The organism is Arthrobacter tumbae (genome assembly GCF_016907495.1).
In the GTDB taxonomy this organism is placed as follows: Bacteria; Actinomycetota; Actinomycetes; order Actinomycetales; family Micrococcaceae; genus Arthrobacter_D; species Arthrobacter_D tumbae.
This window is the reverse complement of the sequence record NZ_JAFBCC010000001.1, coordinates 1-113,783: the sequence shown is the minus strand read 5'-3', so window position 1 is coordinate 113,783 and position 113,783 is coordinate 1. Positions and strand designations below refer to the sequence as shown.

111 protein-coding genes, 2 tRNA genes, 1 pseudogene and 1 riboswitch (1 of these 115 running past the window's edge) are annotated in these 113,783 nt (G+C 64.7%); of the genes and pseudogenes, 56 read left to right on the top strand and 58 right to left on the bottom strand.

Annotation, left to right across the window (positions count from 1 at the left end):
• A protein-coding gene (locus JOD47_RS00570) for a sensor histidine kinase (protein ID WP_204531001.1) crosses the window boundary here: on the bottom strand, positions 1–67 show its start. 1,133 nt of this gene lie to the left of the window's left edge; only the first 67 of its 1,200 coding nucleotides appear in the window; it begins with the start codon at positions 65–67; its stop codon lies off the left edge, out of view.
• 53 nt (positions 68–120) lie between these two features.
• Complete coding sequence (locus tag JOD47_RS00565; protein ID WP_204530999.1) at positions 121–858, bottom strand: glycoside hydrolase family 16 protein; 738 nt, start codon at positions 856–858, stop codon at positions 121–123.
• 118 nt (positions 859–976) lie between these two features.
• On the opposite strand from JOD47_RS00565, the gene JOD47_RS00560 reads away from it, so the two are divergent.
• Positions 977–2,032, top strand: a complete 1,056-nt coding sequence (locus tag JOD47_RS00560) for a 3-isopropylmalate dehydrogenase (protein ID WP_204530997.1) — start codon at positions 977–979, stop codon at positions 2,030–2,032.
• Positions 2,033–2,149: 117 nt separating this feature from the next.
• On the top strand, positions 2,150–3,256 hold the full coding sequence (locus JOD47_RS00555) for a branched-chain amino acid aminotransferase (RefSeq protein WP_204530995.1): 1,107 nt from the start codon (positions 2,150–2,152) through the stop codon (positions 3,254–3,256).
• Between the two features lie 60 nt (positions 3,257–3,316).
• Here JOD47_RS00555 and JOD47_RS00550 read toward each other — a convergent pair whose 3' ends face one another.
• The 3 genes from JOD47_RS00550 to JOD47_RS00540 are packed head-to-tail and all read right to left on the bottom strand — an operon-like array spanning position 3,317 to position 7,628.
• Entirely contained in the window at positions 3,317–4,870 is a 1,554-nt protein-coding gene (locus tag JOD47_RS00550) for a putative bifunctional diguanylate cyclase/phosphodiesterase (protein ID WP_204530993.1), read from the bottom strand.
• A complete protein-coding gene (locus JOD47_RS00545; RefSeq protein ID WP_204530991.1) occupies positions 4,860–5,243 on the bottom strand; it encodes a DUF7793 family protein in 384 nt (127 codons plus the stop codon). Before JOD47_RS00545 ends, JOD47_RS00550 begins: the two co-directional genes overlap by 11 nt.
• Before the next feature lie 60 nt (positions 5,244–5,303).
• Positions 5,304–7,628 (bottom strand): glycosyltransferase family 2 protein, encoded by a 2,325-nt coding sequence (locus tag JOD47_RS00540; protein ID WP_204530989.1) that lies wholly within the window; start codon positions 7,626–7,628, stop codon positions 5,304–5,306.
• Positions 7,629–7,866: 238 nt separating this feature from the next.
• Between JOD47_RS00540 and JOD47_RS00535 the strand changes: the two genes are divergently transcribed.
• The gene (locus JOD47_RS00535) at positions 7,867–9,426 is read left to right on the top strand and encodes a chitinase (RefSeq protein ID WP_204530987.1); all 1,560 of its coding nucleotides are present in this window, start codon (positions 7,867–7,869) and stop codon (positions 9,424–9,426) included.
• A gap of 32 nt (positions 9,427–9,458) precedes the next feature.
• Here the strand turns inward: JOD47_RS00535 and JOD47_RS00530 are convergent, their stop codons facing one another.
• A complete protein-coding gene (locus tag JOD47_RS00530; protein WP_204530985.1) occupies positions 9,459–10,502 on the bottom strand; it encodes a hypothetical protein in 1,044 nt (347 codons plus the stop codon).
• Positions 10,503–10,741: 239 nt separating this feature from the next.
• Between JOD47_RS00530 and JOD47_RS00525 the strand changes: the two genes are divergently transcribed.
• A complete protein-coding gene (locus tag JOD47_RS00525; protein WP_204530983.1) occupies positions 10,742–10,933 on the top strand; it encodes a hypothetical protein in 192 nt (63 codons plus the stop codon).
• 79 nt (positions 10,934–11,012) lie between these two features.
• Here JOD47_RS00525 and JOD47_RS00520 read toward each other — a convergent pair whose 3' ends face one another.
• A complete protein-coding gene (locus JOD47_RS00520; RefSeq protein ID WP_307836156.1) occupies positions 11,013–12,041 on the bottom strand; it encodes a hypothetical protein in 1,029 nt (342 codons plus the stop codon).
• 457 nt (positions 12,042–12,498) lie between these two features.
• On the opposite strand from JOD47_RS00520, the gene JOD47_RS00515 reads away from it, so the two are divergent.
• The 7 genes from JOD47_RS00515 (at position 12,499) to JOD47_RS00485 (ending at position 19,442) form a co-directional block, all read left to right on the top strand.
• Positions 12,499–13,272 (top strand): fumarylacetoacetate hydrolase family protein, encoded by a 774-nt coding sequence (locus JOD47_RS00515; protein WP_204530981.1) that lies wholly within the window; start codon positions 12,499–12,501, stop codon positions 13,270–13,272.
• A gap of 46 nt (positions 13,273–13,318) precedes the next feature.
• Positions 13,319–14,818: a glutamate--tRNA ligase gene (gene gltX / locus JOD47_RS00510; RefSeq protein WP_204530980.1), complete on the top strand. Its 1,500-nt coding sequence runs from the start codon at positions 13,319–13,321 to the stop codon at positions 14,816–14,818.
• Positions 14,808–15,536, top strand: coding sequence for an HAD family hydrolase (locus tag JOD47_RS00505; RefSeq protein ID WP_204530978.1), 729 nt, complete (start codon positions 14,808–14,810; stop codon positions 15,534–15,536). Before gltX ends, JOD47_RS00505 begins: the two co-directional genes overlap by 11 nt.
• Before the next feature lie 68 nt (positions 15,537–15,604).
• A tRNA-Gln gene (locus JOD47_RS00500) sits at positions 15,605–15,676 on the top strand.
• 129 nt (positions 15,677–15,805) lie between these two features.
• Positions 15,806–15,878: transfer RNA gene (locus tag JOD47_RS00495), tRNA-Glu, on the top strand.
• Positions 15,879–15,981: 103 nt separating this feature from the next.
• On the top strand, positions 15,982–17,787 hold the full coding sequence (locus JOD47_RS00490; protein ID WP_204530976.1) for a dynamin family protein: 1,806 nt from the start codon (positions 15,982–15,984) through the stop codon (positions 17,785–17,787).
• A complete protein-coding gene (locus tag JOD47_RS00485; RefSeq protein WP_204530974.1) occupies positions 17,784–19,442 on the top strand; it encodes a GTPase family protein in 1,659 nt (552 codons plus the stop codon). The genes JOD47_RS00490 and JOD47_RS00485 overlap by 4 nt, the downstream gene beginning before the upstream one ends.
• Here JOD47_RS00485 and JOD47_RS00480 read toward each other — a convergent pair whose 3' ends face one another.
• Complete coding sequence (locus JOD47_RS00480; RefSeq protein WP_204530971.1) at positions 19,443–19,973, bottom strand: DUF1697 domain-containing protein; 531 nt, start codon at positions 19,971–19,973, stop codon at positions 19,443–19,445.
• Between the two features lie 94 nt (positions 19,974–20,067).
• Positions 20,068–20,787 carry an IclR family transcriptional regulator gene (locus tag JOD47_RS00475; protein ID WP_204530970.1) on the bottom strand — a complete coding sequence of 240 codons (720 nt, stop codon included), beginning with the start codon at positions 20,785–20,787 and terminating at the stop codon, positions 20,068–20,070.
• A 116-nt stretch (positions 20,788–20,903) separates the two neighbouring features.
• Between JOD47_RS00475 and leuC the strand changes: the two genes are divergently transcribed.
• The 7 genes from leuC to JOD47_RS00440 all read left to right on the top strand — a co-directional run bounded on the left by leuC (position 20,904) and on the right by JOD47_RS00440 (position 28,482).
• A complete protein-coding gene (gene leuC / locus JOD47_RS00470) occupies positions 20,904–22,376 on the top strand; it encodes a 3-isopropylmalate dehydratase large subunit (protein WP_204530969.1) in 1,473 nt (490 codons plus the stop codon).
• A gap of 22 nt (positions 22,377–22,398) precedes the next feature.
• Positions 22,399–22,998 carry a 3-isopropylmalate dehydratase small subunit gene (gene leuD, locus JOD47_RS00465; RefSeq protein WP_204530967.1) on the top strand — a complete coding sequence of 200 codons (600 nt, stop codon included), beginning with the start codon at positions 22,399–22,401 and terminating at the stop codon, positions 22,996–22,998.
• 197 nt (positions 22,999–23,195) lie between these two features.
• Positions 23,196–24,539, top strand: a complete 1,344-nt coding sequence (gene murA, locus JOD47_RS00460; protein WP_204530965.1) for a UDP-N-acetylglucosamine 1-carboxyvinyltransferase — start codon at positions 23,196–23,198, stop codon at positions 24,537–24,539.
• A 17-nt stretch (positions 24,540–24,556) separates the two neighbouring features.
• Positions 24,557–25,315 carry a lysophospholipid acyltransferase family protein gene (locus JOD47_RS00455; protein WP_204530963.1) on the top strand — a complete coding sequence of 253 codons (759 nt, stop codon included), beginning with the start codon at positions 24,557–24,559 and terminating at the stop codon, positions 25,313–25,315.
• Positions 25,312–26,337, top strand: a complete 1,026-nt coding sequence (locus tag JOD47_RS00450; protein WP_204530961.1) for an NAD(P)H-dependent glycerol-3-phosphate dehydrogenase — start codon at positions 25,312–25,314, stop codon at positions 26,335–26,337. Before JOD47_RS00455 ends, JOD47_RS00450 begins: the two co-directional genes overlap by 4 nt.
• The gene (locus JOD47_RS00445; protein ID WP_372432837.1) at positions 26,334–27,467 is read left to right on the top strand and encodes a D-alanine--D-alanine ligase family protein; all 1,134 of its coding nucleotides are present in this window, start codon (positions 26,334–26,336) and stop codon (positions 27,465–27,467) included. Before JOD47_RS00450 ends, JOD47_RS00445 begins: the two co-directional genes overlap by 4 nt.
• 19 nt (positions 27,468–27,486) lie before the next feature.
• On the top strand, positions 27,487–28,482 hold the full coding sequence (locus JOD47_RS00440; RefSeq protein ID WP_204530959.1) for a LacI family DNA-binding transcriptional regulator: 996 nt from the start codon (positions 27,487–27,489) through the stop codon (positions 28,480–28,482).
• 11 nt (positions 28,483–28,493) lie between these two features.
• Here the strand turns inward: JOD47_RS00440 and JOD47_RS00435 are convergent, their stop codons facing one another.
• The 9 genes from JOD47_RS00435 to JOD47_RS00395 all read right to left on the bottom strand — a co-directional run bounded on the left by JOD47_RS00435 (position 28,494) and on the right by JOD47_RS00395 (position 37,932).
• The gene (locus JOD47_RS00435) at positions 28,494–29,420 is read right to left on the bottom strand and encodes an aldose 1-epimerase family protein (RefSeq protein WP_204530957.1); all 927 of its coding nucleotides are present in this window, start codon (positions 29,418–29,420) and stop codon (positions 28,494–28,496) included.
• 52 nt (positions 29,421–29,472) lie between these two features.
• A complete protein-coding gene (locus JOD47_RS00430; RefSeq protein ID WP_204530955.1) occupies positions 29,473–30,153 on the bottom strand; it encodes a class F sortase in 681 nt (226 codons plus the stop codon).
• Positions 30,154–30,159: 6 nt separating this feature from the next.
• A complete protein-coding gene (locus tag JOD47_RS00425) occupies positions 30,160–30,933 on the bottom strand; it encodes a hypothetical protein (RefSeq protein ID WP_204530953.1) in 774 nt (257 codons plus the stop codon).
• Positions 30,934–31,081: 148 nt separating this feature from the next.
• Positions 31,082–31,579, bottom strand: a complete 498-nt coding sequence (locus tag JOD47_RS00420; RefSeq protein ID WP_204530951.1) for a DUF3515 domain-containing protein — start codon at positions 31,577–31,579, stop codon at positions 31,082–31,084.
• A 51-nt stretch (positions 31,580–31,630) separates the two neighbouring features.
• Positions 31,631–33,970, bottom strand: a complete 2,340-nt coding sequence (locus tag JOD47_RS00415) for a glycoside hydrolase family 65 protein (protein WP_204530950.1) — start codon at positions 33,968–33,970, stop codon at positions 31,631–31,633.
• Positions 33,971–34,013: 43 nt separating this feature from the next.
• Complete coding sequence (locus JOD47_RS00410) at positions 34,014–34,946, bottom strand: PfkB family carbohydrate kinase (protein ID WP_204530949.1); 933 nt, start codon at positions 34,944–34,946, stop codon at positions 34,014–34,016.
• Positions 34,947–34,963: 17 nt separating this feature from the next.
• Positions 34,964–36,244 carry a DUF2254 domain-containing protein gene (locus JOD47_RS00405; RefSeq protein WP_204530948.1) on the bottom strand — a complete coding sequence of 427 codons (1,281 nt, stop codon included), beginning with the start codon at positions 36,242–36,244 and terminating at the stop codon, positions 34,964–34,966.
• Between the two features lie 80 nt (positions 36,245–36,324).
• Positions 36,325–36,639: an MmcQ/YjbR family DNA-binding protein gene (locus tag JOD47_RS00400; RefSeq protein WP_204530947.1), complete on the bottom strand. Its 315-nt coding sequence runs from the start codon at positions 36,637–36,639 to the stop codon at positions 36,325–36,327.
• 42 nt (positions 36,640–36,681) lie between these two features.
• Positions 36,682–37,932, bottom strand: coding sequence for an MFS transporter (locus JOD47_RS00395; protein WP_204530946.1), 1,251 nt, complete (start codon positions 37,930–37,932; stop codon positions 36,682–36,684).
• An 85-nt stretch (positions 37,933–38,017) separates the two neighbouring features.
• On the opposite strand from JOD47_RS00395, the gene JOD47_RS00390 reads away from it, so the two are divergent.
• The 5 genes from JOD47_RS00390 (at position 38,018) to JOD47_RS00370 (ending at position 43,117) form a co-directional block, all read left to right on the top strand.
• A complete protein-coding gene (locus JOD47_RS00390; RefSeq protein WP_204530939.1) occupies positions 38,018–39,094 on the top strand; it encodes an LCP family protein in 1,077 nt (358 codons plus the stop codon).
• Entirely contained in the window at positions 39,069–39,722 is a 654-nt protein-coding gene (locus JOD47_RS00385) for a DedA family protein (protein WP_204530937.1), read from the top strand. The genes JOD47_RS00390 and JOD47_RS00385 overlap by 26 nt, the downstream gene beginning before the upstream one ends.
• Positions 39,723–39,806: 84 nt before the next feature.
• The gene (locus JOD47_RS00380; RefSeq protein WP_204530935.1) at positions 39,807–40,811 is read left to right on the top strand and encodes a thiamine-phosphate kinase; all 1,005 of its coding nucleotides are present in this window, start codon (positions 39,807–39,809) and stop codon (positions 40,809–40,811) included.
• A gap of 22 nt (positions 40,812–40,833) precedes the next feature.
• Positions 40,834–41,808 carry a DAK2 domain-containing protein gene (locus JOD47_RS00375; RefSeq protein ID WP_204536278.1) on the top strand — a complete coding sequence of 325 codons (975 nt, stop codon included), beginning with the start codon at positions 40,834–40,836 and terminating at the stop codon, positions 41,806–41,808.
• Positions 41,809–41,914: 106 nt separating this feature from the next.
• Complete coding sequence (locus JOD47_RS00370; RefSeq protein ID WP_204530933.1) at positions 41,915–43,117, top strand: MFS transporter; 1,203 nt, start codon at positions 41,915–41,917, stop codon at positions 43,115–43,117.
• Positions 43,118–43,138: 21 nt separating this feature from the next.
• Here JOD47_RS00370 and JOD47_RS00365 read toward each other — a convergent pair whose 3' ends face one another.
• Positions 43,139–43,600 carry a MarR family winged helix-turn-helix transcriptional regulator gene (locus JOD47_RS00365; protein ID WP_204530931.1) on the bottom strand — a complete coding sequence of 154 codons (462 nt, stop codon included), beginning with the start codon at positions 43,598–43,600 and terminating at the stop codon, positions 43,139–43,141.
• Positions 43,601–43,789: 189 nt separating this feature from the next.
• On the opposite strand from JOD47_RS00365, the gene JOD47_RS00360 reads away from it, so the two are divergent.
• Positions 43,790–44,587 (top strand): GAF and ANTAR domain-containing protein, encoded by a 798-nt coding sequence (locus JOD47_RS00360; protein ID WP_307836154.1) that lies wholly within the window; start codon positions 43,790–43,792, stop codon positions 44,585–44,587.
• Between the two features lie 84 nt (positions 44,588–44,671).
• Entirely contained in the window at positions 44,672–46,885 is a 2,214-nt protein-coding gene (locus JOD47_RS00355) for an ATP-dependent DNA helicase RecG (RefSeq protein WP_204530929.1), read from the top strand.
• 16 nt (positions 46,886–46,901) lie between these two features.
• Here the strand turns inward: JOD47_RS00355 and JOD47_RS00350 are convergent, their stop codons facing one another.
• Both JOD47_RS00350 and JOD47_RS00345 read right to left on the bottom strand, forming a co-directional pair.
• Positions 46,902–47,285, bottom strand: coding sequence for a GNAT family N-acetyltransferase (locus JOD47_RS00350; RefSeq protein WP_204530927.1), 384 nt, complete (start codon positions 47,283–47,285; stop codon positions 46,902–46,904).
• Positions 47,286–47,380: 95 nt separating this feature from the next.
• Complete coding sequence (locus JOD47_RS00345; protein ID WP_204530925.1) at positions 47,381–47,641, bottom strand: hypothetical protein; 261 nt, start codon at positions 47,639–47,641, stop codon at positions 47,381–47,383.
• A gap of 269 nt (positions 47,642–47,910) precedes the next feature.
• On the opposite strand from JOD47_RS00345, the gene JOD47_RS00340 reads away from it, so the two are divergent.
• Positions 47,911–48,834: a YsnF/AvaK domain-containing protein gene (locus JOD47_RS00340; protein ID WP_204530924.1), complete on the top strand. Its 924-nt coding sequence runs from the start codon at positions 47,911–47,913 to the stop codon at positions 48,832–48,834.
• Positions 48,835–48,963: 129 nt separating this feature from the next.
• On the top strand, positions 48,964–49,212 hold the full coding sequence (locus JOD47_RS00335; protein ID WP_204530923.1) for a hypothetical protein: 249 nt from the start codon (positions 48,964–48,966) through the stop codon (positions 49,210–49,212).
• Here the strand turns inward: JOD47_RS00335 and JOD47_RS00330 are convergent.
• Together JOD47_RS00330 and JOD47_RS00325 are read right to left on the bottom strand one after the other, a co-directional pair.
• Entirely contained in the window at positions 49,209–49,895 is a 687-nt protein-coding gene (locus tag JOD47_RS00330) for a class F sortase (RefSeq protein WP_239547957.1), read from the bottom strand. The two genes, JOD47_RS00335 and JOD47_RS00330, sit on opposite strands and share 4 nt — an antisense overlap.
• A gap of 8 nt (positions 49,896–49,903) precedes the next feature.
• Complete coding sequence (locus JOD47_RS00325; RefSeq protein WP_204530922.1) at positions 49,904–50,860, bottom strand: hypothetical protein; 957 nt, start codon at positions 50,858–50,860, stop codon at positions 49,904–49,906.
• A gap of 141 nt (positions 50,861–51,001) precedes the next feature.
• On the opposite strand from JOD47_RS00325, the gene rsmD reads away from it, so the two are divergent.
• Positions 51,002–51,568 carry a 16S rRNA (guanine(966)-N(2))-methyltransferase RsmD gene (rsmD, locus tag JOD47_RS00320; RefSeq protein ID WP_204530921.1) on the top strand — a complete coding sequence of 189 codons (567 nt, stop codon included), beginning with the start codon at positions 51,002–51,004 and terminating at the stop codon, positions 51,566–51,568.
• A gap of 155 nt (positions 51,569–51,723) precedes the next feature.
• Positions 51,724–53,070: a UDP-glucose dehydrogenase family protein gene (locus JOD47_RS00315; RefSeq protein ID WP_204530920.1), complete on the top strand. Its 1,347-nt coding sequence runs from the start codon at positions 51,724–51,726 to the stop codon at positions 53,068–53,070.
• On the opposite strand, the gene JOD47_RS00310 is transcribed toward JOD47_RS00315, so the two are convergent.
• From JOD47_RS00310 to JOD47_RS00255, 12 genes are all read right to left on the bottom strand, one after another.
• Positions 53,067–53,483, bottom strand: coding sequence for a type II toxin-antitoxin system VapC family toxin (locus JOD47_RS00310; RefSeq protein ID WP_204530919.1), 417 nt, complete (start codon positions 53,481–53,483; stop codon positions 53,067–53,069). The genes JOD47_RS00315 and JOD47_RS00310 overlap by 4 nt on opposite strands.
• The gene (locus tag JOD47_RS00305) at positions 53,480–53,818 is read right to left on the bottom strand and encodes a FitA-like ribbon-helix-helix domain-containing protein (RefSeq protein WP_204530917.1); all 339 of its coding nucleotides are present in this window, start codon (positions 53,816–53,818) and stop codon (positions 53,480–53,482) included. Before JOD47_RS00305 ends, JOD47_RS00310 begins: the two co-directional genes overlap by 4 nt.
• 132 nt (positions 53,819–53,950) lie before the next feature.
• A complete protein-coding gene (locus JOD47_RS00300) occupies positions 53,951–54,232 on the bottom strand; it encodes a hypothetical protein (protein WP_204530915.1) in 282 nt (93 codons plus the stop codon).
• Positions 54,233–54,352: 120 nt separating this feature from the next.
• Entirely contained in the window at positions 54,353–55,480 is a 1,128-nt protein-coding gene (locus JOD47_RS00295; protein ID WP_204530913.1) for a phosphotransferase, read from the bottom strand.
• Positions 55,480–56,673 carry an aminoglycoside phosphotransferase family protein gene (locus JOD47_RS17725; RefSeq protein ID WP_204530910.1) on the bottom strand — a complete coding sequence of 398 codons (1,194 nt, stop codon included), beginning with the start codon at positions 56,671–56,673 and terminating at the stop codon, positions 55,480–55,482. The genes JOD47_RS00295 and JOD47_RS17725 overlap by 1 nt, the downstream gene beginning before the upstream one ends.
• Positions 56,670–58,502, bottom strand: a complete 1,833-nt coding sequence (locus JOD47_RS00285; protein ID WP_204530908.1) for an ABC transporter ATP-binding protein — start codon at positions 58,500–58,502, stop codon at positions 56,670–56,672. Before JOD47_RS00285 ends, JOD47_RS17725 begins: the two co-directional genes overlap by 4 nt.
• Positions 58,499–59,626, bottom strand: a complete 1,128-nt coding sequence (locus tag JOD47_RS00280) for a glycosyltransferase family 4 protein (RefSeq protein ID WP_204530906.1) — start codon at positions 59,624–59,626, stop codon at positions 58,499–58,501. Before JOD47_RS00280 ends, JOD47_RS00285 begins: the two co-directional genes overlap by 4 nt.
• Entirely contained in the window at positions 59,623–60,936 is a 1,314-nt protein-coding gene (locus JOD47_RS00275; protein ID WP_204530904.1) for a glycosyltransferase family 4 protein, read from the bottom strand. Before JOD47_RS00275 ends, JOD47_RS00280 begins: the two co-directional genes overlap by 4 nt.
• Positions 60,923–62,164, bottom strand: a complete 1,242-nt coding sequence (locus tag JOD47_RS00270; protein WP_204530902.1) for a glycosyltransferase family protein — start codon at positions 62,162–62,164, stop codon at positions 60,923–60,925. The genes JOD47_RS00275 and JOD47_RS00270 overlap by 14 nt, the downstream gene beginning before the upstream one ends.
• Positions 62,165–62,367: 203 nt before the next feature.
• The gene (locus JOD47_RS00265; protein WP_204530900.1) at positions 62,368–62,658 is read right to left on the bottom strand and encodes a DUF1540 domain-containing protein; all 291 of its coding nucleotides are present in this window, start codon (positions 62,656–62,658) and stop codon (positions 62,368–62,370) included.
• 108 nt (positions 62,659–62,766) lie between these two features.
• On the bottom strand, positions 62,767–63,543 hold the full coding sequence (locus JOD47_RS00260; RefSeq protein ID WP_204530899.1) for a spermidine synthase: 777 nt from the start codon (positions 63,541–63,543) through the stop codon (positions 62,767–62,769).
• A complete protein-coding gene (locus JOD47_RS00255) occupies positions 63,540–64,766 on the bottom strand; it encodes an aminotransferase class I/II-fold pyridoxal phosphate-dependent enzyme (protein ID WP_204530898.1) in 1,227 nt (408 codons plus the stop codon). The genes JOD47_RS00260 and JOD47_RS00255 overlap by 4 nt, the downstream gene beginning before the upstream one ends.
• Positions 64,767–64,843: 77 nt before the next feature.
• Between JOD47_RS00255 and coaD the strand changes: the two genes are divergently transcribed.
• Positions 64,844–65,320 carry a pantetheine-phosphate adenylyltransferase gene (gene coaD, locus JOD47_RS00250; protein ID WP_204530897.1) on the top strand — a complete coding sequence of 159 codons (477 nt, stop codon included), beginning with the start codon at positions 64,844–64,846 and terminating at the stop codon, positions 65,318–65,320.
• A gap of 57 nt (positions 65,321–65,377) precedes the next feature.
• Positions 65,378–65,689: a hypothetical protein gene (locus JOD47_RS00245; protein WP_204530896.1), complete on the top strand. Its 312-nt coding sequence runs from the start codon at positions 65,378–65,380 to the stop codon at positions 65,687–65,689.
• Positions 65,690–65,693: 4 nt separating this feature from the next.
• On the opposite strand, the gene JOD47_RS00240 is transcribed toward JOD47_RS00245, so the two are convergent.
• The 4 genes from JOD47_RS00240 to JOD47_RS00225 all read right to left on the bottom strand — a co-directional run bounded on the left by JOD47_RS00240 (position 65,694) and on the right by JOD47_RS00225 (position 68,988).
• Positions 65,694–66,734, bottom strand: coding sequence for a sulfate/molybdate ABC transporter ATP-binding protein (locus tag JOD47_RS00240; protein ID WP_204530895.1), 1,041 nt, complete (start codon positions 66,732–66,734; stop codon positions 65,694–65,696).
• On the bottom strand, positions 66,731–67,501 hold the full coding sequence (locus JOD47_RS00235; RefSeq protein WP_204536272.1) for an ABC transporter permease: 771 nt from the start codon (positions 67,499–67,501) through the stop codon (positions 66,731–66,733). The genes JOD47_RS00240 and JOD47_RS00235 overlap by 4 nt, the downstream gene beginning before the upstream one ends.
• Before the next feature lie 17 nt (positions 67,502–67,518).
• Positions 67,519–68,286, bottom strand: a complete 768-nt coding sequence (gene modA / locus JOD47_RS00230) for a molybdate ABC transporter substrate-binding protein (protein ID WP_307836153.1) — start codon at positions 68,284–68,286, stop codon at positions 67,519–67,521.
• Between the two features lie 132 nt (positions 68,287–68,418).
• Complete coding sequence (locus JOD47_RS00225; RefSeq protein WP_204530893.1) at positions 68,419–68,988, bottom strand: YdcF family protein; 570 nt, start codon at positions 68,986–68,988, stop codon at positions 68,419–68,421.
• A gap of 172 nt (positions 68,989–69,160) precedes the next feature.
• Here JOD47_RS00225 and JOD47_RS00220 point away from each other — a divergent pair, with 172 nt between their 5' ends.
• The 6 genes from JOD47_RS00220 to JOD47_RS00195 all read left to right on the top strand — a co-directional run bounded on the left by JOD47_RS00220 (position 69,161) and on the right by JOD47_RS00195 (position 73,290).
• Positions 69,161–69,694: a YceD family protein gene (locus tag JOD47_RS00220; RefSeq protein WP_372432771.1), complete on the top strand. Its 534-nt coding sequence runs from the start codon at positions 69,161–69,163 to the stop codon at positions 69,692–69,694.
• 2 nt (positions 69,695–69,696) lie between these two features.
• Positions 69,697–69,900: a 50S ribosomal protein L32 gene (gene rpmF, locus JOD47_RS00215; RefSeq protein ID WP_056548281.1), complete on the top strand. Its 204-nt coding sequence runs from the start codon at positions 69,697–69,699 to the stop codon at positions 69,898–69,900.
• Between the two features lie 57 nt (positions 69,901–69,957).
• Positions 69,958–70,689, top strand: a complete 732-nt coding sequence (gene rnc / locus JOD47_RS00210; RefSeq protein WP_204530890.1) for a ribonuclease III — start codon at positions 69,958–69,960, stop codon at positions 70,687–70,689.
• A gap of 13 nt (positions 70,690–70,702) precedes the next feature.
• Positions 70,703–71,713: a bifunctional DNA-formamidopyrimidine glycosylase/DNA-(apurinic or apyrimidinic site) lyase gene (gene mutM / locus JOD47_RS00205; RefSeq protein WP_204530888.1), complete on the top strand. Its 1,011-nt coding sequence runs from the start codon at positions 70,703–70,705 to the stop codon at positions 71,711–71,713.
• An 84-nt stretch (positions 71,714–71,797) separates the two neighbouring features.
• Complete coding sequence (locus JOD47_RS00200; protein ID WP_204530886.1) at positions 71,798–72,079, top strand: YtxH domain-containing protein; 282 nt, start codon at positions 71,798–71,800, stop codon at positions 72,077–72,079.
• Between the two features lie 112 nt (positions 72,080–72,191).
• A riboswitch (cyclic di-AMP (ydaO/yuaA leader) is annotated at positions 72,192–72,371 on the top strand.
• A 4-nt stretch (positions 72,372–72,375) separates the two neighbouring features.
• On the top strand, positions 72,376–73,290 hold the full coding sequence (locus JOD47_RS00195; RefSeq protein WP_204530884.1) for a C40 family peptidase: 915 nt from the start codon (positions 72,376–72,378) through the stop codon (positions 73,288–73,290).
• Between the two features lie 151 nt (positions 73,291–73,441).
• Here JOD47_RS00195 and JOD47_RS00190 read toward each other — a convergent pair whose 3' ends face one another.
• From JOD47_RS00190 to JOD47_RS00180, 3 genes are read right to left on the bottom strand one after another with little or no spacing between them, the layout of a single operon-like run.
• Positions 73,442–74,431, bottom strand: coding sequence for an NAD-dependent epimerase/dehydratase family protein (locus JOD47_RS00190; RefSeq protein ID WP_204530882.1), 990 nt, complete (start codon positions 74,429–74,431; stop codon positions 73,442–73,444).
• Entirely contained in the window at positions 74,428–77,025 is a 2,598-nt protein-coding gene (locus tag JOD47_RS00185) for an alpha/beta fold hydrolase (protein ID WP_204530880.1), read from the bottom strand. Before JOD47_RS00185 ends, JOD47_RS00190 begins: the two co-directional genes overlap by 4 nt.
• The gene (locus tag JOD47_RS00180; protein ID WP_204530878.1) at positions 77,019–78,041 is read right to left on the bottom strand and encodes a 3-oxoacyl-ACP synthase III; all 1,023 of its coding nucleotides are present in this window, start codon (positions 78,039–78,041) and stop codon (positions 77,019–77,021) included. The genes JOD47_RS00185 and JOD47_RS00180 overlap by 7 nt, the downstream gene beginning before the upstream one ends.
• A 282-nt stretch (positions 78,042–78,323) precedes the next feature.
• Here JOD47_RS00180 and smc point away from each other — a divergent pair, with 282 nt between their 5' ends.
• Positions 78,324–81,896: a chromosome segregation protein SMC gene (smc, locus tag JOD47_RS00175; RefSeq protein ID WP_204530876.1), complete on the top strand. Its 3,573-nt coding sequence runs from the start codon at positions 78,324–78,326 to the stop codon at positions 81,894–81,896.
• Here smc and JOD47_RS00170 read toward each other — a convergent pair.
• Positions 81,871–83,133, bottom strand: coding sequence for an MFS transporter (locus tag JOD47_RS00170; RefSeq protein ID WP_204530874.1), 1,263 nt, complete (start codon positions 83,131–83,133; stop codon positions 81,871–81,873). The two genes, smc and JOD47_RS00170, sit on opposite strands and share 26 nt — an antisense overlap.
• 66 nt (positions 83,134–83,199) lie before the next feature.
• Here JOD47_RS00170 and ftsY point away from each other — a divergent pair, with 66 nt between their 5' ends.
• Positions 83,200–84,405 (top strand): signal recognition particle-docking protein FtsY, encoded by a 1,206-nt coding sequence (gene ftsY, locus JOD47_RS00165; RefSeq protein WP_204530872.1) that lies wholly within the window; start codon positions 83,200–83,202, stop codon positions 84,403–84,405.
• Positions 84,406–84,476: 71 nt separating this feature from the next.
• On the opposite strand, the gene JOD47_RS00160 is transcribed toward ftsY, so the two are convergent.
• Positions 84,477–86,222 (bottom strand): RodZ family helix-turn-helix domain-containing protein, encoded by a 1,746-nt coding sequence (locus JOD47_RS00160; protein ID WP_204530870.1) that lies wholly within the window; start codon positions 86,220–86,222, stop codon positions 84,477–84,479.
• Positions 86,223–86,494: 272 nt separating this feature from the next.
• Here JOD47_RS00160 and JOD47_RS00155 point away from each other — a divergent pair, with 272 nt between their 5' ends.
• Positions 86,495–87,802: an ammonium transporter gene (locus tag JOD47_RS00155; RefSeq protein WP_204530859.1), complete on the top strand. Its 1,308-nt coding sequence runs from the start codon at positions 86,495–86,497 to the stop codon at positions 87,800–87,802.
• A complete protein-coding gene (locus tag JOD47_RS00150; protein WP_204530853.1) occupies positions 87,799–88,137 on the top strand; it encodes a P-II family nitrogen regulator in 339 nt (112 codons plus the stop codon). Before JOD47_RS00155 ends, JOD47_RS00150 begins: the two co-directional genes overlap by 4 nt.
• A 168-nt stretch (positions 88,138–88,305) precedes the next feature.
• On the opposite strand, the gene JOD47_RS00145 is transcribed toward JOD47_RS00150, so the two are convergent.
• Positions 88,306–89,730 carry a glucose-6-phosphate dehydrogenase gene (locus JOD47_RS00145; protein WP_307836152.1) on the bottom strand — a complete coding sequence of 475 codons (1,425 nt, stop codon included), beginning with the start codon at positions 89,728–89,730 and terminating at the stop codon, positions 88,306–88,308.
• Between the two features lie 114 nt (positions 89,731–89,844).
• Between JOD47_RS00145 and ffh the strand changes: the two genes are divergently transcribed.
• The 15 genes and pseudogenes from ffh (at position 89,845) to JOD47_RS00070 (ending at position 101,717) form a co-directional block, all read left to right on the top strand.
• Positions 89,845–91,428, top strand: a complete 1,584-nt coding sequence (gene ffh, locus JOD47_RS00140) for a signal recognition particle protein (RefSeq protein ID WP_204536264.1) — start codon at positions 89,845–89,847, stop codon at positions 91,426–91,428.
• A 64-nt stretch (positions 91,429–91,492) separates the two neighbouring features.
• A complete protein-coding gene (locus tag JOD47_RS00135) occupies positions 91,493–92,209 on the top strand; it encodes an alpha/beta fold hydrolase (RefSeq protein ID WP_204530851.1) in 717 nt (238 codons plus the stop codon).
• 82 nt (positions 92,210–92,291) lie between these two features.
• On the top strand, positions 92,292–93,176 hold the full coding sequence (locus JOD47_RS00130) for a VOC family protein (protein WP_204530845.1): 885 nt from the start codon (positions 92,292–92,294) through the stop codon (positions 93,174–93,176).
• A gap of 175 nt (positions 93,177–93,351) precedes the next feature.
• On the top strand, positions 93,352–93,756 hold the full coding sequence (rpsP, locus tag JOD47_RS00125) for a 30S ribosomal protein S16 (RefSeq protein WP_204530843.1): 405 nt from the start codon (positions 93,352–93,354) through the stop codon (positions 93,754–93,756).
• 1 nt (position 93,757) lies between these two features.
• Positions 93,758–94,000, top strand: coding sequence for an RNA-binding protein (locus JOD47_RS00120; RefSeq protein ID WP_026543804.1), 243 nt, complete (start codon positions 93,758–93,760; stop codon positions 93,998–94,000).
• A 97-nt stretch (positions 94,001–94,097) separates the two neighbouring features.
• Positions 94,098–94,676 carry a ribosome maturation factor RimM gene (rimM, locus tag JOD47_RS00115; protein ID WP_204530842.1) on the top strand — a complete coding sequence of 193 codons (579 nt, stop codon included), beginning with the start codon at positions 94,098–94,100 and terminating at the stop codon, positions 94,674–94,676.
• Complete coding sequence (trmD, locus tag JOD47_RS00110; protein WP_204530841.1) at positions 94,676–95,455, top strand: tRNA (guanosine(37)-N1)-methyltransferase TrmD; 780 nt, start codon at positions 94,676–94,678, stop codon at positions 95,453–95,455. Before rimM ends, trmD begins: the two co-directional genes overlap by 1 nt.
• A 226-nt stretch (positions 95,456–95,681) precedes the next feature.
• The gene (gene rplS, locus JOD47_RS00105) at positions 95,682–96,041 is read left to right on the top strand and encodes a 50S ribosomal protein L19 (protein ID WP_204530840.1); all 360 of its coding nucleotides are present in this window, start codon (positions 95,682–95,684) and stop codon (positions 96,039–96,041) included.
• 14 nt (positions 96,042–96,055) lie between these two features.
• A complete protein-coding gene (lepB, locus tag JOD47_RS00100) occupies positions 96,056–96,784 on the top strand; it encodes a signal peptidase I (RefSeq protein ID WP_204530839.1) in 729 nt (242 codons plus the stop codon).
• Positions 96,784–97,590 (top strand): signal peptidase I, encoded by an 807-nt coding sequence (gene lepB / locus JOD47_RS00095; protein WP_204530838.1) that lies wholly within the window; start codon positions 96,784–96,786, stop codon positions 97,588–97,590. Before lepB (JOD47_RS00100) ends, lepB (JOD47_RS00095) begins: the two co-directional genes overlap by 1 nt.
• Positions 97,587–98,300, top strand: coding sequence for a ribonuclease HII (gene rnhB / locus JOD47_RS00090; RefSeq protein ID WP_204530837.1), 714 nt, complete (start codon positions 97,587–97,589; stop codon positions 98,298–98,300). The genes lepB (JOD47_RS00095) and rnhB overlap by 4 nt, the downstream gene beginning before the upstream one ends.
• Before the next feature lie 7 nt (positions 98,301–98,307).
• Positions 98,308–98,634 (top strand): DUF2469 domain-containing protein, encoded by a 327-nt coding sequence (locus JOD47_RS00085; protein ID WP_056548317.1) that lies wholly within the window; start codon positions 98,308–98,310, stop codon positions 98,632–98,634.
• Between the two features lie 104 nt (positions 98,635–98,738).
• Positions 98,739–99,095, top strand: a complete 357-nt coding sequence (locus JOD47_RS00080; protein ID WP_204530836.1) for a YraN family protein — start codon at positions 98,739–98,741, stop codon at positions 99,093–99,095.
• Positions 99,095–100,033: pseudogene (locus JOD47_RS00075) on the top strand (ATP-binding protein); the annotation flags it as partial. The gene JOD47_RS00080 and the pseudogene JOD47_RS00075, both read left to right, overlap by 1 nt.
• A 40-nt stretch (positions 100,034–100,073) precedes the next feature.
• Positions 100,074–101,717 (top strand): recombinase family protein, encoded by a 1,644-nt coding sequence (locus tag JOD47_RS00070; protein ID WP_204530834.1) that lies wholly within the window; start codon positions 100,074–100,076, stop codon positions 101,715–101,717.
• Here the strand turns inward: JOD47_RS00070 and JOD47_RS00065 are convergent.
• From JOD47_RS00065 to JOD47_RS00005, 13 genes are all read right to left on the bottom strand, one after another.
• On the bottom strand, positions 101,701–101,901 hold the full coding sequence (locus JOD47_RS00065) for a hypothetical protein (protein WP_204530832.1): 201 nt from the start codon (positions 101,899–101,901) through the stop codon (positions 101,701–101,703). The genes JOD47_RS00070 and JOD47_RS00065 overlap by 17 nt on opposite strands.
• Positions 101,898–102,461 (bottom strand): hypothetical protein, encoded by a 564-nt coding sequence (locus tag JOD47_RS00060; RefSeq protein ID WP_204530830.1) that lies wholly within the window; start codon positions 102,459–102,461, stop codon positions 101,898–101,900. The genes JOD47_RS00065 and JOD47_RS00060 overlap by 4 nt, the downstream gene beginning before the upstream one ends.
• Positions 102,462–102,476: 15 nt before the next feature.
• Positions 102,477–102,944, bottom strand: a complete 468-nt coding sequence (locus JOD47_RS00055; protein WP_204530828.1) for a single-stranded DNA-binding protein — start codon at positions 102,942–102,944, stop codon at positions 102,477–102,479.
• A gap of 90 nt (positions 102,945–103,034) precedes the next feature.
• Positions 103,035–104,819, bottom strand: a complete 1,785-nt coding sequence (locus JOD47_RS00050) for a type IV secretory system conjugative DNA transfer family protein (RefSeq protein WP_204530826.1) — start codon at positions 104,817–104,819, stop codon at positions 103,035–103,037.
• Positions 104,816–105,382, bottom strand: coding sequence for a hypothetical protein (locus JOD47_RS00045; protein ID WP_204530824.1), 567 nt, complete (start codon positions 105,380–105,382; stop codon positions 104,816–104,818). The genes JOD47_RS00050 and JOD47_RS00045 overlap by 4 nt, the downstream gene beginning before the upstream one ends.
• A complete protein-coding gene (locus tag JOD47_RS00040; protein ID WP_204530822.1) occupies positions 105,382–106,869 on the bottom strand; it encodes a putative type IV secretion/conjugal transfer ATPase in 1,488 nt (495 codons plus the stop codon). Before JOD47_RS00040 ends, JOD47_RS00045 begins: the two co-directional genes overlap by 1 nt.
• A complete protein-coding gene (locus JOD47_RS00035; RefSeq protein ID WP_204530820.1) occupies positions 106,866–107,726 on the bottom strand; it encodes a hypothetical protein in 861 nt (286 codons plus the stop codon). Before JOD47_RS00035 ends, JOD47_RS00040 begins: the two co-directional genes overlap by 4 nt.
• 103 nt (positions 107,727–107,829) lie before the next feature.
• A complete protein-coding gene (locus JOD47_RS00030) occupies positions 107,830–109,293 on the bottom strand; it encodes an SCO6880 family protein (protein ID WP_204530819.1) in 1,464 nt (487 codons plus the stop codon).
• A 4-nt stretch (positions 109,294–109,297) separates the two neighbouring features.
• Complete coding sequence (locus JOD47_RS00025) at positions 109,298–110,767, bottom strand: conjugal transfer protein TrbL (protein WP_204530817.1); 1,470 nt, start codon at positions 110,765–110,767, stop codon at positions 109,298–109,300.
• A gap of 39 nt (positions 110,768–110,806) precedes the next feature.
• Positions 110,807–111,127: a DUF6112 family protein gene (locus tag JOD47_RS00020; protein WP_204530815.1), complete on the bottom strand. Its 321-nt coding sequence runs from the start codon at positions 111,125–111,127 to the stop codon at positions 110,807–110,809.
• Positions 111,128–111,261: 134 nt separating this feature from the next.
• Complete coding sequence (locus tag JOD47_RS00015) at positions 111,262–111,528, bottom strand: DUF6112 family protein (RefSeq protein ID WP_204530813.1); 267 nt, start codon at positions 111,526–111,528, stop codon at positions 111,262–111,264.
• Positions 111,529–111,533: 5 nt separating this feature from the next.
• Positions 111,534–113,192, bottom strand: a complete 1,659-nt coding sequence (locus JOD47_RS00010) for a M23 family metallopeptidase (protein ID WP_204530811.1) — start codon at positions 113,190–113,192, stop codon at positions 111,534–111,536.
• Positions 113,193–113,207: 15 nt separating this feature from the next.
• Positions 113,208–113,783: hypothetical protein (locus tag JOD47_RS00005; RefSeq protein WP_239547954.1), on the bottom strand; the 576-nt coding region annotated here is incomplete at its 5' end.

Below are 113,783 nucleotides of genomic sequence, written 5' to 3'. Positions count from 1 at the left end.
CCACAACGCGGTCGACTGTCCCTTGGTTCTCCCGTAGCCAGCGGGCCAACCGGTGGTGCGCATCCATAATGTCCAACTCTAGGGTGGGCAACGGCAGCGGACATCGCCCCAGGGGTGGAGTTACCGGACGCGCGTCGTAGGAGCCGGCAGCATCGGTTCGGTTGTCCGGGGCGTGAAGGAGAAGTCGCGGAGTGTCACCTGCTCCGGCCGGACCTGGTTCGGGTACCCACCCCCGCCGCCGGTGACCCACAGGTTGAAGTGGACCGCCTCGCGTGCCGGAACGGGAACGGTGGCACCCTCCAGGACGGTGCGTTTGAGCAGGGTGCCGGAGTATCCCTCGCCGGCGAACGTCTCATAGGTCAGCCTGCCGGGCTCCCAGACCAGCCGGTGAGTGAGTACGGGGTCCGGCGTGACGTCGAAATTGACAACAGTGCTGCCGATTCCGGCCGGCTTGGTCGCGTCGAACCAATAACCATGCCCCTGCCGGACCGGACGCGACCCGCCCCACGCGGACGCTTCGCAGACATCGATCTCGTTGTGGCCGGGAGCAGCATCGGGGTCATAAGTGAACATGCATCCCCACACCACTTCCTTCTGTAACGTCTGCAGGTTCCGCTCGACTCCAGCGCTGTATGTGCCGTAGCCAAAGCCGCGACGGGTGGACTGGAACTCCGCCGCTACGGGTGCATTACCTGACGGATTGGTGAGGGCAAGGCTGACCCGCCCGTTCGCGTCCGGCTCACTGACATTGGCCGGATCGAAACTGCCGTTGTAGTGCGGACCGCCGGTCCACGAACGCTTGAGCCAGTTATAGCCTTCCCACGTGAAATCGCCCGCAGGACCGGAATCTGTGTTCATTGTCCTATTGTCCGCGGCGGGGGCTGCGGAATGGCTGTACGGTGACAGCCCAGTATCACCGTCTCACTATCCGGGACTCGATTGTCCGTGATGCGGGATGGTTGCCTAGGCTGATCCCATGACTTCATCCAGCATCAATGTGGCAGTGATCCCCGGTGACGGCATCGGACCGGAGGTCATTACCGAGGCGGTCAAGGTGCTGCGCGCAGCAACAGCTGCCGCGGACGCGGAACTGACCCTGACGGATTACAAGCTCGGTGCCGAGCACTGGCTGACCACGGGGGAGACACTCTCGGAGGAGGTGCTGGACCGTTTGCGCACCCACGACGCCATCCTCTTCGGTGCCGTCGGTGCCGCCCCGGGAGATACCCGCATCCCTTCGGGGCTCATCGAGCGCGAAATGCTGCTCAAACTCCGTTTCAGCCTTGACCACTATGTCAACCTCCGTCCCTCACGCCTCTACCCCGGCGTACCGAGCCCGCTTGCCGATCCCGGCGAGATCGACTTCGTGGTGGTGCGGGAGGGAACCGAAGGACCGTATGTGGGCAACGGTGGAGCCCTGCGCACGGGCACACCCCATGAAATAGCCACTGAGGTTTCCGTGAACACCGCGCACGGCGTTGAACGCGTGGTCCGCGACGCTTTCCGCAGGGCGAGCGAGCGACCGCGGAAGCACCTCACCCTGGTACACAAGCACAACGTGCTGGTGCACGCGGGCCATCTGTGGAAGCGCACCGTCGAGGCCGTGGCAGTCGAGTTCCCGCAGGTTACCCACGACTACCTGCACGTCGATGCGGCCATGATCTTCCTGGTGACGGATCCCTCGCGTTTCGATGTCATCGTGACCGACAACCTCTTCGGCGACATCATCACGGACCTCGCCGCCGCCGTCACCGGGGGTATCGGCCTGGCTGCCTCCGGCAACATCAACATGGACCGCACGGCGCCTTCGATGTTCGAGCCGGTGCATGGTTCCGCCCCGGACATCGCGGGACAGCAGAAGGCTGACCCGACTGCAGCGATCCTTTCGGCAGCCCTGCTGCTGCGCCACCTCGGTTTCAGTGAGCAGGCGGAGCGGATCGAGGCGGCGGTGGAGAACGACGTCGCCACCCGGTCAGGCGCGCCACGCACCACCGCTGAAATTGGCGATGCGATTGCCGCCGCAGTGTCCTAAGCTGGTTAGGAACCATTAACTCAAGTGATCGTGAGTGCGTATCCCGTTCGGGATCACCGCCAGGCACGATTGTGTCTTTCGTAGCGCATACGGAGGGCAGGTAACCGTGGAGGAACCATGACAGCTACGCAGCTGGAATTCGCCCAGTACCCGTCGGCCAGCCCGAGGTCGGAGGCGGACCGGGAGGCTATTCTCGCCAACCCCGGGTTCGGCAACCACTTCACCGACCACACTGCGGTGGTGGATTTCGCTGTTGATACGGAGGGTGTCGGCGGATGGTCGGACGCGCGCCTGGAAGCGTATGGGCCCATCGCCATGGATCCGGCAGCTGCCGTGCTGCATTACGGGCAGGAGATCTTCGAAGGCATGAAGGCGTACCGTCACGCTGACGGTTCCATCTGGACCTTCCGGCCGGAGGCAAATGCGGCGCGGCTCAATCGTTCCGCTGCGCGGCTTGCACTTCCGCAGTTGCCCGAAGAGATATTCCTGGAGTCCCTGCGCCAGCTCGTTGCCGCTGACCAGGAGTGGGTGCCTACCCGCGACGGTGAGAGCCTCTACCTGCGCCCGTTCATGATCGCCACCGAAGCGTTCCTCGGTGTGCGTCCCGCCCGTGAGGTTTCCTACCGGGTGATCGCCTCGCCTGCGGCCAACTACTTCGGTGGGGAACTGGCCCCGGTGTCGATCTGGGTCTCCCGGAATTACGCGCGCGCAGGACGTGGCGGTACGGGCGCCGCCAAATGTGGAGGCAACTACGCGGCCTCGCTCGCAGCGCAGCTGGAGGCAGAGGCGCACGGCTGCAAGCAGGTGCTCTTCCTTGACCAGTTCAACGACAATGCCGTCGAGGAACTCGGTGGCATGAACGTCTTCTTCGTCTTCAAGGACGGCACTCTGGTCACGCCGGCATTGAGCGGGACCATCCTTGAGGGTATTACCCGTTCATCGATCATCCAGCTGGCAAAGGACCGCGGCCTTCAGGTGCAGGAGCGCACCATCACCCTTGATGAGTGGCGCGACGGCGTGGGCAACGGCGATATCGCGGAGGTGTTCGCCTGCGGCACCGCAGCAGTCATCACACCGATCGGCGAGCTGAAGGACGGCGAGGAGGTCATCAGCGCGCCGAATCCCTCGGCGGGCGAGGTCACCATGAGTATCCGTGAACAACTCCTGGGCATCCAGACAGGCAAGGTCGAGGATCCGCACGGCTGGATGACCCGCCTCGTGTAGCGGCTTCTGAACAGCATCAGGCCCGGCTTCCGATCAGGAAGGCCGGGCCTCATGCATTTTTCAGCTCTGCATCGCCGGACCGAGCGGGAGCGCCTTGCCTGAGCGCAGCAGCTCCGTGATCCCGGGCTCGGGAAGCGGCCTGCTGAAGTAGTAGCCCTGCCCGCTGATCTCGCCGAGGGAGCGCAGGAAATCAGCCTGTTCGTGGGTCTCGATGCCCTCGAACACTGCTCCGAGGCCGGCCGCCCGGATGAGCTGGAAGACAGCTGCCACAAACTCGGGCTGCCATGATCCCGTTGCGGGTTCGCGAAGGATGGAGCGGTCCACCTTCACCATGTCGACCGGTAGATTGCGCAGGTAGCTGATCGACGAGTAACCCGTGCCGAAATCGTCGATCTCAATGCACACGCCAAGCTGCTTGAGGCTCAGCAGCGAGTATGTTTCCACCTCGCCGCCGCTGACCAATGCGGATTCGGTGATCTCGATGACAAGTGAGGGCGGGGGTACAGACATGCGTTTGAGCAGTCCGCGGACAAAATCCACCATATCGAGCTGGCGCAGCTCGATCGCCGAGATATTGACGCGCACCTGGAAATCCTCGGGTACCAGCAGCGCCGCCCGCCAGATCGCATACTGCTGAAGGGCCGTGGCCATGACCCACCGGTCGAGTTCGGAAATGGCACCGATCTCTTCCGCAAGCGGAATGAACGAGTCCGGAGGAATCAGACCGCGGGTTGGGTGGTTCCAGCGCACCAGAACTTCCACCCCGTTGACCGACCCGTCGCGCAGGTTCACGATCGGTTGATAGTGCACGCACAGCTGGTCCGTCCCGATGGCGTCGCGCAGTTCCGAGGCCATCAGCGTGCGGAGCTGCCGGTCGTAGAGCATGACCGGTTCGAAGGTCTTGATGATGCTGCGACCCTCGTTCTTCGCCGCGTACATTGCCGTGTCGGCTTCATACAGCAGGGATTCGGCGGTGTGGTCAGCGGTAGCGAGGCGCAAACCTATGCTGGCGCGTGGATGCACGCTGAACTCGTCCACGTCGATGCTTTTCGCGAGCACTTCCAAGGCGCGGTTGGCTACACCGAGGGCGATCTCCATGGTTGATTGGGTGACCAGGATAGCGAATTCGTCGCCGCCCAGGCGAGCCACGGTGTCGGTCGCCCTGACAACTCCACGAAGGCGCTCCGCAACTTCGCGCAGGACGTCGTCGCCGGCGTCGTGCCCGAAGCGGTCGTTGACATTCTTGAATGAATCGAGGTCGAGAAGCAGCAGCGCCGGCGGAGGATTGCCATCCTGTTGTCCGGAGAGGGACTGCTCGATTTTCTCGACGAGGTCCACTCGGTTGGACAGCCCGGTCAGCGCGTCGGTCATCGCCATCCGCTTCATGTCCAGATGAGCCTGGTGAAGCATGGCCGTGCGGTTCTCCACGCGTTTTTCGAACTGCCTATACACCAGTTCGAGTTCTTCAGCCAGGAGGTTGACGCCGGTGATGACGGCGTCGACATCATCGCGCACCGGTGAGGGCGTCATCCTGCTGCTGAGGTCTCCCCGGGACAACTTCACGATGCCGTCGACCAGCATCGCCAGGCGGGGATCCCCGCCGTCAGCGGTCATCTGCAGGTTCCAGCAGCCAGGCGACGGCCCTATCTTCGTCACCGAAGTAGCGGGTGGGACACGGCGGTGGCTCGCCTCCAAGGAGGAAATTCGCGAGCACCCTGTCCACCGCGCTCGCTCCCACCACCGCGATGGCCGATGCCGAGCGGGAGCGGCTGAGAACGGCACGCGCCTCGCGACTGATCGACGCGACTCCGGTGATGTCAAGCAGGATCGGTGTCAGGACGCCGCTGGCCTCCGTACGGGCACGCTGCGCAAAAGTATCCGCTATCTCCTCCGTGATGTGCTCGCCTTGCGGCAGGACCAGACGGATGACGGATACCGGTGCCGTTGTGTCCGATCCTTCGCTGGGTACCAGCCAGAGTGCATTCATGCCGAGCGTCGCTTTCCTTGCTGGAGCGCCGGGGTGTGGCGCTGCATCCGGTTCTTGAAACTACCGTACAGAAATACGACGACGGCGGTCATTGCCCTGGCGCATGTCGCGGTTCAACCGTCGGTCACCGTGGTAGAGAATTGCTTCCCAATCCGCCTCTTCGGGTGCCTTGTCGATGACGGGTGACTGCTCCTGTCGAGGCTCCCGCGGCGGGACATGGAGCCAGTTCAGCACGCCCAGCACCATGTCTACGGCAGAGTTCTTCAGGCCGATGTACGCGCGGATGGCGTAGAACGCCAGGAATGCGTTGAGTAACGCGAAGGCGGCGTTGCCCCAGTTCTCGCTGACGACGTCCCGCCAGACGGTGAAGAGGGAGTAGGCGACGATCAGGAACGGCACGACGACGTAGAGTGCCGGCGCAGCCGTCCGGTCCTTGACCTTGGGCGTGCGGACGAAGGGGATCTTCTCGCCGGTGAAAGCCTGTTGAATGGACTTCAGGACGCCGGCCAGGTTCACGGGCAGGAGCACGATGTTGAATCCGTAGATCCTGAAGATGTCGCTGAAGCGGTGCCCGCAGTCCCGGAGGTCGCTGCCCATTGCCAGGAAATAGGGGAGGGCAGTGATGAAGACCAGCGGACTGAGGAGGCGGCTGTCATAGGGGTAGCCGAGCAGGAACAGCAGACCAAAACTGGCCCAGGCGATGGAGGCCATGTAGTTGACCCGCAGGAGGACTTCGCGAGCAAGGATGCGTTCACGACGGTGTCTGCGCTCCCGCATCTGATTCCACAGCTTGGGAACGATGAGCAGACCGCCGTTGGCCCATCGGCGCCGCTGCACCACAAGCGAACCGAAGTCCGGCGGTGTGGCACTGTAGCTCAGCCGTTCGGGGTAATTCACCAGCGTCCACCCGTGGGTCCCAAGGTCAACGCTCGACTCCGTGTCTTCGATGACTGTCCGGTCCTGGATGTAGGTCTTGATGTCGAATCCGCCGACGCTCTCCACCTCGACGATGTCTTCGATGGCACGCTTGCGGATAACGGCGTTGGCACCCACCCAGAACGTGGCGCCGTAGTACGTCATGCCCTGATGAAGGATGTGCTGGATGTCGGTCGTGGCGCCGGCTACGCGCTCGATGCGCGTGGGGGCACCACGGAAGGAGGAATACGGCGTCTGCGTGACGGCAACCCGTTCATTGCCCGGTGATTCCAGCAGGTGGACCAGGCGGAGGCAGTAGTCGCGCAGCAGGAGGGAATCGGCGTCGAGTGTGAGCACGTAGGTGGAGTCTGGAATGTCGAGGTCATCGACATGGTGTTCGGTGGCAGGACGAAGCACAACGCCGTTGGCTGCCTTCTCCTTGTGCCAGCGCCCGCCCATGAGGGAGATATAGGCGTTGAGGTTCATCGCCTTGTTCGCCTCGTGGGAGAGGGAGGCGTAGAGCTTGCGCTCGAACGTGTTCATGGAAGCGGTGAAGATACGGGCCAGGCGCACGTAGAGCTCCACCATCCGGTCCGGATCCGGCGCAGTGTGCTGGGCCCGGGCGGCGGTAAGCGCGAGGACAGTCAGGCGCAACTCACGCGCCAAACCCATCAGCACCAGGTCAACGAAGAACTCGTCAACGTGATCCTCGACGGTCTCGTTCTCAGCCATCGTTTCCAGCCACACCGCGGCGGCCTCGTATTCGGCGATCAGGCGCGGCAGCTCGTCGCCGGCCGGTGTGTGGGAAGCCATGCGTTCGCGGTACCCGGACAACGCGCTGGTGAAGCGCATGGAGGGCTCGAGCAATCGGCCTTCGATCTCGGCAGCCAGTGCGCGTGTGGCCTCAAGCCGACCAAGAACGTTCGGATCTGTCGGGTGCGGCGGGTCATCGAGTAGAAGCGTGACCCGCAGGTTGGGGAACTCCTGCAGAGCGGCGGACCAGAGTGTGGCGCGGACCACTTCGGGCTCTTCAGCATAGGACGGTACCAGCACGGTGATGCTCTCGTCGTAGCGGGCGAAGTGCCGATCGAGCTCACCACGCGGGACACGGCGGTGGTCCCGGAATCGATACAGCGCTCCCTGCCGGGCCAGCAGGTACATCAGTGCGGAGAATGTCAGGAAGGTGACCACCACGAGGTAGAAAATCGCCTCGAGCTGGAACCGGAAGCTTGCCGAGGGATTCTCCGCGAGTTCCCGAAGGATCGTCGATACGACGTAGGCCACCCAACCGAGAATTGTGACCACGATCGCCAATCGGCCGAGCGCGACTTTTCGCCGCGAAGGTCGCGGATGAACGATCGAAAGCGGTTCGGACCGCTTCTCTGCTCCCCACTGACGCCGCCGCGATCCTGCGCCGGACGACGAAGACGTTCCGACAGCCGAATCCGGCACAGAGACTTGCTGGTTCATCCGCCCCCCAAATAATCTGATGGACCCCCCATGCGGAGCGTCCCAGTGAGTGTCGCTGCGGCAGGTGACGGGCCCGACGGTCAGCAGTGTTCATCCCGGTCCGGCTGAGGTGACGGCCCAGCGGCATCGGCGTGCGGGATGTGACGGACGAAACAGTACACCATTTTGATTCGGTGGACTTCCACCGTTACGATACGCTCACCGTTCCCGTCCGAACGGTCTTGTATCTGGGGGACCCATGTCCACACGTTTTCCAGGCCGCAGGCTTTCGCCTGTGCGCCTCACTGTCCTGGTCGCTATTATCGGCACGCTGGTAGCGTCCACTGTTGTGGGTTGGAACCGTCTTGAGGATGTGCGCGCTGCCGCCAATGGCGGGTCGTGGTTCGCCGGGTATGTGGACGCCACAGCAACGCCTTTCTACCCTTTCGAGCAGCCCGCCTCGGAGCAGGGAAAGAGCGTCGTGCTCTCGTTCATCGTTGCTGATCCTGCCGAGGACTGCCGGCCGTCGTGGGGCGCTGCCTACTCGCTGGACGAGGCGCAGTCTGAGCTGGATCTCGATCGCCGAATTGCGCGTCTGATCCAGGACGGTGGCGAGGTTGCAGTGTCGTTCGGCGGTCTGATCAACAACGAGCTCGCCCGGACCTGTACGGACGTCCACCAGCTTACCGGGGCCTACCGCTCCGTCGTTGAGCGGTACAACCTGACCACGATCGACCTCGACATCGAGGGCGAGGACCTGGCCGATTCCGAGGCTGCGGCGCGCAGGGCAGAAGCCCTGGCCGCTTTGCAGGAGGAACGGCGCGCGGACGGCAAGACGCTCAATGTCTGGCTGACCCTGCCTGTGGCGCCGTCCGGTCTGACCGTTCAGGGCACCAACGCGGTGACGGCCATGCTTGACGGCGGCGTGGATCTCGCAGGCGTGAATGTCATGACCATGGATTACGGCGGAAGCAGGGAGCCCGGGGTTTCCCAGCTGGATGCGTCGATCGCGGCTGCCCGGGCCACCCACGCCCAACTAGGAATCCTCTACGACCGGGCAGGCACCAGCCTCGGTCCGCAGACGCTGTGGAGGAAGATCGGGCTGACGCCCATGATTGGTCAGAACGATGTCCCCGCAGAGGTATTTGATCTTGAGGCAGGTGCCGCATTCAATGCCTTCGCCCTGGAAACGGGCGTGGGGCGGATGTCCATGTGGTCGCTCAACCGAGACGCCACCTGCAGCGACAACTACGGCGACGCGAAGATCGTGTCAGACAGTTGCAGCGGCATCGAGCAGGACGGCACGCTGTTCGCTGACGTCTTGGGCGCAGGATTCGAGGGACGGGCAGCGACTCTCAACTCGGCCCCCACTACTGATGAGCCCACGCCCGAGTCCGTGGTCGATGATCCTGAAACCAGTCCTTACCCGATCTGGTCGGAGGAAGCCACATATGTGCTCGATGACCGCGTCGTCTGGCGCGGGAAAGTCTATTCAGCGAAGTACTGGACCTCGGGCGACGTGCCGGACAATCCGGTGCTGCAGGCTGCCGAGACTCCGTGGACCCTGATCGGTCCGGTGTTGCCGGGGGAGAAGCCGGTTCCCGTTGTGACTGCTCCGGCAGGTACCTATCCCGGCTGGGACGCGGAGAAGACCTACGAGAAGGGTGATCGGATCCTCTTCGACGGTCATGTCTTCGAAGCGAAGTGGTGGAACCGGAGCGACAGCCCGGAAGCGGCCCTGCAGACCTCGGATGCTTCGCCGTGGCGCAAGTTCTCCAACGACGAAGTCAAGGAAGTGCTTGAGGAGCTGGAGTCCTGACCGGACGTTGACCGGCAAGAACGTCCGGAGGTTTAGGCCTGCGCCCGTCGGTGAACCTCGTCAATCAGTTTGCCTACCTGTGCTTCCCGGTCGGGAGCTCCTGACTGCCTGAAAAGTTCCTGGCTCTTCTCGAGCTGAAACAGCCCTTCGAGCGCGTCGCCGGACCGCGCCAGCGCCTGCCCCAGCAGCATGTATGCTTCTGCCGCCGTCTGGCTGGCGATGAGGGAAGACGCATCGCAGATGGGCCTCAGCCGATCTACAGCGGCATCGTACTGTGCTGTCAGAAACAGCCAGTGCGCGCGGGTGAGTGACAGTTCAAGCTTGTCCCGCTCACTCCCGCCCACAATCGACGCAGCGAGTTCCGCCCTCTCGATGCACTCGAGCGTCTCAGGCTCCACGACGCCGCCCGCCAGGCGAAGCGCAGCGGACGCACGGTTGAACCGGGCCCACAGGTCAAGGTCGTTTGAGGGCGAGAGATTACTGGCCGCCCGCCGGTGGTAATCGGTTCCGGTAGCGGCATCCCGTCGGAGATAGGCCACGTTCCCGATGACCCAATAGGCCTTGCCTGCAGTCTGCGAGTTCACATCAGCAGTGATGAGCTCAGCCAGCCTGAGGCATTCCTGCCAGGCGTCATCAAGTTGGTCACTCTCGGCGAGTGCTGCGATGAGTGCATGCTGGGCAGTGATGTGCAGGTCCGGCGAGTCGGCGGCAGATGCAGCGATTGCAACAGCCCGCCTTGCTTCTTCGGCCGCGGCCGCGAGGTCGCCCTGGCCCTGCAGGGCGACAGCAAGAAACGTCGCGACCCGTGAAGAGAGATCCGGGTATCGACCCGTTAGTGGATGTTCCTGGAGGGACCGTGCGTGAGCTTCTGCCTCACGTATATTGCCCAGCTTCTTGAAACATTCCGCTTCGAGGAAGCTCATGTTCCACCAAGCGTTTTCGTCCCCGTGGCTCGCTGCTAACCCGGCCGCTTCACGAGCGATGCTCTGAGCGCTCTCGTATTCCCGCTGGCTCCAGGCATCGCGCGCACGCAATTCCAGGAAGACGTGCTCGCCGGGCTGCTGGGTTTGATTCATGGCCTCGTTCCAACGCTGTCCTCGAATGGATCCCCGGGCATCATTCTGTCAGAACCGGCAGCCGAATCTCCCAGTGTGTGCTCGGTGAATTCATGTGTGTTCGAATTCGGAGGAGAAAACTGCGGAAAACATGAGACAAAAGTCTCTCGATTGTCGCAACTCGATCCATATACTGGGGATGCTGTGCAACGCAGAAGGCATATCGTTCTTCTGCGTCCATCAAGTGACAAGGAAAAAGTATGAAAAAAGTCTCCGCAACTCTGTTGCTGACTGCGTTGCTTCTGGTTGGGGGCGGCACGGCTGCTCAGGCTGCAAAAATCGGCAACTGGCCCGATGGCACGACGACTACAACGAAGATCGGCAATTGGCCGGACAGCACAACCACCGCGAAGATCGGCAACTGGCCCGACAGCACGTACCAGGCTGTGTAGTCCCGGTTCTCATAAGGGCCGTGGAGAGCAAGCTGATTGGCTGATCTCCACGGCCTTTTGCATGTCTACAGCAGCAACATCAGCTTCGAATTTCAGCCACGATGTCGCGCACATGCGCGGCCCTGTCGGGTGCGCCGGCGTCGTCGAAACACTGTTCACTGGTTTCGAAGTGAGCGAACGCCTCAAGTTCTTCGCCGCGGGCCGACAGCGCCTGGGCAAGCAGCAGGTTTGCCTCTCCCTCTGTCTGTCGGGAGAGCGCCGAGCCCTCAGCGCAGATTGGTCGCAGGCGCTCCACCGCAGCATTGAGCTGGCCCGTCAGAAATAGCCAGTGCGCCCGGGTGAGGGAAAGCTGGAGCCGGTCCCGCTCCGTGCCGCCGACAATGGAACTGGCGATCTCTGCCCGTTCAATGCACTCAAGCGTCTCCGCATCGACAACGCCGGCTGCCAGGCGCCGTGAAGCGGATGCGCGGTTGAACCGGGCCCACAGGTCAAGATCGTTGTGAGGAGTGAGCTGCTCCGCCGCGAGCCCATGAAAACGGGTGCCGTCGTCCACCTGGCGGCGCATGAACGCTACGTTCCCGATGACCCAATATGCCTTGCCCGCGGTCTGCGTGTGGATAGCCGGCGTGATGTGAGTCGAGAGATCCAGGCATGTGCTCCAGGCTTCGTCCAACCGGTCACTTTCGGCAAGCGCTGCGATCAGCGCGTGATGGGCCTCTATCTGAAGCTCGGGAGAGTCAGCAACCGTGGATGCGCTTTTCACTGCGACAGTAGCGCTATCCACGGCCTCGTCGAGATGACCCAGACCCTGCTGGCACACGGCCACGAGAGTATGGACACGAGCCTTCAATGCTTCCGATTCCAAGGTGAGACTGCTGATTCCGAGGGTTTCAGCGAACTGGAGCGACTCTTCCAATGAGCCCTCCTCGCGCAGGCATTCGGCCTGGAGGAACGTCATGTTCCACCAGGAGTGGTGGTCCTCGGCGTGCGCCGTGAGTTCGATGGCGGCGGCCGCGAGCAGCCGTGCCGCTCGATAATCGCGCTGGCTCCAGGCTTCACGCGCGCGCAGTTCGTACATCACGAGTTCACCGGAATGCTGTGCTGCCACACTTCCCCCTTGTTCAAAGGCTGCGTCGGACAGGCAGGGGGCTCCCGGCGAATTCGACGTGACTGTCTCTGAGTTTATGCGGAAAGGACCGGTTGAGACAGAGCGGGGCAAAGCTGAAGAGATCCGGCCCCAAGGGGTGTTGCATATCACAGTTGCTTCGTATACTGAATTCATCTGGTGTCCGTGACGCTGCACTCCTACCTTTAAGGAATCCGTTATGAAACGACTTTCCGCAGTTCTCCTGCTTACGGCGGCCCTGGCAGTGGGAGGGGGGTCTGCGGCTGTAGCACTGGACAGTGGGCCTACTCAGAGGACGGGTGTTGTCACCTATGGCACGCTGATTGATGACTGGCCTCACTGACCACCACTGAAGTTTGAGCCTGAGACCGTTCAGGGGACAAGTGTTCTCTGAACGGTTTTTCGCGTTCAGGGACCAGGTCTGTACTAGCCTGTGTTCATGCGTATCGCCCGATTTGTGCTCAATGATGATCCAGCGTTCGGCCTCGTCGAGGGGCCTGTTGGCAAAGAAGAGGTAGCCGTCATCAGCGGTGACCCGTTCTACGGAGGCGTGCAGCCCACGGGAGTGCGCCACAAACTGGAGGACGTCCGGCTGCTGGCTCCGGTGATTCCGCGCAGCAAAGTCATCGGTATCGGCCGAAACTATGCTGATCATGCCGCGGAGCTGGGCAACGAGGTTCCGCCGGCTCCGCTGATGTTCCTCAAGCCCAACACATCGGTTGTCGGTCCGGGCGATCCCGTTGTGCTTCCGTCCTTTTCGGACGAAATCTCCTACGAGTCTGAGCTCGCCGTCATCATCGGCCGGATCTGCAAGGACGTACCGATCGAGCGGGTGGACGACGTCGTGTTCGGTTATACCTGCGCCAATGACCTGACGGCCCGCGACATCCAAAAAACGGACAACCAGTGGGCACGGGCAAAGGGTTTTGACACTTCTTGCCCGATCGGGCCCTGGATCGAAACGGAGCTTGATACCGAGAACCTCGCCGTGCGCGGGTGGCTCGATGGCGAACTGATGCAGGACGGCACCACCAGCCAGATGATCTGGGGTGTGAAAGAGCTGGTCGCCTACGTCTCCCAGGCCTTCACCCTTCTGCCCGGCGACATCATCCTTACCGGTACGCCTGCCGGTGTGGGCCTGATCAACGAGGGGCAGCGGTACGACGTGGAGATCGAGGGGATCGGCAGGCTGTCCAACCCGGTGCGCCGCTAGCGGACTGCCTTCACGCCGACGGCCGGACAGTAGACTGGGCACCATCATGACTACTGCTGATCTCCCCACTGTCACGCCCGAAACGCCTGTACGGGTTCGCTTCTGCCCATCGCCCACGGGCGTGCCGCATGTCGGCCTGATCCGGACCGCCCTGTTCAACTGGGCATATGCGCGGCATACCGGCGGCAGGATGATCTTCCGCATCGAGGACACAGACGCCGCCCGTGACAGCGAAGAGAGCTACGAACAACTCCTCGACGCGCTGAAGTGGCTGGGGATCGACTGGGATGAGGGTGTGGAGGTCGGAGGACCGCACGCTCCCTACCGCCAGTCGCAGCGGAGCGGAATCTACCAGGACGTCATCTCGCGGCTCGTTGCTGCCGGACACCTCTACAAGTCCTACTCCACGCCGGACGAGGTGGAACAGCGGCACAGGGCCGCCGGCCGGGACGTGAAGCTCGGGTATGACAACTTTGACCGGAGTCTCTCAGCGGAGCAGAAGGCATCCTTTGAAGCGGAAGGTCGTCCGGCCGTTCTGCGTCTTCGCATGCCGGAAAATGACATCACCTTCACCGACCTCGTGCGCGGAGACATCACCTTCGCAGCCGGCAGCGTGCCGGACTTCGCAGTGGTGCGGGCAAATGGCGCCCCCCTCTATACGCTCGTCAACCCGGTCGATGACGCCCTGATGGGCATCACCCATGTGCTGCGCGGTGAGGACCTCCTCTCCTCGACGCCGCGCCAGGTCGCGCTGTACCGGGCCCTCATCGATATCGGCGTGGCGCGCTACATGCCGCTCTTCGGCCACCTGCCCTACGTGATGGGGCAGGGCAACAAGAAGCTGTCCAAACGCGATCCTGAGTCGAACCTCTTCCTGCACAGGGAGCGCGGGTTCATCCGTGAAGGTCTCCTCAATTACCTCTCATTGCTCGGCTGGTCCCTCAGCGCTGACGAGGACATCTTCACCGTCGACCAGCTCGTCGAGAAGTTCGACATCCATGATGTGCTTGCAAACCCGGCCCGCTTCGACGTCAAAAAGGCCGAAGCCATCAACGGTTCCCACGTGCGACTGCTGGACCCGGAGGACTTCCGGATGCGGCTGGTTCCATACCTGCAGTCGGTAGGCCTGGTCGGCGAGACGATCAGCCCCCGCGAGCTGTCCATCCTCACTGAGGCGGCGCCGCTCATCCAGGAAAGGATCACCCTGCTCGGGGAGGCACCTGAGATGCTCGGCTTCCTGTTTCGTTCCGACGCGCAGGTGGAGGTCGCGGCCGATGCCCGCAAGGGCCTGCCCGCCAACTACGAGGAGGTTCTTGATGCCGCGCTTGGCGCACTCGAACCCTTGGGGGACTGGACCGCTGACTCCATTCAGGCGGCTCTGCGCACTGCGCTCGTCGATGAGCTTGGGCTCAAGCCACGGGTCGCTTTCGGACCCGTGCGGACTGCTGTGTCGGGACGCAAAATCTCACCGCCGTTGTTCGAATCCATGGTTATTCTCGGCAAAGAGTCGTCGCGGGCCCGGTTGAGGACACTGCGTGGTCAGTGAGCTCGCCGCACCTTCCGTTCAGGGCGTCCTCTTCGACATCGATGACACCCTGGTAGACCTTGAGACTGCCATGGGGCGGACACTGCATCACATCGGGGCTGATACCCTGGCGCATCTCACCGAGGCGGAGTGGGTGGAATACAAGGCGTTGTACACCCGGGATCCGCACGGCTACTACGACCAGTTCCTGGCCGGAACACTGAGCTTCACGGAGCAACGCATCCACCGCGCGCGGCACGCCCAGGCATCATTCCTCACCGAACCTCTTGAAGGCGCCGCAGCGGCACGGTGGAACAGTGCGTACGAGGCGACACTGCCGCTTCACTTCGAACCGTATGACGATGTCGTTCCTGTCCTCGATGAGCTGGACCGGCAGGGAATCCCCTATGGTGCAGTTAGTAACAATGTGCACGATTACCAGCGTGCCAAGCTGGACAAGGCAGGCCTGCACCGGGTCGCTGCGCTGGTTGGGATTGACGCCCTCGGGGTTGCCAAGCCCGATCCTGCGATTTATCTCGAGGGAGCCCGGCTGCTCGGAACCGATCCTGCACAGACGCTTTACGTGGGGGACAATCCTGTCGTTGACGCTCAGGGAGCGGATGCGGCGGGTCTCATCGGCATCTGGCTGGACCGTCGCGGTGGGCAGGACAAGGGCTTCGTGGGCCGCCGAATTACCAGCCTGACCGACGTTTTGCGCATCGCGCAGGAAATCCGGTAAAGTTGTTTCTCGGCGCGGAGGGGGTTGACCTGCTGCGAAGCAGGGTAAAAATCTCCCGAAAGTGCCATTGGGGTATGGTGTAATTGGCAACACACTGGTTTCTGGTACCAACATTCTAGGTTCGAGTCCTGGTACCCCAGCGCTGTAAACAGCACAAATCGAGCGGGCATATGCCTCGGCATCAGCCCGCTTCAATTTGGTCTCACAGCATTCGATGTGAAAGAATTATCTAGCTCGTTTGCTGGGAAACCGGCTGACAGCATAGTACTGGCCCCATCGTATAGCGGCCTAGTACGCTGCCCTCTCACGGCGGTAACGCGGGTTCGAATCCCGCTGGGGTCACACAAGGTTCCGCCTCAACCATCTCGGTTGGGGCGGAATTCTCGTTTAAGCGGTCAGCTCCCCATATCCCTGACAACACCGGCAGAACTGGCATGATGGGACCATGGATGCTCCGCTGCCTGACGCTGACGCTGCGGGGCTTGCCGATCTGCTTGGCAGCGTCCGCGAAACGCTCAGCCATCTCACCTTTCCCCTGGATTCTCCCGCGGCCGCTGACGCGCGACATCAGACGCGTGCCGCCGCCGAGCAGCTCGATGACTACATCCTGCCCCGCATCAAGAGCCTGGACGCGCCGCTCCTTGCTGTGGTGGGCGGGTCTACCGGGGCGGGCAAATCCACTCTGGTCAACGCCCTGGTAGGTCATCCAGTAACCCGTTCCGGGCCCATCAGGCCCACCACCCGCCAGCCGATCCTGCTGCACCACCCGGCAGAAGGACACTGGTTCGCCGATGACCGTGTGCTGCCGTCGCTGACCAGGCAGCGCGCCGTCGTCGTCCATGAGGAAGCGGAAGGCGTGCCGGCTTCCCAGATCACTTCACTGCACGACGCCGGCAGCGCAGCCCAGCTTCTGCTTCAACCGGACACGATGATTCCCCTCGGGCTTGCCCTGCTGGACGCACCGGATATTGATTCCATCGCCGATGAGAACCGTCGCCTCTCCTCACAGCTGCTGGCGGCGGCTGACCTGTGGCTGTTCGTCACCACGGCAAACCGCTATGCCGACGCCGTTCCCTGGCAGCTGCTGAGGGAGGCGGCCCAGCGTGACATACTGCTCGCCATCGTTCTTGACCGGGTTCCGCACGGCGTGGAGGAAGAGGTGCGCGCTGATCTGCACACGCTGCTTGCCGCGGAGCAGTTGGGGCATGCTCCGATCTTCGTGATTCCCGAGGAACGGCTTGATCCGCTCGGCATGCTCCCGTCGGAGAGCGTAGAGCCCCTTCAGCGCTGGCTGCGCGCTATCTCGGCCGACGCCGAAGGGCGGCGGGAAATCGCCCGTCGCACCCTGGAGGGTGCGCTGCGGGCACTCGGGCGCCGCGTGGAGAAGATTGCCGATGCGCTCGACGATCAGGCGGAAACCGCCGGTCGGCTTGAGGAAGCGGCGCGTGAGTCCTACGCCGCCGCGCTGGACGCCGTTCTTGAATCGACCAAAGACGGAACCCTCCTTCGCGGTGAGGTGCTTGCCCGCTGGCAGGACTTCGTCGGTACCGGCGAGTTCATGCGCGGGCTCGAATCCACTGTCGGCCGTATCCGGGACAGGATCGGCGGATTCCTCACGGGCAAACCGCCGCGTGCGGTAACCGTCGAGGATGCGATCGAAAGCGGGCTGCAGACCGTCATCGTCGAGGAAGCGGCGAAGGCCGCCGACCGGACGCAGCGGCAGTGGCGTGCCGAACCTGCCGGGCGGGGGCTGCTGGACCCCGGAAGTCCGGTTATGTCACCGGACTTCACCGACACCGTCGCCCGGGAAATCCGTGCGTGGCAGAAGGACCTGCTGGACCTTGTGCGTTCCGAGGGTGCCGACAAGCGTTTCGCCGCCCGGATGCTCTCCTTCGGGGTCAATGGTGTTGCGGTGGCGCTCATGATCGTTGTGTTTGCATCCACCGCGGGCCTCACGGGAGGTGAGGTCCTCATTGCAGGCGGCTCCGCCGTCGTCGGGCAAAAGCTGCTGGAGGCCATTTTCGGCGAAGAGGCGGTGCGGCGGCTCACCCGGACGGCACGCACACAGCTGCAGCAACGGTGCGGAAATCTTCTCGCGGGGGAACGGGAGCGCTTCACCGATACGCTGCACGTGCTGGCCGGCGAACCGTCGTCGGAGGACCTCCGTGCTCTGGCCGTTAACCTGACGCAGCGGCGCTCAGTGGCGGAGGATCTGCGGAACGACGGCGCCGCGCGGGAGGGCGGGCAGTGAGCCGCCACCGCGGAGAGGGATCATCCTCGCGATTGCAGGGTCGCCTCGAGTCGCTCAATGCAGCCCGGGAGCTGGCTGAGGGGCGGGTTGATGAGAAGCAATTGGGCGCAGTCTATGAGGTGCTGGACCGCGCGAGCTCGCGCAGGTCACTGTCCTCCGCACACACTGTCGTGGGCATTTTCGGACCGACAGGCAGCGGAAAGTCGTCGCTGCTGAACGCGCTCACGGGCACTGACCTGGCGCGGGTCGCCGCACGCCGCCCAACGACCGCCGAACCTCTTGCAGTGATCTGGGGCGAGGATGGAAGCGGGGACCTGCTCGACTGGCTGGAGGTGTCCAACCGCCATGTCATGCCCGCCGGTGCGTCGCTGCTGGCCGGGCCCAGTGATCGCCGACGCGTCAGCAGCACCGGCGACGTTGAAGGCGGGCTGATACTGCTCGACCTGCCGGACTTCGATTCGACCGCGCTCGGACACCGAGTGATCGTGGAGCGCCTTTCCGGGCAGGTGGATGTCCTGCTCTGGATCACCGATCCGCAAAAATACGCCGACGCCGCCCTGCACCGGGAGTTCCTGGAGCCGCTGGCAACCCACGAGTCCGTCATCCTGGTTGCGCTCAACCAGTCGGACCGGCTCTCGGAGTCCGACCTCACACAGGTAACCGGATCCCTGAAGCAGATCCTCGCCGCTGAAGGCCATGGCTCAGCTGTGGTCCACGCGATTTCCGCCGTCACAGGGACAGGCCTGGGCGGCCTCGCCGAGGAGATCCGTGCCATCGTGCGCCGGAAGGAGGCCGCGACCGGGCGGTTGTCAGCAGACGTCGACGTGGCCGTCGAATCGCTGGATAGATTCACCGGACCGGAACTTCCGCCGCCCTCGAAGGCGGCGCGCACGGCGCTCTCGGAGCGACTCGCCGGGGCCACCGGCGCCGACGCGGTGATCGACGCCGTCGTCCGTTCCTACCGCCGGGACGCCCACGCTGTCACCGGGTGGCCGGTGACGCGCCGGCTCGGCAAATTGCGCTCGGATCCGCTGCGGCGCCTCAACCTCCGGCGCAGCGAGGTACAGAACTTCGTCGGCCGGACGTCCCTTCCGGAACCCGGCCCGGCGCAGCGTGCGTCCGTTGACCGGGCGTTGCGCACGTTCGGCGACGAGCTGTCGACCGGAGCGGTGGAGCCGTGGCGAAGCGCCATCCGCGACGCGGCGAAGAGCCCTGAGCCGGAGCTTCTGGAGCGTCTCGATGAGGCTGTTGCCCGAACCGACTTCGCATCCGGTTCACGTGCCTGGTGGTGGCCCGTGGCCGGCACGCTGCAATGGCTCTTCCTTGCCGCGATGGTGGTTGGGATCGGCTGGCTGGCGCTGCTGGCTGCGCTGGGATTCCTGCAGTTTCCGGTTCCGGAATCGCCGACGGTGGAGGGAATGCCTGTTCCGACCCTACTGGCCGTCGGGGGAGTGGCAGCAGGCATCGCTATCGGCATTCTGTGCGCTGGGCTGGCGCGCCTTGGAGCCCGGAGGCGGGGAAAACGCGTACGACGGCGGTTGGTCGCCTCGATCAGCGAGACCACGGAGACCGTGGCGGTTGGGCCGGCAGCGGCCGAGATCGAACGCTACAACGGCTTCGTCCGGGCGGTGGCTACAGCGGGTTCGCGCCGGTAGTCAGGCCTGCAGTGCGGCGAGCACCTTCTGAAGCGTGCGCAGGTTGCGGGTGGTTGTCGCCTTTTTGAAGGCGGCCCGGTTCGTGAAGGCGTTGAGTGGGCTGTCCAAGGTTCCGCCCTTCGGCGCCCGCCAGGCAGCGGCGATGGTTCCCAGGGGCTGCACCGGTTCATTGATGGATCCTGCAAACTTGATCAATTCGGTCAGCACGGCAGGGTCGGAGAAAAGGGTGAGATAGGTGTGGATGTCAGGGTCATCGGCAGGAAAGGGGCAGTCCGCAACGATGCTTTCCACCGTGGCGGCGTCCAGCACAACCACCCGGGCTTCATACCCGAAGCGCTGCCGCAGCGACTGTTCGCTCTGGAATTTCAGCTCATCCGCGGTGAGGTCGCTGCTGCAGACGACATTTCCTGACGCCAGCAAGGTTTTCACGCCGGAGACCGGGAGTGCCTCGACGGTCCTCCGGAGGTCTGCTGACTTGATGGCGACGCCGCCGACATTGACGCCGCGTAGGAAGATCGCGTACCTGGTCACGAGGTCAGCCTAACGCTCCAGGTTCCGGAAAGTTTCGGGCAGCTGCTGCGACGTGACCGGCACCTGAAGTCGCCATAGCTGCGCAAAAGCTCCGTTAATCCGCAGACTTGCCGATCGCGTTGGTCAGCTGAAGTGCGGCGTTCACGACAACCTCGGCATGGATCCGGCCTGGCTGGCGGGTGAGTCGTTCGATGGGGCCCGAGATTGATACGGCGGCGATGACGCGACCGGAAGGACCGCGCACCGGGGCCGACACTGACGCGACTCCAGCCTCCCGCTCACCGAGGCTCTGACCCCAGCCCCGCCGTCGTACTCCGGCAAGCACAGTGGGTGTGAACCGTGCGTTCTGGAGGCCCTGAAGCAGTCGGTCGTGGTCCTCCCAGGCCAGCAGGCACTGCGCGGCGGATCCGGCTTTCATCGACAGCTGGGTGCCCACGGGGATGGTGTCGCGCAGACCGATCGGTCGTTCGGCGGAGGCGACGCAGACCCGTGCGTCGCCCTGGCGGCGGAAGAGCTGCGCGCTCTCGCCGGTCGCATCGCGCAATTGGAGAAGGACGGGGCCGGCAGAAGCAATCAGTCGATCCTCGCCCGCGGCGGAGGCGAGCTCCACAAGGCGACTGCCCAGCACGAACCTGCCCTGGATGTCCCTGCTGACCAGGCGGTGGTGGACCAGCGCAAGGGCGAGCCGGTGGACTGTGGGACGTGCCAGGCCGGTGGATGTGACCAGTTGGGCCAGCGTGGTTGGGCCGGCCTCCAACGCGTCCAGCACGAGAGCCGCTTTATCAATCACGCCGACACCACTAGAATTGTCCATAACCTGATATTGCCGTCTCATTATCTGAGACGCAAGTGTCCGGGGTGGCGCGTATGGATGCGCGCCTGCTTCAGTTAATTGGAAGATCTGATCGAAGGCACGCGGAGGAACCGGCCATGGGCAAGACGCTCGCAGAAAAAGTCTGGGAATCGCATATCGTGCGCAAGGGTGAGGTCGTCAACGGCCAGGCCGAGCCGGACCTGCTGTACATCGACCTGCACCTCGTCCACGAGGTCACCTCACCGCAGGCCTTCGAAGGCCTCCGTTTGGCCGGTAGGAAGCTGCGCCGGCCGGATCTGACGATCGCCACCGAGGACCACAACACTCCCACGATCGATATTGACAAGCCCATCGCGGACCTGACGAGCCGCACGCAGATCGAGACGCTGCGCGCCAACTGCAAGGAGTTCGGTGTCCGGCTGCACTCGCTGGGTGACGCGCAGCAGGGCATCGTTCACATTATCGGCCCGCAGCTCGGCCTCACCCAGCCCGGGCTCACCGTGGTGTGCGGAGACTCCCATACCTCCACGCACGGAGCCTTTGGAGCACTGGCCATGGGCATCGGCACGTCCGAGGTGGAGCACGTCATGGCCACCCAATCCCTGTCGCTGAACCCGTTCAAGACCATGGCGATCAACGTTGAGGGAACGCTCAAGCCGGGCGTCACGTCGAAGGACATCATCCTGGCTGTCATCGCCAAGATCGGGACCGGCGGCGGTCAGGGCTATGTGCTGGAGTACCGCGGCTCGGCCATCCGTGCGCTGTCCATGGACGCACGCATGACCATCTGCAACATGTCGATCGAGGCCGGTGCCCGCGCCGGGATGGTTGCACCGGATGAAACTACCTTCGAGTACCTCTCGGGTCGTCCCCACGCGCCGCAGGGCGATGACTGGGACGCCGCCGTCGAGAACTGGCGCACGCTGCGCACTGATGATGACGCGGTGTTCGACGCCGAGGTCTTCCTGGACGCGGATGAACTCGAACCATTCGTCACGTGGGGAACCAACCCCGGGCAGGGCGTCTCGCTCAGCCAGGCTGTCCCGTCGCCGGATGACTTCGCCGACGAGAATGAGAAGGCGGCCTGTAACCGGGCGCTGGAGTATATGGCCCTCGAAGCCGGTACTCCCATGAAGGACATCCGGGTGGACACGGTTTTTCTGGGTTCGTGCACCAACAGCCGCGTCGAGGATCTGCGGCTGGCAGCGGACATCATCCGCGGACGGCAGAAGGACCCGAACATCCGCATGATGGTTGTGCCGGGTTCCGCCCGTGTGCGCCTCGAGGCTGAGGCCGAGGGTCTTGACAAGGTCTTCAAGGAATTCGGGGCGGAATGGCGCTTTGCCGGCTGCTCGATGTGCCTGGGCATGAATCCGGACCAGCTGGCGCCGGGGGAGCGGTGCGCATCGACGTCGAACCGCAACTTCGAAGGCCGGCAGGGCAAGGGCGGCCGTACGCACCTGGTCTCGCCCGTCGTTGCTGCGGCCACCGCCGTGCGCGGAACCCTGAGCTCGCCTTCCGATCTGGATCCCGTGCCGCCCGCTGCTGCGGTGCAGGCCGGAAACAGCTCCACCATCCACGCTGCGTGACACCGGACAAGAGGAGAAGACCATGGAAAAGATCACTTCACACACCGGGATCGGCGTTCCCCTTCGGCAGAGCAATGTGGACACCGATCAGATCATCCCGGCCGTCTACCTGAAGCGGATCACGCGAACCGGTTTTGAGGACGCGTTGTTCGCGGCATGGCGCAAGGATGAAAACTTCATCCTGAACCGGGAGCCGTTCAACCGCGGTTCAGTGCTGGTTGCAGGGCCCGACTTCGGTACGGGTTCTTCCCGCGAGCACGCGGTCTGGGCGTTGAAGGACTTCGGTTTCCGGGCGGTACTGGCGTCCCGGTTTGCCGATATCTTCCGCGGCAACTCCGGCAAGCAGGGGCTCGTCGCCGCCCAAGTGGCGCAGGACGACATCGAGTTGATCTGGAAGGAGCTCGAAAATCACCCGGGCACTGAGATCACGGTAGACCTTGAGTCACGTCTGGTTACCTGTGGATCGATTATCGCCGGGTTCCAGATCGATGACTACACTCGCTGGCGCCTCCTGGAGGGGCTCGACGACATCGGCCTCACCCTGCGCCACGAAGAGGCCATCACCGCCTACGAGGCCGTGCGGCCAAGCTTCAAGCCCACGACTCTGCCCGCACCCACCTGACCTGTCCCGCTGGTGCAAGGAAAATCACGTTCCGCACCGGAATTTCGGGCTGAATCGCGCTGTTTGCACTCCGTGAAGGGATCAACACGGTCCCGCTGACAAGCCGTCGGTATTTCAGTCTGGTAACAGTAGCTCCTATGCTTAGCAGGAGGTCTTATCTGCTGTTGGGGCTAACACGTTGAAGGAATTAGGTGTTCATGGGTAGCGTTCTGACAATCCGCGGTGGTGTCCCTCTCGCAGGCAAGGTCACCGTCCGCGGTGCCAAGAACCTGGTGCCGAAAGCGATGGTCGCTGCGCTGCTGGGAAACTCGCCGTCGGTGCTGAGGAATGTCCCTGAGATCAAGGACGTCGACGTCGTCACCAGCCTTCTGAAGCTTCACGGCGTCGAGGTGAGCAAGGATCCGGTCACCGGCGATCTCACCATGGATCCCGCGAACGCCAGATTGGCGGCGTCGAAGGACATCGACGCGCACGCCGGGGATTCACGCATTCCCATTCTCTTCTGCGGTCCGCTCATGCACAGCATCGGCGAGGCTTTCATTCCTGACCTGGGCGGATGCAAAATCGGCGACCGCCCCATCGACTACCACCTTCAGGTGCTGCGGAATTTCGGCGCCGTCGTCGACAAGCGGCCCGGCGGAATCTCGATTTCCGCACCCAAGGGCCTCCACGGCGCAAAGCTCGAGTTGCCGTACCCCAGCGTGGGTGCCACCGAGCAGGTGCTGCTGACTGCCACGCGCGCCGAGGGCATCACCGAGCTCAAGGGTGCCGCAGTCGAGCCGGAAATCATGGACCTCATCGCCGTACTGCAAAAGATGGGTGCCATCATCACCGTGCAGACGGACCGGACCATCCGAATTGAGGGCGTGAAGGAGCTGGGCGGCTTCAACCACAAGGCCATCTCCGACCGCAACGAAACGGCGTCCTGGGCCTCCGCCGCCCTGGTCACGCGTGGCGACATCTACGTTGAAGGCGCCCGCCAGCTGGACCTCACCGCGTTCCTGAACACGTACCGCAAGATCGGCGGCGCGTTCGATGTGAACGATGACGGCATCCGCTTCTACCACCCGGGCGGCAAGCTGTCGCCGTTGGTGCTGGAGACCGATGTCCACCCCGGCTTCATGACCGACTGGCAGCAGCCCCTGGTGGTCGCGCTCACGCAGGCCGAGGGCGTATCGATCGTGCATGAGACCGTGTATGAGAACCGCTTCGGCTTCACTGACGCCCTGGTGCGCATGGGAGCAAACATCCAGGTGCACCGGGAGTGCCTCGGCAGCGTGCCCTGCCGGTTCGGTCAGCGGAACTTCCTCCATTCCGCGGTGATCTCCGGCCCTGTGCAACTGCATGGAACCGATATCGACGTGCCGGATCTCCGTGGCGGCTTCAGCCACCTGATTGCCGCGCTAGCGGCCAACGGAACGTCCCGCGTCACCGGTATCGAGCTCATCAACCGCGGCTACGAGCGGTTCCAGGACAAGCTCGAGGGCCTTGGCGCTGACTTCGACGTCACCGAAACGGCAGACGCGGGAATCGGCCGCTAGGCGCGGCTGCACGCAGCATGACCGAACCTGCTTCGTCCCGCGCAACGTTCGCGGTCCTCGCCACCATTCTCCGGCCGCTCATGAATGCCATGATGTCCAAGGAATGGAAAGGTGCCGAGAACCTCCCACGCGATACCGGCTTCATCGTGTGCCCCAACCACGTCACGGAAATCGACCCGATCGTCATCGGGCACTTCCTCTACAACAACAAGGTGCTGCCACACTTCCTCGCGAAAGCATCGCTGTTCAAGGTCCCGGTGTTCGGTGCCGCATTGCGCGCCACACTGCAGGTGCCGGTAGAACGGACGACGGCGGGAGCCAACCACTCGCTCGATGTGGCCAGGGAGGCAATCGACGGCGGCGGCGGAATCATCATTTACCCGGAAGGGACGCTGACGCGGGACCCGGACATGTGGCCCATGAAGGGCCGCACCGGCGCTGCGCGCCTCGCCCTCCAGACGGGTGCGCCGGTTGTACCCATTGCGCACTGGGGCGCGCAGGAGGTCTTCCCGCGGTACGCAAAGCGGCTCTACCTGTTTCCACGCAAGAAGTCCCGTGTCCTCGTGGGAAAGCCGGTGGACCTCTCCGAGTTCCACGGCGGCCCCATCACGCGCACCACGCTTGATGCAGCGACCACCCGGATCATGGATGCGCTGACAGAACTCGTTGCCGAACTGCGCGGCGAGACACCGCCGGCGGATCGATGGGATCCGACGTCTAAAAACCAGAAGCAGACGGGTCGAAACTTCGGGTCCCCTGCGGGTGAGGCTCAGTGACCCGTCGGCCTCCCGCCGTCGTCGCCGTCCTGGGGGCCGGCAGTTGGGGGACCACCTTCGCGAAGGTGCTGGCCGACGCCGGCGCGCGATCTGACACACGCGTGCGCCTGTGGGCGCGCCGGGAAGAGATCGCCGACGAAATCAACACCCGCCACAGGAACAGCCGCTACCTTGCGGACACGGTGCTGCCGGACAACATCAGCTGCTCCACCGACGTCGCCACCGTTCTTGACGGCGTGGAGCTCGTTGTCCTGGCGGTGCCGGCTCAATCCCTCCGCTCGCAGCTTCCGGCCTGGAAGCCGCTGATTTCACCGGACGCCGTGGTGGTTTCCCTGATGAAGGGACTGGAAGTCGGCACTGATGCGCGCATGAGCCAGGTCCTCGCCCAGGAACTCGGTCTTCCCGAGGACCGCATCGCGGTGGTCTCCGGCCCCAATCTGGCCATGGAGATCGCCCGCTGTGAGCCGACAGCCTCTGTGGTGGCGTGCCCCGACGCTGAGGTGGCCACGTGGATCGCCGCGGCCTGCACGGCCACGTACTTCCGCCCGTATACCAACACGGATGTGGTTGGAGTGGAAATCGGCGGCATCGTGAAAAACGTCATCGCGCTGGCCGTCGGCATCTGCGAGGGCAAGCAGATGGGGGACAACACCAAGGCCTCGGTCATCACGCGCGGTCTCACCGAGACGACGCGGCTTGCCGTTGCACTGGGAGGGGAGCCGGAGACAATGTCCGGACTCGCCGGCATGGGTGATCTGATCGCCACATGCTCATCCTCGCTCTCACGCAACCACACTGCCGGCAGGCTGCTGGGCCAGGGGCTCACCCTTGACGAAGTAACAGCGCACATGAACCAGACGGCCGAGGGCATCAAGTCCGCGCAGGCGGTGCTTGACCTCGCGCGCCAACTCGAGGTCTATATGCCCATAACGGATAGTGTTGTTGCCGTACTTCAGGGCAACCTGTCCGTCCATGACCTCGGCCCGCGTCTGCTGGCCCGCGAACTGAAATCCGAAGGCTGACTGTGACCCCAACTGCCAAGCCCCGCGTCCTTGTGCTCTTCGGCGGGCGGTCGAGCGAACACGCCGTGAGCTGCGTGACGGCCGCCGGCGTGCTGGATGCGATTGACCGGAACAAGTATGACGTCGTTCCGGTGGGTATTGCGAAGAACGGCCAGTGGTCTTTGGTTTCCTCGGATCCCTCCCAGTGGTCCCTGCGCTCAGCGGTGCTTCCCGAGGTTCCGGTGTCACCGGAGTCGGTGGTGCTGGCTACAGCCTCCGACGGCGGCGCAGGGCAGGAACTCGTTGCAACAGCAACAGAACAGATGCCACGCAGTCTCGGCGCAGTGGATGTCGTGCTGCCGCTGCTGCACGGCCCCTTCGGCGAGGACGGAACCCTGCAGGGCATGCTCGAAATGGCGGACATCCGCTACGTCGGTGCGGGTGTTCTGGCGTCCGCTGTGGGGATGGACAAGCACTACATGAAGGTCGTGTTCGCCTCCGCGGGACTTACGGTCGGTCCGTATGAGGTGTTCACCGACCGGGAATGGTCACGCAACCCGTCGGCATGCCTTGATCGTGCCGCAAAGCTTGGATTCCCGGTATTCGTCAAGCCGGCCCGCGCCGGCTCATCGATGGGCATCTCGCGGGCCGCCTCGCCGGCGGAACTTGAGGCAGCCGTGGAAACCGCACGGCAGTTCGACCCGAAGGTCATCGTCGAGGCCGGGATCGTCGGCCGGGAGATCGAGGTCGCTGTCCTGCAGGGCAGGGGCATGGATGAGCCGCGGACCAGCCTCCCGGGGGAGATCGCAGTTCAGCCCGGCGAGCACGAGTGGTATGACTTCGAGGCAAAATACGTTGACGGCGCGGCAGCGGAGCTGAGCTGCCCGGCAGACCTTCCGCCCGATGTGATGGACCGGGTCCGGGAGCTTGCCGGCCACGCCTTCGACGCCCTCGGCACCGAAGGGCTTTCCCGCGTCGATTTCTTCTACACACCCGCAGGCGAGCTCATCATCAACGAAATCAACACCATGCCGGGCTTCACACCGATCAGCATGTACCCGCAGATGTGGGCGAAGTCGGGGCTGACCTATACGGAACTGATCGACGAACTCATTGGGCTGGCGCTCGAACGCAGGACAGGCCTGCGCTAGGCGCGGCCGGAACCGGTTCATGGACGAGCCCAAGCGCCCCACCCTCCGGGATATCGCCGTGGCGGCGGGCCTTTCCAAGGCAGCCACGTCCTACGCGCTGCGTGGGATCCGTGGATCTGAGCAGACCGTTGCCCGGGTGCAGGCCATCGCGCGGGAAATGGGCTGGACGGCGGATCCGGTGGCCCGCGCCCTTGCTGGAGGGCGCAGCGGGAACGTGGCAATCATCGGGTCGCTGGGGGATCTCTGGCGCCAGGGGCTTGCGGTGATGCTGTCAGAGGCGCTGCACGAGCACGGCATGTTCTCGGCAATCGCCGACGTCGACACATCGCCTGAACGCGAGCAGAACGCCCTGCGTGCACTCGCTGCCCGCCGGGTCGATGCCGCGATTGTGCTTCCGGTTGATCCGTCCGCGCACTACTGGGCTGACGTTCCCGAGCGGATCCGGCTGGTGTCGATCGGAGATGCGCTTCTGCACCGCCCGGTTGCACGCACCGTACTCTTCGACAATGAGTACGGGATCAGCACCGCTCTGGGACACCTGGCTGAGTTGGGGCACCGGTCTTTAGGCCTGCTGACGCCCTCCTTGCCCTCGACGCCGGGCCGCCCGGCCCAGCTCCTGGTGCAGCAACTGGGGCAGGAGAGGGGAATGAGCGTTGCCGTCGCGTCGTCGGCGTCGTCAGTCGCCGGGGCAGCCGAAGCGGCAACGGCCCTCCTTGCCCGTAAAGCGCGTCCGACGGCGCTGCTGTGCCTGGGAGATTCACTCGCCTTCGGCGCGTACCGGGCCGCCCGATCCCTTGATCTGGACATCCCCGGAGATGTCTCGATTCTGGGCTTCGATGATAGCGAGTTGGCTCCCCTTATCAGCCCTGCGCTCACGACCTTCGGCTGGGACGAAACCGCGATCGTGGCCGCCGCAATCGAGTCAGTTGTCAACGAGGATGTGCCCGCCGATGTCTCGTTCCGCCCGGAGTTCCTCGTGCGGCACTCCACCGGGCGCTGCTCTCTCGATCCATAGCCGGCTGGCGGCTACAGGGCGTGGATGCGCCAGCCGACCGAATGAGTGTCGCCGGGCTCCAAAACAGTCAGGTCCGTCCCGGAGTTGAAGGCGTCCGGCGGGCAGGTCATGGGTTCAGCGGCCAAGCCGAGCCGCGAGACCGCCGGATCCGGCTTGTCCGCGGTGTGGATCTGCACCCAGGCACAGGTCTGATCGAAGGTGATGGCCGCTCCGTGGCCGTCCGCAGCATGCACCGAAACGGTGGCGGTGCCGTCGTCGTCGTAGTTGATGCCCGTGTAGGCGTGGTCCACGAAAGTGTCCCCGATGAGGCGCGGTTCACGGAAGTCGAAGTGCGACGACGCGACGCCGGTCAGTTCCGTCGGGATCAGCCGGTCTTCGGTCACCTGGAGCACCGACGACGCCGGCACCCGCAGGGTCCAGTCATCCACCAACCCTTGACCGGCTACCAGGTAAGGGTGCGCCGATGCTCCGTAGGGCGCTGCCGACGGGCCGGGATTCACGGCGGTGATCGTCGTGGTGAGGCCGTCGTCGTCGAGGGCGTAGAGCACTTCGACCTCAAGGCGGAACGGATACCCCTTCTGCGGGATGACAGACGCTGCCAGGCGCACCGAAGCCGGCGATTGATCTGCGAGCGTCCAGTCCACCCAGCCGAGCAAGCCGTGAATGGCGTGGGAACGCTGCGGCTCTGTCAGGGCAAGCTGATGTGCCTTGCCGTTGAACGAATACGTGCCGTCCACCACCCTGTTGGGCCAGGGCACCAGCACCGCTCCGCGGAAGGAGGGACGGATTTCCTCGGCATCATAGGGAACCACGAGGTCCCGATCAGCATGGCGGAGGTACCGCAGGGTTGCTCCGACGCTGGCGATCGACGCCGTATACGGGCCGTGCTGCAGGGTGTACTGGGTACCGGACAGGGGAGTGGAATCGGTGGTTTTCATCGAGCCTAAGTCTAGGGCGCGGCCTCTCTGACGTCGCATTTCGCGGATGCAGTCAGGCCGTGTCCACCAGTTTCGCGTACACAACCAGATTGTCCTCGAATTCACCGGAGGACGCCGCGAACCCATCACAGGTGATGAGCCGCAGTTCCGCCTGGTCTACCGGGAAGTAGACGGCCCTGGTCGGGAACTCATTCTTGGGATACACCTCGCTCTTGTACACCTCGAAGACCGCGGTTGAGCCGTCCTCGCGGTTCACAGTGATGCGGTCTCCCGCTTTGAGGGCTTCGAGGTTGTAGAACACGCCGCTCTCGTCGGCGGTGGAATTCACGTGCCCGAGGAGGACAGCCGGTCCCTGCTCTCCGGGCGTGGGAGAGCCGTTGTACCAGCTGGCTGGGGCGCCTTCATTCTCCGGTGGCACCTCCAGCGTGTTGTCTTCACGCAGGCCGGTCTCGATGACTTTCGCCTGCCGATCCAGAGTTGGGATCGCGAAGCTTACCGGGGCGGAGGGATCCATTGCTCCCGGCCCGTCCGGGGGAGCATCGACAGCGGACGACGGCGGGGCTTCAGCGGACGGAGATGATTGTGCCGGCGCCGCGGATGACTGCGACGGTGACGGGACGGGCGCGCTCTCGGGCGGTGCCGCCGTCGTGGTGCCACAGGATGTCAGGGACAGGAAAAGGAGCGCCGCCCCCGCTGCGAGGCGGAGGCGGCGCTCCTGAGCACTGTTGTTCATGAGTGCTTAGCGGTCGGCGACCATGCGCCGGCGAACCGCGTACGCACCACCGGCTGCGGCAAGCAGGCCGCCGCCGAGCAGAGCGACGCCCGTTCCGTTCGCATCGGAAGCAACCGGCTCGGCCGCGGTCACGCCCGTGTCCGCACCGCCGGCGGGCTGCATCTCAAGCGGTCCGCACAGTGCCGGTGCGGTTGCGGCGAGCGGCAGCTCCTCAGCGCCGGGCAGGCTGCTCATAGTCTCGGTTGCTGCAGCCGGCTGGTTTGCCGGATCCAGTCCGTGAACCACCACTACGCCCGTGCCGGCAGCAAGGGCGTCCTGGGTTTCCTGGTTCAGCTCGAACGTCCGCTCGTAGGTGTAGGTGCTGCCGGAGGGAGCAACCGTCACGTCAGTTCCGGCCTCAGGGCCGGTGCTGCCCTCAAGCGAGAGTGTAGTGCCGATCATCCCGTAGGCAGGCTGTCCCTCAGGGGTGTCGATAATGCCGTCACCGTTGGCATCGTCGGCCATGGTCGGGCAGGTTCCCTGCGCACCGATGTGGATGTGCTGCACATGCGGGTAGGGGTTGTCCATGAACGTTTCAGCCAGACCACTGGTCTCGATTGTCACGGTCGCTTCAGTTCCGTTGACGTCGATCCATGCCGTACCGGATGCTCCACTGTTGTTCACCTGGTTCAGCGTCGTGGAGTAGGAGCCGGCCGCGTGATCGGCCATCGCGGGCCCTGCGGCCATGGTGGTGAGCCCGAGGGCTACGGCGGGGGCTAGCAGAGCTAGTTTCTTCTTCATCAGAGTTACCTCCTCATCGGAAAATGCAAGGTCCAGCTTTTGAACCCACATATTTGCCCTTCGGAGTGACTTCCGGAATGGATGGGGGTGCTCGCGGTTTCGTTTTGATAACGCCGGTAATACGGCAGCACAAACGACGACGGCGGCGCTAGCCTTCCGTGGGCAGGTCGACCGTGTCATTCAGGCTCAGGCACTGCTCGGTCTGCTCGACCTGCGAAACAGCGCCGCCGAGGTCAACCAGAACGGTGCTGGAAGCGACCTGGTTCGGGTCGAAGAGAACCTCGACCGCGGGGTTGCGGCCATACGTGGTGGCCGTCCAGATGTCCGTCTCGGTGGATTCCTGGATGATCCAGTCGACGTCGTTCACTGAGGCGCAGGCATCGGTGGTGGGTCCCGGGACCTGGACGCCGCACCGCAGGACGATCTGCGACGGGTCGCCCCATGCTGCAGTTGCCTGGCTGTTGGTGTCCCGCAGTTCGTTGCCGGCCACCTGATCCGGCAGCGCGATCATGACGCTCGCGCAGGACGGATTGACGGCGTCGGCTGCGGCATCAACGTCGACGATGGGGGAGCAGGCGCTGAGCGAAGCGATCAGGAGCGCGCTCGGGCAGGCGACACGCATGAAGGCGCGCACGTTCGGAGGCATGTACCCACCATAACCGCCGATCCCGGGACGATCAGTCAGGCCGCCATGCATTCAGGTTTGCGGTTCGCGGCCCGGCGGCTGGGAGGGTGGAGCCGCCGTCGGGTGGGGTACCAGAAGCGGTGCCAAAACCGGGTGGGACGCCGTCAGGGTCGTAGCGACGTCGTCGATCCAGACCGGAAGGTCCTCGTTGTCACTGTCGATCATTGAAACCGTTGTGCCTGAGCGCGTAATTTCAACGGCCAGTCGACAACCATGCCAGCTCAGCCGAAACGCTATACGGGAAAGCCCCGAGGAGAGGCGAGGGGCAAGGCGAAACTTCTCGTCGTCCAGCCGCAGTCCGCCAAAACCGCAGACGAGCGCCAACCAGGCTCCGGCGAGTGCAGCGAGGTGTACCCCCTGATGGCTGTCGCCCTGGACATTCCGGAGGTCTGCGAGAGCGCATTCCCGAAGGTAGGCGAGTGCCAGATCCAGGTGACCGACCCGTGCGCTCACTACCGACTGCACTGCAGCAGAAAGCGATGAGTCGCGGACGGTGCGTTGCTCGTAGTAGTCCAGATCCCGGGCTGTCTGCTCGTCGGTGAACGCGTCAGCGCACCACCACAATGCCAGGACGAGGTCTGCCTGCTTGACCACCTGGCGCCGGTAAATCTTCGCGTAGTGAGCGTGCGCCTGAATCGGGTAGACAGCGTTGTCGTCGAAGTTCCACTCGCGGTAGGTCGTGAAGCCCTGGTTCGCGGGGTGGACTTGCCGGACGTCGTCGTAGGGCACATACATCGCGTCGGCGATCCGCCGCCACTCGGCAATTTCGGACCGGGTGACCGAAAGACGTCGGACAGGCTCCGGGAATGTGTCGCACGCATCGGCGGCAGCCCTCAGATTGCTCTGTGCCATCAGGTTGGTGAACACGTTGTCGTCGACGACGCCGGTGTACTCGTCCGGCCCGGTTACACCGAAAAGGTGGACGCGGCCGGCATCGTCCTGGTGCTCGATTGATGCCCACATGCGAGCCGTCTCAACCAGCACGTCCACTCCCTGTGTTTCGGTCAGCTGAAGTCCGGCAACATTCGCGTGGAGCATGAAGGCGCGTGAAATTGCGGCATTGAGGTGGACGGCCGCGGTGCTCGCCGGCCAGTACGCCGAGGCTTCACGACCATCAATAGTACGCCAGGCAAACGCTGCCCCTTTCAGACCCAGAACTCCGGCACGCTGACGGGCGGCATCCAGGGTTGATGCCCGCCATCGAAGCAGGCACGCGGCGCTGTCCGGTCGCAGAAGCGTCAGCATTGGAACGACGAAGCCCTCGATGTCCCAGAAGGTGTGTCCGCTGTAACCGGAACCGGTGAGGGCTTTCGCTCCAATGGGCGCCTTGCCAAGAAAGGCCGATGCCTGAAAGACCTGGAAAAGATTGAAGCGTATGCCCTGCTGGAGTTCGGCATCGCCATCGATCTCCACATCGGCATCCTCCCAGAACCGGTCAAGGACTGAACGCTGATCGGCGCAGAGCCCGTTCCACCCGCGTGCGCGGGCACTTTCCAGTGCGGCACGTGCCTCCGTTTCGAGGTCTGCTCCTGAGCCGTCGGCTGAGCTCGCGTGGCAGATGTACTTGACGAGTGTTACCTTCTCACCGGGCTGCAGGCCCACAACGAGTGTGGTCAGCACCTCGTCCTCGCCTGCCGCTGTTGATACCTGACCTCCGTCGGGCATCTGCGCGTCGTGCCGGACCGCCGCGGCCACTCCAATCCCGCTACTCCGGGTGCGGTGAACCAGGAGGCCGCCAGTGGCAAATGAGCGGTGGGCGCAGGGGACGAACGGCTTGTCGAGCGCCTCGCCGACCCGGGGATCAGGATTATCGATCTGCAGCGCTGTGCGGTTGACGGCCAGCTCTGACCGAATCACTACCTGCAGCGCGTTATCCAGGGCTTCCACCTCGTAGTGGACGGCGGTGACTGAGCGCTGGGACAGCGATACCAGACGGCAGGATTGCAGTCGCACCCGGTCTCCGGCGGGAGTGGTCCATTCCGACGTGCGAAGCAGCGTACCGGCGCGCAGATCCAATGTGCGTTGGTGGACATGAGGCGGTGTCTCGCTGATGTCCAGCCGTCTGCCGTCGACCTCGAGACGAATCGGAGTGCCCTCGGCAACACCGATGATTGCTTGTCCCCTGTCAGGACGCCCGTATCCGTCTTCCGGATAGGACAACGGGTGGTACTCGAACACTCCGGCCATGAATGTTCCGGGTGACGCGTCCGGATGACCTTCGTCGAGAGTGCCGCGGGTACCGATGTAGCCGTTGGACAAGGCAAAAACCGTTTCGGTGACGCCGAGCCCATCCCCATTGAAAGCGGACTCCGAGATCTGCCAGGGGTGGGAATTGTTCGGGAGGTCGGGCACATGATCATGCTAACCGTACTGATGGATCTCCTGCGCCGCGGTTCTACCCGTCGATAGCCTCGCCCCGCCGCGCCGCGAGGTACAGCTCGCTGAGGTCGAGCCGGGGCCGTCCACCGGCTGTGCGGACTACCTGAGCCGCGGCCGCTGCTGCCATCCAGCCGGCTGTTTGGGCGTCCTCCTTCCGCAGGAGGCCGATGACCAGGGCGGCAACGAAGGCGTCACCGGCACCTGTCGGGTCGACGGGGTCGTCATCGAGCAGCGGCAATACGATGTGCCCTTCCGCCCAGGCAACCACGTTGCCACCGGTTGGTACAGCGAGGGCGGCGATCCTCGGACCTGCCTCGACAAGCGCCTGGGCAGCTTCGATGGTTTGAGCCAGATCACGCGGTTTCCATCCGATCAGCGCTTCGGTTTCCTTCGAATCAGCGCGGACGACGGCGGCGCAGCGCAGTACCAGCTCACGCGTCCGACTGTCCGCCGGGGCGCCGTCCGTCGCCACCAGCGCGCCGCCTGCTGCTGCGATTTCGAGCGCCACCGAGACTGCCTGGGCGGGCTGCTGCAGTTGGACGAGTACTGAATCTGCGGCTCGCAGCACGTCTTCGCTCCTGCGGACGTCGCCTGCCGTGAGTAGTACCCGCTCATCCACATCCTCAAAGAGGCGCCGTACTCCACCGGATTCGACGATGTCCACGAGCAGAGCGGTTGGCGCTCCTACCCGGCGAACGACACCGTCAACGCCGATACCGTCGGCTCCGGCCTGGCCCACCGCCGTCCGACCGGGTGGGTCATCCCCGACAACTCCGATGAGTTCCACCGCTGCCTCCAGCTGGCGGCACGCCACTGCCTGATTGGCTCCCTTCCCTCCGAGAAGTTCCTGGCGGCTGCGTACGGGAACCGATCCGCCCTCGTCCGGCATGTTCGGAACTGTCAGCACGAGATCCCGGGCCACTTGGCCGACGACAACCACTGCGGTCATTCTTCAAGCACGCACCTTCATGGTTCCGGGTGGCGGGGAGAGCGTGAGAGACCGCCGGCTGAACCGATCCCGCTCGGATCCTGAATCAGCGCACGGAGGCGGTCATCCGGGTGTTCGACTGCTGCAGTCATCGACTCCTGCAGGAGCTTCCGCTGACGTTCAAGCGCCGGGCGCCGGTCCTCCGGCGCGAGCTTCAGGAGATCGTTCAGCGCTGACATGAGCCGGCGTGTTATCTGCGGCGACGCGGCGCCGGACCGACGGATCTCATCGAAAGCCAGCTCCACGAAGCCGTCCCAACTCAGGGCGGGAACGGAAAGGCGCAGCACGCCGTCGTCGTCCCGGTACTCGCCCGAGTGGAGCGGGCGCCGAACAATCTGGCGGAGTACGTCGTGGAGCCGGTCGATTGCCTGCACCGTCGTTGTCGGATCATCAAAAGGTCCCGAGGAAACCGCCCCGATTGCTATGTCCACCAGCATCCTGATGCCGTAGGCCACGTCCTGATTCAGGGTGCGCTCCGGACCGATGGCGATACACCCGACGACCGCGTCGGTTTCAACTTCTGCGGGCTGGCCGTGGATGCGGATTACGGGCGCGTTCGTGGGAACGAAGTCGCCGATCGACCACAGCACCTCGAAGGAACAGTCGGCCGTGCGCGCCAAATCGATCATGCAGTCGTGGTCAACCTCGAAAAGAACACCGCTGCGCGGCGTTCGAATGAAGCGGTGGTCGATGTCCATCTTCGGGCCTGCATCGGGAAAGACCCTGTCAAGGGTGCTGATGGTGTCAGCGGCGACCCAGTCGACGAGCGCCGCCACGCGCAGTGACTGTCCTATGTGGTTGAGGTACCAGACCAGGGTCACGATGCAGGAGAGAACCAGCAGGATGCTTACCACTACCGCCAGGCCGGGCACAGTGCCGCCCTCGGGCGACGTAACGATGGTCCGCATGGTCAGGAGGGAGAAGGTGAAGGTTCCGGCGAAGAGGCCGATTGCACACTGTGACGGCCGGTCCTGCAGGATCTGCCGGACGATGCGGGGTGAAAAGCTTCCCATAGCCAGCTGCACGACGAGGACGAGCAGGGACAGCACCAGACCGGTCAACGTGAGCATGGCGAACGAGATCAGGTAGAGAATCTGCATCGCAGCGGTGGGGTCGCCGCTGATGCTCTGTGGCACCAGTGTGCCCTCAGGGTCAATCGCGACGAAGAGCCAGGACAACGCCACTCCGCCCAGTACGAACAGGACGGGGATGACCCACATCCTGGTTTTGAGCCAGTGCTTCAGTTCGAACCGCTGCATTCATCCCGCTTCCACCGTGGAATTGGTGCTTTACCTTAGCAGATGCTAAGCATGCTTACACTTCCGGCAGATAGGAGCACCTACCGCTGGGCTAATCTGCCGCCGGCGAGCAGGAACGAGTCCTCCAGCAACTCGCCCAGCTCGCCTGTGTCGATTCCGGCAAGCCGAATCAGGACAAGTTGCGGTGAGCGATCGTGATGCGGCATCCAGAAGTAGACTTCCGGTTCCGTGCCGGCGAGAGCCTCCCGCTCGTTCGTCTTGACGGTGAGCACGCCCGGTTCCCACATGCGGGCCATCAGGGTTTTGGCGAACCACGCGGGTTGGCCCCAACTGGAGCGTTCGGTGACGCCCGGCAGAGACAGACTCAATCTCCGGACGTCCGCTTCGGTGGCCATGCCCTACTGTTGCACCGCGGCACTGGCCGAGGCCAGCGAAAGTCAGGATTCGACGTCGGCCGCGTCTATCGCCTTGTCGGTGACGATCGGCATCAGGGCCAGCAGGGCAAGTGTCAGCACCCCCATGATCCCGAACATTGCTTCAAGGCCCAGCCACTGGGCAAGGAGGCCGCCGGCTGCGGCGCCGAGCGGCATGCTGCCCCAGGCAAGAAGCCGGTAGGCGCTGTTGACGCGTCCGAGCAGACGGTTCGGCGTGATGCGCTGCCGGAGCGAGACGGTGATGACATTCCAGAGCATGACCAGCACGCCGCCCACGAAGAACACGACGCCAAGGATGTAAGGGTTGTCCGTGAGGGCGGGCGCGCCCACGAAGAACGATCCGCCGAAGATCGTCAGCGCCAGCGACTTCGACCGTCCCAGCTTCCGCTCCACCCATTCCGAGATGAATGAGCCGAGGAACGCGCCGATGGCGGAGGTCGTGAGAAGTACTCCGAAGCCGACTTCGGAAAGCTGCATTGCCGACGACGGCCCAACCGCAAAAAGCACGAAGAGGGCAAAGGCCGCACTCGAGGCGAAGTTGAAGGTTCCGGTCATGACAGCGAGCGTGCGCAGGATTTTCTGGTTCCAAAGGAACCGCAGGCCTTCGGCGATGTCGTAGCGCAGCGTCGTCTTCTGTTCCCGTTCGATCCGGAAGCTTCCTCGCACCAGGAACAGGGCGCCCACCGCGGCGAGCCACAGGACGGCGGGAACGGCGAAGGCGCCGATCACTCCGGCGGCTACCAGCAGTCCTCCCAATGGCGGCCCGACGAACTGGTTGGTGGTCAGCTCAACCGCGTAGAGCCGTCCGTTGGCTCGCGAGAGCTGATCGCGGTGTACCAGCTGCGGCATGATGGACTGCGCGGAGGTGTCATACAGCGTTTCAGCGACCCCCACCAGGAGTGCGATGACATACAGCGCCCAGATCGAGCCAAGATCGAGCAGGATCACCGCGATGAGCATGGCCGGCAAAGCTGCCCGGGTGAGATTGGCGACGAGCATGAGCCGGCGGCGGTCCATACGGTCGGCGAGGGCGCCGGCTGTCAGCGCAAACAGGAGCCACGGAAGGGTAGCGACGAAAGACACCCCGGCAATCAGGGTGGGCGACTGAGTGAACTGGATAGCGAGCAGGGGCAGTGCGATCTTGAACACGCCGTCGGCGAGGTTTGAAAGGCCGGACGAGGTCCACAGCTTCCAGTAGGAAGCGCCGAGCGGCGTATGGACCCGATCATTGACCTTCACCGATTCGCTAGCCATGCGTGAACAGTTCCACAGCGATTGGGAAAACTCAAGGACAAAGGGAGAGATGTTCCCCGGAGACCTCCCCGGCTAGCTCGATACCATGGGGCTCACCGACTATCGCCAGGGAGCATCCGGATTGACCACCCACGACTACAGTGATGAGGCGCCGCAGCGGCAGGCGAAGACCAAGCGCCCGCTGCGCACAGCTGTGTTGGTGCTGCTCGGCGTCCTTATTGCCCTTGCGGCACTTGTTGCCGGCTACCTGATCAGCCTCGCCATCGCGTTCGAGACCAGGACCAACACCATCGAACCCGCGTTTCCGGATTCATCCACACGCCCCGAGCGCACGGCGTCCGCGGAAGGTGCGATGAACATCCTGCTGATGGGAAGCGACGCCAGGGCCGAGGGATCCGGGGATGAGGCCGGGGACGGACTCACCGATGCCCGATCGGACACCATGATGCTTGTGCACCTCCCGGAGGACCGGCAGAACGTTTACGTCATGTCGATCCTGCGCGATACCTGGACGGAGATCCCCGGGTACGGCGAGAACAAGATCAACGCTGCAATCGCGCTGGGCGGTGTGCCGCTGGTGGTTCAAACCGTTGAAACCATGTTCGATGCGCCGGTCGATCATGTAATGATCGTTGACTTCGAAGGTTTCAAAGGCCTGACCGACGCTCTGGGTGGGGTGACCGTCGACAATCCCATCGCGTTCCAGTCCGAAGGAACTGAAGGGGAATTCTTCGAACAGGGTGCAGTTACGCTCGACGGCGAATCGGCTTTGAAATTCGTTCGTGAACGCAAGGCCTTCAGCGACGGTGACTTCCAACGGGTACAGAACCAGCAGCTTTTCATCAAGGGCATCATGTCGGAGCTGTTGAGCGCAGAAACGTTCACCAATCCCGTGAAGCTCAGCAGGGTCGTCACTGAGATATCGCCTTACCTCAGTGTTGATGCGGATTTCGGAGCCCTGACTGCGGGCTCCCTCGCCCTCGGCATGTGGCAGATACGCTCCGACGACGTCGTCTTCTTCACGCTCCCGAATCTGGGAGTCGGAACCTCACCGGACGGCCAGTCCATTGTCGTGAAGGACGAGGAAGCAATAGCGCGCATCGCTGAGGCACTCGATCAGGGAACACTGGGGGAGTATGTGGTCAATACCAACGCGGGCTAGTACGGGCGGAACCCCGGAGCAGTCAGGCCTGAGCGGAGTCATCACCGATGTCATGAGCGCCCTCGGCGAGATCGGTGTCGGCGTTCTGGTTCTCCTTGAAACGGTCTTTCCTCCCATCCCGAGCGAAGTTGTCCTGCCCCTTGCCGGCTTCCTGTCGCAGCAGGGCGAGATGAACGCCGTTCTTGTACTCGCCCTGGCCACCCTCGGAAGCTTCATCGGCGCTCTGCTCCTGTACCTGCTCGGTGCGAAGCTGGGCGAGGAACGGGTGGTGCGCGGGCTCTCCCGACTGCCGCTGGTGGACCGCGACGACTTCGAGCGGGCGGCGCGCTGGTTTCACCGCCACGGCCGCTCGGCGGTCTTCTTCGGCCGGCTGATACCGGGTGTCAGGAGCCTGATTTCCCTGCCCGCGGGCGCCGAACACATGCCGCTTGGCTCGTTCACCCTCTTCACCGTCGCAGGGAGTCTGCTGTGGAATGTGCTGCTCATCGGGCTGGGCTACTTCCTCGGAACCCAGTACCACCTCGTTGACCAGTATTCCCAGTACTTTGACATTGTCATCTATGTGGTTCTCGGCGCCTTTATCGGCTGGCTCATCCTCCGACGGGTACGACGGCGCAGGGCCGGCTAGTCCCGCCGCTCGCCTCCCGTGGCGGCTGCCGCCCTTGTCCACAGGCGACGGTCGGATGTCCCCGGCGCAAAGTACGGTTGAACCATGCCACTCACCGTCAGCCAGCTGAGCGAGTCTGCCCTGCTTGAGCGTATTGTGCCGCGTCTCCGTGGCACACCGGGCAACCCCACAGGGGTGCTGCTCGGCCCGGGGGATGACGCCGCCATCGTGGCCGCTCCAGACGGACGGATGCTTATATCCATCGACACCCAGGTCCAGGACATGGATTTTCGGCTGCAGTGGGCCAACGGGTACAGAACCACCGGGTTCGACGTCGGGTGGAAAGCCGCCGCGCAGAACCTGAGCGACATCAACGCGATGGGCGGCCGTGCCACCTCCCTCGTTGTCAGTCTCACACTGCCCGCAAGCACGGACGTCGCCTGGGTCGAGGACCTTGCGGAAGGACTCACCGCCGCGATCCACGAGCTGGGGGCCTCCACCTGCGCAGTAGTCGGAGGCGACCTCGGGCGTGGAACTGAACTCTCGGTCACTGCCGCGGTCACAGGTTCACTGGACGGGCGCCCTCCGGTGGTGCGGTCAGGCGCACAGCCGGGCGACGCCGTCGTGCTGGCCGGAACGGTAGGCCGCGCAGCAGCCGGGTTGGCACTGCTGGAATCTGCTCATGGATACGCTGCGCTGGAAGAGGAACTGCGTGAGTTCGTTCGTGCGCAGTGCCGGCCCCGTCCGCCGCTGGCGTTCGGCCCAGCGGCGGCAGAGGCCGGTGCAACCTCGATGCTGGATGTCTCCGACGGCCTGGTGCGTGATGCCCGGAGGATCGCTACCGCCAGCTCGGTGCGCATTGACCTGGATCCTGCAGCACTGCGGTCTCTCGGTGAGCCGCTTCGCGGAGCCGCGGAATTGCTGGGAAAGGACCCGCTGGAATGGGTGCTCGGCGGGGGAGAGGACCATGGGCTGCTGGCCACCGTTAACCCAAACGTTATGCCGCTGGCAGGCTTCACTGCGGTAGGCTCGGTAGAGGCCGGACCTGCCGAAGTGACCGTCGGGTCACAGTCTCCAGCCACCGTGGGATGGGATCACTTTGCAGACTAAAATCACCGCAAACGCGACGGCGATGAAGCGATGGTTGAGCAAGGCTGAAGTCTCCCTCGGCAATCACAGCGACCGCCTTAATGCCATCAATATCTTTCCTGTAGCTGATGGTGACACCGGCACCAACCTCTACCTGACCGTTCGGGCAGCAGCGCAGGCGGTGGCAGATCTTGAAACCCATGACCTCGGTGACCTGCTGAAGGTTGCCGGTCAGGCCGCCATGGAAGATGCCCGTGGCAACTCCGGCACGCTCTTCGCAGTCTTCCTGGCGGCAATCGCCGAGCCGCTCCACGGCGCGTCCCGTCTCTCAGGTCCGTTGTTGGCCACCGCACTGAACCGTGCCCAGATCCGCAGTTGGTCGGCGCTTAGCGACCCGGTTCCCGGCACCATGCTTTCCGTGCTCGAGGCGGCAGCGGTCGGAGCTGCCACCGTGGACCAGGCCAACGAGGGGGATGACAGTAACCACGCCCTCGCCATGACGCTGCAGGGAGCAGTGGAAGCCGCGCTCAAGGCAGTGGTGCAGACCGAGAGCCAGCTTGGAGCGCTCACTGAGGCGAAAGTGGTTGATGCCGGCGGAGTGGGCTTCCTGCTCATCATGGATGCGCTACGTGCGGCTTCACTCGGTGAAGAGCTGCAGGACGAACTGCTCGACGGTCTGCATGGATACGACGTTCAGGCCCCCCACATCCACAACGGGATGCCGGCGGAGGGGGTCGAGGTCATGTGTACCATCAACCTCAGCCCGCTGGACGCCGCCATCCTACGGCTTCACCTCGATGAGGTGGGAGATTCCGTCATCATGAGCGCTGTGACGGAGGTCGAGGAGGGCTATCGCTGGCGCGTGCACGTTCACGTTCCCGAAGCCGCCCTGGCACTCAGGTACATCGAGGAAGCCGGGCAGCCCAGTCACATTGCCGTGACCCAATTGGCTGGCGCTGGTGCAGTCGTCCCGCAGGACCCGGGCTACTTGACGGAGCAGGAACGGTACGGGTCCTGACATCGGGCCGCGGCAATCCGCCGCAGTTAGCTCATTCCCGGCGCTAGGCTGGAAGCGGAAGCGCGCCGCAGCGCTCCTCCTCCCACCGAAGGACGGAAACCGCACGATGCCCACTGCCACCCGAAAAGCGGCGGAACGAACTTCCCGTTTCGGATTCGCCTTCATCGGCGTCCTGCTCATCGCCGTCAACCTTCGGGTGTCTTTTGTCAGCGTTGGGCCGGTTCTTGGGAATATCAGCAGTGACCTTCAGTTGTCCAGTGCAGGGGCGGGTTTCCTGACCGGCCTACCGCTCATCGCATTTGCGGTGTTTTCACCCGTCGCGCCCGCGTTTGCTTCCCGGCTTGGGCTCGACCGTGCGCTCTGGTTGTCCCTGCTGATCCTCGCATCAGGCATTGTGCTCCGTTCCATACCGCTGCCGGGCCTGATCTGGGTGGGCACAGCTTTCATCGGGCTCGCCATCGCGTTTCTCAACGTCCTCGTTCCTTCGCTCGTGAAGCGTGATTTTCCAACGAGGGTCAGCCAGATCACCGGTAGCTACACAGCAACACAAGCTGCTTTTGCCGCGATTGGGGCCGCCGTCGTCGTTCCGGTGGCACAGACATCGCCTGCGGGATGGCGACTGGCGCTCGGAATCTGGGTGGGACTGGCCCTGATAGCCATGGCAGTCCTCCTGCCATGGCTGCGCCGTCACGCGTCGGATAGCGCGCGGGCCGCGACGCCGGAGGCCACCTACCGGTCGCCCTGGTCCTCGGCGTTGGGCTGGCAGGTGACCCTGTTCATGGGACTGCAGTCGATTGCCTTTTACGTTTTGATGGCCTGGTTACCGACCATCGAGCAAAGCCGCGGCGTTCCGGCGACGACGGCGGGGCTTCACCTGTCTGTGTTCCTCCTGGTCAGCGTGTTTGCCAGCCTTGCTGCCGGCGCGATCCTTCATCGCGGAACAGACCAGCGCCTGATGTCCTTCGCCAGCGGTGCGCTGGCTTTCGTGACTTTTCTCGGGCTCGCGGTTGCACCGGACCTCACCCTGCTGTGGGTGCTGCTCGGGGCGATCGGATGCGGAAACCTTATTGTCATCGCCCTGTCACTGTTCAGCCTCCGGACCGTGAACTACCCGCAGGCAGCAGCCTTGTCCGGCATGGCGCAGTCCGTGGGCTATGGTCTCGGCGCGGCCGGTCCGGTGATGTTCGGCGGTCTTCGGGACCTGAGCGGCGACTGGACGCTTCCGCTACTAGTGACCGCCGGCATCATGGCAGTGCTCGCCCTGATGGGCGTGCTGACTGGACGGGACCGGGTGATCAGCAGCGCGTGAGCACGCGGATCTCAGGTGTTGCTACGCAGAAACGACCAGTTGCGGCTCCGGCACGGACCCGGAAGCGAGCAGATTGTCACGGGTGGCATCGATCACGCTGATCAGGGCGGCGCGCAGGTCTTCTTCCGCGTAGCCCGTGCCTCCAAGCGGTACACCCTCACCCTGCTGCACCTGGTCAAGGATCGCGCGGCCTGCGGGAGTGAGAGCGACGAAAGTTACCCGGCGGTCCGATTCACTCTTCTGGCGCGTGACCAGTGCCCGTACTTCCAGCCGTTCCAAAGCTTTGCCGACTGTCTGCGCCTGAACCCGCACGATCTGCGCCAGCTTCACCTGGCTCATCGATCCGGCAGAGGCCAGCACCTTCAGGATTGTCACACCGGAATGCGTAACGCCGATGCTGCGCAGCCGCTCATTGTCACGGTTTTCATTGAGCCGTGCTGCAGTGCTCAGCAGGCGGCTTGTTGACCAATACGACGTGTCCATGCCTCAACCTTCTAACCCCGAAAGAGATATCGCACCGGCGAAGTGCTGCACTCTGTGACTGAACCCGGTGGACGGCACCGGCGGCGCCAGCCGCTGCGGGGTACGAGACCCGTTGAAAATGCGAAGGGCGCTTAGTGAAGTATCCTATGCGATGAATGTTGACACTTGAACCATCGAAAGGGTGGCATCGTGGGCGAGCTTGTCTCCTTTGAGCCTGATGAGGACTTCGACGCACCCGGCTGGGAGGCCGGGAAGCCGGCTGTGCAGGAAGAACGCTCGCTTCTTGAGAAGTTGCAGGATCTGGTGCTGTCCACCTCGGACATGCAGGAGTTCCTCAACGAACTTGCCGTCCTTTCAGCCCGCAGCGTCAGCGGGAACGGGGAGGACGTCCTGTGCGGCATCACCCTGTTGCGCCGCCGCCGCGCAGCGACGGTGGCCTACAACTCGGAGACTGCGAAGTCCATGGATGAACTGCAGTACGCCTTCAAGGAGGGCCCGTGCCTCACGGCAGCCAGTGAGCAGCGCACCATCGTCGTGGACGATTTCGCTACCGAAAACAGGTGGCCCGAGTATTCAGAGGTGGTCTCCGGACACGGTCTGCGTTCCATCCTTTCTGCCCCGTTCACCATCGGGGCCGGAGCACATGCCGCAATGAACCTGTATTCCTATCGTCCGGGCTCCTTCAGGAACGAGGAAGTCACCTTCGCCGAGTCATATGCACGGCAGGCGTCGAAAGGGTTGCAGCTGGCATTGCGGATGGCGCACTACAGCGAGGAAGCGGACAACCGCAGCCGCGCCATGGAGTCCAGAACAGACATCGACGTGGCTGTTGGGATCGTCATGGCGCAAAACCGCTGTTCGCAAGCTGTTGCGTTCGAGATCCTGCAGCGGGCGTCCAACACACGCAACGTCAAGCTGCGCGTGATTGCCGCGGAGATTGTCCAACGGGTTTCCGGTACTGCGCCTGCGACGCACTTCGACGGTTAGCGGGATCCTCAGGGGCCCGGCGCTAAGCTCGACGTGTCGTCATGCTGGTTCCTGCTGCTCAGGAAGAAGGCTTCAGGAAGGTATATGAATAACAGGCGCCCGCCCGAGCTCTCCGCACCACTGGACCCCAAACTGCTCGGCACCAAAGTGGTGAAGGTCCTCGGTGAAAGCCTGGGAATCTACTCCGTCGGTCAGCTTCTGAACCACTTTCCCCGGACCTACCTTGCTCCAGGGACGCTGACGGGGTTGTCCGGCGTCCCGTTCGATGAAGAGATCACCCTGATCGCCCGTGTCCAGTCGGCGAATTCGCGGTGGATGAAGACGCGCAAGGGCAAACTGCTGGATGTTGTCATTACCGACGACGACGCCGGGCACCTTGGAACCATGCATGTCACCTTTTTCAACGGCCGCTCTGCTGAACGGCAGCTCACAGTGGGGACCCGCGCGGTTTTCTCCGGCAAGACCGGCAGTTTCCGGGGTCAGTTGACGCTCACCAATCCGCGCTTTTCGCTGCTGGATGAGGATGACGGCGGTATGGAGAAGCACCTCGTGCCCATCCCCGTGTATCCGGCTTCTGAACAGGTCAGCAGCGAGCAGATCAAGAAGTCCATCGACAAGCTTCTCAATACCCTCGCCCATTCACAGCTGAACGACCCCGTTCCCGCGGACATCGCCCGCCGTGACCGGCTGATGAACATCACCCAGGCCTATGAGGTGATCCACCGACCCGCGGAGGTGGAGGATGCCTACCGTGCCCAGCACCGCTTCCGCTACCAGGAGGCGTTGGTGCTGCAGACAGCGCTGGCACGGCGGCGTGCGGAAGTCCTGACCGAGGAGGCGACGTCCCGTCCGCCGAGCCCGGGCGGATTGCGCGATCAGTTTGATGCTTCGCTGCCGTTCACGTTGACTTCCGGGCAAGAGCAGGTGGGAGGGGAATTGGCGAAGGATCTCGCCGCCGCTCATCCCATGAACCGGCTGCTTCAGGGCGAGGTCGGGTCGGGAAAGACGCTTGTTGCCCTGAGGGCGATGCTGCAGGTGATCGACGCCGGGGGGCAGGCTGCCCTTCTGGCACCCACTGAGGTGCTTGCCGCGCAGCATCACCAATCCATCACTCGCACCCTCGGCCCGCTGGCTGAGGGAGGAATGCTCGGCGGGGCGGTGGACGGAACGCGGGTTGTGCTCCTGACGGGCTCCATGTCGACGGCGCAAAGGCGTGAGGCGTTGCTTGCAGCCGCGTCCGGAGACGCCGGCATTGTCATAGGAACACACGCCTTGTTATCGGAGAACGTTCAGTTCTTCGACCTGGGGCTGATTGTTGTCGATGAGCAGCACCGCTTCGGAGTTGAGCAGCGCGACGCGCTGCGGGCGAAGGCTGCCGCGGCACCGCACATGCTCGTCATGACGGCTACCCCCATTCCCAGGACCGTTGCGATGACCGTCTTCGGTGACCTCGACGTGTCAACGCTGACCGAACTGCCTGCGGGCCGTGCCCCCATCGCAACCCACATCGTAGGGCTTTCCGAGAACCCCAGCTGGGTGGATCGTGCGTGGGCCCGGGCGCGGGAGGAGATTGACGCAGGCCGGCAGGTCTACGTTGTCTGCCCCAAAATCGGGGACTCACAGATGGAGCCGGACAGCGCCGACGCGCTGGAACTTTACGATGGCCCGCCCACGAACAAACAGGAACTGACATCCGTCGTGGAGCTATTCGAATCCCTGCGGGATGTTCCCGCCCTTGCCGGGGTGAGGATGGGACTGCTGCACGGTCGTCTTGATCCAACAGAAAAATCAGCCACTATGGCCGGATTCAATGACGGCGGCATCAGCCTCCTGATCTCCACCACCGTGATCGAGGTGGGAGTGGACGTTCCGAACGCCACGCTCATGGTGATCATGGACGCAGACCGCTTCGGCATTTCGCAGCTCCATCAGCTACGGGGGAGGATCGGCAGGGGAGGGCACCCCGGCACCTGCCTGCTTGTCACGCAACTCGAACCGGAACACCCCAGCCGGGAGCGGCTGAACGCTGTCGCGTCAACGTCGGACGGCTTTGAACTGTCCCAGAAGGACCTGGAGCTGCGACGGGAGGGCGACATTCTGGGCGCATCACAGTCGGGAGGCAGATCGGCGCTGCGCTTCCTCAAGGTGATCCAGCATGCCGGCGTGATTGAGAAAGCCCGGAAAGATGCCCAGGAACTCATCGACGCGGACCCGGATCTGGCCGAGCATCCCGAGTTGGAGGAAGCGCTGGATCTCTATCTGAATGCCGAGAAGGAAGCCTTCCTCGAACGCGGATAGGGCTGGAACTCCACGCTCAGGATGCGCGGGACGTCGTCTTTCGCGATCTGGAGGCAGGAGTGAGGCGGAACCGCGACCGCTCGGATGCCGGGATCAGCGAGGCCCACTCAGGGTGACCGCCCAGATAACCACGGACGGTGGGACAAAACGGCATCACAGCCAGCCGCCTCCGGTGCAGGTTCTCGAGCACGTTCTCCACGAAGTAGCCATCCAGGCGGGATCGCTTGAGACGCTGATCAATGGTGGTGTGCAGCAGCCAGATCTGGCCCTGCCTGGTTTCGTATTGCAGGTAGCCGACGTTGTCGCCGTCAACATACAGCTCGAACCGGCTCAGCTTCATGTTGTCGCGGACAGCTGTCCGCAGGCTTGTTGATGAGCGGTCTGGGTAACGCAGGTCCATGTGAACTCCCACAGTCGAGAGGCTGGTGAGGCTCGCTGCTGAACCGTACAAACAACTATAGCGACAATCAGTAGGCTGACAAAGCGTGTGCGTCTTCAGGCAACGCCCGAGTTGAGCTGACGGATCATGAGCTCATCACAGGCCGCCTGATAACGTTCCATCGCTCGCAGATCAGGCGTCTCCGAGTCCAGTTCGAGGAAGAGGGCGTCGCACAGCTGGGCAAGCCTGTCTTCCGGAACTGAAGAGAGATCGAGGGGGAAGTCGTCGTCGGTTTCGGTCCAGGCCGGGGCATTGACTGCAGAGTCTTCGGAGGATGGAAGAAGTGGCTCAATGAATGAGCGCAACTGAGCGTCCATAGTGGTGGCACTCCCACAAGTAGGTCTTACTGTGGCTCGCTGCTGAACCTGCTGTTAGTCTAATCGGCTCGTTCCTTGTGGCAACCCCGGGACCGGTTCACACGCCGCTTGTAGGTGCTGTGCCCGTCAAAACCGCCCCGCAGTCGATGTACTGAACCGACTTTCAAAAAAAGTAATAAGCATGCTTCCAATTAAGCTGCTGATGTGGCTACCCTTGTGCAACCGGATACTTCGGACAAGCCCTCTGCAATCAATCTCAAGGAGATAAAATGATCACGCAGGAACACATCGACCGCATTCTTGATGGCAACGGGAACGTTGTTGACCAGGACGGCAATAAGGTTGGATCCGCGGGCCAGGTGTACGTGGATGACCACACGGGAGAGCCCAGCTGGGTCACAGTGAAGACGGGCCTTTTCGGTACGTCTGAATCATTCGCGCCGTTGCAGGGCGCCTCTATGGACGGCGATGATGTGCGCATCGCCTATACCAAGGATCAGGTCAAGGATGCACCCAAGGTTGATCCGGACCAGAATCTGAGTGAGGCGGAAGAAGAGGATCTCTACCGCCACTACTCACTCAGCCGCCCGGGTGGAGATGATTCACTCAGCCGCCCGGATGGAGATTACGACGCCGCGGAACACGGCACATACTCCGGTACCACAACCGGATCTGATGATCTCGGGAATTCCAGTCCCGGCATCGCAGGTGTCGGTGACAGGGATCGGGATGATGCCGATCGCGGCGACCGTGATCGGTACGACGCAGATCGCGGTGACCGGACAGTGGGACATGACACTTCCGGCCCCACCACAGATGATGCCATGACCCGGTCCGAGGAACGGTTGCACGTCGGCACGGAGCAGCGAGAGGCCGGGCGTGCCCGGCTCCGCAAGTACGTAACGACGGAGAACGTCACACAGACCGTACCGGTGCAGCGGGAGGAAGTACGGATCGAGCGTGAGCCGATCACCGACGCGAACCGCGGCGCCGCTCATGATGGCCCGGCCATCAGCGAAGAAGAGCACGAGGTGACTCTTCACGAGGAGCGCCCCGTCGTCGATAAGGAGGCTGTGCCCGTTGAGCGGGTTCGCCTGGATAAGGAAACAGTCACTGACGAGCAGACAGTGAATGAAGAAGTCCGCAAGGAAGAGATAGAGACCGACGGCGACGACTCCCGCCGCGGACTCTGATCGGGGCGGCGTCTGGCAATGAATGAAAGCTGGCTTCGCCGCGCACTCCGGTGGGTAGGCGTTGGGCGCCCGGAAGATACGCTTCCGGGTGCTCAACCCTCTCCGGAAGACAGTGATATCCACGAGCGGGTGACGAAACTGAACTCGGCCCAGCTGTGCCGCGCGTGGCGGATCAGTTTTCTGGCCGTCATCAGCGCGAAGACCGCTACGGAACTGGACGAACTCGCGCAGAAGCGGCGGTTGTATCTCGAGGAGATGGAATTCCGGAATCCCGCCGGCTTTGCATTCTGGCTGGCAAGTTCTCCGGCAGCATCGAGTGATCCGGAGCCCTACTTGCTCCACCAAAATGCGGGGCGACGCCCGTTCGGTTCGTTCTAGGGCGAGGTCTTCGGATTTGCGGTGACTACGACGTTCTTGCCCCAGGGGTCTTCCGTGTAACAGCTGATGAGGACCAGCCTGTTCGGAGTGATCTCCCAGATGTCGCTGTCTTTGAGGGTGTCCTTGTCATGGGTGGTTATCGAATCGACAACATAGTGCTGTGCACCCGAGCCGGTGTGCAGCACTATTTCGTGTCCCACCTCCACGTCGGTGCTGAGGCGATTGAACGGAGCTTCACGATCTTCCCAGCTGTGCCCAGTGATGTACGTGGTGTCGTTCGATCCGCGTCCGGGCATGCCGAATGAGGTCAGCCAGTAGCCGTCCAGGGTGAATGGTGGAACGAGGGATTGGGACGCCTCGTCCGCCGAAGAAGGTGTGAGGGGCAAAACCGCCACATCGATGCCCGCAGATTCAACGATCAGCCGCTCGGGAGCGGCGGCGCGGGGTTCCGGCGCTGCTGCCTGAGTGCTGGGACTGGGACTGGCTTCCGTGGTGGGAGTGGGCGTGGCACTCGCGGAAATGGTTGCGGGGGGCGCAGTCTCCTCCGGGGTTGCTTGTGGAGCAAGTGCACCGCTGAGCGCTGTGGTGGAGATGAGCGCGCCCAACACTGCCGCCCCCGCAACCCACAGCCGCATTCGCGGCCGGGGAGCGGGGGCAGCAGCATTCCGCTGTGTGGCAGTCATCGACGGGGTTAGGCCCGTCCCGCGCTTCGACGGCGAACGACGACGACGGCGCCGGCCGCTGTTGCCGTGCCGAATCCTGCCAGCCCGGCCAGGAGGGCGAGGTTCGCGGGATCCGTGGCACCGGCGTCGTGCGCTGCGGTCTGAATGTTCAGGCCACGCTGCTGGGGAGCGGCTGCCCGGACCACCGGAGCCTGGGCGACCGGCGTGTGTGCGATCGGCGCTTGAGCAACGGCGGGAGCCGAGCATGCGGCAACGGCGGCGTCGGCTAGGTCGATGAGTTGCTGAGGATCCGTTCCTTCAGTCGCCCCAAGCGCAGTCAACAAAGCCTCGATGTCTGCAGAGAAAGCGAACGCTCGCAACTCGAGCGCTTCGACGCCCAAGGACACGTAGGCAGCAGCGTAAGCGGCCTCAAGTGCGATCCCGGTCCGCTCCACTTCGAGCAACGCGGCTTGTGCTGTAGCGATGTCGCCAGACGCTGTTTCTTGCGCAAGCACTGCTGTATTGACCCCGGCCCGTGCGGCATCAAGCTCGGCAATCGCCTCTGGATCCTCGGGCTCGGCTTCGAGCGCGGCAGTCGCCAGTCGCAGACGTTCAGTCGCGACCGCGAAGTCCATGTCAGCTGCGGCGAGATCCAGTTTTGCAGTCCTAAGGGCTTCGTCCGCACCGATCGCGGCGATATCCGCGGCGTCAAAAGCTGCAATCTCAGCCGCGACAGCGGCGTCAAGTTGCGGGTACAGACCTTCGAGTTGGGTACCGATAGTTTCCAACTCTGTGATGGCAGCGCGCAGCTGGTTCGCAATGCTGAGGTCGACCGATGCAACGCCGAGCTGAGCGCTTAGCGCGGTCTGAGCCGTGAGACATTCAGCCGATCCGGGGGCAGCAGACGCAGGCGCAGCGGTAAGCACCGAGCCTGTCGCAATAAGTGCTGAGACACCGACGGTAAGCAGGCAGGAACGAGTATTCATATGTGTTGTCTTTCGTGAAAAGCCCCCAAGTCCCCCTTGAGCGGCGCGCGCCGCTCGCACTTCGCTAATGCGGCTGCTTTTCGGCTGCACTTATTTGACCACGCGGAAATCGTTTCTGCTAGTGGTTTAGAGTGTTTTTTCATGAGTCGAATCATCGCCGGGGTCGCAGGTGGCACTACGCTGACCAGCGTCCCGGGCCAGGCGACGCGACCCACCACTGACCGGGTCAAGGAAGCCTTGTTTTCCCGCCTGGATGCCTACAACGTTCTGGCGGGCGCGCATGTGCTGGATCTCTTCGCCGGATCGGGGTCGCTGGGGGTGGAAGCGGCGAGCCGGGGAGCAGCAACAGTGGACCTTGTCGAGTCCGCGGACCGGGCTGCTGCCGCCTGCCGTGCAAACGCCGATGCGATGAACCAGGTCCTTGGTTGGACCTGCGTTCGCGTGCACAGGTCGAAGGTTGAGACCTATCTGAATCGGGTCCCGGAAGAGGCACTGTGGGATGTGGTTCTCATGGACCCGCCCTATCCGCTCGAGGATGCGCCTCTGGTGACCATCCTGTCCTCTCTGGTTCCGCATCTGGCGGAAGGAGCCGTCGTCGTGCTCGAACGCTCATCGCGCTCAGGGGAGCCTGAGTGGCCCGACGGGATTGAGCGCTTCGCTGACAAGAAGTACGGCGAGACCCGGCTCTGGTACCTGGAACCGGTCTAGCGCTGCCCCTCGGGTGCCCGGTCCGGTTGCCCGGCACTGACCTGACTGCCTGATCTCATCTAACTCTCATCTCTGGTTCATCTGCGCCCCATGCAGCGTCCGTACGGTGTTTGCAGGACACAGAACACAGGAAACAGAAGCTAGGGGCGTTCATCATGCGGTTATCGGTCATCGGATGCGGGTATCTCGGAGCAGTGCACGCCGCGTGCATGGCCAAGCTGGGGCACGAGGTGGTCGGCATCGACGTCGATGGTGCAAAGGTTGCCAGCCTCAGTGCCGGCGACGCTCCCTTTTTTGAGCCCGGGCTTCCGGAATTGCTCGCTGAGGCGCTTGAAACCGGCCGATTGCGCTTTTCAACCGACATCGCCGACGCAGCAGGATCAGCTGTGCACTTCATTGCGGTTGGAACACCTCAGAAGCGCGCCGAGAACGGTGCGGATCTCAGCCACGTCTATGCGAGCGTCGACGCCCTGCTGCCCCACCTGCGAGCGGGCGACGTTGTGGTGGGGAAATCCACCGTGCCCGTCGGCACTGCCCGCGCCCTTTCCGCACGCATCTCCGAGGCGCGCCCATCGGTGACGCTGGCCTGGAACCCGGAGTTTCTGCGGGAGGGCTTCGCCGTCCAGGACACGCTGGAGCCGGACCGCCTGGTGTACGGGCTGGATGATGCAGCCAGTGGTGCTCAGCTGATCCTGGATGAGGTGTATGCGCAGGCGCTCGCCGCTGGGAGTCCGCGGTTGGTGATGGATTATGAGACGGCTGAGCTGGTGAAGGTCTCCGCAAACGCCTTCCTGGCCACGAAGATCTCCTTCATCAACGCGATGGCGGAGGTCTGCGAAGCCACCGGAGCTGATGTATCCATGCTTGCGGACGCCATCGGTCACGACGCACGGATCGGCCGGAAGTTCCTGAACGCCGGGCTCGGATTCGGTGGCGGCTGCCTCCCGAAGGACATCCGCGCTTTCATGGCCAGAGCCGGGGAGCTCGGCGCCGATCAGGCGCTGACCTTCCTGCGTGAAGTGGACTCCATCAACATGCGGCGGCGCTCCCGCATGGTGGATTTGGCCCGGGAGGTCTGCGGCGGGTCACTGCTCGGGCAACGGATCGCCGTGCTCGGTCTGGCATTCAAGCCCAACTCCGACGACGTCCGTGATTCGCCGGCCCTCAGTGTCGCGGCCCAGTTGCAGCTTCAGGGAGCGGCCGTCACGGCCAGCGATCCTCAAGCAGTGCCCAACGCATCACTCCGCTTTCCTGACCTGACGTACACCACATCGGTTGAAGAGGCAGTCCAGAACGCCGATGCTGTGCTGGTGCTGACGGAGTGGGAGCAGTACCGCACGCTTGACCCGATGGAGCTCGGCAGGCTCGTGGCGCAGCCAGCCATTGTGGACGGCCGAAACTGCCTGGATCCGGATGCCTGGCGCGACGCCGGGTGGACCTATCGGGCGCTGGGACGTCCAAAAGCCGCCGCCATACCCGCGCGCACCGCTGCGGTGCACTAGGTCTTCAGGTTCAGAATCGCGAGCTCAACATCGATCCCGAAGAAGTCCTCCGGGCGTCCTGTCGCCACTTTCATGCCAAGGACTCGGGCGGTGGCTGAAGAAATAAGCGTGGCGAGCGGGAAGGTCCCGCCGTCAGGGTGCGGGGTAAGGGCAAGCGCGGCAAGCTCACGGGCAGCCTTATGGTCGAACGGAAGTACCCGGCGGTTGAGGACACCTTCCAGCGCCTCGTGCATGGCGCGGTATCGTGCTTCCCGGAAGAGGGTGTTGGGTGATCGGCGAATCGCCGCGTAAACCTCGGCGACGGCAATTGCAGACGTGTGCGGTTTGCCAGGGAATTGCTTCACCCATTCCTCGAGTTCGGTATTGTCCGTGCCGACCATGGTCAGCAACACGTCTGAATCCAGAATGATCATGCTGCTGACACCCGCCTCTGGGTGACCGCCGCTGAGCCCGGAAGCGGCGTGGGAAGCGGCTCCCTGAGCATTCGGAAAGGGGAGCGCCGCCGGGGGAGCTGGCTAATCGTGAGGCCGGCAAAATCAGTCCGCACCTCTGCCAGATCGGTGTACCAGCGAGGTAGAGGCATCATCGAGAACGGATAGTCCGCGAGGCGCGACTCCCAGGGCAAGGCCGCGAACTGATCGAGCAGTGCTCTGAGCTCGGCCTGCAGCGAGCGTCCGTTCGACGCCGCTATCCGTTTCAGCTCATCGAGCGTGTGTTGATCGACGTCGCGGACACTGATACTCGGCATAGGTGTTCCTTTCAGAAGGGTGCATGTTCTGCATGCATTGATTGCAGTACATGCACCTTTCTGGAACAAGGTGAAACCCCGGTATGTGGGGAAAGGGCAGCTCCCGGACGGCGGTGTGGAGGAGAGGTATTGCTACTGGTTCCGCTCGGACCGGCGATTGATCCGCCGCGCCAGATCGACGACAGCCCCGCCTCCCAGGACGACCGATCCTGCTACCGCGGCAAGCATAAGGTAGAGCCACACGACGCTGCCCACGGCGTTCTCCGGGACGCTGAGCATCTCAAACCACTCCAATGACCCCCCGATCCAGAAGCCTGCCACCGCGATCAGCACGATCACTGCGGGTACACAATCCCAGCGCAGTACCCGGCTTGTCTTTGTCCTGACGGTTTCCTCGAGTTGCTGCGTTCCCATGAACCCAGTATTGAACAGCCAGCTGACCATTCCGGGGAGTGTCGTCGTGTCGTTAGCTAATCGGGACAGGTCTGTTACCCCGCGTTAATCATCACGTCAATCGTCCACGTCGGAAGAGCGTCAGGCAAAGGTTCCTGCGAGGGATTCGCGTCCGCCAAGACGCGCTTCGAGCTCGTTGAACCACGTGCACGCCACCTTCCGGTAGGGCGGCCGAAACGCGTAGACGCAGGCCAGCCGTAGAGCCGTCGCGGCAGCATAGGCATCAAAACGGGGAAGGGGTACCGACAGGGTCTCGGCCACTTCGTGAACGCAGCGACGGCCCGCAGCCGCGGCGCCGCCCGCCAGCAGTCCCTGGGCCTCCCGGAAATCCAGGTGGATCGACAAGTTTGCCAGGTCGAGCGCGGGCTCGGCGAGGGCAAGAGTGTCGCAGTCGATGATTCCCACCGACTTTCTGTCCAGGTCCACAATCACCTGTTTGTCGTGCAGGTCGCGGTGGGCCAGCCGGGAGGGCGACGCACCATTGAGCAGGGACCTTGCGATGGACGCCGCCACGCGGCGAAGCCGGTCCTCCGACACATCGAGGGCATCGAAAGCGACCGCCAATCCAACCCACCGATCGACGGTGCGAACTTCATCCTGCGCAGAATGAACCCGTGCGGCGGCTAAGGATCCGTTGCTGATTGGCGCGCCGACGAAGGCGGGCCAGCGGTCTGCCCAGTGTTCCCAGGCACGGTTCCACGCAACCTCTGGGCCGGGGTCATGGACGGCGCCAGGACCCGCAGCCAACTGCGTGCCGGCGTCCAGACGACGTCCCAGGTCGTGCAGGCTTGTACCTGGGACAGCGGATAGCGTCACGCTGTGCGCATCGGAAGATACGACGTCGGGCGCAGCAACTCCGGATCCAGCCAGCCCGGCGGCCACCGCCAGATGCGCGTCCCTGACTGCGGCAGCCTTCCCACGCGCAAGGAACTTTGTGTACTGTCCGTCGGCCCGCACAACGGCGCGCCGCTTCAAGCGGTGCACCAGTAGTTCTCCGGCAGGAAGCTCGGAATCCAATCCGGGCAGGGCCCGGTCATTTCGAAACGGCACCAGGGACGCGCGGCCGTCAGCGCCGATCCGGCCGGCACGGATCCGGCCGGACCGGGCCTCGCGGCCCTCCACGACCAGGCTTCCATCGCCACGGGGCCAGGCGCGGTGGATACGAACCGCCGTGCCGTCGTCGTCCGGCATCTCGCTGGGAATCTGCATCACCACAGCACCTCTTCGATCATTCGGAGACGGTGATCGACCTGCTGCCGCCAATCCGGCGAGCAGGCGCGGAAGGGTTCGCGAAGCCGGTTCAGGAGGTAAAAAGCGGTCCAGGCCACCACTTCGGAGTCATTCACCGTGGCCGGCCCGGTGCCGTACCCGTCGAGCAGTGCCGCAGTTCGCGGCAAGGCAAGAACGGCACGGCGGTCAACCATAGCGCTGCCTAACGCTTCGACGGCGGCGAAGCTGCCCAGGTCGGCTGCGGCTGCACCGTAAGTGCACCGTTGAAAGTCAATCAGCCGCACCTGCCGCCCATCGACGAGAACCTGATCGGCCGAGAAATCACCGTGGATCACCGCGGCCCGGCCCGGCCGGCGCAGCAGAGCCTCAAGATTCACCTGCACCCGCTCCAGGCGACCCGCGTTCTCCGGTAACAGCTCGGCGTTCTCCCGCACGAGTGAGCGAAGGCGCCCTGCGGGTGCCCGCCACGCGTGCGTCTTGTGAATCGGCGCCTGGCTGTGCAGCAGGGCGAGCGCATTGCCGGTCGCTCGGGCAGCCGGTTCCGCATGCTGAAGCGGGACTGTGCTGAGGTCTCCGGAGCCGTACCACGGAAGGTACTCCACATGCTTGGAGGCAGGGAGACCCGGTGGCAGCAGTGCTGAGTCGAGGGGAACGACGACGGGCACCCCGCCAGCTGCCAGTTCGGAGAGCATTCCGCGGGTCATCGAGTGTCCGCCGGCGCTCGCCCTGCCTACAAGACGCCCGGCGTCCATCGAGGCAATACTGAACACCAGGCGCCGGAACGGGTTGTACTTGAGCACCTCGAGGGCCGGCGAGGGCACCTCCAGGCCCGCCCGACGGAACGGGCGCAGGGCCGGGTGCAATCGCGGATCCAGGGCGATCGGCCCGCTCGCCAGTACCCCGTCGTCGAGCGTGAAGCGCTCCAACTCCAGATCCCGGGCAAGCGCGCGCCGGGAGACTTTCTCCAGCTTCACCGACGTGTCGGAACTGTACATCGCCAGCCAGCGGACGCCGTCGTCGTCGTGGAGGCGTGCCACGGCCGACGTGCCGCGCTTCCAGCGCAGATGACTGGTGCGCACGGGTCGGTTGAACAGCGAGCTCAGCGCATCGGAATCGAAGAACAGGTCGAGGGATCGCAGGTTGGAGTCAATCGGCGTGCGCACAGTGCTCACGGCATGTTCCCTGCCGGGACCGTCGTGACGGCCCGGTCCTGCGCGGACGCGCGCTGCCCCTCGACCCAGCGTGCAAACAGCGGGTAGCGCAGCAGCTCCTCCGGCGATCCGTCCAGGAGGACCCGCCCGCCCTGAAGCCAGAGGATGCGGTCGCTCTGCAGCGCAACGGAAGCCTCGTGTGTCACCGTCACCGTGGTCCGTCCCGTGCTGAGCGTCGCAAGGGCGCTGAGCACTTCAGTCCGTGCGTCATGGTCCAGCCCCGTGGTCACCTCGTCAAGGAGCACCACCGGCGCGTTCCGCAGGATGGCGCGGGCAATCGCGATCCGTTGCCGTTGCCCCCCGGAGAGGGTCCCGCCGCGCTCGCCGACGGTGGTGTCGTAGCCCTCGGGAAAGCCCGTGATAAAACCGTGGGCCTGCGCCAGCTGCGCGGCCTGCTCAACCTCTTCGTCCGTCGCTGAGAGACGCCCGAAGCGGATGTTCTCCCGGATGCTCCCGGTGAACAGGACGGCCTCCTGAAGGACGAGGCTCACGTTCGAACGCAGGGAAGCGAGGGTGATGTCCGTAAGGTTTACGCCGTCGAGGCGCACCGAACCGCGCTCCGGATCCATGCTGCGGACCAGCAGGGACAGCAGCGTGGACTTCCCTGATCCGGACGGTCCTACGACGGCCGTGTTACGGCCTTCCTGCAGGCACAGGGAGAGGTCGGACAGGACACACCGCCCCTCGTAGGACGCCGATACGTTACGGAACTCAAGCTCGCCCCACACCCTGCCGAGCGGAAGGGCAGCGGGGGAGTCGGTGATGTCCACCTCCTCCTCGAGCAGTTCGGCCACGCGCTCGCCGGAGGCTGTGGCACGCGCAATCCTGCCTGTGTACTTCGCGAGGTCCCGCAACGGCTTCATAGCGGTCTTCAGGTACATCAGGAAGAGCACCAGATCCCCCGGTGTCATGGCCCCCTGAACGACCCGCCACCCGCCGCCGGCAAGAACGACGGCGGTGGCCACGCCGACAATCACGTCCGTCCTTCGCTCCAGCGCGGCTGCGAGGCGGCGGGACCTGACGCCCTCCTTGAGCGTTTTCTGGTTGCTGCTGCCGAACCGGTCGGCCAGCGCGCGCTCCAGGCCATACGTTTGTACAACCCGGATGGCGCCCAGGCTTTCCTGCGCGGTGTTAGCCAGCGAACCTTCACCCTTGCGGGTCAGGCGTGCGGCCACGGTGATTTTGTCCGTGCTGATTCTCGAAAGGAGCAGGAATCCGGCGCATGCGGCGATGACCACGAGCGCCAGCAGCGGGTCGAGCCAGAACATCACTCCGGCCATCGCAATCAGGGTGATGCAGTTGGCCAGCAGCGGCATGCCGGCGGTGACGGCGACTTCCTGGAGCCTGCCGACGTCGCCGACCAGTCGCTGTACCGTGTCGCCTGTCCGGTTGGACGAGTGGAACCGCGCCGAGAGGGACTGGACATGATCGAACACCTTGGCACGCAGTTTCGTTGCAACCCGGGATCCGACCAGCGCGAACGCGATCGTGGCGAAGAAGTTGCAGACGGCCCGCATGCCGGTGAAGAAGACCAGGGCGGCGCCGCAGGCCAGCAGCAGCAGGGGAGTAGCCTCCGGTCCGGTGCCTGCGAAGTCAGCGCCGAGGCTCCGGGTAACGGCGTCCACGACAAACTTCACCGGCCACGGCTCGAGGACCCGGAACGCGACCTCGCACAGGAGCACCAGGACACCGCCGGCCATGAGCAGTCCCTGACCATTCAGATGCGGCGTGAGAATCTGCAGCGTACGGCGAAGGGCTGATTTCCCGGGTGGAACGAGCGCCTTGCTCATGCCGGCACCTCCTCGGTGATGCGGTTCAGCACGGTGTCCCAGCTGTGGTGTTCAGTGGCGGTGCGCCGGGCGGCGGAGGACATCGCCGCCCGGGCAAGCGGTGCCGATGCGAGCCCGTCAATAGCCTCGGCCAGCGCGTACGGGTCGGATGGTTCCACCAGAAGCCCGGTGACGCCGTCGTCAATGATGTGCGGCACCTGCCCCACCCGGGAGGCAACAACCGGCAGCCCGGCTGCGCAGTATTCGTAGATCTTCAGCGGAGAGAAGTACTGGTCGCCCTTCTCTGCACTCGGGTACGGTGCAGCAGCGATCGAGCATCCGGCGAGGACTTCCGGCACTTTCTCCGGTGCGACGGCGCCGGTGAAGTCGACGTCCGCACCCATCCTTTCGGCCAGGGCGCGCAGTTCCTGCCCCTGGGGGCCATCCCCGATGATCCGGAGCGTCCACTCCCGTGACCCGGAAGCCTGCGCCTGGATCAACGTTTCCACCCCGTGCCAGGGCTTCAAGGTTCCGACGAAAGCCACGACCGGCGTGCCGGGCGCTTCTGACGAGGGGCGGATGCGGCGGACATTGACGCCGTTCGCCACAGTGCGGATCCGCTCATGGTGCTGCGGGTCAACGCGGCCCCGGACCCAGTCGGCCACCGGATCGGAGACACATACCGTTCGGGTCGCTGCGCCGACCTGTTCCTGCAGTGCTGCGTTCGCCGCGGCTTCATCATGCAGGCTCCGGTGGGTTCGCTGTTCGTCGATCAGCGGTGCATTGACCTCAAGGAAGCCCGGAACGCGCAGTCGGCCCGTGATGCGCGCTAGCGCGTCGCTGAACAGCGAGTAGCGCTCGTAGACGGCGTCCGCGCCGTCGTCAAGAACGCGCTGGGCGAGTTCAGCGGCAGCTGCAGCCTGCGAAACTTCACGCCCGGCGCCCTTCCCGGTCACGGGTACGACGACGACGGCGAGGTCCGCCAGATCTTCCGGAACGTCGCTGCCAGGTCGCGTGCAGTAGACAATCACCTCTGCGCCGCGGTTCCGCCACGCGCGCACAATTTCCTGGACGTGGACTGACGCACCTTTGGTGCCGAACACGGGTACACCCGGGTCGACGCACACATACGCGATGCGCTTCATCGGGCCACCGCCGCAAGCTCCGGGGAGGCGCAGGAAGACGGGACGGGTGACGGCTGCTCCGGGCCGCCAGTCTGCACCGGTTCCGCCGCTATTCCGCACAGCCGCTGCAGCTGTGTGGACTGGGTCCGGGAATCGAAGCAGCGTTCGATCAATGATCGGGCGGCGTGGGCGGTCGCCACCCGGTCGAATGAGCCGGACGCCGCCGTCTGCAGCGCCAGAATCAGATCCTCGACGCTACCGGCGCGGACAAGCAGACCGGTGTCAGTGCCGTCCATGCCGCCGAGGACCTCCGGAATCCCGGTGACATCCGAGCCGATGCAGACCACGCCCATGGCCATCGCCTCCAGGAGGACCGTCGGGAGTCCGTCGGCGTTGCCGTCCGTGCCGATGATGCACGGGGCGGCGAAGACATCGGCCCACTGCAGGAGTTCGATGACTTCGCTCTGGGTGCGGGGGCCGAGCAGCTGGACATGCTCACTCAAGCCAAGCAGCCTGATGCGGTCGGCCAGGCTATCCGCCAGTTCCCCGCCTCCTGCTATGCGCACGTCGACCCGGATGCCTGAGCGCACGAGCGCCGCGACGGCGTCAACCAGGAGTGAGAAGCCCTTCTTCTCCACGAGTCGTCCCACGGCGGCCACCCGGAAGGGCGTGTGAACGGGAGCGGGTTCCCGGAAGGGGAAGCGGCTGAGTTCCAGCCCGTTGTAGACGCGGTGGAGCTGACCCGATGCGGCCGGCGCAAGGGTTGAGAGATACCGGTGGTTGAAGTCGCTCACGGTGACCGTGTGGTGGGCGGCCTGCATGAGGCGGATGAGTTCAGCCTGGTCCACCTGCTCGTGGTAGATGTCCTTGGCGTGGGCAGTGAAGGAGAACGGAACGCCCGTGAGTGCCGAGGCTATGCGCGCGGTGCGTGCTGCGATCGATCCGAAATGGGCGTGAAGGTGGGTGATTCCCCGCTCAGTCACCCGGGTTGCCAGTTCGATGCCCTGGTGCACCTCTGATGCCTCGCACTCAGCGAGATCGGGCAGGAGAGCCGCGAAACGCTGCGCGAAGTTGGGGATGATGCTGTGGGCGGCGGCGATGATGGGCCAGCCTTCGGACAGTTTCTGCGGGCGGGTCACGTAGGTGACGGGCGCCTGGACGCGGGCCAGTTCGGGGTGGAAGCGGGGGTCGACGGGCGGACGAAGCGAGAAAATCTCCAGTTCCTCGCCGGCTGATTCACGGGCGAGGATTTCCGTGACAATGAAAGTCTCGGAAAAGCGCGGGTAGATCTTCAGGACGTAACCGATGCGCCCTTCGTCAGACAGCTGCATGGCGGGTCCAATCGGCGCGTTGTGGGGGGATACCGGCCGGCTGGGCCAGGAGCTCTGATGCATATTCAAAGGTTGTTGCGAGCCCATCGAGGTTGACGCCGTCGCGCGGGACCTCCTGCCCGGCCACGTGCTGCCACCAGGTGGAAAGCGTGTCCGGGGTGAATTCGTCAGGGTGGCAAAAGTCGAGCAACTGGTGCCGGGCCAGTCCGCGCGCCCGGATCAGCTGCTCGCGGCGGGGGTGGACCCGCGGCACTATCAGGGCGGGGGTGGTGGTGCTCATGATTTCGCAGACGGTGTTGTACCCGCCCATGGCGACGACGGCCGCCGCCGACTGTATCTCTGCAAGGGCATCCCGCACGGATCCGACGACGGATGTGCCGGCCCCGGCCGCCGCCTCAACCTGCGCCCGGTCGCTTTTCGGCATCTGGGGTCCGGTGACGATGAGGTGCTCGACCCCCGGCGGGAGTTCAGCGCGGGCGGCTGTCAGCGTCACGCCAAGGCCGTCGGACCCGCCGCCTGCCATCGTGACGACGAAGGGGACACCGGTTGTGCCCGTACGACGCCGGACCGGACGGCCGAGGGAAAGATAGCCGGTGTGCCGCACGAGGTGGGCAAGACTGCCTGGAATTTCGCCGGAGTGCACCGGATCGTGGACCGCCGGATCTCCGTACACCCAGAACTCGTCGAACGTCCGCTCCACCTGGTCAAGGTCCAACGCGTCCCACTCACGGCGTGCGGCGGAGGGCTGATCGAGGACTTCGCGCAAGCCGAGCACTATCCGGCACGACGGGCGCTTGCGCCGCAGCTGCTCCAATCCGTCTGCCAGCTCATGCTCCACTCCGAACGGGTGACGGTCCACCACCACAAGGTGGGGGTGGAAGTCGTTCAGCACCGCAGCGATCAAGGACGACCGGAGTGTGATGACGTCCTGTTGCCGGATTGTCAGGTGCCGGGGTTCATAGCCGCTCATTCCCTTCACGATTCCGGGCACCACCACCCAGTCCCACCCCTCGGGCGCCTCGAAGCGCGTGGCGGCAGCGACTCCCGTCACCAGTACTCCGCTCACCGTCCGGCCGGCTCTCCGGAAGCTGCCGGTAAGAGCATGCGCAAGGGCCAGGTTGCGGCGGGTATGACCCAATCCCTGGGAATCGTGCGAGTACAGGACCACGCGTAGCGTCCCGGGTTGAGGCGATCCGGCCGTGTTGACCCCGCCGTTTTTCATCGTCATGGCTTGCATCCAACTTTCCCCGCAGCCAACAAGAACCGCAGGTTTCTCATTTAGCCAGCCGGCTATGAGACGTTGGTGAGCTATCCATGAGAGAGCTCTCATGTGTGGAGGTCGCTGGGGGAGGAGATACCTGGGAACGTGGAAGTGCCTGCTCCCTGCAGCGACAGAGGCAGGGGGCAGGCACTACTCAGGACGAAGCGGGGCTACCGTGGCTCGTAGGACAGGCAGTCAGCCAGATCCGAGCCGGATCCGATTTTCACGTCGTGTTTGTTGCACATGAGGTGGCTGTTGTGTATGCACTCGCTGCGCTGACAGGCGCCCACATGTGCAAGGACCATCGGCAGGCCTCCGGTCTCCGAGGTGTCGATGAAGGTGCCACAGGAAGCGTGTTCCGGGCTGCCGCTGACCGTGATGGCGTACGCGGTGCAGCCGTCGTGGTTGAAAGCGCACTTGTGAACGGTGCAACCGGATACTTCAGTGACTTCCGCTGTCATGATTCCTCCATCAATGGTGATCGGGAAACTGTCCGTGCAGTAGTTCAACGGTACTGCGGGTTCCGGCCCGTGGCACGGGTTCTTTAGCGCATGAAAACTGCGCGTAAATCAGCTCCTTGTTCCGGCGAAGTCTGTGTAGTCGGCACCGGTCAGGATCGTGGCCGGGTGTGGTCCGGCGGCAGTGAGGGGCGCCGTCCACCCAGGGTCCCACCGGGAGGCCGCCACCAGCACGATGTTGCCCGCGTAGCGCCCGCTGAACATGCCGGTCTCGCCCAGCGCCGCGACGTCGTACCCGGTGTCCAGCAACAGGCGCGCCTGTTCGCGTGCGAAGGTCAGCGGAGGGTCATCGCCCACGTTCACAAGCACCACGCCGCCCGGTGCGGCCGCCCTGCTGAGCAGACGGTAAACCTCCGGCGTGGCCAGCTCAGTAGCGCCGTCAGCACCGGAGAACACATCGAGAACGACGGCGTCAAACGAGCCTTCCGTGCAGGCAGTGAGTGTGTCGTGCGCGTCCTCGACGAGCAGTTCGCAGTCGGTACCCGGCGGGAGCGGCAGGTGCTCCACCACGAAGGCAAGTAGTTCCCGCTCCCGTTCGACGGCGACCTGCCGGGATCCGGGACGGGTGGCCTGTACGTAACGCGCCAGGGTCAGTGCGCCTGCTCCGAGGTGCAGGATGCGTAGCGGCTCTCCGGCCGGCTTGAAAACGTCAAGGACGTTCGCTATCCGGCGGAGGTACTCGTAGAACACGTTGCGCGGATCGGCGAGGTCGACGTGAGACTGCTGCGCACCGCCGATGCTCAGGATGAAGGCGCCGTCGTTGAAGGCGTCCGAGTCGATCTCAGCATGCGCACCCGCGCCCCGGAGATAGCGGGACGGAACGCTCACAGCCGGTCCCGAAGGGACGACAGGCGTTGCACCGCGTCAGCCAGCACGCCCTCCTTCTTGCAGAACGCGAACCTCAGGAGTGAGCGCGTGCGCCGTGCTCCTTCCTCATGACAGAACATTGCAACGGGAATTGCCGCGACACCGATCAGTTCCGGCAGGCGCCTGGCCAGGGCGATGGCATCGGTGACGCCGAGGGGAGCTGCGTCAACGACGGTGAAGTAGGTTGCCTGCGGGGTGAAGACGTCAAAACCGGCGGCACGAAGGCCTTCTCCGAGTAGGTCCCGCCTGCACCGGAGGGAATCGGCAATCGAGCGGTAGAACGAGTCCTCCAGGCCCAGCCCCAGCGCCACAGCGCCCTGAAACGGTGTGCCGGAACTGTAGCTGAGGAAGGACTTCACGCTGCGGACCGCATCCACCAGGCCGGCAGGTCCCGTCAACCACCCGATTTTCCAACCGGTCACCGAGAATGTCTTCCCGGCGGAGGAGATCGTAACGGTGCGCTCCCATGCACCGGGAAGCGTGGCTACCGGGATATGTGTTGCCGCAAACGTCAGGTGCTCGTACACCTCGTCGGTGACGATGACGGCACCGTAGCGCCCGGCCAGTTCGACGACGCGAACAAGTGACTCCCGCGTGAACATGGCGCCCATGGGATTGTGCGGGTTATTGACCACAATCACCCGGGTACGGTCGCTCATCGCGGCTTCAAGGGCTTCCAGATCCGGCTGGTAATCGGGTCCAACCAGCGGCACGGTGGTGTGCCGGGCTCCGCTGAGCCCGATGATGGCGCCGTAGGAGTCATAGAACGGCTCAAACGTCAGCACTTCGTCTCCCGGCCCGGCGAAGGCGAGAATTGACGCAGCTATCGCCTCGGTGGCGCCGGTGGACACGACGACTTCCCGCTCGGGATCAACGGGCAGTCCGTAGAAGCGCTGCTGGTGGGCCGCGATCGCTTCCCGGAGCACGGGCAGTCCGCGCCCGGGGGCGTACTGGTTCATGCCGGAGGCAATGTTCTCGCGGGCGGCGTTCAGGAGGAGTTCGGGGCCGTCCTCGTCCGGGTAGCCCTGGCCCAGGTTGATCGCGCCGTGCTGTCCCGCGAGTGCCGTAATTTCCTCGAAAATGACGGTTCCAAGACCACCGTCCGGGGAGAGAAGATTTGCACCCCGGGCGGTGCGCTGCCACCCGGAGAGCTGTCCTGTGAAAGCGGCCTGATTCGGTTCCATGCCCTCCAGTATGTCGAACGTGCGCGAGGCTGCGGGCAGGTCGCCACGCCCGGCCGCTTACGCGGTAGATTCGTTGTATGCGTCGAGCCGTCTGCCCTGGATCTTTTGACCCCATCCACAATGGGCATCTCGAGATCATTGCCCGTGCCGCCAGCCTCTTCGATGAAGTGATCGTCGCGGTCTCCACCAACTACGCCAAGAAGTACCGCTTTGGGCTCGAAGACCGGCTGGAAATCGCCGGCGAAACCCTCACTTACCTCCGCGGGGTTTCAGTGCTGCCCATGGGCGACGGCCTCCTGGCGGAGTTCTGCCGGAAGCAGGGTGCAAACCTGATCGTCAAGGGTGTGCGGTCCAGCGCCGACTTCGAGTATGAGTTGCCGATGGCCGCGATGAACCGCCAGCTGGCTGGAGTCGAAACCGTGTTTATTCCGGCGGAGGCGAGCTACTCGCACCTGTCATCGACGCTTCTGAAGGAGGTCGCAAGCCTCGGTGGTGACATTTCGCCCTTCGTTCCCAAGGCCGTGCTCAAGCGGTTGAACGAAGATGCTCACTGACGGGCGGTCGGTTCAGTACAATCAGGACTCCTATTGCCGTCGGACGAAGGGGACACAGTGGGTAAGAGTCGGATCAAGCCGGAGGACCCATTTCCCGAGGACCTGAACCAGCTGGAGGACAATCAGGTTGAAGTCCTCAACAGCAAGGTTCATCGCCAGGTTGAGGTCGAATACGTCCAGGAAGGCACGCCCGATCCGGAGACTGAACACCGTCAGGAAGAGATCAACGAGGAACTTGATGACAGGGACCTCCTGTCGGAAGTTCTCACCGGGGACACCGGGCCGGTGTCCTTGAACAACGACGCCGGTACGCCGGAGGATTCTGGTTCTGCCGAAACTTCTGTGGAGCGCAACGCCGATAGCCGCTGAGGAATCAGCGCAGATAGATCTCCACTTCGGCGGACTTCACGCTGAAGTAAACTTCAGCCCCCGGCAGCAGGTCGAGCTCCGCCGCTGACGCCGTGGTGATCTCCGCACTCAGATGATCGGCCCGGACAGTGGTGCGGCCGCCGTGCTGCTCAAGGTCGGTGATGGTCACGGTCAGCACGTTCCGCGGACTGCCCGTGGGCCGGACTCTGTGGACTGCGACGGCGCGCGGGCTGAAAATCGCAGCCGCCTGTTCACCCGCCGGGAGATCCCCATCCTGCAAGGCCGCCAGGTGCGTGCCCCCGGATGCCATGAGGCCATCCGGCACAGTCGTTCCGGTCATCAGGTTCACACCGGCGAGCCCTGCCGCGAAGCTGCTTCGCGGCCGCTCGAGGACCAACCGGGTTGGTCCGTCCTCAACGATCCGTCCGTCGTCGACAATCACTACCCGGTCGGCGAGCAGCAAAGCATCGACGATGTCATGGGTGACGATGATCGCGCTGCGTCCTTCAAGCACCCGACGGAGTGTCCTGCGCAGCATCGGCGCCACGGAGATGTCCAGGGCAGCCAATGGCTCGTCCAGCAGCAGAAGTGCAGGCTCGGCTGCCAACGCCCGTGCAACCGCCACCCGCTGCGCCTGTCCGCCGGAAAGGCTCGCCGGCCGGCGATGTGCAAGGTCCGCGGCATCGACCTCGTGAAGCCAACGGTTGGCTGCCTCCCGGGCGGCGCCGCGCGGAACGCCGGCGCACCGGGGCCCGAAGGCAACGTTGTCCAGCACCGACAGGTGCGGAAAAAGCAGTGCATCCTGGGCCAGCAAAGCGATACCGCGGGCATGCGGCGCCAGCCACCCGCCGTCGTCGTCGTACAGGGTTTGTCCATCCAGTGTCGCCGAGCCATGCTCGGGGCGAAGAAGCCCTGCCAACACGCCGAGCAGGGTGGACTTCCCGGCGCCGTTGGGTCCCATGAGCGCTACCGTCTCTCCGGCGGCGAGGGAGAGCCGGACGTCGAAATTCCGCGCTGCGATCCGCGCGCTGCAGTCGAGGCTCACGGTGTACTGCCCTCGTGGATCCGGTGTGCCAGGGCGACTACCAGCACGGCAACCGCGACGAGTACAAGCGACAGCGCCACCGCAGCGTCCGGGTCCGTCTCCCGCTGCAGATAAATTTCGAGCGGCAGTGTCCGGGTGACGCCCTGCAGACTGCCGGCGAAGGTCAGCGTCGCTCCGAATTCACCGAGGGCGCGGGCGAAGGACAGCACGGCACCGGAGACTATGCCCGGCCCCACGAGGGGGAGGCTTACCCGCCGCAGCACCGTGGTGGGACCTGCTCCCAGCGTCGCAGCGACGGCTTCATACCGTGTGCCTGCAGTGCGCAGGGCGCCCTCGAGGCTGAGCACGAGGAACGGTAGCGCAACGAAAGTCTGCGCCAGTACGACGGCGGCGGTCGAGAAGGCGATATCCACGCCGATCACCTGCAGGGACCCGCCAAGCAGGCCCTGCCTTCCAAACGTGTAGAGCAGCGCGATACCGCCGACCACCGGCGGCAGCACCAACGGCAGGAGCACAAGCGCCCGGAGGACGCGCTGGCCCCTGAACCGGGTGCGCGCGAGTGCGAAGGCCATGGGAACCCCGAAAAGGACGCACAGTGCCGTACTGGTTCCTGACGTCTGCAGGCTCAGAAGCAGCGCAGCGCGTGAGGAATCGGAGGTCACGAGCTCTGTGAACCGGGGCCAGTCGACACGAAGGACGATTGCGGCGAGCGGCACAACGAGGAACAGGGCTCCTGCCGCCGCGACCGCGAGAAGCCAGCGCGGCATTCCGGAGTAGACCCCGGTCACTGGTCGGGTTTTCCGAAGCCGTGGGCGGACAGTACGTCCTGGCCAAGCGGGCCAAGAACGAGGTCAATGAAGTCCTCGGAGAGAGGGGCAGGGTCCCCGCCCGTTCCGGTTCCGGCAATGGGATAGGTATTCACGGCCTGGGCAGCGGCATCGAACGGGACGCCGTCGACAGCTCCGTCGGCGGCGTCCACATCGGTGACGTAGACAAGTCCTGCATCGGCCTGTCCGGTGGAGACCTTGCCAAGGACATCGGTGACTGAGCCCTCCTCGCTCACCGGCTCAAGCCGGACGCCGCTGACTTCCTGTACCGTCTCGGCCGCGGCTCCGCACGGCACCTGGGGGGCGCACAGGACAGTCGAGATATCCGGGTCTGTCAGAGATTCAAGCGATTCGATACCAAGCGGGTTTCCCGCTGTCACCGCGATGGTCAGGATATTGCTGGCGAACGTTGTGGAGGCCGAGGCCAGCAGCCCCTCGGCAGCAACCTGCTCCATGGTGGCGGTATCCGCCGAAGCGAAGACCTCGGCGGGCGCTCCGGCGATGATCTGCGCTGCCAGATCTGATGACCCCGCAAGGTTCAGTTGCACGCTCACCCCGGGGTGAACGGCTTCGAATTCGCCGGCGATTTCCTCGAAGGGTGCCCGGAGGGAAGCGGCAGCGTAGACGTGGAGAACACCATCCGCAGCCGGATCCGTGCTTCCGCATGAGGTGAGGGCAAGTACGACGACGACGGCGCTCACCATGCGGCGCAGGCTGCCCCTCACCGGGGACCACCGGAGGAACGTCGTTCGACGGTGGATTCAACGGCGGGGAGCCGCGTGGCGCCCTTCACACGTATTTGAGTCACGGTGGCGAGCATATCTTGGAACAAGAGACAGCACTCAACGGGAATCTGGTCAGATTTCGTTTGCGCAGACGGGCCGAACAGCACCACCGAGGAGGGCCGCGCTTTCCTCAGCGAAGCGGGATAACCACCCAAACGCTCCCAACTCGGGATCGGAAGCGGCCATGATGACACGCGCGGTGGAGCATTGATCGATGTGTTGATGAGAGCGCACTGCGTGGTAGCGCGAGGTCACGACCAGCAGCGTGTCCCATCCATTGTCATCGGCCAGCCGCGCGATAGCGCGAGCTTCGCCCCGGGTGGTCCTTGGATCGGGTCGGAAGCACATGAGGTGTTCGGACTGTCGGTGACATAGTCGGTCTGCTTCGACGTTTCCTGGCGTGTCTGTATGCGAGAGGACAAGCACCGGCGCCCAGCCGTCGGAGACCAGTTCGAGACCCACCGGCAGGCGTTCTGAGCTTGCGCCGCCGAGCACCACTACCGCATCAGCCCGCTCCAGCCCGGCAAGCGGCGGATTGAAAAACAAAGCGTATGAAGACAACATCCACAGGGCAAGGACGGCTCCCGCTGCGATGATCCACCCTCGCCGCACGCCCTTCTTCCCCGATACCTGAACTCCCACGTGCTCAAGCGTACTGGGCTTGGCCGGCGGAGTTGTTCCCGGTTTGGGGCCGGGCTTTGTTTCGCGCTAGGATGGTTCGTCGGTCACATGTTCTACAGGAGTTTTCATCAAAAGCGATCTCAGTTCGCCTCTGGTCTTCAGCGTCAGGGATCTCGGGCGCAGCCCGGGGAGTATGCGGACAGTCGAGGAACATGTGCCCGCACCGAAAGATTTTGGTGTGGCGCTCATCGGCGTTCAGGAAGGCTCCGAGATGGAGTTGGACCTGAGGTTCGAGGCTGTACACGAGGGGATCCTGGTATCGGGAACCGTTGACGTCGAAGTATCCGGCGAATGCGGTAGATGCCTTGACCCGCTCAGCTACGGCAGCAGTGTCGATGTGCAGGAACTCTTCTACTACGACGCCCCTGAGATGGCGGAGGATGAAGAGGAGGACGTGCAGCGTCAGGTCGAGAATGACACAGTCAATCTTGAGCCGGTGCTGCGGGACGCAGTAGTGACATCGCTGCCGTTCCAGCCGGTATGCCGGGAGGACTGCCAGGGCTTGTGCGCTGAATGTGGCGCACGCCTGGAAGATGACCCCGGACACCGGCACGAGGTCCTCGACCCCCGCTGGGCTGCTCTGACAGGGTTGGCCGGTGCGGCCGCCGGCCCTGAGGCAGCGGAACCAGAAGTTAAGACAGAGTCAGACAAGAGAGAAGAGAGTTAGCCGTGGCTGTTCCCAAGCGGAAAATGTCCCGCTCGAATACGCGTGCACGCCGGTCCCAGTGGAAGGCTGTTGCTCCCAAGCTGGTGAAGACGGTGGAGAACGGTCGCGTCACTTATAGCCTTGCCCACCAGGCCAAGGTTGTCACCGATTCCGCCGGCACCGAACTGTTCCTTGAATACAAGGGCCGCAAGGTAGCTGACGTCTAAATGCCAAAGGCACCGGTTCGCGGTGCCTCAGGATTCGATCGCGAAAGCGTCGCCCGCGTGGAGAGTTCAGAAGACCTTTTGAAGCGTCTCGGTGTCACTATTGACGCCGGGACGCTTCGTCTTGCCCTGACGCATCGCTCATACGCGTATGAACAGGGCGGCATCCCTACCAATGAGCGCCTCGAATTCCTTGGCGACTCCGTCCTTGGTCTGTCGGTCACGGACGCCCTCTATCGGGACAACCCGGATCTTTCAGAGGGCGAACTGGCAAAGCGGCGTTCAGCCGTGGTGAGTACGCGCGCCCTCGCGAAGGTTGCCCGCGGTCTCGACCTTGGACAGCACATCCTTCTGGGGCAGGGCGAAAAGCTCACCAAGGGCTGGGACAAGTCCTCAATCCTCGCTGACACCATGGAAGCCATCATCGGCGCTACCTATCTCAGCAACGGCATGGAGACCGCACGGTGCCTCGTCATGCGCATCATCGGTCCGGTGCTCCGGGATGCTGCTGCTCTTGGCGCCGGAACGGACTGGAAGACCAGCATCCAGGAAATCGCCGCGGCGCAGCGCATGGGTGTAATCGACTACAGGATAACGGGCTTCGGGCCTGACCATGACCGCCGGTTCGAGGCCGTCCTGGTGATCGGCGGAGCGACCTACGGCTCGGGTTCCGGGCGCTCCAAGAAGGAAGCCGAGCAGGAGGCTGCCTCTGCCTCGTGGAAGCTCCTTCAGGCCGAAGGGAACGACCTGCCTCTCGCGCAGGTTGACGCGCAGTTGCGCCAATCCTCGTGATTTCCGAAGTCTGATGCCTGAGCTTCCCGAGGTGGAGGTCGTCCGCCGGGGCCTCGTGCGCTGGGTTCGCGGGCGCCGAATTGAGGCGGTCGATGTCCTTGATCCGCGATCCATCCGCCGCCATGTCCTCGGCACCGAAGACTTCGTCGGTAACCTCATCGGAGCCCGTGTGAGCGACGCCGTGCGGCGGGGCAAGTTCCTCTGGCTGCCACTCACACACACCGATCACGACGGCGGATCCCGGCTTGCGCCATCGGCGGAGTCTCCGTCACCGGAAGATGTCGCGGACGGCAGGCGGCCGGTAGCGCTCATGGCGCATCTCGGAATGAGCGGCCAGTTGCTGGTCGAAGGCCGTACGCAGCCGGACGAGAAGCATCTGAAGGTTCGCCTTCGCCTGTCTCCAGCCGCCGGACCGCATCAGGTGCCGGAGGAACTTCGCTTCGTGGACCAGCGAATCTTCGGCGGGCTTTTTGTCACGAGTATGGTGGCGACAGCTGACGGCCTTCCCGGCGGGTTGGGGGAGAACCCTGTTCCGCTGGTACCGGTTGAAGCGGCGCACATCGCACGGGACCCGCTTGACCCGGCTTTCTCGTTCGAGGATTTCTATGGAAAACTGCGTGCCCGCCGCACGGGGTTGAAGCGTGCCTTGCTCGACCAGACGCTGGTGTCAGGTGTGGGCAACATCTATGCCGATGAGTCGTTGTGGGCGGCGAAGCTGCACTATGCCCGACCCACTGACACTCTTCGCCGCGCAGAAGCCTCGCGACTGATCAAGTCGTGTCGGGAGGTCATGACCCGGGCGCTTGAGGCAGGCGGCACCAGCTTCGATTCCCTCTACGTGAACGTGAACGGCGCGTCCGGCTACTTTGAACGGGCACTCAATGCCTACGGTCGGGAACGGGAGGCTTGCCGGCGCTGTTCGGGGAATGGGCTGGATTCCCTGATCAGACGCGACACCTTCATGAGCCGGTCTTCCTTCACCTGCCCCCGATGTCAGCCCCGACCACGCAACGGGCGCTGGTAGTCGTCTCCGACGTGACAAAAGTAAGTACGCTGACTAGATTCGATAGCTCAGGATCCCAGTCCCCGACACCTCAGGAGTATTGCGATGAAGAACAAGTTGGTTTTTACGGCAGGCATGGCGGCAGGTTACGTTCTGGGCGCGCGGGCTGGCCGTGCAAGCTATGAGCAGATCAAGGTCAAGGCGAACGAGCTCTGGAATAATCCGAAGGTCCAGGACAAGGTTTCCCAGGCGTCGGAGACGGTGAAGACAAAGGCTCCGGAGGTTCAGGCGCAGGCTGAGCAGGCCTTGAAGAAGGCGCAGTCGGCGATGCACCGCAACGGCGACCAGGACTCTTCAAAGGGCTCGCCGGAGGAGTACAAGATCTGAATCCCGGTGGGGTGAACAGGCACTTCTCGTGATCTAAATGTGACATCCGAGCGGAAAGAATGTAACGTTATGGACACGCCGGGCTCAAAAGCCCGGTTCTCTTCTGGTGGATTGCCTAATCCTGCCGCCGCTGGAAGGTCCGTTCGCTACACACTGCGGCAGGAGCGGGGGAACCAGATAGCGGGCTTCTTCAGAAGTCCTAGGGGTGAAGACGTACCGGCCCATAGCCGGTAGTCCGGGTGGCTCCCATCCGAATCCGACAGCTAACTCCGTGGGCATTGGGAGAGGCTATTTCCGTGTCCAAAAACCGTCATATCGCACGCCACCGTGCAACTCCGCCCAGCACCATACAGGTCGTTTCCAAGGCAGTCAGCTCGCACGCCGGCACCGTTGGACGCCCCGCAGCCGTTGTTGTAGCAGCTTCCGGAATCATGTTCGGAGCCGCTCTTCCGGCAAGCGCAGGCACCACCACTTACACCCCCGCACCTGCAGTTGAGGCCAGCGTTCAGGCTGCAGCCGCTCCCGTAGCGCCGGCAGCCCCCGTTGCTCCGGCTCCGGTGGCTCCGGCAGTAGACGCTCCGACCCACACCGTGCAGTCCGGGGACACCCTCGGCTCGATCGCAGCGAACTACGGCGTCAGCCTGGACGCTGTCTTCGCTGCCAACGGCCTCGGCTGGGATTCGGTCATCTACCCGGGCCAGGCCATCAGCCTGTCCGGTAGCGCTGCTGCCGCTCCGGCTCCTGCCGCAGCTCCGGCACCCGCCCCGGTACAGCAGATCCAGGTAGCTGCACCCGCAGCCGCGCCTGCACCGCAGGTCCAGGCAGCTGCTGTTGCTCCGGCACCGGCTGAGACCAGCACCATGGGCATCACCACGGCCTCCTCCAGCTTCACTGTTGCTGACAGCTCGGGCAGCGCCACCGGCGCAAGCATCCTTGCCTCGGCTCGGGCGCAGCTCGCGGCCGGTGCTATCCAGGACTGCACCGTGCTCCTCGAGAAGGCGCTTGGTACGGGCGACCTCGGCCCGGGCCAGTTCGCTGCCTACGGCACGCGGGTCAGCTCACCCGCACCGGGTGACATCGTCATCACCGGCGGGCACGTAGCCGTCTACGCCGGTAACGGTCAGGTCATCAGCAGCGGAATGAACGGTCAGAACCTGACCATGCAGCACCCGCTGAGCGACCTGCCGGGCGCATACTTCGTGCGCGCTTAGCTCTCGCGTTAGTCTCTCGTCGCTGGGGAGGACCTCTTGGGGTCCTTCCCAGCGGCATTTAAGGCGCCGAGGCGACCGGTGGCGCCGAGGCGACCGGTGGTAGGGCCGCCGAGCGGAAGGCCCGACCGCAAACCCGTCAGCTATACGAGCGTCAGTGCCTGACGCGTGGCGTTGAACCGCCATAGTGTGCCGCGAGTCGAGCAAAACCCTCGTCCAGGCTTACCTCCGGCGTCCAGCCCAGCAGGGACCTCGTCCGCCGCTGGTCGAACCAGTGGGCCGTGGACAACTGCTCCGCGAGGAATCGGGTCATGGGAGGCTCGCCGCCGGCGTTGGAAGCACGCCACGCTCTTTCGACGACGCTGCCGGCCGTCCTGCCCAGCCATCCGGGGAGCGATCGCCGCGGTGCCTGGGCGCCCCCGGCCAGGCAGATGCGGGTGAGAAGCTCACCGATCGGCCGCGGTTCTCCGTTCGTGATGACCAGCGGTGTTCCGGAGATGTACTCCATACGGTCAAGCGCGGCAGCGATAGCCGACGCCGCATTGTCCACGTAGGTTGTGTCGATGAGCGCGGTACCGCCGTCGAGCAGCGGCAGCCTGCCGGCACGGGCACGGACGAGTACACGCTCCACCAGCTGGGTGTCGCCAGGGCCCCAGACGATATGCGGTCGGAGGACCGCGACCGGCATCTGCTCGTCGTCCGCCTCCAGAGCAAGGATTTCCGCCTGCGCCTTGGTGCGGGCATAGGACCCCCGGGCATGCTCCGGTTCAGCCGGCCCTGCGCTGGCGCCCACCAGCGACCGACCGGTGTGGGCGACCGACGGCGAGGAAACGTAGACGAATTTCTGAACTCCTGCTGACCGGGACGCAGCCAGCAGGTCAGCTGTACCGAGCACATTGATCCGGTGGAAATCATCGGGTTTGCCGGAAACGGAGACCTTTGCCGCAAGGTGGATGACGGCGTCGACCCCCGCGACAGCCCGCGCCAGGGCAGAACGGTCGGTGAGATCACCTGCCAGGTCCTCGGCGCCCCGTACGCCGGAGGCACGGCGCTGGAACGTCCTGACCTCGAAGCCATCGCGAAGAAGCAGGGAGGCTACCGCACCGCCGAGCATTCCGCTGGCGCCGGTAACGAGGACCTTCATGGCCGCTTCCTCCCACGGCCCTGGAGAACATCTCCCGCCCACGCGGCCACGGCGGTGCGGTCGATTTTTGCGTTATGCCGGATATCGGTCGGAAGCGCCGGAAGGGTGAGCACTGCAGCGAGACGGACTCCGCTGGGCCGGACCGCGTCCCGAACCATGTCCGACAAAGGGCCTGGGGCCAGGCCCGCGCGATCGGCACCCTCAACAGCGACGACGACGGCGACAACTGCCTGCGTGCCCGTGGGACCCACGCCGACCACGGCCGCCTGACGAATCTCCTCCAGGGATTCGATTGCCTGCTCGGGGCCCACGGGTGTCAGGACGCCTTCTGCGGAGGTGATGACGTGTGCGAGCCGGCCCTCCACCCAAAGCCGTCCGTCCGCGTCGAGATGCCCGACGTCGCCGGTGCGATGCCAGCCCGCAGTGCGAGACGATGCCCGTTCCGTTGCCCACAACCGGAAATAACGGTCCTTGATATGCGGCGCGCGGACGAGTATCTCGCCGGTGTTGCGCGCTGAGTCCGAGGGGTCACCGGTGGCCGCGCCTGTAGTGTCGAGCGCGCTGATGCGGATCTCCGCGCCAGGCACTGCTTTTCCCACACAGACGCCGTTTCCGGCTCCCGCTACCGTCCCGCCAACAGCCCCACGGATGTCCTCAAGCTGTGTATCCGTCACAGGGAGCGCCTCTGTCATCCCGTACGGCGTGTGCAGTGAGGCGTTGGGTACCAGGGGCTGCAGCTGTTCCAGAAGATTCACGGGAATGGGAGCTCCTGCCGAAAGCAGGACCCGTATTCTTTGCAACGCCTCCTTGCCTCGGGACGTGATGCCAGGGGTGGTCGCCAGGACGTTGCGCAGGGCAGCAGGGGAGGCGAATACGGTGGTGGCGTCAATGGCTGCGGCTGCATCGGCCAGCGCGCGGGTCGTCAGCGTCTTCGGAGCGGTGACGTCCATGTCCGGCGTGACCGAGGCCGCGCCCAGGGCGGGGCCGAGGAGTGCGAAGGGAGCGAAACCCGCGACGAGCGCACTGCCCGGTGCAAGGTTGAGGGTGGTCGAGAGGGTGTCCCGCATCGCCGACAGCTGGCGGTGTGTGTACACGACGCCCTTCGCCGGTCCTGTGGAGCCGGAGGTGAAGAGGATCGCCGCGTCGGAATCGGGTGCGGGATCGTCGCCCTGGTGGCTCGAGTGCCCAGCGACAAGGTCCTCGAGGCGGTGACGCACACCGAGGAGGCGAGCCCGCGGCGCTGCTCCGGCGCTGATGCGGATACCCGGCCACCCGAACAGCCTGCCGGCGACGAGTGCGCGCTCGATGCCGATGAGGAAGTCCGGCACGGTGCCGCGAACGGCGCGGCTGAGCCCCTTGACCCCCAGCCCGGCGTCGGCGACCACAATGACAGCGCCCAATCTCAGGCAGGCGTAGATCAGTGTGGTCAGCTCGATACCCGGTGGAACCATCAGGCTGACCCTGCTGCCCGACCTGACTCCGATCCGGTTGAGGCCGGCGGCGAGGCGACCGACCCTGTCGTCCAGTTCCTGCCAGGATAGTGAATCGGCCACGGCGCCGTCGCTTCCCATGTCTGCCACCGCCAGCGTGTCCGCGGCCGGACCGCTGCTTCGTTCCAAGATCTGCTGCCAGAGCGGTGTGAAGGTTACGGCGGAGATGCGGGCGGCACCGCCGTCGTCGTCGTTCGTGGTGCGCAGATCAAGCCAATCGAAGATTGGCGAGGCGATGTCACGGTCTTCAGCGACCAGATGGCTTGCGCCCTCGAAGCGGTGTATGTCAGCGTGCGGAAGGCGTTGAGCGAGGTCATCGAGATAGGTGTCCGAGAAGATCGGATCCGCCGGCCCCCACAGCAGAAACACGGGTACGTCGAGAGTGCGGATGGAGCCGGCAATCCGGGTCAGCTCGGCGTGGCTTGGATGTCCGGGACCGACGGGGATGTCAGCGACGAACTGCTCGATGCCACGGCGCCGGGCGGCTGTCCGGTAGGGCAAGCGGTAAGCGGCCCGTACATCGCGGGTGAGGCGCGGGCGGGCCAGTGCAAGCGTTGTGTCGAGGAAGGCGGTTGTTGTGGACGTTCCCACCCGGTGCACAGCGCTACTCAGCGCGAGGCGCAGCGGTGCAGGAATGGGGGAGCCCGGGTCCTGGTGGATCGCCGTGTTGGTCAGGACCACAGCGGTGAGGTTCGTGCGGTTGCGGTCGGCGAAACCGAGGCTGACGACGCCGCCCCAGTCGTGTCCGACCGTCACGAGCGGTCCAGTGAGTCCTACCGCGGAGACGAAATCCTTGAGGTCGCGTACCCGGTCGGCGAGGCGGCGTTTGCGGCCGGTCCGCTCGGAATAGCCCATCTCGAGCTGATCAACGGCGATCACCCGCCAACCATGCTCGGCGCCCGCCGCCAGCAGGGTGCGCCACAGATAGGACCAGGTGGGATTGCCGTGGACGCACAGCAGCGTGCCCCGGATATCGCCGGTAAGAGAGGGCAGATTGTCCAGGTAGTGCCACCGGTTGACCGTTCCGGCCGGATCAATATCGGCGGTCGATGGCACGTCGAGGTAGGCCGACCACGATGGGTCGACGCCGGGAAGTTCTACCACTCAATCTCCAGCATCGCGGTGTTGAGGCCGGAGCCGACACCCATGCACAGCACGCGGTCGCCGGTGGTCAGCGTCTGGGCTTCCGCGGCAAGAGTCATGGGCAGCGACGCCGGCCCGACGTTGCCCCAGAGGGGGAACGTCTGGGGGACCCTGGCCGGATGGAGATTGACGGCCTCGATGATCGCCTTGGTATGGGTGGTACTCACCTGGTGGGTCACGTAGCGGTCCATATTCGACCAGTTCCAGTCCTGTTGAGCCTCTGTCCACGCGTCGACCACAAGCTCCAGGCCGCCGTCGAGCAGCCCCTGCGCGTCCGTGTACATGCCGTCGATACCGCCGACGCACAGTTCATGATGCTCAGTGCCGGCGCGCGCTACTCCGCCGAGGACGCGGTGGGATCCGGGGTGCAGATCCGCCGGGCCCAGGATTGCGGCAGCCGCGCCGGAACCGAGGGTCAGCGTTGCGAACTCCTGCATGAAACTTTCCCGTGTGGCCGCTGGTTCATTCAACCGCCGGAGGGTGGCCTCCTGGGTGGCCTGGGCATCTTCTCCGTTGACCACCATGGCGTACTGGATCTGGCCGGCCTCGATCATGTTCGCCGCCAGGGTCATCCCGTTGACGAAACCCAGGCACGCGTTGGCGACGTCAAAATTCATGGCGGAGGACGGCAGCCCCAGACCGTTGTGAATCTTCACAGCGACGGATGGCTCGAGATTGGTGCGGGATACCGAGGTGTTGATCAGCAGGCCGATCTGGGAGGCCTCGATGCCTGTCGATGCGAGGGCTTTGGCGCCCGCTTCAATAGCGCCGTCTTCGAAGCCTGTTCCGGGTGCCCACCAACGCCGCTCGGTGATACCGGCAACGCGCTGCAGGAGGCCTTTGGAGAGCCGAAGCCGTTTGAGCGCCGGAGCGAGGATGCGATCGAATTCTGCTGACGTGACAATGACCGGTGCCTCAACACTTTCCACGCCGAGGAGCGCGGTGTTGTGATGTCGGAAGTTGAAATTACCGGTCAAATTTCCTGCCTCGTGTCCGTCTATTCCCTTTGCGGGTGGTCCGCTGGTCCGCTGTTCGCTGCACCGGAACCGATAGCGCTTTGCCGGCAGTGGATGCCAATCCGAAAATGATAAGCATACTTCGGTTACTAACGTTCCTGAGGAAAGCCTAGTTCCTCCGGCAGATAACGGCACGTTGACACGGGGGACCGCCGGGCGGAGCGGCTCGGGGAAATGCCGTGGAAGCGGCGGTGAACGCAGTAGATTGTGGGGTAACGATTCCCTTTTGGAGACCCGAGACCCGTGCACCTGAAAAGTCTGACCGTTCGAGGCTTCAAGTCTTTTGCCTCTGCGACGACCTTCGACTTTGAACCCGGAGTCACCGCCGTCGTCGGTCCCAACGGATCCGGTAAGTCGAACGTCGTGGACGCCCTGGCCTGGGTCATGGGTGAGCAGGGCGCCAAAACGCTGCGCGGCGGAAAAATGGAAGACGTCATCTTCGCGGGCACCTCCGGCCGGCCACCGCTGGGCCGCGCCCAGGTGTCGTTGACCATTGACAATGCCGACGGGGCGCTTCCGATCGAGTACTCGGAAGTGACAATCTCCCGCACGCTCTTCCGTGCCGGCGGCTCCGAGTACGCGATCAACGGAAGCAATTGCCGGCTCCTCGACATCCAGGAGTTGCTCTCCGATTCCGGGCTCGGGAGGGAGATGCACGTCATCGTCGGTCAGGGCCAGCTGGACCGTGTCCTGCACGCAACCCCTGAAGACCGGCGGGGGTTCATCGAGGAGGCAGCCGGGATCCTGAAGCACCGCCGGCGCAAGGAAAAGACGGTCCGCAAGCTGGAGGCCATGCAGGCCAACCTCACCCGGCTCAATGACCTCACCGGCGAGCTCCGACGGCAGCTGACTCCGCTCGGCAAGCAGGCCGATATCGCCCGCCGCGCCCAGCAGGTGCAGTTCGAGGCCCGCGATGCGCGTGCACGGCTGCTGGCCGACGATCTGGTGCAGCTCACCTCCTCTTTCGAGCAGGAAATCGCTGACGAAACCGCACTGAAGCAGCGGCGGGCCGAGGTCGAAGCCCTCCTCGAGGCGGGGCGGTCCCGGCAAGCTGAACTCGAGCGCCTCGCCGCGGAGGCGACCCCGCGGCTGAATGCGGCGCGTGACGCCTGGTACCGCCTCTCATCCGCCCGCGAACGCTTTCGGTCCCTGGGCGCTCTCGCCGAGGAGCGGCGTCGACTGTTGGGATCGGTGGACACGGCAGGGGAGGGCGGGCGCGATCCCGATGAGCTGGACCGGCAGGCCGCACTTGTCCGTGCTGAAGAGGCTGAGCTGCGCGAGCATATTGCCGAGCGTTCCAACATGCTAGATGACGCGCTCGAGCAGCGCGCCGAAGCGGAGGACGCGGCCGCCGCCGAGGAGCAGCGTCTCGCGTCCCTCCTTCGGGCTGCTGCGGACCGGCGTGAAGGGCTCGCGAAGCTGTCCGGTCAGGTCGGCGCAGCGCGGTCCCGGGTTGAGGCCGCGGAGGCGGAGCTGGGAAGGCTCCGGGAGTCCGTTGTCGAGGTGGCCGAACGCCGCCGTCGTGCGCAGGGTGAGTTCACCGCCCTCGAATCCCAGGTTGCGGGCGCGGAGGAAGGTGAAGAGGGCCTCGATGCCGATTACGAGGATGCCGGCGCCGCCCTGGGCGCCGTGTTGGAGAAGTTGGAGGACCTCAAGGCGGAGGAAAGGACTGCCGAACGGGAACGCGACGCGCTGCAGGCACGAATCGAAGCGCTGCGCCTCGGCCTGGAGCGCAAGGACGGGTCGGAGACCCTGCTGGACGCCGGCCTGGACGGAGTCCTCGGGCCGGTTGCGGGCCTCCTGACCGTGGAGCCGGGCTATGAGACCGCGATAGCGGCCGCGCTCGGTTCGCTCTCCGAGGGGATCGCAGTCGATTCACTGGTTGCCGCCGGCGCTGCCCTCCGACGCATGAAGGACGACGACGCCGGTCGCGTAGAGCTGCTTGTCGCAGTCGCTGCCGGTGACTCGACAGGTCCTGCAGCACTGCCTGACGGCGCCCATGCTGCCGCGTCGCTCGTCACCGCCCGCGGAGGGGTGGAGGGTGCCGTCCGCGCCCTGCTGGCTGCCGTCGTCGTCGTTGATTCACTTGCGGACGCCGCGGATCTGGTGCAGCGGCACCCCTCGCTGACTGCAGTGACCCGTGAGGGGGACGTCTACACGGCGGTGTCGGTGCGGGGAGGCACGGCCGCGGCGCCCGGCACCCTCGAGGTCCAGGCAGCTCTCGATGAGGCAATTGAAGCCCTTCGCATCGCCACCGAACGGAACGAGCGCGCCCGCTTCGGGATCTCGGCAGCCACCGCGCAGCGGCAGGAGGCACAGGAGAGGGCGGACGCTGCACTGGAAAGGCTGCACGAATCGGATGCCCGGCTCGCTGCAGTCGCCGAGAAGCTGGGCCAGCTCGGATCCGCCCTGCGCTCCGCCTCGGGGGAGACCGAGCGGTTGACGCGCCTGGCGGAAGCGGCCGAGGAGAACCTTGCCGCGGAACAGGGCCGCCTTGAGGAGATCACACAACGGCTCGCGCAGGCACAGGAAGCTCCGGCCGACGCCGAACCCGACACCCAGAGCCGGGACATGCTCGCGCTGGCCGCCACGCACGCCCGCCAGGCGGAAATGGAGGCACGGCTCGCGCTGCGGAGCTCGGAGGAGCAACTGCGGGCAACCGCAAGCCGGGCAGCGTCCCTGGAGCATGCGGCGCAGACGGAGCGGGCAGCACGGGAACAGGCAGCGGAGCGGGCAAGGGTCCGCCGGCTCCAGAGCGCCAAGGCAGCTGCCGTAGGGAAGGCCGTGCACCAGGCGCTGGCCTTCCTCGATGTCTCAGTCAACCGTGCCGGCCGCGCCCGTGACGCTGCCGACGAGGTCCGGACCGCGTGGGAAGCCGAGCTCGCCGGGGTCCGCACCCGGAACGAGTCGCTGATGGCAGAGCTGGCCGAATTAACCGACTCCGTGCACCGGGATGAACTGGCGCGCGCCCAGCAGCGGCTGAGGATCGAGGCACTTCAGAATCGGGCGATTGACGAGCTGGGGCTCACCGCAGACCACCTGGTCGCCGAATTCGGACCGGACCAGCCCGTTCCGTCCGCCGCACAACCAGACGACAAGTGGGCGGAACTGCACGTGGCCGTGGACGACGACGGCAATCCCGTCCGCGAAGGCGTGCCGTTTGTCCGCGGGGAGCAGGAGAAGCGCCTCAAGCGGGCCGAGCGAAACCTCTCGGCGCTCGGCAAGGTGAATCCGCTGGCCCTTGAGGAGTTCGCGGCGCTCGAGGAGCGCCACCAGTTCCTCAGCACCCAGCTCGAGGACCTCAAAGCGACCCGCAAGGATCTGCTGGACATCATCCGCGAGGTCGACGAGCGCGTGGAGCAGGTGTTCACTGCCGCCTACCGCGATACGGCGGAGCAGTTCGAGCGGGTCTTCGGGCGCCTCTTCCCCGGCGGCGAGGGCCGGCTGGTACTGACCGACCCGAACGACATGCTCACCACCGGCATCGAGGTCGAGGCGCGGCCGGCAGGCAAAAAAATCAAGCGGCTCTCGCTGCTCTCCGGCGGCGAACGGTCACTCACCGCCGTCGCGCTCCTGGTGGCGATCTTCAAGGCGCGCCCCTCCCCGTTCTACGTGATGGACGAGGTGGAGGCGGCACTCGATGACACCAACCTTGGCCGGCTCATCACCATCTTCGAGGAGCTGCGGGAGTCCAGCCAGCTCATCGTGATCACCCACCAGAAACGCACCATGGAGGTGGCGGACGCGCTTTACGGCGTGACGATGCGGGGCGACGGCGTGTCCACGGTGATCAGCCAGCGGCTGGTGGACGCCTGACGGACCGGTCCGCGTCGACCAGCGTTTCGCGTGCCGCCGTCCACATCAGGAAAGCAGCCAGGGCGGTCACGCCGGTCAGCCCGAAAGCCCAGCCGTAGGAGAAGGCATCCACGAGCAGTCCGGCCAGGATCGGCCCGAAGATGGCCCCGGTGTCGGTGCTCATCTGAAAAGCGGCCAGTACCTTGCCGCCGCTCCTGTCATTGCCGATGACGTCGGCAACAGCTGCCTGCTGTGCCGGGTTCAGGATGCCGGCCCCGATGCCTGCGACCACCGAGACGGCCAGGAACGTGGCCACGTCAGTGGTCAGGCCGAGGCACGCCATCGCCGCACCGTTCACTGCGAGGCCGGTGAGCACCAGCGGCTTCCTTCCCAGCGAATCGGCAAGCCTGCCGGAGACGGTGAGTGCCAGCGCGGTACCCCCGGCGAAGAAGGCCAGCGAAATCCCGGCCACTTCAGGGCCCGCCCCGAGAACTGCCGCTGCAAACAGCGGCACGAGCGCCATCCTGACGCCGAATGATGCCCAGCCGTTGGCGAAGCCGGATACCAGTGCGGCCCGGTACGCCGAATCCCGGACAGCTTCCCGAACGGTGAGGACCGGCTGGGCGGCAGCTGCCTTGCGGCTGCCCAGAGTGGAGTCCTTGAGCTGGAAGAAGACGACGGCGGCCGCAATCAACAGTGCGCCCGCGTAGACCAGGAACGGGACCCGAAGGCCGAACCCGGCCAGTAGTCCGCCCAGGAATGGGCCGGCGATACTTCCGAGAAGGAACGCCGAGGCATAAGCGCCCGTCACCCGTCCGCGCATCCCCGCCGGAGCAATCCGGACAATGAGGCCCATCGCCGAGATCGTGAACATGGTCGAGCCGATACCGCCAAGGCCGCGGAAAATCAGCAGCTGCCCGTAGTCGGCGGCGAACGCGGTTGCCGCCGTCGACAGCGCGACAATCAACAGACCGGCCACGTAGACCGGCCGCTCACCGAGCCGTTCGACCAATTTGCCGCCGGCGGGCGCAAACACCAGCCGGGTGAACGCGAAGGCGCTGACGATCACGGCAGCGGCTGTCGCCCCCACACCGAAGCTCTGCGCGAACTGGGGGAGCACCGGCGCAACCAGCCCGAAGCCGATCGCGATGACGAAGGCCGCGGCAATGAGTACCTTGATTTCGCGCGGCAGGCGAGGGCGTTCTTCAGCGGCAGCGCCTGGTTTCGTGCGCCGGGAAAAGTTTCTGAAAGCAACCACGATTCATGATTCTCCCAGTTTTTGCGCGCCCCGACTGACCGGCCGCCGTGTGAGAAGCTTGGAAGCGTGAATGAGATCCTCCCGATAGTTATTTACATAGTCGTGGCCTTGGCCGTTTTGGGTTCGCTTGCGGCCCTGCTGGTGCGTTCGCGCCGCACGCCTCCCGGCACCTACACCACCACGCGGGACGCGGACGACGACGACGGTATCGCCTCACGCGGCGTCGGAACCGACACCCTGGAGAGGCCAACTGACCTCGATACCGGCCCCGACGTCGTCGTTCCTGATGACCTGAGGGATCTCGAAGACACCCGGACCGGCGTCGAGACCATACCGGTCGAGACCCCGGACCCTGTGCAGGGCCGGCTGGCCAGGTTGCGCGCGAGGCTGGCCAAATCCAACAACGCGCTCGGCAAGGGGCTCTTGGCGCTGCTGTCCAGGGACCGCATCGATGAGGACGTGTGGGATGAGATTGAGGAGACGCTGCTCCTGGCGGACCTCGGGACTGAACCGACCACCGAACTTGTCGATGCGCTTCGCGAACGGGTGAAGATCGCGGGCAGCCGCAGTCCGGAAGAGGTCAAGGGCATGCTCCGGGAGGAGCTGATCAAGCTTGTTGACCCCACCATGGACCGGTCGCTTGCCACCGATCGCCACGCAGACCGTCCCGCCATCGTGATGGTGGTCGGGGTGAACGGGGTGGGCAAGACCACCACGGTCGGCAAGCTCGCCCGCGTGCTCGTGGCGGAGGACAAGGATGTGCTGCTCGGTGCAGCAGACACCTTCCGCGCAGCCGCTGCTGAACAGCTGGCAACCTGGGGACAGCGGGTCGGGGTGCCCACGGTGAAATCAGACGTCGACGGCGCAGACCCCGCTTCCGTCGCCTTTGAGGCCGTCAAGGCTGGAATCGAAGGTGAGGTAGACGTCGTCATGATTGATACCGCCGGCCGCCTGCAGAACAAGGTTGGCTTGATGGATGAACTCGGCAAAGTCAAGCGCGTCATCGAGAAGCAGGGCTCGGTTGACGAGGTGCTCCTGGTCCTTGACGCGACCACCGGCCAGAACGGGTTGAACCAGGCCAAGGTGTTCGCGGAGGTCGTCAACATCACGGGAATTGTCCTGACCAAACTGGACGGTACCGCCAAGGGCGGCATTGTGGTGGCCATCCAGCGTTCGCTCGGGGTACCGGTGAAGCTGATCGGTCTCGGCGAGGGCGCTGACGACCTTGCGCCGTTCGAAGCCGAAGAATTCGTCGACGCGCTCCTGAACTGACCCCGATTGTGAACTGAATCGCGCCGGAGAGATCCTCTCCGGCGCGATTTTGCCGTCTGGCCGATGCGGCGTCAGAAGGTGAACGTAAAGACAGTGGCCGTTCCCGCCGTAACCGGGAGCGAGACTTCCGTGGTCCCCGGGACAAAGCCGGGAATCGAGGCGCGTTCGGCTGCAGGGATCGGTGGAGCTGCCCGTCCATCGATCAGGGTCTCATTCTGTGCTCCATAGGACGGCCCGTGCATCTGCGACATGACTCCAGTGCGTGCGCCGTCCGGCAGGCTGATGGTGACATCGGATTGAGCGGCGGTCTCCGGATTGTTCTCGTTGACCAGGATGACGCTCACGCTGCCGTCGTCGTGTTGAACGGCGTAGCTGTACGCGAGCCCGCCACCGCTCTGCGAGGATTCAAGGAACCAGCCCTCGGCCATTTCGGCGACGAGTGATTGGCCGTACCAGTTGGCTCGTTCGTAGAAGGTGCCGTCAGGCTGCAGGTATGCGCCGCCGGTGCAGATGGAGGACATGGGCGGTCCTCCCTGGCAGGTGATGAGTGAGCTATGAAAGCTCAACCTCGGGATCCCGAGCTTTGCCGCGCTGAGGGCATAGTCCACGGTCCACAACGCCGAAGCATGGGTCTCGGTGGTCTCGTTCGACCCCGGACAAGCGGAGATGCCCGTCTCAGGAATCCAGGTGTTCAGGCCGGCTGCATTGGCGGGCGCCATCGCCTGTAACCGGTAGTCCTGCGCACGATCGTGGATCGGAGCAGCCATCAGGTTTTCCATGATCGGTTCTCCAAGTGGGTCCTCCGCCCCGTCACATTGCGAAAGCGGGTAATGATGGAAGGAAAGGATTTTCTCCTGCGGCAGGTCGGCCTGCGCGAACGGCTCCCACCAGGACTCGGAGTAGGTGCCCGGACCAACAATGGGCACGTCCGGAGCAACGGCATACATGGCGTCTGCATACTGCTTCAGTTCGCCGATATATTCATCCACGCCCCAGTCGTCCGCACGAAGCCCGGTGCTTGGATATCCATTCGGTTCATTGCCGGCTGTAATACCGACCAACCGATCGCCGAAAATCGTGGTTGCGTGCTTCGCCATATCTGCGGCCCGTGCAGGATCAAAATGAGCAAGGTCAACGGTTAGGCTTACGGTTGCATCGGTGGACTCAAGAAGGGTGTTGACCCGTTCGAGATCAGCCGGACCCACCGCACGAACAGGGTGCGCCTTATCGCCGCTCAGATTTGACGGAGTCGGCTCACCGGTCGAGGTCCAGAAAAATCGACGATCCACCGCGTTTCCGCCGAAGCGGAGCATTGGTTTACCCAATCCGGTCAGACTCGCTACGATTTCGGCATTGTCTCCCGATAGTTGAGGATTCGCGAGGTCAGTCGCCTCCAGGGAAATGCCGACAAGACCGGTAGGTAGCACGGTGCCCGTCTGCTTGCTACTGACTTCGATGGACATCGGCTCGACAGCTTCCAGAGGAGACCCGGGAGGTGGCCCCGCTTGCTGGTAGAACACAGCGGGCGGAGGAGGAAGCGGATCGGTTGGAGTTGAAGAAGGTGAGGGCTCACTGGTGATCGCTGGCGGCGGCGTCGCTTCCACGACCGGCGGAGGCGTTGAAATGTCGGTGGTCTGGTTGGCCTGGTCATCATTGGCCAGCACAGAAACTCCGGCGAAGCCGGCCGCGACCAGCAAAACCAGTGCCGCGGAACTGCCTGCGAGAACTCGGGGACTGAGGCGCCGGCGACCGCGTGGGACCGCTTCCTGTTCGGCTCGGGGTGACGGGTCGTTAGATTCTTGGGGCGGGTGGGCCATGCTTCTCCATATCCGGCTGAGATCCAGCGCTGATCCAGTTTAACCGCTTTTCTGCACTGGACAGAGCAACCGTCACCCGCAATCAGCTGCGGAAGGTGGCAAGCCAGACGCTGGTCGCCGTGAAACACGGCGGAAACACCGGGGATACGCACTCTTTACGTCAGTGCGTCCGGCGTAACCTCCCGGCAACACAATTCCCAAGGTGCTGAAACACGTCCTTGCGAGACTTCTCTGCAGCGGGAAGTGCCCGCCACTCGCGAGAGGACGTAACGATGGATCTGACAGCAGGTCACGTCTGGGTCATGGTTTCCGCCGCCCTGGTATTGCTCATGACCCCCGGACTGGCATTTTTCTATGGCGGCATGACCCGCGCCAAAGCAGCACTGAACATGATGATGATGAGCTTCATCGCCGTCGGACTGGTGGGCATCGTCTGGGTGCTGTGGGGTTACTCGATGACCGGGGGTGACGGCGTTGCCCAACTCTTCGGGAATCCGTTTGCCTCGTTCGGGCTTGAGGGACTCATCGGAACAGAAGACATGATCGGCGCAGGCTATGGTGTTACCTTCGCGATCATCACCGTCGCCCTGATCAGCGGCGCAATCGCAGACCGCGCCAAGTTCGGCGCCTGGTCGCTCTTCGTGCCCATCTGGGTCACAGCCGTCTACTGCCCGCTGGCCTTCATGGTCTGGGGCGGTGGACTGCTCAGCGCCGAAGGCGCCATCGGCAGCGCCGTTGGTGAGGCCATCGACTTCGCAGGCGGCACCGTCGTCCACATCAGCGCAGGGGTTGCGGCCCTTGTACTCGCCATCATTCTCGGCAAGCGGCAGGGCTTCGGCAAGGACCCTGCACACCGGCCGCACAATGTCCCGCTGGTCATGCTTGGCGCCGCCCTGCTGTGGTTCGGCTGGTTCGGTTTCAACGGCGGTGCCGCAAGTACCGCGGAAGAAGCAGGGCTGATCTGGGTCAACACCATGGCAGCGCCCGCAGCGGCGATGGTCGGCTGGCTCGTCCTCGAGCGTTTCCGCGACGGCCGGCCCACCTCCCTCGGAGCAGCCTCGGGCATTGTTGCCGGCCTCGTCGCCATCACGCCCGCCTGTGCAAGCGTGAGCCCCATCGGAGCGGTCGGACTGGGCATGGTCTCCGGTGCCGTGTGTGCGCTGGCTGTCGGCCTGAAGTACAGGCTCGGCTTTGATGACTCACTCGATGTGGTGGCAGTGCACCTGGTGGCAGGCACCCTGGGGACCATCGCGATCGGGTTCATCGCTCTGCCTGTTGACGGCGAGGGCGGCGGATTGTTCTACGGCGGTGGAAGCGGTCAGCTTGTCGCCCAAATCGTCTCTGTCCTCGTAGCCGTAACGCTGTCCGCGGTGATGACCGCCCTGATCGGTCTGGCGATCCACAAAACCATCGGGTTCCGCGTTACTCCTGACAACGAAGTATCCGGGGTTGACCTTTCTGAACACGCGGAAACTGCCTACGAATTCGGAGGGCTCGGCGTTGGAGGACAGTTCCACCCGTTCCACGCAACGTCCCAGGTTCCCGTCGCCGATCCCGGCCAGCAGAAGGTGAATTCATGAAACTGGTTACAGCCATCGTTCGTCCCGACAAGCTGGACAGCGTGAGGGAAGCTCTGGAGAACTACGGCGTTCAAGGTCTCACGGTCAGCCAGGCAAGCGGCTACGGCCGCCAGCGCGGGCACACCGAGGTCTACCGTGGAGCGGAATACACCGTCGATCTCCTCCAGAAAGCCCGCGTAGAGGTGCTCGTGTCGGACGCCTCGGTCACGGACATCGTGGACGTGCTTGTTTCCACGGCAAACACGGGCCGGGCTGGTGACGGGAAGGTCTGGGTCCTCCCGGTGGATGATGCCGTCCGCGTCCGTACGGGCGAGCGCGGGGAAGCGGCGCTCTGACGCACCGGTCCTCGAAGGACAGGTCACGGGATGTTCCGCGTGGCCTGTCCTTCTCCGTTGTTTCCCGCTCCCTGTTGCCTCATTGCAAGAATCGCACCGGCAGGGGAAGCGGGAGAGTCCCGCGAACCCATCGGTGATCGGGCCACGCGACTGCCTACCGCTTCTCTATCACCAGTTCGACGGGCCGGCCGATCCGGCGGAGTATTCGTCCATCGGCACATCGTTGGCTTTCCAGGCCTCCAGCACCGGCTCGACGATACGCCAGCAGTCCTCAGCCGTGTCGCCTCGGACAGACAGCGTCGGGTCGCCGGACAGCACGCCATCGAGAACTTCACCGTAGGGCAGGAGCTCCGAGGCATTCAGTTCCGCCTGCAGGGTTGCCCGGTCCAGGCAGAAGACATCGCCGGGACCGTTCACGTCAAGATCCAGCTCTAGCGTGTCCGGACCGAAACCGATGCGCAGCCGGGTAGGGGAGTCAACCCCGGTGAAGCCGTCCGGAAGGTGATTCACCGGCTTGAAAGTGATTACCGCCTCCTTCCGGATGCGCCCGAGCGACTTTCCCGACCGCAACCGGAAGGGAACCCCCGCCCACCGTTCGTTGTTGATCGACACCACAATCTCGGCGAGCGTCTCGGTGCCACGCGACGGATCGACGCCGCTTTCGTCCACATAGTTGGGAACCTCGCGCGCGTCGATGGTTCCCGCGGTATAGCGGGCACGCCGGGTACTGGAGCGGAAATCCGGATGCACCGAGCTGGCCCTCAGCACGGTTCCGATATGGTCCCTCAGGTCCCGCTCGTGCAGCGTCGAGGGCGCATTCATCGCGATGACCGCCATCACCTGCAGCAGATGGCTCTGGATCATATCCTTCAGCGCACCGGCGCCGTCGTAATATCGAGCGCGGTTCTCGAGCGTCAACTTCTCGTCGAAGATGATGTCCACGGAATCGATGTGGAGGCTGTTCCACACCGGTTCCAGCAGGCGGTTCGCGAACCGCAGCCCGAGGATATTCAGGACCGTCGCCTTACCGAGGAAATGATCCACCCGGTGGATGTGGTCCTCAGGCACCAGCCGGCCCAGAATCGTGTTCAACCGGGTTGCCGATTCCCTGTCGGTGCCGAACGGCTTCTCCATCACCAGGCGTGAACCCTCCGGCAGGTCCTCAGGTTCGAGTGTGGCGCAGGCCTTCTCACTGACGGCCGGCGGTAGGGCGAAATAGATCGCGACCGGCGGCTGGAGTCCGGCAATCAGTCCTGCCAGTGAACCCTTCGCTGTGACATCAACCTGGTGATAGGTACTGGCTGCGCAGATCTGTTCGAGGGCGCCGTCGTCATTGCGGGTGCCGGAATCCGGCGTCGCCGCGGCGAAGGAGGTGGCGAGGCGCTCCTGCCAGTCCTCAGCGCTCCAGGCGTCCGAGCCGGCTCCCACCAGGGTTATTCCTTTGGCCTTTCCGTGCCTCACAAGCCGCGCCAGCCCGGGCAGCAGCAGACGGCCGGTGAGGTCGCCCGAGGCACCGAGTATCAGCAACGTCTTTATGGCCTGCCCCTGGAACTGGTGTCCGGATGCCTGTTCGTCGATCGCATGAGTAGTCACGCTTACCACCCTGCCACTGCAAGGGGGCGGCTGTCTGCTGCAGGGAGAAGTGAACCCAGTTGCTACCCTAGATAGTTGAATCCACTTGAGTTCGAGGAAAGCAGTTCACGCACCGTGTTCAATTCACTTTCAGACCGGTTGACAGCGACCTTCAAGAACCTGCGCGGAAAGGGCCGGCTTTCGGAGGCCGACGTCGACGCCACGGTTCGCGAGATCCGTCGCGCCCTGCTTGACGCTGACGTTGCTGTGCCGGTGGTGCGGGCTTTCACGGCGCAGGTCAAGGAACGAGCCCTCGGCCTCGAAGTCTCCCAGGCTCTCAACCCGGGACAGCAGATCGTCAAGATTGTGAACGAGGAGCTGGTGGGTATCCTCGGCGGTGAGACACGCCGCCTCCGACTCGCCAAGAACCCGCCCACGGTCATCATGCTTGCCGGTCTTCAGGGCGCGGGCAAGACCACGCTGGCGGGCAAGCTGGCCAAGTGGCTCAAGGGCCAGGGCCACAGTCCGCTGCTGGTTGCCTGTGACCTTCAGCGGCCCAACGCTGTCAAGCAGCTGCAAGTCAACGGTCAGCGGGCAGGCGTTCCGGTGTTCGCTCCGCATCCGGGTGTGAGTTCCGAGTTCGAGGCGTCCACCGGCAACCCTGTGGATGTTGCCCGTCAGGGCGTCGCCGAGGCACGAACCAAGCTTCACGACGTCGTCATCGTCGACACCGCGGGCCGTCTCGGTATCGATGCCGAGCTGATGCAGCAGGCGTCTGACATCCGCGACGCCGTCAATCCGGATGAAGTGCTCTTCGTCATTGACGCGATGATCGGCCAGGATGCGGTGAATACTGCGCAGGCCTTCAACGAGGGCGTCAATTTCACCGGTGTGGTGCTGACCAAGCTCGACGGCGATGCCCGCGGTGGTGCCGCGCTTTCCGTGGCGTCGGTCACCGGCAAACCGGTCATGTTTGCTTCGACAGGCGAGGCGCTGACGGACTTCGAGGTCTTCCATCCGGACCGGATGGCCTCCCGCATCCTCGACATGGGAGACATCCTCACCCTGATCGAACAGGCCGAAAAAGCGTGGGACAAGGACGAGGCCGCCCGGATGGCGAAGAAATTCGCCGACCAGGAGGACTTCACGCTCGATGACTTCCTCGCGCAGATGCAGCAGATCCGCAACATGGGTTCCATGAAGAAGATGCTCATGATGATGCCGGGCGCGGCCAACATGCGTGAACAGCTGGAGAACTTCGACGAGCGCGAGATCGACCGGGTGGAAGCGATTGTCCGCTCAATGACCCCCCATGAGCGGGTTGCCCCCAAGATCATCAACGGCTCCCGCCGCGCACGCATTGCGCGCGGCTCCGGCGTGCACGTCTCCGAGGTGAACGGGCTGCTTGAGCGGTTCGGGCAGGCACAGAAAATGATGCGCAAGATGGCCGCCGGCGGCGGCATTCCCGGAATGCCCGGAATGCCCGGTCCGGGCGGCTTCAACGGCGGGGCACGGAAGGGCAAGGCGAACGCCAAGGGAAAGAAGAAGCCCCGCTCGGGCAACCCCGCCAAGGCCGCCCAGGAGGCGGCTGCCGCAGAGGCGCGCCGGAATGGTCAGCGCACGTCCGTTCCAACGGGTGCCGCTTTCGGTCAGCAGGAAAACTTTGATCCCTCATCATTGAACCTCCCGAAGGGTTTCGAAAAGTTCCTCGGGAAATAGTCCGCCGGCAGCGGGTGCTACGCCAGCCGGATGGGTTGTCCGAAGCGGCAGCTAGGTTGGGGTCATGAGAAGCGATCGGGTTGTCTTTGTGCACGGTGCCGGAACCTACGGTGCGGCTGCCTGGCCCAGGCAGCACGGAATGGCGCTTGAGTTCGACTGTCTCTTTGTGCGCCGTCACGGATTCGATCCTGTTGCTGCTCCGCTCCCGACGAACTTCGCGGCAGACCAGCGAATCGTCGAGGAGGCACTGGGGCAAGGAGGTCATCTCGTGGCGGCGTCGCAGGGCGCCGTGTCGGCGATGATGCTCGCCGTCGAGAGGCCGGAACTGGTCCGGTCGCTGGTCCTGGCAGAGCCGGCATGCTTGTCCCTCACCGCGGAACTGCCGGCAACTGCGGCGCACCGGGCGCGGGTGGAGCCGCTCTTCGCACGCGCTGCGGATTTGACTGACGAAGACTTCAACCGGGAATTTGCCCGGGCCGTTTTCGCCTCCGAACCCCGGCCTTTGAGCACCGCGGAGGATCGTGACCGTGCCCGCCGCCTCAGATTGCAGGCGCCTCCGTGGACGGCTCCGCTCGCTATAGTCCCCGGCGTTCCCACCCTCGTCCTGACGGGTGGTTGGGAGCCGCTCTATGAAGAGGTGGCTGAGTATCTGGCGGGGACCGGGGCGGTGCATCACGTAGTTGGAGGAGGGCATCGCCCTCAGGACACCGACGAGGGGGACGCCGTTCTTCGCGGGTTCATTCGAGGCCACGCCGCAGCAGGTTCTGAATCCGGGCGCTGACCCCGTGACCGATCAAGACCGCTCGGAATAACTTTAACCTTCAAGTAGTTGAATTGAGTGAACCACACGCTTGGAGGACACCATGACTACTGAAGACCTGCTTCCCGCAGGGACTGCGATGGGCACCGTGATGCTGAAGGTCGGAGATCTCGACCGCATGGCTCACTACTACCGGAGCGCACTCGGCCTGGTTGACATCGCCGAATCCGACGGCGGACTATACCTGGGACGAGCCGGCGAACGGCTGATCCACCTTGCTCCCGCCGCCGGCCTGAAGCTGCCGGATCCCAGTGAAGCCGGGCTGTTCCATACGGCACTGCTTTTCAGCGACCGCGCCGATCTTGCCGCCACGGTCGCCTCCGCGGCTCACGTTTCGCAATCTGCTGAAGGCCGGTATGTGGGAAGCGCAGACCATCTGGTGAGTGAGGCATTCTACTTTTCCGATCCCGAAGGCAATGGGATCGAACTGTACTTCGACAAGCCGCGGGAAACCTGGGACTGGACCACCAGCGAAGGACAACGGACCGTCGTCATGGACAATGCTCCACTTCCTCCGAGGCAATACCTCGAAAGCAACCTCACGGAAGCATCGGTGACCAACCAGCAGCAGGCGGCCGCCGACGTCGGGCACGTCCATCTGCAGGTAGGGGACGTCCAGACGGCGGAGCAGTTCTATGTGAACACGCTCGGCTTCGAGCGCACCGCCGGCTGGCACGGGCAGGCGCTTTTCGTCTCCGCCGGCGGGTATCACCACCACATGGCAATGAATGTCTGGAACAGTCGGGGCGCAGGTCCACGTAAGGACACACTGGGGCTCGGGGAAGTCCTCATCCGTGTACCTCATGCGGATGAAGTGGGGGCTCTGGCTGAAAGGCTGAACAGTGCCGGCATCGCGCATCACCACACCGGGCAGGAGTTGCGGTTCGACGACCCGTGGCGAAACAAGCTGAGGGTCTCAGCCAGCTGAAGGTGCGCCAAGTGGCCGTGAAGCGTCAACTTCTGGCACAATGGATCTGTACCCAATCTGCGCAGCCCCTCTCTCTGCGTGCATTGTGTCCTCTAGAGCTCCCAAATGTATGGCCCGCCCCACGGGTGCAGAAACAGGAGTTCGCCCTTTTGATCAACAAGGAGTGACCACACAAGTGGCCGTAAAGATTCGCCTGAAGCGCTTCGGCAAGATGCGCGCACCGTACTACCGCATTGTCGTCATGGACTCCCGCGCCAAGCGCGATGGCCGTGCCATTGAGGAAATCGGCAAGTACCACCCCACCGAGGAGCCCTCGTTCATCGAGGTCAAGTCGGATCGTGCACAGTACTGGCTCGGCGTTGGCGCACAGCCATCCGAGCAGGTCGCCGCGATCCTGAAGATCACCGGTGACTGGCAGAAGTTCAAGGGCATCGAGGGCCAGGAAGGCACCTTGAAGACCAAGGCTCCGAAGGAGACCTTCACGGCTCCTGAGAAGGGTTCGGTCATTGTTCCCGAGGCAATCACGCCGAAGAGCAAGAAGGCCGACGAGCCTGAAGCTGTTGCCACCGAGGCTGAGTAAATTGCTTGCTGAAGCGCTGGAGCACCTCGTCCGCGGAATCGTGGACAGCCCTGATGATGTGCAGGTTTCCTCCAAGTCGAACCGTCGCGGTGAGACTCTCGAGGTTCGTGTGCATCAGGAAGACCTCGGCCGTGTCATCGGCCGGCAGGGGCGCACGGCACGCGCGTTGCGCACCGTCATTTCCGCACTGGCGGATGGCGAGCCCGTGCGGGTAGATGTCGTGGACACCGACCGCCGCCGCTGATCAGCAGCACATATGCCTGAAGTCCGGTCCCAACACGTAAGGTGCTGGGGCCGGACTTTTTACTGTTTCGACACGCTGTCTACTTACCGGAGAACTCATGGATCTGCAGGTCGCACGCATCGGAAAGCCCCACGGTATCCGGGGTGAAGTAACCGTCCAGCTCTTCACGGATGCCCCTGAGGAGCGGTTCGAGCCCGGAGCCGTCTTCCGGGTGGAGCCGGCAGCGCAGGGACCGCTCACTTGTTCCAGCGCCCGCTGGAACAAGGACATCCTGATCCTTGGCTTCGATGAGGTTGTGGACCGCAACGCAGCCGAGCTGTTGAGGGGAGCCAAGCTCTTCATCGAATCTGTCGGCATTTCAGACGACGACGGCGACGCCTGGTACGAGCATGAACTGGTAGGACTCGAGGCGCGTGTAAGGGATACCGTAGTCGGTCGGGTCAGCGCTCTGCGCACCATGGAAGTCCAGGACCTGCTCATCATCGAACGGTCCGATGGTGAAGAGCTTCTCGTGCCGTTCGTCGAGGAAATTGTTCCCGAGGTCGATGTCGAGGGAGGGTTTGTGGTCCTGACGCCTCCGGAGGGCCTGCTTGAGCTGAACCTTCCCGGATCCAACCAGGGAGAGTCCGATCCGGCGGAAGGCCAAAGTGACGCACAAAAGGCTGAGAGCAGCTAGTGCGTATCGACGTCGTCAGCATCTTTCCGGAGTACCTGGAAGCACTCGATCTTTCGTTGATCGGTAAGGCACGGAATGACGGTCTGCTCACGCTCACGGTTCATAATCTTCGGAACTTCACGACCGACCGTCACCGGACGGTCGATGACACACCCTACGGCGGCGGGGCCGGTATGGTCATGAAGCCAGAGCCGTGGGCACAGGCTCTGGAGACCGTGCGGGGAGATACGCGTCCTGTCCTGATCGTTCCGTCTCCGGCTGGGACTGTTTTCACCCAGGCGATGGCATCGACACTGGCTCAGAGAGACCACCTGGTGTTCGCGTGCGGGCGCTACGAGGGAATCGACGAGCGGGTGCTCGACTGGGCCGAAGGGTCATTCGATGTGCTCCCGCTCAGCCTGGGAGATTACGTGCTGAACGGCGGCGAAGTTGCCGTGCTCGCGATAGTGGAGGCGGTGGCCCGGCTCTTGCCCGGAGTGATCGGTAACCCGGAGTCCCTTGCCGAGGAATCGCACTCCGACGGACTGCTGGAGTACCCGGTGTATACAAAGCCCTCCTCCTGGCGGAACCTGGACATCCCGGATGTTCTGCTCAGCGGAAATCATGCCCGCATCGCCCGGCACCGGCGCGACGAGCAGCTGCGCCGGACGGCGCTCCGGCGATCGGATCTTCTCGGGAAGCTCGACCCGGCAACGCTGGACGCAGCGGACCGTGCCGTCCTCTCGACGCACGGTTTCGCCGTCGTCGACGGGAAAGTGGAACCAGCCGCGCCGTCGTAAGCCTGTTTCATCGCCGGATTCCAACTGAACCGGCGGTTGTGGCATAATTGAAGCTTGTGTCAACTGGTACGCACCTGCCACAGGGGGAGCGTAGCCAACAGGATGGCACACCGGAATTCCCCAAAGGGCATGACGGTATCTAATCTTCAACGGCAATTGCCTGCCTGCAGGTCTTGGTCGTTGTGACCAACGTGAAGGACCTGTGGCGTTCACCAGGAGCAATCACATGCATATTCTCGACAATGTGGACGCAGCATCGCTGCGTGCAGACGTTCCCGACTTCCGTGCGGGTGACACGCTCAAAGTCCACGTCAACATCATCGAAGGCAAGAACACCCGTGTTCAGGTCTTCCAGGGATTTGTTGTCGGCCGCCAGGGCGACGGCGTTCGTGAAACTTTCACGGTCCGTAAGGTCAGCTTCGGCGTTGGCGTGGAGCGCACCTTCCCGGTGCACTCCCCGGTCATCGACAAGATCGAGGTAGTCAGCAAGGGTGACGTACGCCGCGCGAAGCTGTACTACATGCGTAACCTTCGCGGCAAGGCTGCAAAGATCAAGGAAAAGCGCGATCCGAAGACCGCGCGGTAACTTTTTTCCTGTCTATGCCTGAATCTTCCGCCGGACGGAAAGCCTCCAGGCAGCAGTCGAAGCGCTGGCCCGGTATCACGGGCCGGCGCTTCGCCTTTTATTCCGTAGCTTTTGTCTGCGTAGCCGTTGTCGCCGTCAGAGCGCTGCTGGCGGACATCTTCTATATCCCGTCCGGCTCCATGGAGCCGCTGCTGGAAGAAGATGATCGTGTCCTGGTTTCGAAGATCGACTACCTCTTCGGGGACATCAAGCAAGGTGACGTCGTCGTCTTTGACGGCAGGGGATCGTTCGCTTCCCTCGGCGAGGGTGGGCTGCGGCAGACCCTGGGCGATACAGCGCACTTCTTCGGCGTCGGTGTCTCCGAGACGACCTACGTCAAGCGTGTGATCGGCACGGGCGGAGATACCGTGGCATGCTGCGATTCTGCGGGGCGCCTCTCCGTCAACGGGAACGCCATTGCGGAGCCCTACGTTTTCCCCATGGACGCGGCAAGCGAAACGGAGTTCGAGGTCGTGGTTCCAGACGGTAAGTTGTGGCTCATGGGTGATCATCGGTCGGAATCCTTCGACTCGCGCGGGCTGCTGGGCGCACCGGGCGGCGGCCTTGTCTCCCAGGAACGGGTCATTGGCCGTGCAACGCACGTTCTTTGGCCTTTCGACCGCTTCACCGCAATACCGCGTCCCGCGGATTCTTTACCGTTGGCCGGTTCTACCCCGAACGCACAGCAGAGGAACTACAGATAATGGCTAAAGCCCACTCGGGGACACCGAACGACGGCGCGGAAGATCCCGCAGATACGCCTCGTTTCGCTGGACCGGACGAGGATGTCCCGTCCGGGGGGTCAGCCGCCCGCAGCCTCGGCAGCTGGGCGAAGGAAGTACTTATTATCGTCGCAGTCGCGCTGCTGCTCTCGTTCCTCATTAAAACATTCCTCTTCCGGGCGTTCTTCATCCCCTCAGGGTCAATGGAGAACACCCTTGAGGTTGATGACCGGATTTTTGTGAACCAGCTGGTGCCTGAGCCATTTGAGCTCAAGCGGGGTGACATCGTCGTCTTCCGCGATACCCAGGGCTGGCTGCCCGAGCCGGCGGCTGGAACGACAGACAGCAACTGGTTCAAGGATGCGCTCATCTTCGTCGGCCTCGTGCCGGATGAGTCCCAGCAGCATCTCGTCAAGCGTGTCATCGGCCTTGAGGGCGACCGGGTGATCTGCTGCGATGCCGATGGGCGGATCACTGTTAACGGCGAGGCACTCGACGAGCCGTACCTGTTTCCGGGAGCCAACCCGTCGGACATGCCGTTCGACGTGACAGTGCCTGAAGGAAAAATCTGGGTAATGGGCGATCATCGGAACGCCTCGGCGGATTCGCGGGCCAACACCGACAAGCCCGGCGGTGGTTTCATCGATGTGGACGACATCGAGGGTAAGGCTTCCGTGATTGCATGGCCCCTGGACCGCATGGGTTTTCTGGGGAACTACCCCGACGTGTTCGCTGACATACCCGACGCACCCCAGAGCAGCACCGGACGGGAACAGTCAGCGCCGTGAACGGAAAAGCTCCAACGCTGCGCTACGAACGTTCCTTTCTGGCTGAGGGGAGCCGCTTCCTCGCCGGCTGTGACGAGGTGGGCCGTGGGGCACTGGCCGGGCCGGTCACTGTTGGTCTCGTGGTGGTCGACCTGACGACGGTGAAAGGCCTGCGCGGTGTGCGCGACAGCAAGCTCCTGAACGCCCCCGACCGCGAAGCGTTGGTGCCAAGAATTCAACGCTGGGCGGAAGCCTACGGCGTCGGTCATGCAACAGCGGCGGAGATCGACGCCGTTGGCCTCATGGCGGCGCTGCGCACCGCAGGAAACCGCGCCTGGTCGCAGGTCATACGGGACGTACGCCCTGATACCGTCATTCTGGACGGAAATCACAATTGGCTGGCGCCCGCTTCGCAGGGCTCGCTCTTCGGTGATGCGGAAACTCTCCAAGTCAGCTGCGACGCCCCTGTTCACACCCGGATCAAGGCAGATCTGCAGTGCGTGAGCGTCGCTGCAGCCAGTGTCCTTGCGAAGGTCGAACGGGACCGGCTGATGATCGACTTCGCAGAGGAGTACCCGGGGTACGGCTGGGACATCAACAAAGGATATGCAACCGCTGCCCACCGCGCCGCGATTGACGGTCTCGGGCCCAGTGTCGAGCATCGACGGACGTGGCGTCTGGGCAGCATGGGTGCGGGTCCGGGCGTGCCTGCCGCCGAAATTGGGAGATGATGGGGTCATGAGCGCCGAAGATCTCGAGAACTATGAAACTGACATGGAACTGCAGCTCTACCGTGAGTACCGCGATGTCGTCAGCCTCTTCAATTACGTGGTAGAAACGGAGCGCCGGTTCTACCTTGCCAATCACGTTGATCTTCAGGCTCGGTCGGCGGAGGGTGAAATCTACTTCGATCTCACGTTGAATGACGCCTGGGTGTGGGACGTGTACCGTTCGGCTCGGTTCGTGAAGACGGTGCGTGTCATCACGTTCAAGGACGTCAACGTCGAGGAACTGGCGAAAACCGATGACATCCCGCTTCCGAAGGACGGCTCACTGGGCGCCTGACTCCCGCTCCACAACCGGGCGGATTCCCTGTAGTTTCCCACATAGGACGTTAGCCCCACACCTCCGCCTGCCAGCTGATCCACGCTGGTACCGGAGGTGTTTTCATGAGAAACAAGGACGAGCTCGGCAAACGGGGAGAAGCCCTTGCAGCGCGCTATCTGGAGGACGCGGGGCTGCGCATCATCGATCGCAACTGGCGCTGCACGCTCGGAGAGATCGATCTCGTAGCGGTCGACGGCGCCACTCTGGTGGTCGTTGAGGTCAAGACCAGGTCCTCCGAGGCATATGGTCATCCGTTGGAGGCAATCACCCCGGGAAAACTGGAACGGCTGTATCTGTTGGCATCGCGCTGGGCGCGGGCACATGACCTCCGGTTCTCCGGCTTCCGGGTGGATGCGGTAGCGATCGTGGATGGTGGCGCTGGTCAACCCGTCATCGAGCACCTGCGGGCGGTGAGCTGATGCCGCTCGGACGCTCCTATGCTGTCTCCCTCGTAGGATTGAACGGCTACATCGTCGAGGTGGAGTCTGATATCGGGCAGACCCTTCCGGCATTTGTGTTGCTCGGGCTTCCGGACGCTTCACTGTCAGAAGCCCGGGAGCGCATTCGTGCAGCGGCGCGCAATGCCGGTCTGCCACTCACCCGCCGGAAGATCACGGTGAACCTTGTCCCGGCATCGTTGCCGAAGAGAGGCTCCGGTTTCGATCTTGCAATCGTCATGTCCGCTTTGGCGGCGGCGGGGGATGTGCGCAACTGCGGACGCACGGTGTTTCTTTCCGAACTCGGATTGGACGGGCGGCTCCGGCCTATCCGGGGCGTGCTTCCGGCGGTCATGGCTGCGGTGGAAGCCGGCTTCACCAGCGTGGTTGTGTCCAGTGGGAATGCCGCGGAAGCTGCCCTCGTCCCGGGTGCCGAGGTGAGAAGCTATGACTCGCTCGCTGAGGTGGCGTTGGCCTTCGGCGCGGACCCTGCGTGTGTTGAGCTTCCCTCGCCGCAGTTGCCCGAACCCTCAGCGGGGACTGCCCCTCCCAGTGCCGTAGTTGTACCGAAAGACATGTCCGACGTGGCGGGCCAGTCCGAGGCACGATTCGCCGTGGAAGTGGCTGCCGCAGGAGCGCACAACCTGATGATGGTGGGTCCGCCGGGAGCGGGGAAGACGATGCTGGCCGAACGCATGCCCGGCATCCTCCCGGATCTCACTGACAAGCAGGCCATGGAGGTTACCGCCATACATTCCCTTGGGAGTACTGAGTTCTGTCGGGAGTTGCAACGGCGGCCGCCGTTCGAAAGTCCGCATCACACCGCCAGCGCGGCATCGATCATCGGTGGGGGCAGTGGCATTCCCCGTCCCGGTGCGGCCTCCCGCGCACATCGAGGGGTGTTGTTTCTCGATGAGTCGAGCAATGGAAAGTGCACCTCCTTCTCGAAGGAGGTCACTGATGAAGACCAGTACGAAGCAGCCTGGCGCGAACGCGCGGCCGGGCCGGGCCGTCCGGGCGGTGGTCTACCCGGCGTTCACTCAGACGGGTCCGGAGGCGCCTGCGGAGGGCACGCGGCCGATTTACCTGTACCTGCGGTTGTCGAAGTACCACAAGGACAAGGCGGACGCGATCGAGCGTCAGCGGCTTGACCTGACACGCAAGCTCGCCGCAGAGGGCGGTTGGACGGTGTTGGGTGAGTACATCGACAACGACTCGGCCAGCGCATCTTCCGCGAGGAACCGCAAGGGATGGCGTCAGCTCAACCAGGACATCCAGACCGGTAAGGCCCCGGCGGTGGCGTTCTGGAAGCTGGATCGCACGAACCGGATCGCGGCCAAGTGCATCGAGTGGATCGGGCAGTGCCAGCGGGCAGGTGTCTATCTGGTCTCGCATCAGGACAGCGCCGATGAGCTGAACACTGCTACCGCCGGGGCGAAACTGGTGACCGGGATCAAGGCGCTGCTCGCGGAGGTCGAGACCGATTCGATGAGTGAGCGGCAGCTCGCAGCAAAGCGACATCTGGCCGAGGCCGGGTTCCATCATGGCGGCACGCCGCCGCTGGGGTGGATGGCCGGTCCGCGGGTCGTTGACGAGTTCGGGCGTTCCGGGGTGCGCCTGGTGCCGCACCCGGTGGAGCATCCGGCGTTGATAGATGCGGTGGACATGGTGCTGGCCGGCAAGAGCCTTGCGCAGATCGCCCGCTACTGGAGCGACCACTACGGGATTACCGCGGCTGCGGGCGGCCCGGTGTATGAGGCGACGGTGTATCGGTCGCTGGTCTCGCCTCGGATGATCGGGTATCGGATGCGGCAGGTGCCCGAGCATCAGCGCGGGGTCAAGCTCGACCTGTTGGACTACATCGCCCGGGACGCCACAGGCGAGCCGGTGATCGCTCAAGAGCCAGTGTGCGATCGCGGCACGTGGTTGCGGGTTCGTCGGTTGTTGGAGGAGGCGAAGACGTCCCGGACGAGACGGCCGTGGGGATCGCATGAGTGGCTACTGACGGGGTTGCTGCATTGCCAGTGCGGGGAGAGGTTGTACGGGCACCAGAAGTACCGCAAGAGGGCCTCAGGAGAGCGCGTACAGGCGTTCGCCTACCGATGCCAGGCAAACCGCGTGCGCGGGCCGGGAAGGTGCTCTGGCGGGTGCACGATCGATGCCGACAAGGGTGAGGCGTTCGTGCTGGGCTGGTTCTTCTCCCAGATTACCGATGACGCGCTCGCTCAAGCGCGGGCGCGCCGCCGCGCGGCCAGATCGGATGCGGGCATCAACGAGGTGCTCTCACAGCTCGACGAGGCCAAGGCCGAGCGTGACGCGCTGCTTTCCAGGCAGGGTACGGGAGAGTATCGGGGCGCGATGGTGACGACGCTGTTGTCACTGATCGAGGACGCTCAGAGGCGGGTCGACGTGCTCCAGCGGCGTCTCGACGCGATGGAACTGGATGAATTCCCGATCGAGGACGGTCCGGCTCTGATCGCGTCCTGGAAGGAACGGGCGATCACGGAGAAGCGCGCCTATCTGCGGCGGATGATTCACCGGATCGACGCACTGCCGGGCAAGGCGCCGACCGAGGAGCGGTTGACGATCATTCCGGTCGAGTGAGGGCGTCGGCCACGCTCGCGGCGTCGAGCATCGTCGCGATCTGCTCGATCACATCCTGTGAGGCGGGCTGGGTGGTGCGCTGGTGCATGCCGGCGCACCACCCAGCCGCGAACGCGCTGTAGGCGGGCTCCGAGACGACCTGACCTACCTCCGCGGCTGGCGGGCAGGTGGGCTCGTTGTTCATACGACGTCTCCGGCGATTGAGGCGAAGAACTCTTCCTCGGCCTGCCGGCGCCGTGCCACGTCGGCGTTGACGAACTCGGTGAACTCCGAGTCCCGGTCGCCGATGACGGTGTCCTCGACCGGTTCGGCCGGTTCCTCGCCGGGCCAAGCGGTCTGCCGGGTAGGACGGTCACGGTCCAGACGGGTGCCGGAGGCTGCCACCCAGTCTCGCAACCGGGCGCGGGCATCGGCGAAGTCTCGATGCCACCCGATCGCGGCGCTGGCGTTCTGTTCGGGGTCGTACGCGCCCAACCAGTGCAGATGCAGCGCAGATAGTTCCCAGACCAGCTCCGTGTGGTGGTGCCAAAACGGCGGGATTACTGAGGCGGGCAGTCCGTAGGTGGTGCGCAGCCACTTCACCCACCGGTCCAGCTCGAACCACTCGGCGTCGGCTTCGTCGGCCATTAGAAGGTTCCAGTTGACCGGATGCGGCGGCTCCGAGATCAGCGGAACATCAGCAGAGAGGAGGTCATCGTCGGAAACGAGATCGTCCTCGTCGGGCTCAAGGGGGTACTCGCTCATGATGCCGCCCCGTCCTCACATGCCGATCGCTGATGCGGTGTTGGCCGGCTGCCGACGCCCGGGGGCATCGACCGCTGCCACCTCCCTTGAGGCGGCGTGCTCGGGCGCGGTCCGCTCGATCCCGGTGCGTCGGGCGCTGCGGTCGACCTCGTAGCGGGTGTAGGCACTGTCGGGACCGATCCCGGTCGCGACGAACACCTCGCCCTCCATCCCGGTGTTGTTGTTGGTGTAGTTACGCGTGTAGCCCTGGGCGACAAAGCGGTCACCCTTGACGAAGTTGTCCGCGATGCGCAGAGCGTTCTCGTCGTAGGCCACGAGTGTGTCGAACGTCGTGTCCAGCTTGGTGAACGAGCCGCCTTCCTCCTTGCGGGAGTGCTCCTGACCGAACCTGACCCGCACCCGCGGATCGCCGTCCCCCGTTTGGGACAGTCGAGGCTCCGAGGCGATGAACCCCCTGATTGAGGGTCGCGTGTGAATAGGCATCTTCCGCTCCTGCCGTCTCTCGCGCCACGCTCACTTCATGCGCGGCTCTGTGACAGGCAGGTGCACACCCACGCACGGAGGGGCGCTCGGTCAGGAGTCGGCAGGGTGGCGCAGCATGGCCTCGATCCCAGCGCGGTCTTCTCTGAGCTGGGCGGCGTCAGGCCGTGTCGGCCAGGCACGCAGATCGGTGACGATCGGCGGTGCGGAGCGCAGCAACGTTACTCCGGTGCCGAATGGCAGAGTCCTGATTCGGTCCGGCGGCAGGATGGGGACACGGCGGATGGAGCGTTGGTTCGAGCGGGTGCCGCGGTCGCCGAGGGTGACCGAGTCGGTGTATTCGTCGCGTTCGCCGATCAGGGTGGTCAGGTCTTGGAGGTCACGGCTGTTGGAGGCGCCGCCGAGGATGATCTTGACGATGCTGGCGTCCCAGATCGCGCCGGCGGCGTTCTCGTTCCACTTGTCCCGTGCCTGCGCGAGCGACTGAAGCACGGGCAGGGTGGTGATGCCGGTGCCCCCGCCTTCGGCCATCAGCGTCGGCAGGGATGGCAGGGGCGCGAGATTGCCGATCTCGTCCAGCGCGAGCAGCAGGGGTGGGTCAAGGCGGGCTCCGGGTGAGCGTGCAGCGATCCGGCGGGCGGTCTCGATGAGGTCTTCGACGAATGCCGCCACGAGGGCGGCGGATGCGCCGGCGCCGGCGCCGGTGGCGAGCAGGTAGAGCGTGCCGCGCTCTCGGATGAAGCCTTCGGGATCGAACTCCTCGCCTGGGCCGGGTGTGACGGCATCGAGCACGCGTGGGTCGGCCAGTGCACCGAGGGCGAGGGCGACGCCTTGCCAGATGCTGTCGCGGGTCTTGGGGTCGGAGTCGATCATCGCCCCGAGGGAGTCCGCCCACCCGGTCGCGGCCATGGGCGAGTTGGTGAGGATGGCGACGGCTTCGGCGGCCGCGCTCGGGTCGAGGGTCCAGCGGAACAGTTCGGCCGGTGGCCTGTGGTCGAGGGCGGCGGCGTGCAGGAGGGCTTGGAGGGCGGTGCGGGTTTTGCCTTCCCAGAAACCACCGGATTCGACACCCCCGGCGGACAGCCCGGTGGCGGCGGCGAGACCGGTGGCGCGGATCATCGCCGTCAGCGGGTCCTCGCAGCCCCGCACCGGTGACCAGCGCAGCCCCGCCGGGACGCCTTCGGCGAGGTGTTGCGGGTCGAACACCGCCACCGGGCGTCCGTCGCGTTGCCGGGCGCGGAGGGTGGCGGTGAGGTTGTCCGGCCGCGTGCTGGTGGTGACGACGGCGCCGGGCGCGTCGAGGATCGCTGGGATCACGATGTGCAGGCCTTTGCCGGAGCGTGGTGGACCGATGAGCAGGATTGAGTCCTCCACACTCGCCCACACCTGCTTGCCCCGCGAGGTGCCAATCCGGTAGCCGACATCCGCCGGGACTGGATCGCTCAGCGAGGGCCGAAGTGTCCTGGCGCGGCGTAGCAGCGCCTTGCCCGAAGCGGTCTGGGCGACTTCCTGGCTGGTGGCGGTCCCGGCGAGGCGCCGCGGGTCACGCTCGACCTTCCGTGAGTGCCGTCGTAACCGACCCCATACCCATGCACCGGTGGCCATGAGCCCTGCAAGCAGGGCCGCGGTGGTGATCCAGTAGGCGACCGGGTGCAGGCCATCGGCGGCCAGCGCGCTTGCGGGGTCACCGGGGTTGAACAGCACCCCGAGTCCTGCGGCGTGGCCGGCTTCGGGTTGTGGTGTGCCGGTGAGGAACGCCGCGACGGACCCTGCGGCGCGCAGGATGAGTGCGACCCCGAACATGCCGACCAGGCCGATGAGGGCGGCGTTGGTCAGCTCCTCGCCCATGCTTCCGGTCTGCCGTGGCGGTGCGCTCATGGCAGCCGCCGCACATGCAGGGTCGCCGAGACGCGGCCGAGCAACACGACCTCACCCGTGCCGTCGCGCAGGACGGGCCGGAAGCGGTCGAGGTCGAGGAGGGTGCGGGCGTCCCCGGTACCGGTCGCGTCGGTGTGGGAGACGATGACGGCGACGGCGACGTCCTCGCCTGGCACGAACCCGTCTGCGGTCACCTCCGCAAGCGCGGGGCCGCGGGGCTTCGTCGTGTGCTTCCCCCGCCCCGAGGCTGGCTCGCTTGCTTCGACGCCGGCGGGTGGCGGGGTGCGGCGTCGGCCGTGGATGATGTCGGTGAACACGGTCCCGTCGGTCTCGTGCACTTCGATGCGCACGGTGATTGTCCGGTTGGCGGTGATGGCGTCCAGGAGGGTTCCGAAGGTGCTCCGCGTCCACTTCTCTCCCTGCGATGGCGGACGGAAGTCAGTGCCGTCGACGGTGACGTGCAGGGCGCCGGTCTCGGTGACGGTGATGACGACGTGGGGCAACACCACCGGGGTCTCCTCGGGCTTTTGCGGGGTCGCACGGTGTGGGGGGTTGCGGTTCATCACTTCACTCCCGAGGTGAGCCGGGAGCTGGTGTCGAACAGTTCCAGCTCGGCCGGATGCAGCTGGTGTTGGGTGACGAAAGCCCGGTCTTTGATCCGCCAGAGCCCCTGCCCGACCCCCAGGGATGGGAGGAGCTTCTGCTCGGTGCCGGTGAGTCCGAGGGCTTGGGCGGTGGGTCCGAGCTGATCGGACTCCTGCCGGTAGACGATCCGGGTCTCGGCATTGGCCAGGAGGCTGTTGGCGAGCGAGCGCATGGCGGAGCCGGCGTCGCCGACGTTGTCGAGATCGGAGAGCTTGTGGAAGATCAGCATGTTCGCGATCCCGTAATGCCGCGCCAGCCGCCAGTGCGCATCCATCCGGCGCAGCAGGGCCGGATGGGACATCAGCCGCCAGGCTTCGTCGTAGATCACCCAGCGCTGCCTACCGGCCGGGTCCAGTAGGGCCGATTCCATCCACGCCGACGAGCACGTCATCAACACCGACATGAGCGTCGAGTTTTCCGTCACGCGGGACAGGTCGAGGGAGATCATCGGGAGGCTCGGGTCGAACGCCACGGTCGAGGGTCCGTCGAAGAGGCCGGCGAGGTCACCGGCCACCAGGCGGCGCAGGGCGTGGCCGACGAGTCGGCCGTCTTCGGCCAGCCTGCCGTCTGCTTCGTCGTTCGGTCGAAGGATGCGGTCGACGACCATCGGCAGGATCGGCACGGTGTTTTCCCGCACCGTTTCGGTCAGGGCCAGGTCGATCGCGGTGTGCTCCAACGGGGTCAACCCTCGGGCGAGGACGGTTTCGGCCAGGGCGCCGATGAGGTCGCGGCGGCGGGAGGCGACCGTGGTGGACCACTGCGCATCCGAGAGCCCGGAGGGTCGGTGTCCCTCGTCGAGGGGGTTGAGGCGGGTGTTCAGGCCGTGGCCGAGGACGATCGCTCGCCCGCCGACCGCTTCGGCCACGCGCGTGTGTTCGCCCTTGGGATCACCGGGCACGTACACGCGCCGCCCGAACGGCAACGACCGCGTGTAGAGCGACTTCGCCAAGGAGGACTTGCCGCTTCCCACGATGCCCGCAAGGACGACGTTGGGCGCGGTGATGATCCCGCGGGCGTAGAGCACCCAGGGGTCGTAGACGAACGACCCACCGGAGTAGAGATCTTGGCCGACGAACACGCCGTCGGCGCCGAGCCCGCCTTCGGCGACGAACGGATACGCGCCCGCCAATGTCGCCGACGTGTCCTGGTGTCTGGGGAGGTGGAATCTGCCTGGTGTGCGCAGCGCCGCCGGTCTGGGTTCACCCGCGGCAGGCAGATATCTGGTGGCTTTGCGTTCGGCGCGCTCGGCCTCGGCCTTTGCTCGCGCTGCTGCCTGTTCGGTGCGGCGCTGTTCGGCTTGGAGGCGGGCGGCCGCCTCGCGGCGCTGCTTGCGCAGCCGGCGTCGCTCTTTCGCCGGAGCGACCAGCACCGAGGTGTGTAGCCGCTCGGTCTCGCGCGCGCTCATCGGGACAGCCCCTGCCCTGTCGGCCCGGCCGTGCGGGCGGGTCCAGCGAACCAGTCCTCCTCCGTCGCGGGAGATGTCCGCAGTGATCGCTCCCGCATTGCTGTGCCGGTGGCATGCGATGTGCTCGTGTCGAGTGGACCGTCGCCGGTGATGGCTTCGCGGGCGGGCACCACATCGGCGTCGTCCAGTTCCGCATCGAGTGGGACGGTGTGCTGGCGGAGCAGGCTGACGTGCCCCATGGCCGGGTTGTAGGTGAGGGTGTAGCTACCCTCAGTCACGACCCGATCGAGTGCCCCGGTTGGGGGTTCGTCGTGGACGTAACCGTTCTCCAGTGCGGCGTCGGTGGTCTCGTCCCCGTAGTCCCAGTTCTTCAGGTGTGTGATCGCCGCGTCGGTGCCGTCGCGGTCGATCAGGTCCAGCACCTCGTCGGCCTCCTCGCCCTGGAGGAAGACCACGGAGATCCACCGCCGCGCGACGCCCTCAGCGCGCGCCTCGCGGGAGAGGGCGGGTTCGGGGTGCCAGGCGATCCTGCCCAAGTGGCTGAACGCCGCCTCGAGGCGGTCATGCACCTGATCGAGCAGGGTGCCGGCGTGGTGCAGCTCGTCGGCGGCAGCCAACGCCCTCTGTGATCCTGCGAGGTGATCGCCGTCGTCGTCGTGGGCGCGGCCACGGTGGGTCAGGTGAGCGTTGGCAACCTGGTCGAGCACCTGCCGCAGCGACCGCACGCCGGCCACCAGGTCGCCGAACACCGTGTACGTGTCGGACGGGTTGTCAAAGACCCGGCTGGCGTGCGCGAGACCGCGCAGCGCTTCGGATGCTTCAGCGGCATCTTTGAGCGGGTCATGGAACGTGGGCATGAGCGCCTCCTGTGGGCGAGAACGGAAAGCCCCGGCATCCGGGGTCGCCTGTCAGGTGCACGCCCCGCCCCCACCGTGAGCCCCTGCCCCGCAGTGAGTTGGGTCAGATGTGGCGGCACAGCGGCAGCGCGGCGGCGGTGAACGCCGCGGCCTGCTGGCCAACGAGCAGCCGGGTCTCGCACGAGGCTTGGATGGCGGCCTGTTCGACCGCCGCCACGGCGGCGTCGAGTTCGTCGACGGTGGGTGCGGAGACGCTGATGAGACCGGTGTAGCGCAGCACACCGTGGCCAGCGGTCAGGTCGGCTTCCTGTTGGAGGACGTCGTGGTACTCGGCGGTGTGCGCGGCGTCTTCGATCTGCCCGATCTTGGCGCGTTGGGTCTGGTCGGAGATGTGCTCGACCTTCTTCTTCCGGATGTCCCGGGCCGCCTGGTCCGGACGCATCGGCGTGCACAGCAGCGAAAACGACCGCTGGATGCCGGTGGACAGCAGCACCGGGGACAGGAACCCCGGGTAGACCATGGAGCGCGGCCACTCGTTGATCCACAGCACGGCGTGGTGGGCGGAGTCGGTGCGCAGCCGCGTCCAGGATTCGTTGACGGCCACGGGTCCGGCCGTGGCGAGGTGCTGGCCGAGTTCGCCGTGGCGCGCCAAGGTGGCGGCGATGGCCGGGTCGTACGCGGCGCGCAAGATGACCGCGATCTGCCCAGGACTCAGCCAGCCCGACGGGGTGAGGTCGGCCGAGCGCAGCGCGGCGGTGAGGGTAGACATCTCCTGACGCAGCACGGCGGCAGCACCCCGGATGCCACCCCCGGCGGTCCTGATCTGCCGCGCGGCGGTCTTCATGTCCAGGCTCAGGGACAAGGTGGTGGCATGGCGTTCCCCGGCGGGACCAGCGCGGTCGATCAACTCGGCGTAGGTCGTCGCGGCCCACGTGTCGTCGGCGGTGCCGTGGGCCGCCCACCATTCGGCCAGCCCGGTGCCGGAGTCCGGCAGGGTGCGCTCCAGCACCTGAAGGGTCGCGATCCGCCCGGAGCGGCACACGGTGGCCAGCACCCGGCCCCAGGAGGTGACCCGGCGTTCCTGCTCGCCGGGATCGAGCAGCACGAACGCGGGATGGGTCACCTCGCACACCACCGTCAGGGTCTGCTGGTGAGGGTCGTGGACCATCCCGGCGCCGGTGTCCGGGTCGGTGTACTCGCGCAGCCGGGCCATGTCGCCGGGCAGCGAAAGCGTGCCGGCCGGCCGTGGGACAACGATGCGGCGCCGGTACAGGAGCTGGCCGCCGGTCGCACGCCACAGCCACCAGAACGTGACCGGCAGCCATTCCACCGCCGGACGCCCGGCGACCGGTGCCCAGGTCAGGGCGGCGGCGAGCACCCACACCGGCGCGGTGTAGGCCAGCAGGATGCCACCGCCTCCATACAGCGCGACCACGACCGAGAAGACACCGGTGGCGAGGGTGATGAGCTGGGATAAGGAGAGGCCGAGGAGGATGCCGCGCCGGGTCAGGCGCGAGAACTTCACCGGGACCAGGGCGGTCGAGGGCTCTTTCTGCTTCGAGGTCATGACCTCACTCCTTCCCAGTGGGCTTCGGCGTCGGCGGCGGTGGCGGCTTCGGCGGGCGCGGCTCCGGCTGCGAGGGACCGGTCGACGATGCCGCGGGTGCCGGCGTGGACGACGACTTGGGGCTGGGCGTCGAAGGCGGAGGCGCCTGCGATGGCGGTGGAATGCTGCCGGACTGCCCGGCGGCGTCGGCGGCGGTCTCGCCCTGGCTGCCGAGCGCTGTGCCGGCCTTGGGGCCAGCGGTGGCAGAGTCCTTGGCGACTTTCGCGCCGATCACCGCCGCTGCGGCCGGACCAGCCGCCGCAGCACCAGCTCCAGCACCAGCTCCGGCTGTGCCGCTCGCGCCAGCGGACCCGCTGCCTGCGGCGGCGGCTTTCCCTCCGCCTGCCCCGGCAGTGCTCCCCGCGGCCTGGGGTGTCGGAGTCTTCGGCTGCGGCGGGGTCTTCCCACCGCCACCATTGCCCCCGCTGCCCCCGCTGTTGCCGCCTCCGCCGCCGCTGCTGTTGCCGCCGTCGAGGATCTTCTGCGGGCCGTCGCCGGCCGGTTTGGACGGTGTCGGGATCGGCCGGTTGAGGGCGCTCTTGGCGTCCTGCTCGGACCCGATCGCGTGATACATGTCGAAGCCCACAAACGACAGGAACTTGTACGTCAGGTACGGGGCGAACGCGGCCATCGCCATCAGCACGATCCCGGCAATCGGATCGCTGACCGAGGACAGGTCCCCATCGATCGGCGCGGCCACCTGGGTGACGGCGACGAGGAACATCACGACCAGGACCAGCTTGGCGCAGATCAGTGCGATGACGAACATGGCCCACTTGCCGATCCACCCCCGCGTGGCATCCCACGACGCGCCGGAGAACGCCAGGGGTGCAAGGACGATCGCCACCAGTAGCAGCGCCTTCCGCACGAGCAGGGAAAGCCACACGATGGCGGCCGCGCTGATGGCCAGGCCGGCGAGGAAGATCGTGATGATCGCGCCCACCCCCGGTGCGGCGATGTTGATGCCGACCAGTCCCGCGGCCAGCAGGGTAATCTTGTCGCCCATCGACTCGGTGGTCTCCCCGGCGGCTTGGATGATCCCGACGCACAGCTGATCGACGATCTCCAGGAGCAACGCGGTCAGGGTGATGACGACGAAGCTGCCGAGCACGGATTTGGCGAGCCCGAGCGCGGCCCTGCCCAGGGCGGTCGGGTCGCGGCGGATGAGCCCGGTGATGAGTTGGAGGCAGAAGAAGATCAGCATCATGAACACCGCGATGCCGAACAAGATGTTGTAGACCGCCACGTACTCGGGCCGGGTGACGTCCACGAAGGTGGTGGTGTCGAACACTGTCCAGACGGCTTCGAACAGCCAGCCGGCGGCGGCGCCCATTGCTTGGGCGAGCCAGTCGAACGGCGCCGCCACCAGCGAGGCGGCTGCTTCGCCGGCGGTGTCGCACACGGTCGAGATGATGGGAACATCGCACACACCCACCGCAATCACTCCTCAGATCGAGTTGATGGAGGGGTGGGGTCAGACCTGCTGGCCGACGTCCCAGAAGAAGTTGATCAGCGTCACCGACGCGCCGCAGATCACCGCAGCACCGCAGGAGACGAGGACGCCGATCTTGCCCCGGCCGGCCAGGTGCGGGTTGGAGGAGTTGGCGCCGAAGCCCCACACGATCGCCGAGATGATCAGGGCGAGCACGGAGAGGATCAGGCCGATGGTCATGACCGCGCCGACGATGGTGCGCAGCTGGGCGATGCCGGGAAGACCGGAATCGTTGGGGTCGATGTTGATGTTCATCGGCACCAGTGCGGGTGCGGCCAGGACGGTGGTGATGAGGTCGAACACGGTGGGTCTCCTGACGAACGGACCCGCCCCGGAGGGCGGGGAACGGATGGGTTCGTCGGTCAGGTGCACCGCCCGCCCCACAGTCCTCCGAACGCAAAGCCGCGCGGTGCGAGGGTTCGCGGGCGAGTGCGCGGTCAGAGTTGCTGGCCGAGGTTGATGAGCCAGTTCAGCCACGCGATCCCGCCGCCGGCCAGGACCGCGGCACCGAGCGCGGTCCAGGCACCGATACGCGCCTTGGTGGCGGTGGCGTGGTGGCCGTTGGCGGTGGCGAGTGCCCAGATGAGGGCGCAGACGATCAGCATCAACACGGCGATCACCAGGACGAAGGTGAGCAGCGCACCGATCACCTCGCGCAGGTTGCCGATCCCGCCGAGGCCGTCGAAGTCGGGGAACACGTCCATGCCGCTCAGCTCCCGGACCGAACGGTGACATGGAGGTGGTCGTAGTGGCCGCCGGTGACGTCGCCGGGGTCGTGCATGCCGCCGCCGGTGTAGTCGCGCCAACCATCGGCGTCGCGGGCCAGTGACCAGATCTTGCCCTGCCAGATCAGGTACTCGACACCGAGGGTTTCGGCGTGGTCTTTCATCCAGTTGGTGACGTCCCAGCCGACTTCGAGCTGCGCCGGGGTGGGGTGCTGGCCGATGGCGTTGCCGAAGGTCAGATCGCAGGCCCGGCCGAGCGGGTGTTCGGAGCGGGTGCCGGGCCGCGGTGAATAGCAGACCCAAGAAGTGTCGGGGAATGCGGCCATGCCTTGGCTGTGCAGGTGCAGCATCCTTGCGGTGATCTGTCCGTCGCTGGTGGGGTCGTCGACGCGGCGGTCCGGGTCACCGTCGAGGGGCTCGGGCTGCCCGCCAGGCGTGCTGGTGTCGGGGTCGCAGCCGGCCGTGGCGCCGGTCTCGGGTTCGGGGAGGTCGGCGGCATCATGGGCGTTGAGCCAGGCGGCGGGGTCGGTGTGCTCGCCGTCGGTGCCGCCGGTCCGGACCTCGAAATGCAGATGCGGCCCGGTGCTGTTGCCGGAGGAGCCGATGTCGCCGATGTGCTGGCCGGCGGTGACAGTGTCGCCGGGTTGGACGTGGATGCCGGTCTCCCACATGTGCCCGTACGCGGTCGCGACGGTCTGCCCGTTGAGGGTGTGTTCGATGACGATGAGCCCGCCGTAGCCGCCGGAGAACTCGGCGACGGTGACGGTGCCATCGGCCGCCGCGAGGATCGGGGTGCCGTCCGGGGCGGCGAAGTCGGTGCCGGTGTGGAACGAACTCTCCCCGGAGATCGGATGGACCCGCGGCCCGTACTCGCTGGTCAGCACCCAGGTGCCCGCGGGCACCGGGAACACCACCCGCGAGGACTCCGCAGCAACAGTCTGCGAGGCCGGGACTGTGGTGCCGCCGGCCGACGCCCCCGCGCTGGCTGTCGTGGTGGTGCCGGTGAGGGTGGTCAGGATGGTCTCGGCGACGGGCTCGTAGTTGCGGTACCGGTCGGGGTAGGCGGACACCTCGACGGCTTGGGCGGCCTCGCCCTTGTCCATCTGCTCCCAGCCGGGAATGTCCAACAGGCCACGCGGTGAGGGGTGGTTGGGACCGGTGGGTCCGCCGAAGAACGCCTGCGCCTGATACGTCGGGTCCATCAGCTCAGCGACGGTGCCCCACCCGGACTGCGGGCGCATCTGAAACAACCCCAGGGAGTCGTTGTCGGAACCGTCGCCGTCGTTGGGATAGTCCGCCGACTCCGGATAGACGCTCGTGTTGGACAGCATCCGCAGGGTGGATTCGGTCAGCGCCGCCATCAGCGCAATCACCAACCCGTCCCGGGTCACCCCGTCGATGCTCGTGCCGGTCTCGATGATCGTCGCCGCATGCGTGAGCTGCTGATTGTTCAGTGTGAAGGTCTCGCCGTTGGCGGTGGTGACCTCCAGCTCGTCGGGGACGTCGCCGACCCTGACGCTTGTGCCGGCCACGGTGCAGGAGGCTGAGGCGGCAGGGTTCATCACCACCCCGACCCCGACCAACACCAGCGACGGCGCCAGGAACACCAGCGCGAGGGCGGCGAGGGCGAGCTTCTTCACCATGAGCGCACCTCCGGCCTATCGGAGGGGGTTGTCGAGCTGGGACAGCCGCAGCAGGTGGCAGGTGTCGTAGGTCGGGCCGCAGACGAGGAACACGGTGAACGCCACCGGATGCTCGGAGGTGACGGTCTCGTCGTTCCAGAGGCCGGTGCGGTGGCGGGTGCCTTCGATCGTGTAGGCGGTGGTGCCCTCGGCGAGCTGCCCGGGTTGTGCCTGTTCGAGGGCCGCGTCCCAGGCCTCGGGGACGAACACCTCGTCGATGGTCAGGTGCTGGGCGGTGGCGTACTGGCGCAGCTCGATCCAGGCGTCCCGGTTCGGCAGGTAGGTGGCGATGTCGGCGGCGAGCCCGGCCTGCTCGGCACCGGCGGGGTCGCCGACGGCGAGGACGACCGAGGTGTAGTCCAGGGGCATGAACCCCGAGGCGGTGTCCCAGGCGAACAGCGCCGTCGCTACGTTGCGGGCGAAGGTCACCGGATCGGCCGAGGCCGGCACCGTTGGCAGACGCGGTGTCGCGGTCGGTGCCGGATCGCCGGGCGCTCCTGGATCGCTGGGGGCGGTCCCAGCCGGTCCAGGCCCGGAGCCGCCGTTGGCGTC

Coding starts and splice junctions, on each gene's coding strand:
- JOD47_RS00565 (WP_204530999.1), bottom strand. CDS start 858: ATGAACACAGATTCCGGTCCTGCGGGCGATTTCACGTGGGAAGGCTAT.
- JOD47_RS00560 (WP_204530997.1), top strand. CDS start 977: ATGACTTCATCCAGCATCAATGTGGCAGTGATCCCCGGTGACGGCATC.
- JOD47_RS00555 (WP_204530995.1), top strand. CDS start 2,150: ATGACAGCTACGCAGCTGGAATTCGCCCAGTACCCGTCGGCCAGCCCG.
- JOD47_RS00550 (WP_204530993.1), bottom strand. CDS start 4,870: ATGACCGCTGACGGCGGGGATCCCCGCCTGGCGATGCTGGTCGACGGC.
- JOD47_RS00545 (WP_204530991.1), bottom strand. CDS start 5,243: ATGAATGCACTCTGGCTGGTACCCAGCGAAGGATCGGACACAACGGCA.
- JOD47_RS00540 (WP_204530989.1), bottom strand. CDS start 7,628: ATGAACCAGCAAGTCTCTGTGCCGGATTCGGCTGTCGGAACGTCTTCG.
- JOD47_RS00535 (WP_204530987.1), top strand. CDS start 7,867: ATGTCCACACGTTTTCCAGGCCGCAGGCTTTCGCCTGTGCGCCTCACT.
- JOD47_RS00530 (WP_204530985.1), bottom strand. CDS start 10,502: ATGAATCAAACCCAGCAGCCCGGCGAGCACGTCTTCCTGGAATTGCGT.
- JOD47_RS00525 (WP_204530983.1), top strand. CDS start 10,742: ATGAAAAAAGTCTCCGCAACTCTGTTGCTGACTGCGTTGCTTCTGGTT.
- JOD47_RS00515 (WP_204530981.1), top strand. CDS start 12,499: ATGCGTATCGCCCGATTTGTGCTCAATGATGATCCAGCGTTCGGCCTC.
- gltX (WP_204530980.1), top strand. CDS start 13,319: ATGACTACTGCTGATCTCCCCACTGTCACGCCCGAAACGCCTGTACGG.
- JOD47_RS00490 (WP_204530976.1), top strand. CDS start 15,982: ATGGATGCTCCGCTGCCTGACGCTGACGCTGCGGGGCTTGCCGATCTG.
- JOD47_RS00475 (WP_204530970.1), bottom strand. CDS start 20,787: ATGGACAATTCTAGTGGTGTCGGCGTGATTGATAAAGCGGCTCTCGTG.
- leuC (WP_204530969.1), top strand. CDS start 20,904: ATGGGCAAGACGCTCGCAGAAAAAGTCTGGGAATCGCATATCGTGCGC.
- leuD (WP_204530967.1), top strand. CDS start 22,399: ATGGAAAAGATCACTTCACACACCGGGATCGGCGTTCCCCTTCGGCAG.
- murA (WP_204530965.1), top strand. CDS start 23,196: ATGGGTAGCGTTCTGACAATCCGCGGTGGTGTCCCTCTCGCAGGCAAG.
- JOD47_RS00455 (WP_204530963.1), top strand. CDS start 24,557: ATGACCGAACCTGCTTCGTCCCGCGCAACGTTCGCGGTCCTCGCCACC.
- JOD47_RS00440 (WP_204530959.1), top strand. CDS start 27,487: ATGGACGAGCCCAAGCGCCCCACCCTCCGGGATATCGCCGTGGCGGCG.
- JOD47_RS00435 (WP_204530957.1), bottom strand. CDS start 29,420: ATGAAAACCACCGATTCCACTCCCCTGTCCGGTACCCAGTACACCCTG.
- JOD47_RS00430 (WP_204530955.1), bottom strand. CDS start 30,153: ATGAACAACAGTGCTCAGGAGCGCCGCCTCCGCCTCGCAGCGGGGGCG.
- JOD47_RS00425 (WP_204530953.1), bottom strand. CDS start 30,933: ATGAAGAAGAAACTAGCTCTGCTAGCCCCCGCCGTAGCCCTCGGGCTC.
- JOD47_RS00420 (WP_204530951.1), bottom strand. CDS start 31,579: ATGCCTCCGAACGTGCGCGCCTTCATGCGTGTCGCCTGCCCGAGCGCG.
- JOD47_RS00410 (WP_204530949.1), bottom strand. CDS start 34,946: ATGACCGCAGTGGTTGTCGTCGGCCAAGTGGCCCGGGATCTCGTGCTG.
- JOD47_RS00405 (WP_204530948.1), bottom strand. CDS start 36,244: ATGCAGCGGTTCGAACTGAAGCACTGGCTCAAAACCAGGATGTGGGTC.
- JOD47_RS00400 (WP_204530947.1), bottom strand. CDS start 36,639: ATGGCCACCGAAGCGGACGTCCGGAGATTGAGTCTGTCTCTGCCGGGC.
- JOD47_RS00395 (WP_204530946.1), bottom strand. CDS start 37,932: ATGGCTAGCGAATCGGTGAAGGTCAATGATCGGGTCCATACGCCGCTC.
- JOD47_RS00390 (WP_204530939.1), top strand. CDS start 38,018: ATGGGGCTCACCGACTATCGCCAGGGAGCATCCGGATTGACCACCCAC.
- JOD47_RS00385 (WP_204530937.1), top strand. CDS start 39,069: ATGTGGTCAATACCAACGCGGGCTAGTACGGGCGGAACCCCGGAGCAG.
- JOD47_RS00380 (WP_204530935.1), top strand. CDS start 39,807: ATGCCACTCACCGTCAGCCAGCTGAGCGAGTCTGCCCTGCTTGAGCGT.
- JOD47_RS00375 (WP_204536278.1), top strand. CDS start 40,834: ATGAAGCGATGGTTGAGCAAGGCTGAAGTCTCCCTCGGCAATCACAGC.
- JOD47_RS00370 (WP_204530933.1), top strand. CDS start 41,915: ATGCCCACTGCCACCCGAAAAGCGGCGGAACGAACTTCCCGTTTCGGA.
- JOD47_RS00365 (WP_204530931.1), bottom strand. CDS start 43,600: ATGGACACGTCGTATTGGTCAACAAGCCGCCTGCTGAGCACTGCAGCA.
- JOD47_RS00355 (WP_204530929.1), top strand. CDS start 44,672: ATGAATAACAGGCGCCCGCCCGAGCTCTCCGCACCACTGGACCCCAAA.
- JOD47_RS00350 (WP_204530927.1), bottom strand. CDS start 47,285: ATGGACCTGCGTTACCCAGACCGCTCATCAACAAGCCTGCGGACAGCT.
- JOD47_RS00345 (WP_204530925.1), bottom strand. CDS start 47,641: ATGGACGCTCAGTTGCGCTCATTCATTGAGCCACTTCTTCCATCCTCC.
- JOD47_RS00340 (WP_204530924.1), top strand. CDS start 47,911: ATGATCACGCAGGAACACATCGACCGCATTCTTGATGGCAACGGGAAC.
- JOD47_RS00330 (WP_239547957.1), bottom strand. CDS start 49,895: ATGACTGCCACACAGCGGAATGCTGCTGCCCCCGCTCCCCGGCCGCGA.
- JOD47_RS00325 (WP_204530922.1), bottom strand. CDS start 50,860: ATGAATACTCGTTCCTGCCTGCTTACCGTCGGTGTCTCAGCACTTATT.
- rsmD (WP_204530921.1), top strand. CDS start 51,002: ATGAGTCGAATCATCGCCGGGGTCGCAGGTGGCACTACGCTGACCAGC.
- JOD47_RS00315 (WP_204530920.1), top strand. CDS start 51,724: ATGCGGTTATCGGTCATCGGATGCGGGTATCTCGGAGCAGTGCACGCC.
- JOD47_RS00310 (WP_204530919.1), bottom strand. CDS start 53,483: ATGATCATTCTGGATTCAGACGTGTTGCTGACCATGGTCGGCACGGAC.
- JOD47_RS00305 (WP_204530917.1), bottom strand. CDS start 53,818: ATGCCGAGTATCAGTGTCCGCGACGTCGATCAACACACGCTCGATGAG.
- JOD47_RS00300 (WP_204530915.1), bottom strand. CDS start 54,232: ATGGGAACGCAGCAACTCGAGGAAACCGTCAGGACAAAGACAAGCCGG.
- JOD47_RS00295 (WP_204530913.1), bottom strand. CDS start 55,480: ATGCAGATTCCCAGCGAGATGCCGGACGACGACGGCACGGCGGTTCGT.
- JOD47_RS00285 (WP_204530908.1), bottom strand. CDS start 58,502: ATGAGCAAGGCGCTCGTTCCACCCGGGAAATCAGCCCTTCGCCGTACG.
- JOD47_RS00280 (WP_204530906.1), bottom strand. CDS start 59,626: ATGAAGCGCATCGCGTATGTGTGCGTCGACCCGGGTGTACCCGTGTTC.
- JOD47_RS00275 (WP_204530904.1), bottom strand. CDS start 60,936: ATGCAGCTGTCTGACGAAGGGCGCATCGGTTACGTCCTGAAGATCTAC.
- JOD47_RS00270 (WP_204530902.1), bottom strand. CDS start 62,164: ATGACGATGAAAAACGGCGGGGTCAACACGGCCGGATCGCCTCAACCC.
- JOD47_RS00265 (WP_204530900.1), bottom strand. CDS start 62,658: ATGACAGCGGAAGTCACTGAAGTATCCGGTTGCACCGTTCACAAGTGC.
- JOD47_RS00255 (WP_204530898.1), bottom strand. CDS start 64,766: ATGGAACCGAATCAGGCCGCTTTCACAGGACAGCTCTCCGGGTGGCAG.
- coaD (WP_204530897.1), top strand. CDS start 64,844: ATGCGTCGAGCCGTCTGCCCTGGATCTTTTGACCCCATCCACAATGGG.
- JOD47_RS00235 (WP_204536272.1), bottom strand. CDS start 67,501: ATGCCGCGCTGGCTTCTCGCGGTCGCGGCGGCAGGAGCCCTGTTCCTC.
- JOD47_RS00220 (WP_372432771.1), top strand. CDS start 69,161: ATGCGGACAGTCGAGGAACATGTGCCCGCACCGAAAGATTTTGGTGTG.
- mutM (WP_204530888.1), top strand. CDS start 70,703: ATGCCTGAGCTTCCCGAGGTGGAGGTCGTCCGCCGGGGCCTCGTGCGC.
- JOD47_RS00200 (WP_204530886.1), top strand. CDS start 71,798: ATGAAGAACAAGTTGGTTTTTACGGCAGGCATGGCGGCAGGTTACGTT.
- JOD47_RS00190 (WP_204530882.1), bottom strand. CDS start 74,431: ATGAAGGTCCTCGTTACCGGCGCCAGCGGAATGCTCGGCGGTGCGGTA.
- JOD47_RS00160 (WP_204530870.1), bottom strand. CDS start 86,222: ATGGCCCACCCGCCCCAAGAATCTAACGACCCGTCACCCCGAGCCGAA.
- JOD47_RS00155 (WP_204530859.1), top strand. CDS start 86,495: ATGGATCTGACAGCAGGTCACGTCTGGGTCATGGTTTCCGCCGCCCTG.
- JOD47_RS00150 (WP_204530853.1), top strand. CDS start 87,799: ATGAAACTGGTTACAGCCATCGTTCGTCCCGACAAGCTGGACAGCGTG.
- JOD47_RS00135 (WP_204530851.1), top strand. CDS start 91,493: ATGAGAAGCGATCGGGTTGTCTTTGTGCACGGTGCCGGAACCTACGGT.
- JOD47_RS00130 (WP_204530845.1), top strand. CDS start 92,292: ATGACTACTGAAGACCTGCTTCCCGCAGGGACTGCGATGGGCACCGTG.
- rimM (WP_204530842.1), top strand. CDS start 94,098: ATGGATCTGCAGGTCGCACGCATCGGAAAGCCCCACGGTATCCGGGGT.
- rplS (WP_204530840.1), top strand. CDS start 95,682: ATGCATATTCTCGACAATGTGGACGCAGCATCGCTGCGTGCAGACGTT.
- lepB (WP_204530839.1), top strand. CDS start 96,056: ATGCCTGAATCTTCCGCCGGACGGAAAGCCTCCAGGCAGCAGTCGAAG.
- lepB (WP_204530838.1), top strand. CDS start 96,784: ATGGCTAAAGCCCACTCGGGGACACCGAACGACGGCGCGGAAGATCCC.
- JOD47_RS00085 (WP_056548317.1), top strand. CDS start 98,308: ATGAGCGCCGAAGATCTCGAGAACTATGAAACTGACATGGAACTGCAG.
- JOD47_RS00080 (WP_204530836.1), top strand. CDS start 98,739: ATGAGAAACAAGGACGAGCTCGGCAAACGGGGAGAAGCCCTTGCAGCG.
- JOD47_RS00070 (WP_204530834.1), top strand. CDS start 100,074: ATGAAGACCAGTACGAAGCAGCCTGGCGCGAACGCGCGGCCGGGCCGG.
- JOD47_RS00065 (WP_204530832.1), bottom strand. CDS start 101,901: ATGAACAACGAGCCCACCTGCCCGCCAGCCGCGGAGGTAGGTCAGGTC.
- JOD47_RS00060 (WP_204530830.1), bottom strand. CDS start 102,461: ATGAGCGAGTACCCCCTTGAGCCCGACGAGGACGATCTCGTTTCCGAC.
- JOD47_RS00055 (WP_204530828.1), bottom strand. CDS start 102,944: ATGCCTATTCACACGCGACCCTCAATCAGGGGGTTCATCGCCTCGGAG.
- JOD47_RS00050 (WP_204530826.1), bottom strand. CDS start 104,819: ATGAGCGCACCGCCACGGCAGACCGGAAGCATGGGCGAGGAGCTGACC.
- JOD47_RS00045 (WP_204530824.1), bottom strand. CDS start 105,382: ATGAACCGCAACCCCCCACACCGTGCGACCCCGCAAAAGCCCGAGGAG.
- JOD47_RS00040 (WP_204530822.1), bottom strand. CDS start 106,869: ATGAGCGCGCGCGAGACCGAGCGGCTACACACCTCGGTGCTGGTCGCT.
- JOD47_RS00035 (WP_204530820.1), bottom strand. CDS start 107,726: ATGCCCACGTTCCATGACCCGCTCAAAGATGCCGCTGAAGCATCCGAA.
- JOD47_RS00030 (WP_204530819.1), bottom strand. CDS start 109,293: ATGACCTCGAAGCAGAAAGAGCCCTCGACCGCCCTGGTCCCGGTGAAG.
- JOD47_RS00015 (WP_204530813.1), bottom strand. CDS start 111,528: ATGGACGTGTTCCCCGACTTCGACGGCCTCGGCGGGATCGGCAACCTG.
- JOD47_RS00010 (WP_204530811.1), bottom strand. CDS start 113,192: ATGGTGAAGAAGCTCGCCCTCGCCGCCCTCGCGCTGGTGTTCCTGGCG.